Below are 115,343 nucleotides of genomic sequence, written 5' to 3'. Positions count from 1 at the left end.
CAGTCCCCGGGGCCGGGCTCACAGCCCAGCGGGGCGAGGCCCACCTCCACGCGGAAGGTGCGGCCCACGTCGAGCAGCGGGGAGTAGGCGCCGGCGAGGTTGTTGGCGCGCGAGTCCGTCACCAGGGGCGCGAGGGAGAGGCCATTCATCTCGCGCTGCACGCGCACCGTGGCCTGGGCCACGGGACTGTCCAGGGACTCGTCCACGTCCACCCCCTCGAGGAAGTCCCGCTCGAAGAAGGCGGAGAGGTTGTGCCAGGTGGTGCCGTCCGGGCCGAGCACGCGGACGCGGCCCCGGACGGAGTAGCCGGCGTGAGAGGACAGCAGGCGTTGCTGAGACTCAGTGAGTGGGCGCATGCCCGGGAGAAGGGCCGCTCACGTCCCGAAGAGGGTCAAGTCGAAGGACTCCCCCACGGTGGTGAGCAGCGCTTCCGCGCGGCCCGCGCCGGCCTTACCCAGCATGAGTTGCCCTTGGGCAGGGAAGCGGGGCCCCTGGGCCACCACGTACGGCAGGGCGGGCCAGCCGCGCGCGCTGTGCCAGGCGTACAGGTGCGGCACCCACGCTGCGGGCACCGAGTAGGGCAGGGCCACCACGTCGTCGAAGGCGGTGGCAATGCCTTGCATGCCCATGTCGCCCAGTACCAGGTAGCCCTCGTGGCATTGGGCGAAGGGGTAGCCCTCGCTCGCGTTCGCGCGCTGGCCATCGATGTGGAGGGACGGCCCACCGGCGGCGTAGAGGATGTGCCGCCAGGGCCCAGCGCCCTCGCGCACCCAGCCCATGAAGGTGCCGCCCTCGCCCTCGTACCCCTGGGTGCCCACGTTCCACCCCACCACGGTACTGGGGGCGACGCTCAGGCAGGCGCTGCCGTGCCTTGCGCCCACGGTGGAGCGGGTAGCCCCCGCGGTGCTGCTCGGCGCGAGCTCGCGCGAGGTGTACAGGTAGCCCGTGGCGTCCTCGAAGGTGAGCACGTGCCCCGCGCCCTCCACGAGGCCTCGCACCGCCACCGCCTCCGGCAGGGAGAGCAGCCCGCTGGTGAAGCGGAAGTCCTTCTTCTTCACCCGGCCGGTGTCGCGCGGCCAGCCGTTGAAGCTGCGCGTCACCTCGCCGAGCGTCACCGGCTCCCACTCCGAGGCCGTGCACTCCACCGGGACGCCGTTGACTCGCAGGAGGGCCATTACCCGCCCTCCATCGCGTACCGGCCGGGGCTCGCGGTGGTGCCGCGCCGACGGAAGGAGAGGTTATTCAGGTGCTGCTCGAGCTTGGCGAGCGCGCGGCCCGTGTCCTCCCCGGAGACGTTGATGGTGTGGATGGAGATGCCCTGGGCGGCTGCCTGCGCGGGCGCGGATTGGGTGGTGCTCGGCGCCAAGCCAGCCGGCAGCAGGGGCGAGGTGCGCGCGTCCTGGGCCTCGAAGCGCCGCTGCGCCACGCGCCACGCCGCGGGCACGTTGGTGAGGCTCTCCGTAGCCTCTTGCAGCGCCTTCGTGTTCTTGACCGTGGCCGCGGTCTCGTTCGCCTTGGCCTTGGCCTGCTCCAACGTCATGTCCCGCAGGTCGCGCATGCTCTTCTCCAGGTCCTCCACCGGAGCCTTCGCCGACTGCAGGCTGTCCGCCCAGTCGCTGAGGAAGGCGAGCGGCTTCGCGCCGAAGATGGAGATGTCTCCCAGTGCCCTCAGCACCCACTGGACCGCGCTGACAATGGCGTTCCACGCCTGGTAGAGGCCCCACACGACGCTCATGATGATCAAACTCACCCATCTGAATGCCTCGAATAGCGCCGTCATGATGGGCCCCCCTAACAGAGAGAGCGGATTGAGAAGTACGGAGAAACCCTGGACGACCAACTCGAGGAAGGGGCCGAGCGCGCTCAGCATGTCGCCGATGATGACCAGTGCCGGGGCGAACGGCTCCAGGGTACCCGCGAGCATGCTGAATAGCGGGGCGAGGGGGCGGAGCGCCGCGTCCAGCACACGCGAGACGGCTCCAAGCAGCCCCTGCAGCGGCGCGAGGACCTGCCCCAGGACGTTGGCCACCTGCTGAAGGATGGCATTCACCATTTCGATGACCGCGGCGAATCCCTCGGACTGGGTGAGCAACTCCAACACCACCGCGGCCACCGCACCCCAGGCTCCGCCCGCCTGGGCCCCCTGCTGGGCCGACTGTATGACCCCCTGGAGGTTTCCGAGGCGCGAGGTGAACTGAGCTACCAGCGACTGTCGGGCGGACTCCACGGCCTCCGCTAATACTCGAGCATGCTCTTTGGCCGCGTCACGTAGGACGCGCGCGTGCTCGTTGAAGGCTTCCTGGTAGAGAGTGGTGCCCCGCCGCCCCAGTTCACGAAGCTTCTCGAAGTCGGCTTTGCCGACAGCGCTCGGCTCCCGGTCGAACGCGGGCACGTCCTCGACCGTGTTGGGATCCCCAATGGTCGGAAGCAACTTCTTTAGCTCCGCCATAAGGCGGTCGGGGAAATCCGCCAGACCGGAATCCCGGAGAATGGCGCTCAGGCCGACGGTGCTCCGCTTGACTCCAAATCTTACACCATCGATCACTCCATCGCGCGCAGACAAAAATGCATCGATTGGGGCCGCGAGTGCCTTCTTCGCCGCCTCTGCTGTTTCCTCCATTTTTTCGTCGATGTACTTGGCGACGCCCGTCGCGGTCAGGTTCTGGGCCAGAGCGAAATTATCCGCAAGCGTATTCCGACCAAGGAATCTGGCCACGGATTCACCAAACTTGGCTATCGACCGAACCCTCACGGTTAGAGCCTCAATAAGGGTGGAAATAAGGCCAACGGCGAAGTTCTTGGTGGACTCAAATACTCCCAGTAGCGCATCCCTGATGTCGCTCGCGAGACCTACGATCGACGTGCCCATGTTCTCTACCGAGTCCTTGAGTCCAGTGGATGTGTCATTCCAAGCATCGTAAAGGGACCCCGCGAGCAGCGCCAGCCCCGCGACGGCGGCTGCGAGAACAAGAACCGGTAGGGTGACCGCAGCGATCTTTGGGAGTACCGATGCGAACGACGATGACAATTGTCGAGCCATGTCCGGCAATGTGGAGATTCTTCCACGGAGCGACGCCAAGCCCTCCGACATGTGGTGGATGTGGTATCCGATAGGGGCTCGCACGAACGCATTGAAGTAGGTCAATGCGCCGCCGGCGCTCTTGGCGATGGCCGCGAGATTACCCGCCAGTGCAGGGCCCACGGCTCGGGCGGCTTTGGTGAGCACTACGGTGCCATCAGCAAGGGACTTAAAGACGAGCATCAGGCGAGACGTGGCCATGCCCACCGTGCCCAAGACAGCCGCGTTCCGTACAAACGCGATGATGCTGGCCTTGGCGTCGGCGCTGAGGCCGCGCCAGGTGGCGGTGAGCGTGCGGACAACCTGAGTGAGTTCACGGACCAGAGGCAGGAAGGTGCGGCCGACCTCCACCGCGAGCTGCGACACGCTGTCCTTCAGCGCGTCGCCAGCCCTCTGTGCTTCGGCGCAGTGCTCGGCAGCCGCTGCTACCGCAGCTCCGGCAACGGCGGAGACCGCGAGTAGGTTCTCCGAGAACCCGCCAATCGCGTCCGCCGCTTCCTGCATCGCCTTGCCGATGGCGTCGGCCGCCTCCTCTACGTCCTTGAGCAGTTTGTCGACACCTTTGGAGAACTCGCTCAGGGACGCACTTACCGCGACGAAGACATCTCCGACCTTCAGGGCTCCACTCATGCTCGGAAGAAGGGTTGGCGAGCCGCAGGATCGCACTGATGCGTCCTGCTTCCAGGGAGGATGGCGTCGATCAGTTACTTCCAGTTGATACCTACGCCAAACTCTGCTGTTGCGGGATCCCAGCCGTAGGTGATGACGAGAGTGCCACTCGCTCTGGTGTCGATGTCTTTTGTCCTGAAGTTCTTCCACTCTCCCAAGGACATAACGGCAATGTGGATGGCGACGCGCTGATCTCTACGCCACCTCAGCGCTTCCACGAATGTTTTGGTGGTGTAGCTGGCGACGCGCTCTTCGTTGATGACCCGGAAGTCCTCTTCGCTGTCAGGGAGAATGACATCAATGCGAAATATCGACGCAGCATAGTGGTTGTCGATCACTATGTTGGCCGTTTCCAGAGGGGCGGCACGAAGGGATTGAAGAATCCGTTCCCGCTCGTTCAATTCCGCTTGGCGGCGTTCCTCGTCAGCTCGCCGTTCCTGCTCAATGCGCCGCGCCTCCTCGGCTGCGGCTTCCGCCTTCTTCTGGGCCTCCTGTCGGGCCGCCTCGGCCCGCGCCTGAGCCTCCTGTTCGCGCTTCGTCTCGGCTGCTGCCCAGAGAGCATTGGCCTTGTCGCATCGGCTCGTCTGGACAAAGCCAAGAGCAGATGAGGCCGCAAAAAACGCGGTCGTTGCAATTATACTGATGAGCCCAGTTTGGCGGGTCTCCTGGTCCGTTTGCGATGTCGGATCGAAACGATCCACCACGAGACCGAGACTCCCAAGGGCGAGAATGGCTCCACCGACGGCGGCGTCTACCTTTGGCGGGGTCCGGTCCGTCGTGCACCGAGGTGCGGCGTGCAGGGGGCGATAACCCGATGGCGGACCGCGCGTCTTGATAAAAGAACAGCCGGGCGCGGCGGTCAGGACAAGTAGGCAGCTCGCGACGACGCGGAGGGGCGAAGAGGGGTGGGACATGGGCGGCGACCCTGCCATGTCCCGCGCGACGCTGCAAAGGAGCCAAAAGACCCCTTGCACCGCCTTCACACCGTGGGCTTCAGGGTGTACCGGATGATGCGCTGGCGGCCAGCGCCCGCCCTCGGTGCCGAGCTGGAAGGCGGGGGTCCGCTGTCCTGGCGGATGGACTCGTTCTCCAGTTGGGCGTCCGCGGCGAGCTCGTACACATAGGAGAGGGGCTGGCGGAGCATCTCCTCGTGCGTCCATCCTGCGAGACGGGCGACCCGGATGACGAGCCCATGGACCGGGTCGCCCGTCAGTTTCCCTTGGCGCCCTCCAGGGCCTTGGCGGGACTGATGGCGGCCATGCATGCATCGGCCACCTCGGCGAGCCCGGGCCAGTCGAGCGCCTCCTCCGGGGTGAAGAGAGAGGTGACGGCGTTGGGGAGGAAGACGCACGTGGCCACGACACGCGCGCGGAAGTGCAGACCGGCCTCGTGGTTCTTCTCCTCACCCTCCGTGGTGTCGAGCTTCTTCTCCTTGGCGTCCTTGATGAGCTTCTCCAGGACGGAGTCCGGGGGGCGGCGGATGACAAGCTCCACGGGGCCTTCGAGCCCCTCCACCTTGACACGGGTGTACTCCCGCCAGGGGGCGCGGAGGAGGCTGTGCTTGATGCTGGCGACGTCGGACATGGTGTTCTCCAGGGGGTGGGTGAGTAGAGGGTGGGGTGGAGCGTCAGATGGGCTCGAACTCGTTGATGCCGAACTCGATGGAGACGGAGACGAGGGCGCCCGCCTCCAGTGTCATGGGGTAGCTGCCGATGACGCCCTCGTAGAGCACGCCCTGGGCGCCCGCGGCGGCATCAGGGTGCTCGATGCAGGCCACCCAGATGGGCTTGCGCGCGAGGTAGGCCGCCTTGATGGTGGTGAGGATGGGGCTGTCCTTCACCACGTCCAGCTCGAGCGTGCCCTTCATGGTGCGAAAGCCAGGACTGTACTGCACGAGGCCCTTGGTGTTGTTCAGGTACTTCAGCTCCCGCAGCTCCATGGAGTCCGGGATGTCGAACTTCTTGAGCGTCTTGGGCTTGTTGGCGTCCGACAGGGCCTCCGTCTTGGCCGCGAGGATGTGAATGGAGTACAGGTGGGCTTCGATGACTTCGGGGGTGGGCATGACGGAGGACTCCTACGAGGTGAGTTTGGCGATCTCCTGCATGAGCACCGTCCCCACGCCCTTCTTGAGCTGTCGGGAGATGCCCTTGGTGGCGCGGCGCAGGAAGTCGGGAGGGGGCTTGAGCGCGTCGCCCCAGTGGAATCCCTGGTGGATGGCGCCGGCCGCGGGGTGCGCGTAGCCGCACGTCCACGTGGAGGACTTCCTCTCGGGATTGAAGAATGGTCCGTCGAGGAAGGCGGTGTCGGCGAGGTTGAGCGGATCGCCCGGAGCTCCGCCGCGGGGGACGAAGAAGAGGGAGATGTCGAGAATGAGCCGGGCGGCGTCGCGCAGGGGGTGATCCAGGGCGCGGAGCACCTGCTGGGCGTTGTCGCGCAGCAGGCGCAGGGGCCTGACGTCCACTTTCATCTTCACCCGGATGCGGCTGTTGCGGCGGGGCGGCATGCCCGACGAAAAGGGGCGCTCAGAGTGCGGAGAAGTACTCGGCTTCCACGGTGAGCGACCAGCGCGGCCGCCCCTCCTCATCCTCTCCGAGGAAGGTGGGGCCGCCGTCCTCGACGTCCACGCGCACGTACCCCTCGGGGTGGGCGTCGTACAGCGCCTCCCACGCCGCGCGGGCCCGGGCGCTTCCCTCGCTGTAGCCGTCCGGACCGCGCTCGCCGCACACCAGCACGGTCACCGTGCAGCGGTGGAGCGCCATCCCCGCGTTGGCCAGGTACTTCTCCGGCTTCTCCGAGGCGGAGAGCCGGCACGCGATGAAGGCGTCTGGGGCTCCCGGGGAGTAGGGCCCCGCGTAGAGCGTGGGCAGGCTGTCCGCGAGGCTGCCCAGGCCCGCCGCCTCGAGCAGGCGCGCCACGTCGAGCTCCACGTCCTTGAGGCGGCTCACACCACCACCTCGCTGTGGTCGAACGCCCCTGTCTCCAAGTCCTTCCGCTCGTAGGCGTTGAGGGCCCGGCGGCTCGCCGTGTAGTCGGCCGGGTTGGTACCGGGCAGCCACAGCAAGTCCCGCGGGCCGAGCTGGGCCGTGGTGTACAGGGTGCCTTCGCACACCACCTGCTTGCCCTCGGCCGACTTCACCAGCCGGGCACCGGGCTCCCACCGGCAGGGCCAGGGCTCGGGCGGGCCGAACTCCTCGCGCCGGCCGTTGTCCACCATGCGCTGAAACCGGCGCAGGTGGAGCGTCTCACGCATGTCCTCGAGGAAGAGGCTCATGCCTTCCTCCGGCGCGCCTTGTAATAGGGCTGGGCGAGCTGCTGGGCGAGGGTGGGCACCGCGGACCTGTCGGCCGCCCAGGTGATACTCCCCCCGCCGATGCTGCGCGAGGTGACGTTCGGGTCCCTCCCCGCCCCGGAGCGCAGCGCGGTGAGGGTAACCAGCGCGGCCTCCTCAAGCGGCGTGGGCAAGTCGGCCACCAGGGTGCTCGCCGGGTCGGCCGCGAGCGCGAGGGCCACCTGTCCGGGCGTGCACCAGCCCGCGTCGAAGGTGACGCGGAGGGTGCCGGTGTCATGGGCGGTGTGGGGCTGGGGAGCCACTCCCTCCGTCCACTCGCCGGTGAAGGGCCAGCGGCCCCGGCGGCGCACAACGCGGCCGAGCCGTGGGCTCTCCAGGAAGTACTCCCCCGCGGGCACCTCGGTGCCGTCCACCTCCACCCGCAGCACGCGGCGCACCGCCCCGGCCCGGAGGAAGAGGGTGCGCCCGCCCTCGCTGGGCACCGTCTCTTCCACGCCCTCGCGCAGGTGGGCCTCGTAGCCGAGCCAGTCTGCCAGCGCCTGGCTGGCTGCGGTGAGGAGCGCGGGCAGCTCCGCGTCCGTGGAGGACACCCGGAGCCGCGCAGCCGCGCGTGCCATGGTGGTGAAGTCATACGGGGTGGGCATGGGGTACCTCGAAACGGCACCGGGGAGGCAGCCTGTGGGAGGCCACCTCCCCGGGCGGGGTGGAGTGGGGTGGGCGGCGTCAGACGGGCAGGGTGGAGAAGCCGCCGAGTGTCACCGAGGCGGCCACGTACTGTTTGGGCGAGCTACCGCCGGTGAAGACCGTCACCACCTTGCAACGCAGCTGGGTGTGGCCGCTCGGCAGGCGCGTGAGGTTGAGGTCCACCTCGTCGCTCGTCTCGTCAGCGGTGAGATCCACCGTGCTGTTCTCCACCGTCACCCACGTAGGCGAAGCGCCGGGCGGGGCGGACTCCAGCGAGACGGTGGCCTTCTGCGTGGCGGGGGTGCCCGTGGCGGCGCCAGTGCTCACGGTGAGCATGCAACTCCTGGCGCCCACCACACTGAAGGCGTCGCCGTAGTCGGTGCCCGCAGAAAGGAGGGAGGGAGGGTAGCCCTGGATCTTGCCGTCCGGGGTGGCGCTGCGCAGGAACGCGCCGATGTCGACAGCCGTGGGGTGCATGGGGGCTCCAAAGACAGACAGAAAAAGGGTGGTGTCAGGACAGGGTGACGTCGTCCGAGTAGGAGACAGCGGTGTTGTGCCGCAGTTGCCAGTCCACGTACATGATCGCCTTGATCATGGTGAGGTCCTCGGCGAAGTGCGGCTGCGCCATGTCGAGGATGATGTCCCCGGCCTTGGTGTCCATGCCGAAGTAGATTTGACTCGCCAGGCCGAAGAGGAAGAGGTTGTCCCCGTAGGCCTCGGTGACGTGGACGGGTTTGCCGTTGAGCTTTCCCTGGTCGAGCTGGTCGCGGTAGATGAACCCGCCGCTGTCGAAGCGCAGCCCCTTGAGCGCGGTCTCCACGGCGCTCGAGAAGCTCCAGAAGGGCTGGTTGCCTTCCAGCACCAGGTTGCTCGCCTTCACCCGCTGCTCCATGGTGTCGACGAACGTGATGACGTTGTCGCGGTTGGCCTGGGTGATGGCCACGCCCGCCACCTTGTTGCTCGCCTTCACCTGCTTGGTGATGCCCAGCGGGTTCGGGCCCGTGCCGTCTCCGAGAACGCCCGCCTTGTCGGCGGCCACGCCCACGGCCGAGAGCAGGTCGTCCGCGAGCAACCCGGCGCTGTCGAGCGAGGGGTTGCGCAGCAAGTCATTGCTCGGCTCGTAGATGCCCATGAGCTTGTGGCTGCCGAGGATGACGGCTCCGGTCTCCACCTTGCTCGTCTTGGGCGCCTGGCCCTCGGCGACGAACTCGGCCACTGCGCCGCCATTGAGTCGGCCGATGTTCAGCTTACCGTTGTACGTCTCCTTGCGCGCGCCAGCGCGCAGCAGCACCGTGCGTGGGCGCAGCAGCTCGATGATCTCCGAGGAGTACTCCTGGGCGAGGAGCGAGCCGCCCTGGCCGAAGACGCTCTCGAAGGCGCTGGCGGACTTCTTCACCCACGCCTGGGTAGACGCGTCCGACTTGGCGGCGTGCATGGGGTGGTGCATCCACAGCGACTTCATGCGCAGGCCAATGGCGGTGCGCAGATCCGGCTTGCCGGCGGCGCCCTTCCCGGTGGTGTCTGCCGGGGTGGTGCGGGTACGGGTGGCCTCCTGGGCGGCCACTGCCTTGGCGACTTCGCCGGCGATGACACGCTGGAGGGCAGCGGGGAACTTCATGGGGTGACTCCGTGGGGAAGTGGCCCGCGCGGGCGGGCCCAGGGGCTTGGCCGGGAGAAGAGGCGGCTCACTTCTTCTTCGGGGTGGGGTTGAAGAAGGCCTTCATCTCCTCCGCCTCCTCGGGCGTCATCTCCATGCCCTCCTCGTTCTTCTCCTCCTCGTCTCCCGCCTCGTCAGTGTCCGTCTCCTCTCCGCCCTCGGACTTGGAGCTCGCGGCCGCGAGCGCGTCCAGCTTCTCCAACACGGGCTGGAGCACCTCGGCGACGGCAGCCTTGATGGCATCCAGGTCTGCCGGCTCGAGCGCCTTGGCGGGCGTCTCCTCGGCGGGGGGCGGGGTGTCGTTCTTCTGCTTCGGCTGCTGGCTCTTCACGCGGTGTGCCTCCGGGTTGGCGGGGATGTTGACGATCGACACCTCGAGCAGCTCCACCTCCTCGTAGTCGAGCCCACCCTCGGCGTTGGGCTCGTACCGGAGGATGCGGAAGCGGATGCTGCAGGTGCGCAGCGTGCCGGCCTTCACCTTCGCCGACACGGTCTTGGACAGCTCGTCCACCTCGTCGAAGGTGGGCTCCATGAACCACTCGTCGCCCTCGCGGAAGACACGAGCGGTGCCCACCGCAGGCTCGCAGTCGTCGTGGTTCCACAGCAGGACGGGGTTGCCCTCGTAGGCCTCCGTCTTCAGGCTGTTGGGGCGGACGCGATCGCGGTGCCTGTCCAGCACCTGGGTGCTGATGCGGAAGACGGGCTTGCCGCCCTCGGACTTCTGCACCAGGTGACCCAGGGACTTGATGACGCTGTCGGCTGGGAGAGTGGCTCTCGGCTTCATGGCCGGAGAGAAGGGGTGGGTCACCTGAAACAGACCCCAAGTGTTCTTCCTCCACCATGTCACGCGACTTCAGACCACGTTGCCGCAGCCACGCGAACTCTGAATATTGAGGAGGCTGTTAGCGCCCCCCCGATGACCCAAAGGCAACCCTCCCATGAAATCTAGCATCTGGACGAAGGCAGAGCTTTTTCGCCGTGTGGTGTCGAATTCGGTACTGCTCGCCACAATCGGCTGTGGAGGAGTCGCGCTTGACCCAAGTGAATTACAGCTCCTGGGTGACGAAGCACAGCTCTCGAACAGCGACAAGCCGATCGCCGATCTGAGTTCGATTGGTAGGATCGTTAGACTTGTAGCTCAGCATAGCTGGCAGTGCCTGGATGTGCTGGGTGGGTCCCGCGATCCATTTACGGAACTCGTCCAGTATCCATGCCACGGCGGGGATCATCAGCGGTTCCTCATTGAGGACCTGGGTAATGGTTACCACACGATCAGGGCCATGCACAGTGGGCTGTGTCTGGATGTGCTGGGTGGGTACTACGAGCCAATGACTCACGTCGTCCAGTATCCATGTCACGGTGGGGACCATCAGCAATTTCGTATCGAAGACCTGGGTAATGGTTATCACGCGATTAGGGCTAAGCACAGTTTGCAAGTTTTGGATGTCGCTGGTGCGTCGCACGACCCGCTGGCGCGTGTCGTTCAGTATCCGCGGCACGGTGGTGGAAACCAGCAGTTCCGAATTGAATAGGATTCAGGGGTATTCGGTCGGGGAGGGGCGATCGCCTCTACTGCGTGCTCCTCTCTTAACCGTGGTTGATCCGGTGTCGGGGCCTCTCCTGACCGCTCAGCTCCGACGCCCACTCAATCCGCCGCAGGCCCGCGCGGGGGCGGCGGGTTGCGCGGCTCCTGGGGCGCGTCCTGGACGGGCTGGGCACCGGGGAGGGGGCGCGGCCGCCTGCCGGCGAGCTTCGGATCCGGGGGATAGCCTCCGAAGGCGCGCACCTCATTCCAGGTGAAGCCCTCGTTGAAGGCGCCCGTCATGACCTGGAGCGTGCGCTCCCAGCTCTGGGGGCGCGGGTCCTCGTAGTCGAGGATGGCGTCCTCGTCCACGAGGGGGATCAGGCGCAGCTGGTACTCCGTGCGCTGGAACTCCAGCCGGGGCAGCACTGCGTACTCGGCCAGGGTGTACTTGGCCTCCTCCGAGGTGGAGCGGTTGGCGGACGTCAGGTCCCCCATGAGTTCGGGTGAGACGTTGTATGTCTGCCGCGTGTAGTCGCGCAGGCCTTTCTCCGCCTCGTCCATTTGCAGCGCGCGGAAGTCCTGCTGAATCTGCGACAGGGACACCTTGCCGTTGACGAACCAGACGCGGCCGGCGGACTCCGGCTTCTGGAATTTCTCGTCGTACTCGGCCTGGAGCTCGTCGGCCTTGTCGTCCCCGGCGGGGCCCTCGTCCACTCCCACCACCGCTGCCGGCAGGCCGCCCCGGACGAAGGTCGCCTTTCGCGCGCGTTGAATACTCTCGGCCGTGTCCAGCTCGTCCCCCAGCGCGAGGCCCCGGCCCGTCCCGCGGCCATAGGGGTTCTCCGGATCCAGGTGCCGCAGCCAGAGCACCTCGGGCGCGAGCACCGAGCCGGAGAATCGGTTGTAAGTGAGGACGTAGTGGGTGCCCGTGTCGGTGGGCGTCTGGTGCACGCAGTGGGGCGGCACCACCTCGTAGCCCGCCACGCGCCGCTCGCCGTCCAGGGTGCGGCGCAGCCAGAGGAAGGTTTCTCCCACCAGGTCCAGGTGCACCTGCTGAAGCTTGCGCAGGGCCCGGCCGGTGAATTCCGGGTGGGGGGACTCCAGGATGTTGAGCAGCTCGTGGCTCTCGCACTCCACCAGATCCCCGCGCTCGAGACCCCGGGACAGCGCCTTGTGCCGCTCCAGCCTCCCGTCCCGGGTGCGCGCCCCGCTGCCCAATGCCTTGCAGGAGACGGCGAGCGCCTTGCCCTTGGCGGTGACGGGCTTGAAGACGCGCCAGCGCGGCGTGGCCGTGGCCTCGGCCACCGTGTCCACTACCGCGCGCAGCCACGCATTCTCCCGGTAGGCGAGGAGCACCGCGCGGGAGCCGCGTCGCGGGGAGAAGGGGAGGAGCGGAATGGCGTGGACGAGCGGGCGCCCGGTGTTGGGGCCGAGCAGCAGGCCTGTCAGGGCGGCCTTGAGGCGGGTGCGGAGGGAGGCCATGCCGCCGAGAAGGGGCGCGGCGCTACTCCTCGTCTCCGCTCTCGTCCTGGGCCTCGGCGGGACGCCCCGCCACACCGGCGTTCTGCCGCTTCGGGCACACGTACAGGTAGATGGGCCAGGCGAAGGCGTCTGCTCTATCGTCGCGCCCGTGGCCGCCGTCCTGGCCGGTGAACTTGGCGAGCTGCTCCTCGAGGCGGTGGTGTTTGCCCACCATGTGCACCAGGCGCGCCTCGGCCATGGCGGACACCGGGGCCGCGCGCTCGGCCTTGGACTGCATGGCGCGCATGCCCTTCACCTTCACCTTGCCGTCCACCGAGCGGATGACGTTCTTCACCAGCGAGCCGCCGGTGTTCGTCTCCGCGAAGATGAAGGCCTTGCGCTTCGGCGCCAGGTGCTCCCACCGGCGCAGGGCATCCACGGCCGCCTGGGCCCAGGTGGTGGGCTCGGGGGAGCGAAGGGAGGCGTCCTGCAGCACGTACACGTGCAGCAGCCCGTCCGCTTCCTCGCGAATGCCCTCCACGACAATCCCGTGGAGGTCGCTGTCCTTCTTCTCGCCCGTGGCCGGGTCGACACTCACCACGAGCTTGTCGAAGAGCGGCTTGCCCTCACGCGGGGCGATGGCCTCCACGCTCTCCACGCGCGAGGCATTCCAGTCCACCTTGCCGTAGAGGCACGCGTCCTCGAGGAAGAGCAGCTCGCCGTGAAACTCCCGGCGGCCAATGGTGGTGTTCTGGAGGCGCCGGGCGTAGGCGATGTACTTGCCGTCCAGGTTGGCCGCGTTGTCGAAGGTAGACGAGCACGCGAGCACCAGCCCGTCCCGGTCCGAGAGAATCTCCCGGAAGAGCGGATTGGGGTTGGGCGTGGTGGTGATGATCAGCCGGGCCGGAAGACCGAGCTGGCGCATCCGCGGCGTCTGGATTCGGGCGACGCGGCGGCACTCCCGGTACACTTCCTCGGGCGACTTCTTCCAGGCGACGATCTCGTCCGCCCAGACGAGGCTGACGTTGTAGCCGCGCAGCTTGTCTGGGTTCTGCGCGGGGACGTAATAGGCTCTGGCTCCGTTCGGAAATTCGAGTGTCCGCTTGCTGCGCCGGTGGACCGGGCGGAACCACGGCGGGGCGAGCGAGAGGATTCCGCTCGGGCCCTCGAGCTGCGTCTTGCGGATCTCCGAGTCGGTGGGCCCGACAATGAGGATGCGCGCCTCGCTGTCGGCCGCGGCCTCCTCGATGACGGCGATACTGCCGGCGTACGTCTTGCCGGCGCCGCGCCCGCCCAGCAGGAACCAGGTGCGCCACACGCCCGAGGGCGGCGTCTGCACCGGCCGCCGCCAGAGGGTGGGGTCGTAGTGCCAAGCAAGCACCTCCGCCTGGTTCAGCCGCAGGTGCTCGGTGATGGCGAAGTCGGCGGTGAGTTGCTCGCCGAGTTCGCGCCGGCGGCGCAGTTGCGCGCGGAACTTCAGCCCCGCGCGCTCGGAGATCGAGTGTCGGCCGTGCGTCTCGGGGCGGATGATGGGCAGGCCCGCGAGCGGGTTGTCCTGCACCGCGACCATGGCAACCATCAGCCGCCCTCCGCGGGTGCGGCCTCACCGGACTCGGGCGGCGCCTCCTCAGGTGGCTCCGCGCCTCGCTTGTCCTCCTCCTCGAGAAAGCGCAGCAGCTTCTCGGTAACGCTCTTGGCGGCGGCCTCGGGGGACACGAGCTCGAAGGCGGGTCCGAGCGCGCCGCCATGGGGCTGGGCCGCAGGCTCGCGCGACACGGTGAATTGCTTGGGACTGGTGACGCTGAGCAGCCACGTGAGGAAGCGCGGGTTGGCGTGGCGATCCACCACCGTGCGCTCGCCCAGCCCAATGAGGAAGCCGGTGCGGTGCGCCCAGGCCTGCTCGCACGCGAAGAGCAGCTCGGTGTAGATGCTGCTCTTGCGCCGGGCCACCGCGTCGCGGCCCTTGGTGAGCCACTTGCCCAGGCAGTCCTCGGTGGTGCCCGCCCTCGCCGCGGCGATCCGCTGGACGCCCGTCCGGGCGAGCGACTCGGCGATGATGGGAATCATCGCCTTGGTGAGCGTGGTGCGTGGGCCGCGAGTCCCGGCGCGCAGCTGGAAGCCCGCGAGCGGGTCGGGCAGATCGGGCGCATCCTCCCCAGGCCCGTCCGAGGGCTCGCCCATCAACTCCGGCGGCATGCCCCTGGGTCTGGCCATGCCCCGGAAGAAGGGGCGAACATGTCACGTCGATTGTGGGCTTAGGCCAACTGGGCTGCGATCCACGCGATGTTGCTGGCGCCTACAGAGTGCAGGGTTGTAAGGCCTGCACCCAACAGCACCATCTTCAGCAACTTCAGGAGCCAGTTGAGGTTTTTCTGCTTTCGTCCCATGTGCGTATCCTCCTCGTTGGTCAGCTTTGCGGTTTGCGCGAGGGTGATGATGCACTGCAGTCCGGTTAGAGCGGAAAACGCCAACAACCAATGGTGGAGCCCAATTTCCCCTGTGGTAGCAGGCCTAAGCCCACAATCTGAGTGACGCGAGCAGGGTAGCCAATGCTCCGTCTACCTCCAAGCCACCAGTGGTGAACCCTCATTCACCAAGGGGGGATCGTCCCGGGCCAACGGGTCGCCCGCCACCCGATGCGTCAGGACTGGGGCGGCGGGGTGAGGTCGCGCACCTGCGCGCTCAGGCACTTCGCCATGTCTTGCACCAGCGCGGCCACGGCCTTGGAGGTATCCGAGTCGCTGGTGTTCAGGAAGGCCGACGCCTCGGCCAGGGCGCGTACCCCGTGGCACAGGTCGGACATGGAGACCGGCGCGGTGGCGAGCTGGTTGACCAGGCCCTCCAGTCGATCCGCCTGCTGCTCGAGATCGGACGCGTCCACCTTCAGCTCGGGCACGTTCACGGTGATGGTCCCCGTGGAGCGTCCCTCGCGGATCGGGGCGGACTCGGCGCCACTCCGCTGCTCGCACTCGGAGATGATGGTCCGAGCTGCGAGTTCCCACCGGTCTCGGGTGAGTTGTCCAGCCGGTCCGCCCTTCATCAGGTCCGACCAAGTCGGCATGGGTCGGCCGTCGAAGGTGGTCCACGGGCCATGGGCGCCGGGGTGATCTCCGTAGGCCTCGTAGCCGATGCGGCCGGGTGTCCAATCTTCGAGTGTCGGTTGAGGCGAGGTGGCAGAGGAGGAGAGGGTGGTGGACGACTCGGACATGCGCGCTCCGGGGTGGACTGCGAGGTGACACCCCCGAGAAGGGGCGCGGAGTGCGCCGTTTTGCTCCTTTCTGCACCCCCTCCCGGCAAGCCCCGAGAGTGATTCCGAGCGGTTAGCGACCGGGGTAGGGCCCTCTACCCCGATTTTTCGGGGGGTCGTCCGACAGTTTCCGTCCAAAGCTTCGGTGGGGGAGCGTGGGGTAGCCGCGAGCACGAGATTGTTCGGCGCCAAGCAATCGTCCGCCGGGCCGCGCTCCCGGTTTTTGGGGGTGGGGGTCACCCCCTGTCCCACATGTAGGACACGTCCGCCCGGTAGGTTTTACCGCCTGCCCTCGGGGTCCGGCCCACGCCCGCGCGGGGTGGATCATCTGCCCCGCGCCGCTTCTCCGTGACCGTGGGCGCTTGCCCCGAGGAGGATGAGGTGGGTTGGAGATTCGCGGTCGCTGTGGGGCTGTGCTTCGTCGGCGCGATGGTTCCGGCCGCCGTGCTGCTCTACGCCTATGGGCCTGACGCCACGATCGGCACCGCGAGCGTGGACAGCCCGCGGCTTGTGCTTCGGCTCCTGGGCTCGATGCTGGGCACGTTGGCATGTGGCCTGGTTGCTGGCGTGCTGGCGCGGGGCGACGTGCTCGAGCGGTAGCGCGGATACGCCCCTTCTGGCGGGGCATGAGCACGCCCCCCGCTCCCACCCCCACCGAGTCCCGGCCCTCGCCGTGGCTCATCATGGCTGTGCCCATCGTCGTCACTCTGCTTGGCCACGCCGCGCAGTGGGGAACGCTGGGCGCGGACGTCCGCCACCTCGAGCGCCGGTGCACCACCACCGAAGCTGAGGTGGCGCGCGTCTCCTCCGCCCAGGCCAGCGCCGCCACCCAGTCCGCGCGCATCGAGGCGCGCCTGGACGGCATGGAGCGCGAGCTGTCCCGGCTCACCAACGCCGTGGAGCGTCTCGTGGCCGCCCGGTCCGCCACGGCCCGCGACGTCCCCTGATGCCTTTCAACCCCGGGCGGGCGCTGGTGCTCGTCCACCACCCAGGAGCAACACCATGCAGCCCCAGAAGCCGAGCCTCGGCCGCGTCGTCCTCTTCACCGGTGAAGACGGACTCGAGTGCGCCGCCGACATCGTGAAGGTGGACCCGCGGTGGTGCGGCGAGATCTGCCTGCACGTCAAGACGACCGACCCGGCACAACCCATCCGCGTCGAGTCCGCCCCCTTCGAGGAGGGCGTCAAGGACGCGCGCGGACGTAGCTGGCGGTGGCCGCCCCGCGTCTGAGCCCAACCCTTCAACCCTGGGCGGGCGCTGCTGCCCGCCCCTCACCCCCGGAGTACCTCCATGCGTCGTTTGTCCCTGTCGTCCCTCGCCGTCCTCTCGCTGCTGTCCCTCGCCTCGCCCGCGCTCGCCCAGGCCCCCGCGGCGGACTCCACCTACGCGGGCCAGCTCGTCGGAAGCATGTTCGACCAGGCCAAGGCTCAGGCCCGGAAGAACCCTCCCGCCCCCGTGGCCGCGCCCACCGTGCAGGCCCCGCCCGAGTCCCCGTCCCCCACCGAGGTGGGCCTGGGGGAGGTGGTGAAGCTGGTGGTGCAGGCCCTCACCTCGCGCAACTGGGGCCTGCTCGCGTGCGCCCTGGTGCTCGGTGCCGTCTACGTGGTGCGCCGCTTCCTCTCCTCCCGGGTGCCGTGGCTCTCCACGGACGTGGCCGGCGTGCTGCTGAGCATGGCCACCGCCGTGTCCCTCACGCTGGTCGCGGCGCTCCAGGCGGGCACGCCCATCACCCTCTCGTTGGTGCTTGGCGCGCTGCTCACCGCCGCGGGAGCCTCGGGGCTCTTCAGCTGGGGGAAGAAGCTCACTGCTGCGGCGAAGGGCAAGGTGGCGGCGAGGCCCGTGACGCACTGAGAGTGTGGATCGTCGGCATGGCGCCGATGACTGCGAGTGCGGAAATGCACAAATTTCGTCATTTGTTCATTTGGCGCACGAAGGGCCCGGTCTCCACCTCGGAGGCCGGGCCCTTTGCATGCTGCGACTACCTGCCCTAGTTGAACCCTGGGGGTGGGCTCACGGGGGAGGCGGGGATCACTCCGGGGATGGGGATGAGGATGTTGGACAGCACCGCGAAGAACGCGGCCAGGCCGGCTGTGACGGTGGTGGCGGCAGCTGCCTTGACCGCCGCCTCGCGCTGCAACTCACCCACCCCTTGCGCCTTGCGCACCTCCTCGACGTAGAAGACGGCGAGCTGCACGCCCTTGTTGCCCGGGTCGTCGTTGTCGTCGTCGTCATCGTTCTCGTCCTGGTTGGGGGTGCTGCCCTTCTTCCTGCACCAGTCCTTCTTGAGAGCCCTCACCCACTTCTGAGTGCTCGGAATGTCCTTGTAGAAGCGGTCCATCCCGGGTCCGGTGGCCTTGTTCTCGTCACCCAACATGCCCGCGAGGACAAAGAGCCCGAACTTTGCGTAGGCGCACTGTCGGTCCTCGAGCGTCCACTGCCCGCGGATGAGGCCCTTGTCCCAGGCTGTCTTGGCCACCTTCTGCACGAGGGCCTCCGTCAGACCCGCGAAGGTCTTCCACCCGGCGCGGCTGTTCATGGTGCTTGGGGTGGCCACCTCGGCGGAGGCGAACAGGGTGCCGGGACGAGGCGGGGTGTAGCCCTCCCCGCCGAGAGCCAGGGTTGGGAGCAAGAGGCACAGCAGGACTGCGGTGAACGGCTTTCTCATGAGGTGCAGCTCCTGAATCGCCCGGCGCTCAGTGCGCCTGGGCAGCGAGTCAGAAGGGGTGCCCCTCACCTCCGGCCGGGGGGGCGGGACGAGCCCCGAGGTGGCCGCGCCGCTGATGCAGGCCCTCACCTCGCATAACTGGGGCCTGCTCGCGTGCGGCTTTGTGCTCGGCGCCGTGTACGTGGTGCGCCGCTTCCTCTCCTCCCGGGGGCCGTGGCTCTCCTCGGACGTGGCCGGCGTGCCACTGCCGTGTCCCTCTCTCTGATGGTTGCGCTTCAGTCTGGCACGCCCATCTCCCTCTCGCTGGTGCTCGGCGCGCTGCTCACCGCCGCCGGGGCCTCGGGGCTCTTCTCCTGGGGAGGAAGCTCACCGCCGCGGCGAAGGGGAGGGTGGTGGCGACTCGCATGACGCACTGACTGTGCGGATCGTCTGCTTGGCGCCGAGCACTATCAGTGCGGAAGTTTACAGGTTTCGCAACTCGTGAACCCGAAGGACGAAGGGCCCGGCCTCCACCTCGGAGGCCGGGCCCTTCTCACATCTGGATCGGATAGCTACAGCGTCCACCTCGCGTCGATGTTGTTACGGCAGCGCCCAAACGGGCGCCGAGAAGATGATGGCCGCGCCGATGGCGGCCACCTCGGCGGGCGTGAGCGGCCGTCCCATGGCGTCGCGGGCGGCGCTCACCCCTTCGTCGATGGCCTTTTCCAAGGAGCTCCGCTCGTCCCGAAGCTTGGAGTCCTCGTCCCGAGCCCACGTCTGGTACGCCACGAGGCCGGGGTTGCCCTTCGGGCAGCGATCACCGCCCTGCTTGCTCAGACGGTGGAGGATTTCCCCCACGGCCTCCGGGCTGTGGATGCCGCCCTTCATGAAGGGCGCCATCGCCTTCACATGGAACTCGGTCAGCTTCTGGCGGAGGCACTCCTCGTCCTCGGGCGTCATCGTGCCCTTGCCGTACTTCTTCCATGTGGCGTGGATGTGGTTGGTGATGATGTCGTAGAGATTGTGCCACATCCGACTCCCGTCCCCCTTGTTGATGAAGTCCCGCGTCAACTTCTCCGCGGGCAGGTCCGCCGCGTACGTGACGGTGGGGCCGGAGAGGACGAGGAACGCCGCGGCGGTGAGCCACTTCATGGACTGCCTCATGAGACTGCCTCCTGAGTTGCCCGGCGCTTCATGCGGCCTGGGCACCGACTCAGAAGGGGCGTGCCTCACGCCCGGCGGGTGCTCCCGCTGCCCCCACAGCCCCCGCACAGGGGCCGCTCCAGGCCCGAGCCCTCGGGAGGACGTGGCCCCCAGCCGGAGCCCTCGCAGGCCTCGCAGACGGCATGGGGCGAGGCGGCGAAGTGCCGGGCCATGGCGAGGGAGAACTCCAGGGCCTCGCGTAGGACAGCCTCGTCCACGGCGAGCGCGCGCCAGGCGCGGCGGGAGCCCGAGGCCGCCGAGGAGCGGAGAATCCACTCCTCATAGGGGAACCGGAGCCCACCAGGCGCCACCGCCGCCAGGGCCTCCTCGTCCTGGAGCAGTTGCGCGTGGGCCTGGGCGCATGTCTCCTCGAGGGTGGCCACCCGCGCCCGGTACCGCTCGGCCTCGGAGGGGCTGACGGACTCGAGCGCCTGCAGCAGCTCGGCGAGCGTGGGCACGGGGAGAGGGGCGGAGGAGGGCAGGGGACAGGGCATGGGCGCAGCTCGGCGTGGGGAGGAGGGAAAAGACACGCGCCCCGGGCGGAGGGGGGAAGTCCGCCCGGGGCCCGCGGAGGCCGGCACTGCTCTGGGCCTCAATCGTGAGTGAGTCCGGTGCAGGGGTTGAGGCGGCGCCCGTGCTCCGGGCACTTCCACCCGCGCGCCTCGCAGGTGCAGCGCTCCTCCACGGCCTTCGTGCAGCAGCGCTCGGGCAGGCCGGTGGGCACCTTCGGCTCGGGCTCCTCGGACTCGGGCAGGCCCATGAGGCGACGCTGGCGCGGGGTGAAGAAGTACTTCATGCCCGCAGAGAAGGGGCGCGTGAATAGCCCGAGCTGGACAGCGTCGGTGCGGGCCGTGGTACACCCCGGCGCGGGAGGATCGCGCCATGTCCAAGTCCAACACCCCTCAGAGACGACTGGGGCCGTACGTGCTCGGGCCGAGGTACAAGAACACCGAGGACCTGGGACGACTCTTCCGGGCTCGCAACATGGAGACGGGCGCCCCGGCCCTGGTGCTCGAGCACACCGAGCGCCAGGCCCTGGACGTCCCGGTGGCTGACTGGACGCTGCGCCTGCGCTCGTCCGTGTCTCCCGCGCACCTCGCGCTCGAGGTGGAGTCCGCGCCCAAGTCGGTTGACGGGGAGGTGGCTGGCGAGGAGCTGGACTGCATGCTGGAAGATCTGCACTTCGCCGTCACCCGGGTGCTCCGCAGTCCGGAGACGCTCCGGCACCTGCGCTCCCTGCACACGCCGGCCACCCCGTTCGCTGCGCTAACAACTCCGGCGTGGTACCGCCCGGCGCTCGGGGCCGCGCTCGCGACCTGCGTGGCGCTGCTCATGCTCCACGCAGGCAACTCCACCCCGGTGGAGGACTGGTCCTCGATTCGAGAGCTGGCCACGGCCCGGAACGATGCGGGCTGGGAAGGAGACGTGACGGGCGCGGCGCTCACTGGCCTCGCGGACTTCGAGCCGCTCGTGCTCGCCCGGCCCATGCCCAAGAAGCCCTTCGAGGTGCAGAAGAAAGCGCCGTGTGACAAGACGCTGGAGGAGGAGCACTTCGGCGGCTGCTGGGTGCCGCACAAGACTCCCGCTCCCTGTCCCGACAAGCTCTATGAGCTGAACGGCACGTGCTATCTGCCGGCCGTCAAGGCGTCGCCCCCGCCTGCGTCGATCTTCCGATAGGGACTTGCGCTTCACGGCAGGTGGTAGTATCGATTTGACGGCAGTCTAGTTGTTACGTGTGTCCTCGTTGTTAGTGGCAGCGAGTCCACATCACATCTCAAAACTTAGGGGTTGGCGCGCTTGCGCATGGGCCAACCCTTCTCTAGAGCCGACCCACTGGTACGTCCACGGGTTCGCTCGGCAGCGCCCCGCACGTGCCACTAACACGTGTCGGGGCGTCTGTTTATGGGGTGTGCGGTGGAGCACCAGCGTCCTCTCTCCCTGCCGAACCCGGCCGCTCGCGCCTCGTGCGCTGGAGCGCCAACCCATGCATCCCTCTCGTCGGAGCATTCCAACCACACCATGCGTGTGACCTCGGACGGACATCCGTCACGCTGGACGCATGTCCCATGGGGTCCACACCGGAGATGGTGGCACGAAGGTTGTTAGCAGCGCGGCAGTGACGTGGGCGAGGGGGAAGGGGAGCACCAACAACAGGGCGGCACGGGCGCGGCGAGCGCAACGGCATGTGCCTGCCCAATGCACAGCAGCCGGTGGAGAGTGTGATGGATGCAGGTGTGGTTTCAGTGTCAGACGACTCGGCATGGACGGTGGAGGAGGCCGCGCGCTTCCTCGGCATTGCCCCGAAGACGCTCTACCGGTGGGCGTCGGAGGGTCTGGTTCCCAGTGTGAAGATGGGCAACCTCCGGCGCTTCAGCCCTCGAGCTCTCGCCGCCTGGCGCGAAGGGCGCACCCACGGGGGTAGGTAGCCGTGGCCTACGCCTTCTTCCGAGCCAGCCATCGTGAGGCCAAGGCCGGGGCGAGTCTCGTTCGCTACCGGGGCCAGCTCGGCGTCTGGTACCTCGGTTACAAGGACGAGCACGGCCGATCGCGGCAGTGCAAGTCCGCCGCGGCCACCCAGGCCGAGGCGGAGAAGCTCGCCACGGAACTCGAGCGCAAGGCCGAGCGCGTACGCCTGGGCGTGGACGCCGCGGTGAAGGAGGACATGCCGCTTCGGGAGGGGGTGGCGCTCTACCTCGCCTCGCTTCCGCCCGAGTACCGCAGCAAGGCCCAGCTGGAGTCGCGCTTCCGCCTGCGCATCCTCCCCCACCTGGGCGAGCTGCTGTGCCGGGCCATCACCCCCGCGGACGTGAAGCGGATGCTCGCCGCCAACGCCGACACGGCGGCGCAGACGCGTGAGCACCTGCGCGTGGCGGTGGCGGGCTGCTTCTCCTTCCTCATCCGCGATTTGAAGCTCGTCACCGGGGAGAACCCCGCCGCCGCGCTGGGCAAGGTGGCCATTCCGAAGAGCCGGCCGAAGTTCCTCCAGATGGAGGACGTGCCCCGGCTGCTCTCCGCGGTGCCCGCTCACTACCGGGCCGTCTTCACCGTGGCGGTGGGCACGGGCCTGCGCAAGGGCGAGTTGCTCGCGCTGCGCTGGGACGACCTGGATCTTGGGCGCCGCTGCCTCCATGTGGGGCGCAGCCACGACAGCCACACCACCAAGGGCGGCCGGGCCCGCGTCATCCCCGTGCCCTCCTGGCTGGTGCCCCTCTTCGTCGAGCTCGCGCGCGAGGTCCGGAGCGCCTTCATCTTCCCGGACGAGCGCGGAGGGCAGCAGAAGAAGTGGGTGGCCTTTCACCGCATCATGAAGACGGCGCTCGCGCGGGCGGGTCTCGTGGAGGGGTTTGATCACCGCTGCGTCTCCCGGGGCGCGCGCAAGGGGTGTGGTCACGTGGAGCGCCGGGCGGACAAGGCCCGGGTCGCGTGCCCGGGTTGCGGCGCCCAGTTGTGGCCCACGCCGGTGCCCCTGCCGCTGAGCTTCAAGGATCTCCGCTCCACCTTCGGCACCTGGGCCTACGCCCAGACGGGCAACATCCGCTTCGTGCAGGAGGTGCTCGGTCACGCGGACGTCAGGGTGACGGAGGAGCGTTACAGCCACGTACTGGAGGAGAACCTTCTGCACCTCGCCGATCAGGTGAATTTCGGGCCGCCACCAGGGGTGGAGGGCGGGCTGAGTTCTGTCAGTCAGTTGCAAGTGACGCGCGGACAACCGCGAGGAAACCCGGGGAGGGGCGCGAGGGTGCACCCCCCCACTTTCAGAGGGAGAGAGGACATGAGAGCAACACCGAGCAATGGCGGGGAAAGATTATTTCTGCCTCCGGAGCCAAAGGCCGCAGGTTCGACTCCTGCATCGCGCGCTGATGGAACCCGGCGGAACTCCTCGGAGAAATCCCGAGGAGTCCGCCGGGAGACTCGGCCCCCCAGGCTTCCCCATCAGACAGTTGCAGGTCTGCCGCACGGGCCTTGCTCGGCTGTCGCGCCTGTTCCTGGTTGACCCCTCGCTGGGCGGCTGGCGTGTCCGCACGCGGCCGTGGCTCAGTCCCTGCCCGCCAGCGGGAGCAGAACAACCCTCGAGCAGGCCTGCATTGACGCCCTGTCCGCGGTGCGCGCTGTCGCTTCCACGTCTCGGACCCAGCGGCACCAGCGCCTTCGCGTTCGTGAGGAGTTGGTGCCGCTGGAGGATTCCTATTCCTGGACGTCCTCGAGCTGGAGTTCGATGAGCGTGCGCGCCTGGTTGACGCTCGCGATCGCCTCCGCCCGGTTGGGACTGCTGGCAATGACGTAGCCCAGCCGATCGATGGCGTTCTCCGGGAAGCGGACCACGCTGCCCACTCCCTTGTCCACGCTCACCTCGCGGATGCCGGGCAGTCGCCGGGCTTCCTCTACCCCCGTCACGTGGGTGATTCGGCCCCGGCGCGGTGCCGTCAGGAAGCGGATGGCCGCGTACTCCTGGCGCGTCGGCTCCAACGACACCGCCTTGCCCAGCAGCATGTCCAACATCACCGTGAGCTGGTCAATGCCCGTGGCGTAGCGCACCATCTCGGGAATCATCCCTCCGGCCAGCCGCGGGTTGATTTCCACCACCACCGGGCCGCTGGGGGTGAGGCGAATCTCGGTGTGCGCCGGGCCCCAGTCAAACCCCACCGCCTCCAGCGCCGCCACCGTGGCTTCCTCCAGGGCCCTCCGCTCCTTCGGCTCCAGCTCGGCCGGGAAGTCGTGCCCCATCTCCACGAAGTGCGGCGGGGTGGACAGGTGCTTGGCGGTGACGCCGAGGACCTGGGTGCGGCCCGGTCCCAGGGTGATGGTCTCGACGCTGAACTCGGGGCCGCTCAGCAGGCTCTCGATGAGCAGGTGGCCCTGCAGCGGCTGCTCCCGCTCATTGACTCTCCGGGCCCGCAGTGTCTGGGCATGGGCCACCAGCTCTTCTCGGTGGTGGACCAGGCGCACGCCGTTGCTGCCGCTCTCCGCGATGGGCTTGACCACGCACGGGTAGCGCACCGTCTCGCTGAGCCGCCGCAACTCCTCGTCCGTCGTCACCAGCCAGAAGTCAGGTGTCGGCAGGCCGGCGCGCCGCAGCACCTGGCGCGAGCGGTACTTGTCGTGGCAGTCGTGCGCCGCCCGCGCATTGAGGTAGCGGAAGCCGCTGTCCGCCGCGACCTCGGCGACGGTGGGCACGTAGAAGGTGGAGAAGGTGACGAGCGCGTTGGGCGGAGTCTGCTGCTTCAGCTCGCGCACGCGCGCCTTCACCGCCTCCACGTCGTTGGTCTCCACCTCGAGGACGCGCAGCCCGGCCGTTGCCCGCTGGAGGAAGGGGTACTTCTTCGGCTGCCGGGTGATGAACGTCACCTGCTCGCCCTGCGCCAGCAGGCGCTCCACCGCGAGCCGACCCGTGCCCGTGGTGTTGCTCTCGATGAAGACGAAGTGGTTCATGGCTTCGCCTCCGGGTCCGGCAGCCCGAGCTCGCGCGTCAGTTGCCCGCTGAGGATGGCCTCCGGGGCGTGGTAGGGCACCGAGCCGTCATGGGGCAGGGGCGCCCAGCTCCAGCGCTCGGCGACATCGACGCCGTAGCGGATGCGCGTGGGCTGCGCCGCCGCTTCAATGCCCACCAGGTTGTGCTTGGCCAGGTAGTCGCGCGAGTAGATGGTGTCCGCGTACCTGTCGCCTCTGTCCGGCAGGATGACCACCACGTCCTGGTCGGGCCCGTACTGCTCGGCGACCCAGGAGGCCACGATGTAGGCGGCGCCGGAGGAGCCCCCGGCGAAGACGCCCTCACGGCGCGCCAGCTCCCAGCAGCCGGAGAACACCTCGCCATCCGACAGCCAGTGGGCCTCGTCCATGACGCGGTAGTTGATGTTGCCGGCGATGATGCTGTTGCCGTGGCCACTCTGCAGCCGCTTGCGGTTGGGCTGGTGGAACTGGACCGAGCCCACGGCATCCACCGCCACCACCCGGACGTTGGGCAGCTTCTGGCGGAGCGCCTGCGCGGTGCCGCTCAGCGAGCCGCCGCTGCCCACGGAGCCCACCACCGCGACCAGGTTGGAGCCCAGCGCCTCGAGCAGCTCCTGCGACAGGTGATTGACGTAGGCGTTGGGATTGCTCGGCGTGTCGTACTGCCGGGGCCAGAAGGCGCCCGGGTTGCGCTCCAGCACCTCGCGCAGCCGCTGCAGTCGCGAGTGCTGCCAGCCGCCCTCTGGGTGGTAGACGTCCACCACCTCCAGCTCGGCGCCCAGCGCCTGGAGCTTGGCGGCGGCGGTGGTGTCGATGCGCGGGTCGGTGACGATGATGACCCGGTAGCCCTTGAGGCTGCCCACGCGCGCCAGTCCCTCGGCCATGGTGCCGGACGAGCTCTCGACGATGACCCCGCCCGGGCGCAGCTCGCCCCGGGCCTCGGCGTCCTCGACGGCCTGGAGCGCGACGCGGTCCTTCATCTGGCCGGGCATGGCCAGCTCCAGCTTGCCCCAGAGCCGGGCACGAGGTGTCGAGACGCCACGGCCGCGCAAGCGGACGAGCGGCGTATTCTTCATGAGTTCCAGAACCGACGAGGCTTTGACTGGCATGTGTTCCACCGGAAACGGCCGCGCGTTCATCGCGCATCCGTGGTGAGGGTCAGGCCGCCCATATGAGGTCGGCCGTGGTTTGTCCGAGCTCCTGAGGGAGTCCCGCGCCGCGGGCCCCCAGGAGGGGTTCGCGTCCTGGGCCTACTCCCCGTGCTCCAGCACCGAGCGCACGATGCTCAGCGCTTCATCCACCTGCTGCGTGCTCACCCCCGAGTGGGTGACGGCGCGGATGCGCCCGTGCCCGAGCTCCGCCACCCGGACGCCGCGGCGGCCCAGCGCCTCCATGAAGCGCTCCATCGTGAAGCGGGGATCCACGACCCGGAAGAACACGATGTTCGTCTCGATGTGCCGATCCACCACCTCCAGCCCGGGAAGCTTGCGCAGCCCCTCCGCCAGCCGTTGGGCGTTGCGGTGGTCCTCCTCGAGCCGGTCCACCATGCGCTCGAGCGACACCAGCCCGGCCGCGGCGATGATGCCCGCCTGCCGCATGCCGCCGCCGAGCATCTTCCGGAGCCGGTAGGCCTTGCGGATGAACTCCTGGCTTCCAACCACCATGGAGCCAACGGGCGCCGACAGACCCTTGGACAGGCAGAACTGGATGGAGTCGGCGTACTGGGCGAGTTCCGCCGCGGGCTTCTTCAGCGCCACGGCCGCGTTGAACAGCCGCGCCCCATCCATGTGCACGGGGATGCCCCGCTCGCGCGCGAAGTGCCGCACCTCGGCCAGGTAGCTCACCGGCAGCACCTTGCCTCCACAGCGGTTGTGCGGGTTCTCCAGGCACAGCAACGCCGGCAGCGCGAACTGCGGATCCGAGGGGTCCGACGGGAACGCCGCGGCGAGGTCCTTCAACTCCAACCGCCCATCCGGCTGCGTGGGGATGGGCTCGTACATCAGCCCGCCACACACGGAGGCGCCGGCCGCCTCATAGATGTAGATGTCAGTCTCGTCGCCCACCAGCACCTTGCTGCCTCGCGGGCAGTGCGCGAGCAGGCTGACCAGGTTGGCCATGGTGCCGCTGGGAACGAGCAGCGCGGCCTCCTTGCCGAGGATCGCCGCTGAACGCCGCTCGAGCTCACGGACCGTGGGATCCTCCCCATAGACATCGTCCCCGAGTGGCGCGCGCGCAATGGCATCCATCATCTCGGCAGTGGGCAGGGTGAAGGTGTCACTCCGCAGCTCGATCATCACTTCAGTCCATCCAGATGTACAAAGAGGGTTGCTTGCTTCGGAGAGCCGAACATGCCAAATCGCCTCCGTGATGGATAGCGGTTTGACCGGCTTGGGCTCGCTTCTCCGGGCCTGGATGGATGCCGAGCATACGTGAGGGCGCGGGCCACATGAGTGCCCCGTGCCTGGCGCCGGGTTGACCCGCGCGGATCCGTCACGGATGTATCCCGGGCCATCAACTCCTTATCTCGTGGAACAAAGGTCCATGACACAGTCTCGCCAGTCCCCTGCCTCCACGTTCGTGCACCAGCTTCGGGCCCACGCGCAACAGCGTCCGGACCGCAGGGCCTTCCTCTATCTGGAGCGCGGGGAGGTGGAGTCCGCCGAGCTGTCCTTCGCCCAGTTGGATCAGCGTGCTCGGGCCGTGGCGGCCAGCCTGCAGGGACAGGTCGCGCCGGGGGAGCGGGTGCTGCTGCTGTGCCCCCAGGGACTGGACTTCATCAGCGCCTTCTTCGGCTGCCTGTACGCCGGGGTGATTGCCGTCCCGGCCTACCCGCCGCGCGCCAACCACCACCTGCTGCGCATCCGCGCGATCGCGCAGGACTCCGAGCCCCGTGCCGTGCTGGCCACCCGGAAGGTCCTTGGGACCAGCAGCGCCACCCTGCGGGAAATTCCCGAGCTCGCGGCGGTCGCGATGATTCCCGTGGACCAGGTGGACCTGACGGTCGCCGGGGACTGGCGTCTGCCCCAGGTGGGCCCCGACTCCCTGGCCCTGCTCCAGTACACCTCCGGCTCCACCGGCGTGCCGCGGGGCGTCATGGTCAGTCATGGCAACCTCCTGCACAACGAGGAGCTGATCCGCGAGGGGTACGCGCACACCGACGAGGCGGTCATCGTCAGCTGGCTCCCGCTGTTCCACGACATGGGGCTCATCGGCAGCGCGCTCCAGGCCGCCTATCTGGGAGTGCCCTGCATCCTGATGTCGCCCGTGGACTTCATCCAGAAGCCGGTGCGCTGGCTGCAGGCGGTGTCCCGCTACCGGGCGACCTCGAGCGGTGGACCGAACTTCGCCTATGACCACTGCGTGCGCCGTGTCAGCCCCGAGCAGTGCCAGGGGCTGGATCTGAGCGCCTGGAAGGCGGCGTTCAGTGGCTCCGAGCCCGTCCGCTCGCTCACGCTGCAGCGCTTCGCGGAGGTGTTCAGCGCCTACGGGTTTGGCAAGGAGTCCTTCTACCCCTGCTATGGGCTGGCCGAGGCGACGCTGTTCGTCACTGGCACCACCGTCGGCCAGGCGCCCGTCCTCCGCGAGGTGGATGCCGAGGGGCTCGGGGCGCACCAGGTGCGTCCGGCGGCCGGTGCGGCCGAGCGCGCCGCCCTCGTTGGGTGTGGCCATCCGCGCGGCGACCTGCGGGTGGAGATCGTCGATCCGGCCACCCGGCTGCGCTGCCCGGCCGATCAGGTCGGTGAGGTGTGGGTCTCCGGGCCGAGCGTCGCGCGGGGCTACTGGAAGCGCCCGGAGGCGACGGAAGAAACCTTTGGCGCGACGCTCGCGGACGACACGAACACCCGGTTCCTGCGGACGGGCGATCTGGGCTTCATCGACCAGGGCTCGCTCTTCGTCACCGGGCGGCTCAAGGACCTCATCATCCTCCGGGGCCGCAACCACTATCCGCAGGACATCGAGCGGACGGTGGAACAGAGCCATGCCTCGCTCCGCGCCGGCTGCGGCGCCGCCTTCTCCGTCGATGTGGACGGCGAGGAGCGGCTGGTGGTGGTGCAGGAGGTGGAGCAGCCGAACCGGGTGGACGTCGAGGGCGTGTCGCGGGCCATCCGCCGGGCGGTCTCCCAGCACCATGAGATCGCTCCCCATGCGGTGGTGTTGATCCGGCCGGCCACGCTGATGAAGACCTCGAGCGGAAAGGTCCAGCGCCGGGCCTGCAAGGCCACGTACCTGAAGGGCGAGCTGAAGACCGTCGGCGTCAGCGTGCTCGCACAGGAGGACGCGCTCTCCACCGAAGTGGCCCCGCTCTCCCGGGCGGCCCTGCTGGAGCAGCCCACCGGAGCGCGCAGGGCCTTTCTCCTGGAGCGCCTGCGGCACCAGGTGGCCCGGGTCCTCCGCGTCACGCCTGGAGACCTCGGCAAGGACCAGCCGCTCACCGCGCTGGGCGTGGACTCGCTCTCCATCGTGGAACTCAAGAACGAGCTCGAGGCGGCGCTGACGCTCTCGCTGCCTCACTCCTTCTTCCTGCGCGAGGACGTCTCCCTGGAGATGCTCGCCGAGCGCGTGCTCGCGTCCTTGGACGAAGCGCCCTCCGTCGAGCTCGCGCCCGAGCGAGAGGACTCCCGCGAGGTGTTCCCCTGCACCTACGGGCAGCAGGCCCTGCTGTTCGAGCAGCAGTGGGCCCCCCAGAGCACGGCCTACAACGTCTCCGTGGCGGCGCGGGTCCACTCGCAGCTGGATGTGCCGGCCTTCCAGCGCGCCATCGAGCACCTGCTGCGGCGGCACCCGGTGCTGCGGACGACCTACGAGCTCGCCGGGAGCGAGTGGGTGCAGCGCATCCACACCGGCCAGGCCCTGCCATTGCGGCACCAGGACGTGTCCACGTGGACCCCGGAGGCGCGGGTGGCCTGGCTGGAGGAGCAGGCGCACACCCCCTTCGACCTGGCTCGCGGCCCGGTGTTCCGGGTCGAGCTGTTGTCGGCCCGCAGGGACGAGCACCTGCTCCTGCTGGTGGCCCACCACGTGGCGGTGGACATGTGGTCCCTCGTCGTGATGCTGGATGAGCTGAGCCAGCTCTATCCCGCCGAGTGTGCACGCGGCGAGACTCCGCTCAAGCCGCTTCCCGCCGGATACGAGGACTTCGTCCGGTGGCAGGCCGCGCGGCTGGCGGGACCGGAAGGTGCGCGGGACCAGGCCTATTGGAAGGAGCGGCTGTCCGGCCAGCTCCCGGTGCTGGCCCTCCCCACGGACCGGGTCCGCCCGCGTGTCTGGTCGGCCAGGGGCAGCAAGTACAGCTTCTCGCTCCCGGCGGACCTGACGGAGCGGCTCCAGACGCTCTCCCGCGCGCAGGGGGCGACCCTCTACACCACGCTCCTGGCGGCCTACCAGGCGTTGCTCCACCGCTACACCGGCCAGGAGGAGCTGGTGATCGGCTCGCCCGCCTCGGGCCGCAGCCGCGCGGAGTTCGAGGACGTGGTCGGGTACTTCGTCAACCCGGTGGCCATCCGCACCCGCTGCGAGGCAAGCACGGGCTGGCAGACGCTGCTGGCGCGCACGCGGCAGGCGGTGCTCGAGGCCCTGGACCATCAGGACCATCCCCACCCGCTCCTCGTCCAGCAGCTGGGGCTGGCGCGGGACTCCAGCCGCGCGCCGTTGTTCCAGACCATGTTCGCGGTGCTCAAGCCTCCGCGCGAGCACGGCGCGGCGCTGGGCACCTTCCTCCTGGGCGAAGGGGGAGGGCGGGTGGACCTCGGTGGCTTGGAACTCGAGTCCATCCACCTGGGCCAGCGCGCCGCGCAGTTCGACCTGTGTCTCACCCTGGTCGAGCAGGGAAACCGGCTGCTGGGCTCGTTCGAGTTCTGCACGGACCTGTTCGAGCGCGAGACGATTGTCGCCATGGCCGGGCACTTCCAGCGGCTGCTGGAGTCGCTGACCGGGAACCCGGCCGCGCCCCTCTCGCGGCTGGAGCTGCTCACCGGCGAGCAGAAGGCGGCCCTGGTGCGCCAGGGCTGGCAGCCGGTGCACCCCCCGCGCGAGCTGGGCGTGCACGCGCTGCTGGAGCACCAGGCGCGCCAGCGGCCGCACGCCGTCGCCCTGGTCAGCGGCACGCGGCGGCTCACCTATGCCGAGTTCGATGCGCGCGCCAACCAGCTCGCCCACACCCTGCGGGCTCGCGGCCTGCGCCGCGGCGACGTGGTGGCGATCCTCCTGGAGCGCGAATTCGATGCCCTGGTGGCCATGATGGGCGTGATGAAGGCAGGTGGCGCCTTCCTCCCGCTGGATGCGGCGGCACCGCCCGAGCGCCTGGCCGCCATGCTCGAGGCCGCGAGCATCACGACGCTCCTGACCCGGCGGCGCTGGATGGACGTGCTCCCGTCCACGCACGTCACCTTCCTCGACCTCGACGCGGAGGCCGAGAACATCACGCGGGCGCCCGTGGAGTCCCCTGGCGCTCTGGTCTCCCCGGAGGACCCCGCCTACGTCATCTACACCTCGGGAACGACCGGCAGGCCCAAGGGGGTGATGGTGGCCCATGGCTCCGTCCTCAACGCGGCGTACGTCTGGCGGGACTACTACCAGCTCGAGCAGCAGGAGGCCGTGAGCCTCCAGCTGAGCAGCTTCGCCTTCGACATCTTCATCGGCGATCTGATGAAGGTGCTCATCAGCGGCGGCCGGCTGGTGATCTGCCCGGAAGAGGCGCGAGCCGACCTGCCGGCGATCGCCGCGCTGATCGATCGCGAGCGCATCTCCTTCCTCGACGCGGCGCCCTCGCTGGTGCTCGCCCTCCTGGAGGAGGGTCTCCGGCAGCAGTGGCCACTGGCGTCGTTGAAGGTGGTGATCCTGGGCGGAGAAGCCATCGACCTGGAGCGCTTCCGGGCACTCCACGAGCGCCTCGGCGCGAGGCTGCGGCTCGTCGCGGCCTTCGGCATCACCGAGACCACGGTGGACTCGAGCTGCTACGAGCTCTCGGGTCCTGGCGTGCCCACGGGGAGCTCGGGGTACGTCCCGCTGGGGCGGCCGCTGCCGGGCACCCGCTTCTACATCCTGGACGAGCACCTCTCGCCTCAGCCCCCGGGCGTCATGGGTGAGCTCTACATCGCCGGGCCGGGGGTCGCGCTCGGCTACCTCGAGCAGCCGGTGCTCACCTCGGAGCGATTCCTGCCGGACCCCTTCTTCCCTGGCGAGCGGATGTACCGCACCGGGGATCTGGCCCGTTGGCTGGGCGAGGGCGTCGCGGAGTTCCGCGGCCGCGGGGACCACCAGGTGAAGATCCGCGGCTTCCGGGTCGAGACCGGGGACATCGAGGCGAACCTGCTGCAGCACCCGGCGGTCGCGCAGGCGGTGGTGGTGGCCTGGGAGGATGCCCAGCGGACCTGGCGTCTGGCGGCCTACGTGGCGTCACGGGAGAACGTGCCGCTGGACATCGAGGCGCTGCGCGCCCATCTGCGCGGGCGGCTGCCCGAGTACATGGTGCCGTCGGCCCTCCTGCAACTGCCGGCGCTCCCGCTGACGCCCAACGGCAAGGTGGACAGGAAGGCGCTTCCGCGGCCCGATCCGGCGCAGGCGGGTGGCAGGCCCGCGTACGCCGCGCCCACCGGCCCCCTCGAGCAGCAGCTGGTGTCCATCTGGTCGGAGCTTCTGCGCGTGGAGCGCGTGGGCATCCATGATAGTTTCTTCGAGCTGGGCGGCCACTCGTTGCTGGCCACGCAGCTCGTCTCCCGGCTCCGGGAGGCACTGCAGGTGGAGTTGCCGCTGCGCACCCTGTTCGAGACCCCCACGGTCGCTGAACTGGCTCACGCCGTGGCGCGGCTGCAGGAGCAGAGTGGGCAGGGGGGCCCCGAGCCGGTGTTGAAGCGCGCAACGGAAGACGCCGCTGCGTTGCTGGACCGGCTGGATGAGCTCTCCGAGGAGGAGCTGGACCAGCTGCTGGCCCGTGAAGGACTGAAGTAACCCCGTTCAACCCACAGACCCGACGTGAAGAGGACTTCGATGGAATCCGAGACGCAGCAGGGCGAGGCACTCAAGCAGGTCGCCCAGGCCGTCGAGTACGGCATGGATCAATTGCGCCGGCACCACAAGGCATCGGACCTGGAGCGCCTGGAGGTGTTCGCCCAGTACCTGCTGGGGGAGAAGCAGCCGGTCGCCGATGATCCCCGGCAGATGAACGGCAAGGTCGGCCGCCTCTGGTTCCCCGGCCTGACCGCGAAGCCCTGGCACGACCCCTCCCAGCTGTCCCTGGGCAAGACGCTCGAGCAGGCCTACCCGATGATCCGCGAGGAGCTGGAGCTCGCGATGCGCAGCGGCAGCGGGTTCGAGGAGTTCCGCGACCGCGACGACTTCGAGAAGCTGGGGTGGAAGGAGTTCTACTTCTACCGGGTCGGCAGTGGCACGCAGCTGCAGGTCTCCTTCAAGGAGAACCAGGCCCGGTGCCCCAAGACCTTCGGGCTGATCCGGCAGCTGCCGGTGGCGGGCGAGGCGATGTTCGCCAGCCTGGCGCCGCAGGGCTACATCCGTCCGCACTGCAGTGACTTCAACGGCAAGCTGACCTGCCACCTGGGGTTGGTGGTGCCGCCGGACTGTGCCATGCGGGTGTCGGACGAGACCCGTACCTGGCAGGAGGGCAAGTGCCTGCTGTTCGATGACACCTACGAGCACGAGGTCTGGAACAAGAGCAACCGCGTTCGCGTCATCCTGCTGCTGGATATCTGGCACCCGGAGCTGACCGAGATCGAGGTGGGCGCGCTGAGCCAGTTCCGCGACATGCTGCTGGGAGCCTCGGCCTGAACCTGTCCCAGATGCTCCCTGGTGGCATGCGGATGTTCCTGGTCGCCTTGACGGGCCAGGTCATCTCCGCGACCGGTGCACGGTTGACGAACTTCGTGCTGAGCCTCCACGTGTACCAACGGACCGGCTCGGTCACGCAGTTCGCGCTCACGTCCCTGGCCACGGTCCTCCCGACGGTGCTGCTCTCGCCCTTCGCGGGGGTGTTCGTCGACCGGGGGGACCGCAAGCGGGCGCTGCTGCTGAGCGAGGCCGGCTCGGGGGTGTGCACGCTGCTCTTGCTCGCCGTGCTGCACCTGGGCGAGCTGGAGCTGTGGCACATCAACTGTGCCGTCGCGGCGATCTCGGTCTTCAACGTCTTCCAGATGCCGGCGTTCGCCTCGGCCACGACGCTCCTGGTTCCCCGGGAGCAGCTGGGCCGCGCCAGCGGGCTGTACCAGATGGGCGAGGCGCTCGGGGAGCTGCTCTCCCCGGTGCTCGCCGGCCTGCTGGTGGTGTCCCTCGAGCTGTCGGGGATCCTCTGGATCGACGTGGGGACCTACTCCGTCGCGCTGCTCCTGCTCCTCTTCGTGCGCATCCCCCGGACCGCCCCCGGGCCGCAGGAGCAGGAGACCCGGCGCTCCTTGCTGGGCGAGGCCTCCTACGGCCTGCGCTACATCCGCCAGCGGCCGGGGCTGTTGGGCCTGCTGGTCATGCTGTGGGTGGGCAACTTCTCCCTCGGGATTGTCTGGACGCTGCTGACCCCCATGCTCCTGAGCTTCACCACCGAAGCGGTGCTCGGCACGGTGCTGTCCTTCAGCGGGCTCGGGATGGTGGCGGGCAGCGTGCTGATGAGCGTATGGGGCGGGCCCGCCCGGCTCGTCCATGGGGTGTTGGGCTTCCTCCTCCTGCAGGGCGTGGTCCTGTTCTCCGGGGGCCTCCAGCCCTCTGTCCCGCTCGTCGCGACGGCGGCCTTCGTGTTCTCCTTCTGCATCCCCCTGAGCAGCGGCTGCAACATGGCGCTCTGGCAGAGGAAGGTGGAGCCCTCGGTGCAGGGGCGGGTCTTCGCGGTGCGGCGGATGGTGGTGGCCGCCTCCTCGCCGGTGGCCTACGTCATCGCGGGCCCGTTGGCCGACCACGTGTTCGAGCCCCTGCTCGCCCCCGGCGGCCCGCTGGCGATGAGCCTGGGCCGGGTGATTGGAACGGGCACCGGACGCGGCATCGGTCTGATGTTCATGGTGCTGGGCCTGGGGACGGTGCTGGCCACGGTCATCGGCTCTCTGCACCCCCGGCTCCGCCACGCCGAGACCGAGCTGGCGGACGCCGTCCCGGAGGACCTCTACAGCCAGCTCTCTTCCTCCGAGCACCCTCCCCGAGCCGAACCGCAGTCCCCGGCCTGACGTCCCGCGCGAACCTCACTTCGCGCGGGACAACCCCCAGGCCGAGGGCTCCTCGAACACCGGCGCCCGGGTGGTGCCGCCCGCCCAGTCCCGCTGCATGCTCCGGAAGTGGGGCGAGCCGATGTGGCCGGACTGGCCTGTCGGGAACAGCCAGGTGCTGCGCTCCGGATGGGCCAGATCCCACACCAGGCGCACCGTCGCGCCGTACACCGGGGTCTCCACCCGCACCAGCCCCTCGTAACCCACCTGGGGGAAGCTCTCGACGCGGAACAGGTCGCCGAGGACGGGAATCTCCTCCGCGAAGGGGTGCTGCGCGCCCCAGGCGTTCTTCTCGGGGTAGGGCTGGAGCTTGCCAGCCTCCCGGGACTGGAGGACCCGGTCCAGCAGGGCGGTGGCGAGCGCGTCATCCGTCAGGCCGAAGACCCTCAGACTCCCCTCGTTCTCCAGAAGCGTGAGCACCCAGGCCGACTGCAGGTAGGCGCTGTAGCGCGTCTGGGAGCGCTCCTCCGCCGTCAACTGATAGCGCGCGCGGACACGGTCGAGCAGCAGCGTGACGAACTGACGTTCGGCGAAGGCCACCTCCGTGAAGGTGGCCGGTGCATGCTCGGCGCTCCCGTCCCAGCCCCGCCACTGCGTGAGGAGGGCTCGCTCGGCGTCGTTCCGTGGCCGCGCGTGCTTCACCATCCACCGGGCGAGCTCGTGGTGGTAGCGGCTGTAGGTGTCCAGCTGCATCCGCTCCATGTCGGTGGGCGACAGGGCCGCGCCCGTGCCCAGCAGGGTTTGGATCCGGTCCGCGCGCTCGTCGCTGCCCCAGTACGCCCCGAACCGATCCGGCCAGACCCGCTGATTGGCGCTGACCAGCGCGTCGGAGGTGCCTGGGCTGGTGGCCACCGGCCGGTAGAGCCGCGGGCGCTCCGAGCCCGGACGGATTCCCTTCCATTCCCCCGCCACGGCCGGCTGCGGCAGGAGCCCCGTGCTCCGCCGCTCCACCGTGAGCCCCGTGGCCCGGTAGCCCATGTTGCCCTGGCGATCGATCCACAGGACGTTCACCGCGGGCACGGTGAAGCCGTCCATCACGGTGTTGAAGGATTGCCAGTCACGTGCCTGGGCGAGCGCGAGGAGCGGGAGCCGCAGCGTTCCCTCCTTCAGGGGCAACCACTGACGGGAGTAGGCCTGGTCCCCGAGTTCCGGCCGGCGCAGCAGCGGCCCCCGATGGGTCGCCAGGCCGTGCACGGTGCGCTCCTCACCGCCCCGGACCTTGACCCGCGAGTCCTTCCGCTGGAGCGGGCGCCACACCTCGCGGCCCTCGACCACCTCCGCCAGATAGGACGCGCCGTCGGGCGACAGCTTCTCCACCAGGAGGTCGTCGATGTCCTCCCCCAGGCTGGTCACGCCCCAGGCGAAGTGGGGGTTCATGCCCAGCACGACGCCCGGAAGGCCGGGGATGCTGGCGCCCACCACCCAGTCCTCGGGCGAGCGCTTGAGGCGGATGGCGTACCAGAGCTGTGGAACCGACTGCTCGAGGTGCGGGTCATTGGCCAGGAAGGCGCTGGTGCCATCCCGCCAGGTCCAGCCGTTGCTGCCGATGGGCGAGGGCCGCTCGACCCGGGAGCCCAGCTGCACGGCGTCGATCGGGGTCGCGGGCAGGTAGTTCCCTGGCTCCGGGAGCGAGGGGAGGGGCTGCGAGTCCCCCTCGAACAGCGGGTGATTCCAGGGGTGGACGTCGGGGTACAGGAAGCGCTCCCAGTCCTCGGGAAGGCGCTGGTGGTAGTAGTTCCTCCGGATGTCCTGGAAGGATTCCGCGCTGAGCGCCTCGGCCACCGACATCAACACGAGCAGGCTGTCCTGGCACCGCCAGGGCTCGGGCTGGACTCCCAGCAGCACGTACTCGATACCGGCCCCCCAGCGGTGCTCGCGGATGAACTGGTTGACGCCTTCCGCATAGTCCTCGCACTCCCGCCGCTCCCCGGGCGGGAGGCTCTCGGCGGCACGCGAGGCGACCCCCTCCCAGTCTTCCTGATGGCGCCGCTCGTCGCTCGGGAACGCCGCCTCGCCAAACCACTCCGAGAGGCGTCCGGCGCCTTGTCGGCGCATCAGGTCCATCTGCCAGAGCCGCTCGCCGGCGTGCAGGTAGCCCTGGGCGCGCAGCAGCGTGCTCCAGTCCGGGGCCTCGGCGGTGGGGATGCCGTGGCCATCGAAGGACACGCGCGCCCCGGCCGGAGTGACCTGGGCCTCGTAGCGGAGGCCCTGCCGCTTCGTCAGGACATAGCCGCCCAGTCCGAGCGCGCCCACGAGGACCAGCAAGAGGAGGAAGAGCCCGCGCAGGACGGTGCGGAGCCGGGAGCGGGAGCGTCGTCCCTGATTGTCCATGATGAGATCAGTGTGAAGGGGGGCGGAGGGTCATGTGCGGAAGTGCCAGGTCTGCTCTATCCCAGACTCGCGAAGCAGCGTCCGCGCCTTCTGGATGCCCGCGCTCTTCCTGGCATCGTTGGCGTCGAAGAGGAGCCCGACGACGGTGCCGCTGTGGGCGACCTGGAGACCCACGGAGTGGACGGTCTCCGCCAGCGCCAGGAGGGCGTCGAACCTCGGGATGGGCAGGTGCCGCTGGTTGATGCGCGCACTGGCCGTGGCGACCCTGCCCACCCCGCGGGGGTCTCCCTCCCGCAGCGCACGCCGGAGCAGCCCGGGCAACGGCTGGAGCATCTCGATCTCCGACCGGTTGTAGCGCGCGGGCGCGAACTCCACGGTGTCGACCCCCTTGCCGGTCGGATCCGTGTTGAACCCGAGCACGTCGAGCGGCGGGAGGGGGCCGCCCAGCTCCTCCACGACGTACCCGCGCCGGTGCGCGAAGAGCACGGTGCGATCCCCGAACATCAGGGAGTCAGAGGCCGCCTCGGCATCGACCGCCAGCGAGGCGATCTGCTCGGGCTGGAGCAACAGGGAGAAGGCGTCCGCCACGGCGATGATGGTGGCGATGACGTCGCTGGTGGAGGAGCCGAGGCCCCAGCGGATGGGGATCTCGCTCTTCACGACGAGGCGGCCCCCCTTGTGCTCCAGCCCATGGGCCGCCAGGGTTGTCTGGGCCGCCAGCCGGGCCTTGACCTTCCAGTAGGGCTCCAGGGCCAGGGTTCCGCTGTCGTCCGGAGTGAAAACGGCATGCGCGCTGAAGAGCGGACAGGGGAGGGTGACGAGGGCGCGCTCCAGCTGTCCCGGAGAGAGCTCGAACACGCCCTGCAGGATCTCCCCGTGATGGGCGATGGAGCTTCCGTACCCGGTCCGGGTGGTCGTTGCATGCTCCCCCCGCTCGAGGTGCTCGGCTCGAGCCGGTGGCCTTCCTGGTGTTTTCGCTTCCATCGCACATCCATCATGCCAGCCGGTTGGTACCGGGCACGGCAGGTTGCGGTTGGAGACTGCGGGTCAACGGGATGAGGCCGTCTTAGTCGCCCGTAGCCTTTGCAATGCTGCTTTGGAGCCGCGCAAAGCTGCCCTGCGAGCTCTCGACCATGCGCTTGCTCAGATGGGTTCCCCCACAGCGGTACTCGTAGGCGCGTTTCTGCTCTGGATTGTGGAAGTAGGTCAAGAGCAGGTTGGGGCCGACTTCCGCGTCAATCTCCAGGCCCGTGATGCTGAAACCCTGTTTGAGCTTGGCGATGATGACGGGGTTGTTGCTGGGGGCGTGGCTGCTCAGGATGCGGTGAAAGCCCAATGCACGGGTATAGGAGATGAGCCGTTGGATGAGGGCGCTATAAAGCCCCTTCCGGCGAGCATCTGGGTGGACGATGCTCAGGTCCATCAGGTACACATCTTCCCGCTGCTGACGGCCCAGGAACATGGCCGCCACGTGCTCGCCGTCCCGGATGCACCAGTAGTCCACCCAAGGGGCTGCGCCTTGGGCCTCTATCACCCGTTTCCTGGCTTGACGCTCATGCTCGCTGAGCAGACCCTCCAACGAGAAGAACAACTCCTCCGGAAAGTGGGGCGCCAACTCCCGGAGGTAGAGGTCCCACCACTCCTTGCGCTCGAGGCTCGCCAGGGTGTAGCGGCCCAGCAGCTTCTCCTGCAGGTGTGCCTCGCGAATCGGGAGCGCCCATTCCCATCTCGGGTCCATCATCTCGTGCTCTCGGGGTAGGGGCGCGCAGGGCCCTCTCGGAGCCAGCATGCGGAGGCCGTGCCTGGCGGCAGGGTATGCTGGATGCCTCCGGGTGTCACTGCTCAGGTTCGTGACAAACATCCGTCCCACGTGACGACAACGAGGCCTTTTCCGGGCCACCCGCTGAATCGTGGCGGGTCCGCGGGTTCTGCTTCTGCCCGCATCTCGTCTGGGTTACGGATCCTCGTTCTTTCATCTTCCGCGACCACTGCGGTCTCGCACCGCCATACACGACTCTTGGGGGAACTCGATGAGCAACAAGAACCCGCCCTCTGATGCTTCCACCCTGGAACAGAAGAGGGCGCTCCTCCGGAAAGCGCTGAGCGCTCGCGCCGAGCAGGCGAGGACGGCGCCTCTGTCCTTCGGACAGCAGCGCCTGTGGTTCATGGACACCCTGGAGCCTGGCGGATCCGCCTACAACATTCCTGCCGCGCTGCGCCTCACGGGGCGGCTGGATGCCGATGCCCTGGAGCGCGGCCTGCGCGAGGTCATCCACCGGCATGAGTCGCTGCGCACCCGCATCGTCGAGGTGAACGGGCAGCCCAGCCAGCAGGTGTCGACCGCCTTCGCGTTCTCGCTCCCGGTGACGGACCTGGGCGGGATGGAGCCGCGAGCGCGGGAGGCCGAGGTTCGCCGACGCGCGGAGCTCGAGGCGAAGAAGCCCTTCAATCTGTCACAGCCGCCGATGCTGCGGGCGGAGCTGCTCCGGCTGGGGCCGGACGAGCACGTGCTGTTGATCACGATGCACCACATCGCCTCGGACGCCTGGTCCACGGACGTGCTCGTGCGCGAACTCGGCCAGCTCTACCAGGCGTTCACGGCCGGTCAGCCCGCTCCGCTGCCCCCGCTGCCCATCCAGTACGCCGACTTCGCCCGCTGGCAGCGCGAGCGGCTCTCCGGCGCGCGGCTCGAGGGCCTGGTTGCCCACTGGCGTGAGCAGCTTGGCGCCGAGCCGGTGCTCTTGCAGCTGCCCACCGACCGGCCACGCTCCGCGCGTCCGAGCGCCGCCGGTGCGTTCCATACGTTCCAGGTGCCCGCCCCACTCGCCGAATCGCTCCGGGCGCTGAGCCGGCAGCAGAACGTCACGCTGTACATGGTGCTGCTCGCCGCCTTCAAGGTCCTGCTCCACCGCTACACGGATGTGCCGCGGGTCCTCGTGGGCTCCCCCATCGCCGGCCGCAACCGGCTCGAGACGGAGCAGCTGATCGGCTTCTTCGTCAACATGCTCTCCCTGTCCACCGATCTCTCGGGCAACCCCACCTTCCGGGAGCTGCTCGAGCGGGTGCGCCGGGTGACGGTCGCGGCCTTCGAGCACCAGGAACTGCCGTTCGAGCAGCTGGTGGAGGCGGTGCAGCCCGACCGCCGCGATGGCGGCAACCCGCTGTTCGAGGTGGTGTTCCACATGGACGCCCCACCGCTCGCGGGGCGGCTGCTGGGCGAGGTCGAGGCCCGTCTGCTGGAGTTCGAGCGCGGCACCTCCAAGTTCGACGTGACGCTGTCGATGATGGAGGGGGGCCAGGAGCTGGTCGGCACCCTCGAGTACCGCACGTCCCTGTTCGACGAGGCGACGATCGCGCGAATGGCGGGCCACTACCTGCGGGTGCTGGAGGCTGTCGTGGCGCGGCCCGAGACCCGCATCGAGGCCATCCCGCTGCTGTCCGGGCCCGAGCGCCAGCAGCTCCTGTCCGGCTGGAATGACACCGCCACGGACGCCCCGCTCGACGTGTGCGTTCCGGCCCTGTTCGAGGCACAGGCCGCCCAGGTCCCCCAGGCGATCGCGGTCACCGACGGCACGCGGGCGCTCACCTATGAGGAGCTGAATCGTCAGGCCAACCGGCTGGCGCACTACCTCCGCTCGCTGGGCGTGGGCCCCGACGTCCCGGTGGGCCTGCATCTGGAGCGCTCGGTCGAGCAGCTCGTCGGCCTGCTCGCCGTCTTGAAGGCCGGTGGCGCCTATGTGCCGCTCGAGCCCTCATACCCGAAGGGCCGGCTCGCGCACGTCATCACCGAGGCGCGGATGCCGGTGGTGCTGTCGCGCCTCTCGCTGGCCGAGCGCCTGCCGGAAGTGGCGGTCCAGGCGCTCTACCTCGACGCGATGGAGGAGGAGCTCGGGTACGAGTCGGACGCCAACCCCGAGCCACTGGCCCAGCCTGGCAATCTGGCCTACATCCTCTACACCTCCGGCTCGACGGGCCGGCCCAAGGGCGTGATGATCGCCCACCAGGGGCTCGTCAACTACCTCCACTGGGGCCTGGGCTACTACGGCTCGGGAGGGCAGGGCGCTCCGGTCCAGTCGCCGCTGAGCTTCGACCTGACGGTCACCAGCCTGCTCACGCCGCTGCTGTCCGGCAAGCGCGTGGTGCTGTGTGATGAGCAGGCCAGTGGCACCGGGCTGGCCTCCTGGCTGCGCGCGGATTCGGACTTCAGCCTGCTCAAGCTGACGCCTGCCCACCTGACCCTGCTCGAGCATGAGCTCACGCCCGAGTCGGCCGCTGGCTCCGCCCGGGTGCTGGTGATTGGTGGTGAGGCGCTGTCGGCCGAGCAGCTCGAGTTCTGGCGGACCCACGCCCCAGCCACCCGGCTCATCAACGAATACGGCCCGACCGAGACGGTGGTGGGCTGCTGCATCCACGAGGTGCCCGCGGGGGGGACGTTGCAGGGGCAGGTCCCCATCGGTCGGCCCATCGCCAACACCCAGCTCTACGTGCTCAACCGCGCGATGGAGCCGGTGCCCGTGGGCGTGCCGGGCGAGCTGTACATCGGCGGCGTGGGCGTGGCTCGCGGCTATGCCGACCGTCCCGAGCTGACGGCGGAGCGGTTCGTGCCGGATCCGTTCTCCCGGACCCCCGGCGCGCGCCTGTACCGCACCGGCGACCTGGTGCGCTACCTGCGCGACGGCACCCTGGTGTTCCTGGGCCGCATCGATCATCAGGTGAAGATCCGCGGCTTCCGCATCGAGCTGGAGGAGATCGAGACGGTGCTGGCCGGCGCGCCGGGGGTGCGCGAGTGCGCGGTCATCACCGTGGAGAAGAAGCAGGGGGACCCGGCGCTGGTGGCGTTCGCGGCGCTGGACGGAGCGACCCAAGGCGCCGAGCGGCGGCTCATCGAGCACCTCAAGGGCCAGCTCCCGCCCTACATGGTGCCGTCCTTCCTGCAGCTCCTGGAGGAGCTCCCGCTGACCTCGAACGGCAAGGTCGATCGGCGGGCGCTGGCGTCGCGAGCGCTGGACGCCCGGCCGGTGGAGGAGGGCCTCGCGCCGCCGCAGACGCCGACGGAGGAACTCCTGGCCAGCATCTGGGCGCAGGTGCTGGGGCACGACCGGATCGGCCGCAACCAGAGCTTCTTCGAGATTGGCGGGCACTCCCTGCGCGCCATCCAGGTGCTCTCCCAGCTACGCAAGGTGTTCCAGGTCGAAATCCCGCTCCGGGTGCTGTTCGAGACGCCGACCCTCGCGGGCCTGGCCCGGCACATCGACGTGGCGCGGCGGGCCGCGGACGAGCTGCCCCTGCCGCCGGTGTCCCACGCGCCGCGCGACGGCCGACTGCCGCTCTCCTTCGCGCAGCAGCGGCTGTGGTTCCTCACCCAGCTCGAGCCCGACAGCGCGATGTACAACATCCCGGCGGCGCTCCACCTCCAGGGCCCGCTGAAGTCCGAGGTGCTCGAGCAGGCGTTCACCGAGGTCGTGCGGCGCCACGAGGCGCTGCGCACCACGTTCGAGCATGACGATGGGGAGCCGTTCCAGCGCATCCACCCCGAGATGCCGTTCGCGCTGCACCCGGTGGACCTGACGGAGCTTCCGCAGCCGCGGCGGTTCGACGAGGCGATCCGGCTGGGCTCGGCCGATGCCTCCCGTCCGTTCGACCTGCGCACCGGCCCGCTCCTGCGCGCCCTGCTGTACAGGCTGGACGCACAGGAGCACGTCCTGCTCGTCAACATGCACCACATCGTGTCCGACGGGTGGTCCATCGGCGTGCTCATCCAGGAGGTGTCCGCGCTGTACAACGGGCTCGTCAATGGCCAGACGCCCCGGCTCGAGCCCCTGACGTTCCAGTACGCCGACTACGCCGCGTGGCAGCGCTCCTGGATTCAGGGCAGCCTCCTGGACAGCCAGCTCGCCTACTGGCGGACGCGGCTGGACGGTGAGCTGCCGGTGCTGAACCTGCCGACCGATCGGCCCCGTCCCAGCGTGCAGACCTACCGGGGCGAGACGCTGTCGGTGACGGTCGAGCCGGCGCTCCTCGAGGAGTTGCGGCGGCTGGGCCAGCGCTCGGGCACGACCCTGTTCATGACGCTGCTGGCCGCCTTCAAGGTGCTCCTGCACCGCTACTCCGGCCAGGAGGACATCGTGCTCGGCGTGCCGGTGGCCGGCCGCGCCCAGGCGGAGTTCCAGGGGCTCATCGGCTTCTTCGTCAACACGCTGCCGATCCGCTCGGACCTGTCGGGCGCCCCCAGCTTCCAGGCCCTGCTGGAGCGCATCCGCGCCACCACGCTCGAGGCCTACGCCCACCAGGACGTCCCCTTCGAGAAGCTGGTCGAGGTGTTCCAGCCCGAGCGCAGCCTGAGCCACTCGCCGCTGTTCCAGGCCGTGTTCACCATGGACAACGCCTCGACGTCGGTGATCGAGCTCCAGGGCCTGACGTGGCGCCCGTTGCTGCTGGAGAACCACACGGCGAAGTTCGACCTGACGCTGGCGGTCGCCGAGGCGGCGGATTCGCTGACCTTCAACCTCGAGTTCAACTCCGACCTGTTCGACGCCTCGACGATGGAGCGCCTGCTGGCGCACTACCGCACCCTGCTCGCGGCGGTCACCGCGGATGCGGCGCAGCCGATCTCCACGCTCCCGATGCTGACGCGGGAGGAGCAGCACCAGCTGGTGACGGAGTGGAACCAGACCGCTCATCCGCTGCCCGCGCGCTGCGCGCACGAGCTCATCGCCGAGCAGGCCCGCGCGACGCCCGATGCCATCGCGGCCGTGTCCGGCGCCGAGCGCGTCACCTACGCCCAACTGGACGAGCGCTCCAGGCAGCTCGCCGCGGTGGTGCTGCGCGCCGGGGTGGCCGCCGATGACCTGGTGCTGCTGCTGGCCGACCGCGGCATCGATCTGCTCAGCGCGGTGGTGGGCATCTTCTACGCGGGCGGCGCCTACATTCCGCTCAACCCGAAACACCCCGTGAGCCGCCACCTCGAGTTCCTCCAGCAGAGCCGGAGCCGGATCATCGTGGTGTCCCGGGCCTATGCCCTGGTGGCCCAGGAACTCGCGCACGCCGCGGGGGCGGCGCAACCGCGCGTCATCGTCATCGAGGACGTGCTCGAGGCCGCGCCGGTGGCGCTGGTGCCGTCACGGCCCGCCCGCCTCTCCGACCTGGCCTACGTCTTCTTCACCTCGGGCTCCACCGGCACGCCCAAGGGCGCGATGATCGAGCACCTCGGCATGCTCAATCACCTGAGCGCCAAGAACCACGACCTGGGGCTGAAGGCGGGGGACGCGGTCGTCCAGAATGCCTCGCAGTGCTTCGACATCTCCGTGTGGCAGATGCTCTGCCCGCTGTTGGTCGGCGGCCGCACGGTCATCGTGGATGACGAGGTGGCCAGCGATGCGGGCGCGCTGCTGCGCGCGGTGGATTCCAACGGCGTCTCCATCTTCGAGACCGTGCCCTCGATGCTGCGCGCGATGCTCGAGGTGCTGGAGGCGCTCCCGCCAGCCGAGCGCCCCCGCTTCCAGTCCCTGCGTTGGCTCATCTCCAACGCCGAGGCCCTGCCGCCCGAGCTCTGCCAGCGCTGGTTCCAGCTCTATCCGCACATCCCGATGATCAACACCTACGGGGCGACGGAGTGCTCGGACGACACGAACCACTTCCACATCCTCCAGGCGCCGAAGACGGACATGCCGTACATGCCGCTCGGGCGCCGGCTCATCAACATCCGGCTGTACATCGTCGACGCGCAGCTCAACCCGGTGCCCATCGGCGTCCCGGGTGAGATCTGCCTCGCCGGCATCTCGGTGGGCCGCGGCTACCTGAACGATCCGGAGCGCACGGCGAAGGCCTACATCACCGATCCGTTCGTGCCGGAGCCGACCCGCCTGTATCGGACCGGCGACATCGGCCGCTACCACGCGGACGGGCAGATCGAGTTCCTGGGGCGCAGGGATCACCAGGTGAAGATCCGCGGCTACCGCATCGAGCTCGGAGAGATCGAGGCGGCGCTGCTCGATGCCCCGGGCGTGAACAATGGGGTGGTGGTGGTCCGCGGCGAGTCGGGCGGTACGCCCCGGCTGGTGGCCTACGTGGTGCCCGAGGCCGGCGCGTCGCCGCAGCCCGCCCAGCTCAAGGAGCACATCAAGGCGCGGCTGCCCGAGTACATGGTGCCCTCCGCCTTCGTCCTCATGGAGGCGCTGCCGCTCAACTCGAACGGCAAGGTGGATCGTCGCCGCCTCCCGGCACCGACGGTCGCCGACCAGGCCACTTCCGAGGAGTTCGTGGCGCCGCGCACCCAGGCCGAGGAGCTGCTCGCGGGCATCTTCGCCCAGGTGCTGCACACCGAGAGGGTCGGGGCCTTCGACAACTTCTTCGAGCTGGGTGGGCACTCGCTGCTGGCGACCCAGATCGTCTCCCGCGTGCGGCGGATGTTCCAGGTGGAACTGCCCATCCGCGCGCTCTTCGAGGCGCCCACGGTGGCCGCCCTGGCCGAGCGGGTGGAGATCGCCCGCCGCGCGGTGGCGCTGCCGGTGCCGCCGCCGCTGAAGCCCGCCGCCCGGGACCAGGTGCTGCCCCTGTCGTTCTCGCAGCAGCGGCTGTGGTTCCTGGATCAGCTCGAGCCCGGCAGTGCCTCCTACAACATGCCGGTGGCGGTCCGGATCTCCGGCCCGCTGGACGGCGCGCGGCTCGAGCAGAGCCTCGACGCGGTGGTCCAGCGCCATGAGGCGCTGCGCACCCACTTCCTCGTCCGGGACGGGCAGCCCTACCAGCACATCGAGCCCACGCTCCACGTGCCGCTCGAGCAGGTGGACCTGTCCGCGCTCGGTGGCGCGGAGCAGGAGGCGACGCTCCAGCAGGCGCTCCTCGATGCCGCGGCACGGCCCTTCGAGCTCACCCGTGCGCCGCTGCTGCACACGGTCCTGTACCGGCTGGCCGCGAACACCCATGTGCTGCTGCTGAACCTGCACCACATCATCACCGACGGCTGGTCCGAAGGCATCCTGGTGGAGGAGGTCGGGGCGTTCTACCGCGCGTTCACGAGCGGCACCGAGCCGGCGCTCCCGCCGCTGCCGATCCAGTACGCGGACTTCTCGCTCTGGCAGCGTGAGTACCTCCAGGGGCCCGTGCTCGAGGCCCAGCTCGGCTACTGGCGCAAGCAGCTCGAGGCCCTGCCCACCCTGGAACTGCCGACCGATCGGCCCCGCCCGGTGGTGAGGCGTCATCGGGGCGCCCAGCTTCCGGTCGAGCTGCCGGCGGCGCTCACCCGGGCGCTCGACGAGCTGAGCCGCCGCGAGGGCGTGACGCTGTTCATGACCCTGCTCGCGGGCTTCCAGACCCTGCTCTCGCGCTACTCCGGGCAGGAGGACATCGCGGTGGGCACGCCCATCGCCAATCGCAACCAGGCCGAACTCGAGGGGCTCATCGGCTTCTTCGTCAACACGCTGGTGCTGCGCACCCGGTTGTCCGGGGAGCCCACCGTGCGGACCCTGCTGGAGCGTGTGCGGGAGACGACCCTGGGCGCCTACGCCCACCAGGAGCTGCCGTTCGAGCAGCTCGTGGAGGAGCTGGCCCCGCGGCGCGACCTCGGCCGGCCGCCGCTGTTCCAGGTGATGTTCGTGCTCCAGAACGCGGCGTTGCGGCTGCCCGCGCTGCCAGGGCTCGAGTTCGCCTTCCAGGACCTGGACACGAGCACCGCGAAGTTCGACCTCCTGCTGTCGTTGGGGGAGGGGCCCGAGGGGCTCACCGGCTTCATCGAGTACGACACCGACCTGTTCGACGAGGGGACGATCCGGCGGATGGCCGGACACCTGCGCCTCCTGCTCGAGGCCGCGGTCGCGGACCCGGAGCAGCGCGTGTCCGCCCTGCCGATCCTGGACGAGGCGGAGCGGCACCGGCTGCTGGTGGAGTGGAACGCCACGTCCAGTGTCTATCCGCGTGAGGCGAGCCTCCCGTCCCTCTTCGAGGCGCAGGTGGCGCGCACGCCGGACGCGGTCGCCGTGGAGTTCGAGGGAGCGCGGCTGACGTACCGGGAGCTGGAGGCGCGCGCCAATCAGCTCGCGCACCACCTGGTGGCTCGGGGAGTCACTCCGGGCGCTCACGTGGGCCTGTTCGTGGAGCGCTCGCTGGAGATGGTGGTGGGGATCCTGGCCGTCCTCAAGGCGGGCGCGGTCTACGTGCCGCTGGATCCGGCCTACCCGCACGAGCGCTTGAGCTTCATGATGGAAGACACGCGCATGGCGCTGCTGCTCATCCAGGAGCGGCTGCGGGCGAAGCTGCCCGCGCATGGCGTGGAGGTCGTGTGCCTGGACACCGGCTGGGAGGAGTTCTCCACCCGTCCCCAGGTGTCGCCCGGCATCGACACCCCGGCCGAGGCGCTCGCGTACATCATGTACACCTCGGGTTCCACCGGGCGGCCCAAGGGCGTCTGTGTCCCCCACCGCGCCGTGGTGCGGCTGGTGGTGGGGTCATCGTACGCCCGGTGGGGGGCGCGGGAGGTCGTCCTCCAGGCCGCCTCGCCGTCCTTCGATGCCTCGACGTTCGAGCTCTGGGGCAGTCTGCTGCACGGGGCCCGGTTGGTGGTGGCGCCCGCGCAGGCCCTCTCGCTGGAGGAGCTGGCGCGGCTGTTGACGCGGCACGAGGTGACGACGCTGTGGCTGACGGCGGCCCTGTTCGAGCAGATGGTGGCGGAGCAGCCCGAGGTGTTGGGACGGGTGCGGCAGGTACTGGCCGGAGGCGATGTGTTGCCCCCGGCTCGGGTGCGTGAGCACCTGGCGCGCGGCGGCATGCTCATCAACGGGTACGGGCCCACCGAGGTGACTACCTTCACCTGCTGCCATGTGATGACGGATCCCGCCCAGGTGGGGCACTCCGTCCCCATTGGCCGCCCCATCGGCAACACCCGCGTGTACCTGCTCGACAAGTACCTGCGGCCCGTTCCCACGGGCGTCCCCGGAGAGCTCTTCGCCGGGGGAGACGGGCTCGCCTGGGGCTACCTCGAGCGGCCGGACCTGACGGCGGAGCGCTTCATTCCCGATCCGTTCAGCGGCCTGCCGGGTGCGCGGCTGTACCGCACCGGAGACCTGGCCCGGTACCTGCCGGACGGCACGATCCAGTTCCTGGGTCGGCGCGACACCCAGGTGAAGGTGCGCGGCTTCCGCGTGGAGCCGGGGGAGATCGAGTCCGCGCTGGTGCGCCACCCGGCCATCCGCGAGGTGGTGGTGGTGGCGGTGGGCGAGGCCCTGGACGACAAGCGGCTGGTGGCCTACGTCGTGCCCTGGAAGCCGGAGGAGATGCCGGAGGCCCGGGCCCTGCGGGAGTTCCTCCAGCAGTCGCTCCCCGCGTACATGGTGCCCTCCGCCTTCGTGCGGTTGGCGTCCCTCCCGCTGACGCCCAACGGCAAGGTGGACCGCAAGGCGCTGCCTTCCCTGGACGGCGTCGGCTCCGAGAACCTCCAGCGCACCGCGCCGCGCACGCCCACCGAGCGGATGCTGGCGGAGCTGTGGCGGCAGGTGCTCGACGTGCGCGAGGTGGGGCTCGAGGACAACTTCTTCGAGCTGGGTGGCCACTCCCTGATGGCCACGCAGGTGGTGTCGCACCTCCGCAAGAGCCTGGGGATCGAGCTGCCGCTGCGCGTGCTGTTCGAGGCGCCCCGCCTCGAGGAGCTGGCCACGCGCATCGAGCAGCGGGTGGGGACCGGCGCGGCGACGGAGCCGGCGCTGGTGGCCGTGGCGCGTACGGGGGACCTGCCGCTCTCCTACGCCCAGCAGCGCCTCTGGTTCCTCGAGCAGCTCGCCCCGGGCGGCGCGTCGTACCACATCCCCGCGCTGGTGCGGATGCGTGGCCAGCTGGACCGGCGCGCGCTGGAGCAGAGCCTCGAGGTGCTGGTCCAGCACCATGAGTCGTTCCGTACGAGCTTCGTGTCCGTCGACGGCCAGCCCGTGCAGCGGATCGCGGCCACCGTGCCGTTCCAGGTGCGGTGGGAGGACCTGCGCGCGCTGCCGTCCGACGTGCGCGAGTCGCGTGCGCGGGCCGCGGGCATTGCCTACGCGGAGCAGCCGTTTGACTTGAAGCAGGCCCCGCTGCTGCGCGCCGCGGTGCTGGAGCTCGCGGAGGACGACCACATCCTGCTGCTGTGCATGCACCACATCATCTCGGATGGCTGGTCCATCGGAGTGCTGGTGCGGGAGCTGACGGACGTCTACCGGGCGCTGGCCGAGGGCCACTCCCCGCGGCTGCCCGAGCTGCCCATCCAGTACGCGGACTTCGCCGTCTGGCAGCGCGAGTACCTGCGGGGCTCTTCACTCGCGGCCCAGCTCGACTACTGGCGCAACCAGCTGACCGGGGCGCCGCCGCTGCTCGAGCTGCCCACGGATCGCCCGCGGCCCGCCGTGCAGACCCAGCGCGGCGCTCAGCTCTCGCTGACGATCCCGGCGGACCTCTTGCGCTCCCTCCACACCGTGAGCCGCGAGGAGGAGGCGACCCTGTTCATGACCCTCCTCACGGCCTTCAACGTCCTGCTCGCCCGCTACTCGCGGCAGCAGGACATCGTGGTGGGCACGCCGATCGCCAACCGCAACCGGGCCGAGCTCGAGGGGCTCATCGGCTTCTTCGTCAACACGTTGGCGCTGCGCACGGACCTCTCCGGCAATCCCACCTTCCGCCAGCTGCTGGCGCGGGTGCGCGAGACGGCGCTCTCGGCGTACGCCCACCAGGACCTGCCCTTCGAGCGGCTGGTCGAGGTGCTCCAGCCGCAGCGCGATCTCGGCTGGAGCCCCATCTTCCAGGTGCTGTTCGCGCTCCAGAACGCGCCGTTCGAGCCCATCGCGATGCCGGGGCTGACGTGCGGCTACATGGAGCCCGAGGGCAACACCGCGAAGTTCGACCTGACCCTGACGGCGGTGGAAGCGTCCGAGGGGTTGACGCTCGTCGCCGAGTACAACCTCGATCTGTTCGACGCGGCGACCATCCAGCGCATGCTCGAGCACTACCAGCGGCTGCTCGAGTCGCTGGTCCGTGCGCCCGAGCAGCGCATCCATGAGGTGGAGCTGCTGTCGGCCGGGGAGCGCCAGCAACTGCGCGCCTGGAACGAGACCCAGCAACCCCTCGTGGCGGAGCTGCTCCTGCACGAGCTGTTCGAGCACCAGGCGGCGCGCACGCCCCAGGCGCTCGCGGTCTCCCAGGGAGACGTGCGCCTGACGTACCAGGAGCTGGATGCGCGGGCCGAGTCGCTCGCCGCCTGGCTCCAGGCGCAGGGGGTGGGCCGTGAGACGCCGGTGGGCGTGCTGCTCGAGCGGTCGCCGGAATACCTCATCACGCTCCTGGCCATCCTCAAGGCCGGAGGCGCCTACCTCACGATGGACCCGGCCAACCCGCGCGAGCGCATCGCCTACATGCTGCGGGATGCGGGCGCGCCACTCGTGTTGACGCGTGACGGATGGGGCGAGGGGACACCGCCGGAAGGCGTGCGCGTCGTGTCGTGGCGCGAGGGCGCCTCCCGGTGGGGCTCGGGCGGCGGCCTCCGTGCGAAACCGGTGCGGCGCACCCTGGAGGAGCTCGCCTACGTCATCTACACCTCGGGCTCGACCGGACAGCCCAAGGGCGTCCTCGTTCCGCACCGCGGCGCCGTCAACCTGGCGGGCTGGTACCGCGCCACCGTCGAGCTGGCACCGGGGGACCGGACGACGCTGACCTTCGGGACGGGCTTCGATGGAACCATCCTCGACGTCTGGCCCTCCCTGGTCTCGGGTGCCACGATCTGCATCCCGGATGACGAAGCCCGCCTGGCGCCGGCCCGCCTGGTCGAGTGGCTCCGCGAGCAGCGGATCTCCGTCAGCATGTTGCCGACGCCCATGGCGGCGGCGGTGGCGAACGAGCCGGGCGCGACCTCGCTCGGGCTCCGCTACCTGCTGGCGGGCGGAGACGCGCTCCCGGACGTGAGCGCATCCCCGCTGGCGCAGCGCCTCTTCAACCTGTACGGGCCGACGGAAATCACGGTCTGCGCGACCGCCATGCCGCTCGCCCGGCTGCGGCCCGGCGTCTCTCCGCCGCCGATCGGCAGCCCCATCTGGAACACGGCGGTGTACCTGCTCGATGAGCGGCTCCAGCCGGTCCCGGTCGGTGTGCCGGGCGAGATGTACATCGGTGGGACGGGGGTGGCTCGCGGCTACCTGTCGCGTCCCGGGCTCACGGCGGAGCGCTTCCTGCCCGACCCGTTCAGCACCACGCCGGGCGCGCGGATGTACCGCACGGGCGACATCGCGCGTTACCTGCCGGATGGCCGGCTGATGTTCATGGGCCGCGCGGACCACCAGGTGAAGCTGCGGGGCTTCCGCATCGAGCTTCAGGAGATCGAGGCCGCGCTCCGTGACCAGCCCCAGGTGCGGGAGGCCGTGGTGCTCCTGAACGAGCGCGGCGGAAAGCACCTCGCCGCCTACGTCGTCACCGACGCGCCGGAGCACTTCCCGGAGGACGCGGTGCGCGCGGCGCTCCAGCGCCGGCTGCCCGCCTACATGGTTCCCTCGGTCTTCGTGCCGATGGACAAGCTCCCGCTGACGCTCTCCGGGAAGATCGATCGGAAGGCGCTGCTCGAGCTGAAGCCGACCACCCCCGCCGCCGACGCCTCGCCGCTGACGGCCATCGAGCAGCAGCTGGCGGACATCTGGCGCGAGGTCCTGGGCGTCCAGGAGGTTGGGGCCCGCGACAGCTTCTTCATGCTGGGCGGTCACTCGCTGCTGGCCACCCGGGTCGTCTCGCAGGTGCGGAGCACGTTCCAGATCGAGCTGCCGATCCGCAGCCTGTTCGAGCATCCGACGCTCCGGGAGTCCGCCGCGGTCGTGGAGGCCGCGCTCGCCACGAGGAACGCCCCCAAGGCGCCGCCCCTCACCCGGGCGGCGACAGGCGTGACGTCGCCCCTGTCGTACGCGCAGCAGCGCATGTGGTTCGTGGACCAGCTCCAGCCCGGCAACCCGGCCTACAACGTCCCCGGGGCGCTGCGGCTCTCGGGCCCGCTGGACACGGAGCGGCTGCTCTCGTGCCTGCGTGACATCGAGCAGCGGCACGAGTTGCTGCGGACGACCTTCCAGACGGTCGGACACGGGGCGGTGCAGGTCGTGCACCCGGACTGCCGGCTGTCGCTGCCCGTGGAGGATCTCCGCTCGGTGCCTCGCGAGCAGCGCGAGGTGGAGGTGCAACAGCGGGCCCGCGAGGAGTTGCGCCATGCCTTCGACCTGGCCGCCGGCCCGCTGGTGCGGACGCGGCTTCTCCGGCTCGAGGACACGGAGCACGTGCTGCTCATCAACATGCACCACATCGTCTCCGACGGGTGGTCGATGGGCATCCTGATCCGCGAGCTGTCGACGCTCTACGCGGCGGCCGTCTCCGGCACGGCGGCCTCGCTGCCGGAGCTGCCGCTCCAGTACCGGGACTACGCCCTCTGGCAGCAGTCGTGGCTGAAGGGCGAGGTGCTCGAGTCGCAGCTGGCCTGGTGGCGCGAGGCGCTCGGCGAGGCGCCTCCGGTGCTCGAGCTGCCGACGGACCGTCCGCGGCCGACGGCGATGGACAGCTCCGGTCGTACCCAGACGCTGACCCTGTCCCCCGAGCTCTCCGAGCGCCTGCGCGCGCTGAGCCGTCAGGAAGGGGCCACGCTGTTCATGACCCTGCTCAGTGCCTTCCACGTCCTGCTGCACCGCTACACGGGCCAGGAGGACATGGTGGTGGGGACGTCCATCGCCGGACGCACCCATGCCGAGCTGGAATCGCTCATCGGGCCCTTCCTCAACCTGCTGCCCATCCGCACCCGGTTCCGGAGCGATGAGAGCTTCCAGCAGCTCCTGCAGCGGGTCCGGCGGAACACGCTGGGCGCCTACGCGCACCAGGAGGTCCCCTTCGAGAAGCTGGTCGAGGCGCTGGTCAAGGAGCGCGATACCAGCCGCGCCCCGCTGGCGCAGGTGATGTTCGTCCTGCTGAACGTCCCGATGCCCGAGCTCGAGCTGGCCGGCCTGAAGCTCGAGCCGCTGATGCTCCCGGGGGAGACCTCCAAGGTCGACATGACGTTCGTCTTCGACGAGACCCGCGAGGGGTTGGTCGGCTCGCTCGAGTACAGCACCGCCCTGTTCAACGACGACACCATCTCCCGCCTGCTGGAGCACTACCGGACCCTGCTCGAGTCGATCGTCTCGGCCCCCGGCGAGCGGCTCCAGGCGCTGCCGATGCTGACCGCCGCGGAGCGGGAGCTGATCCTGCGCGGCTGGAACCACGTGCCTCGGCTCGAGCCCACCGCGTCGCTGAGCGACGGGGCGCGGATCTCGATCGACACCCCGGTGGCGCGGCTGTTCGAGGCGCAGGCGGCACGCACGCCCGAGGCCCTCGCCATCGAGAACGGGGACGTCTCGCTGACCTACCGGCAGCTCAACGAGGCGGCCAACCGTCTCGCGCACATGCTCCGGCAGGACTACCAGCTCCAGCCGGGCGAGCCGGTGGGCATGATGCTCGACCGCTCCGAGCGGGCCATCATCGCGATGCTGGCCATCCTGAAGGCTGGCGGCGCCTATGTGCCGCTCGACCCCGGCTACTCGAGCGACCGCATCCAGTACATGCTCGACGACGTCCGTCCGCGGACGCTGCTCATCGAGTCGCAGTACATGTACGAGTTGCCGGACTTCGAGGGCAACCTGTTCGCCCTGGACCTGCAACTCGACACGCTCGCCACGCCGGAAACCAATCCGGAGCCGGTGAATGGCCCGGATGACCTGGCGTACATCCTGTACACCTCGGGCTCGACCGGCCGGCCCAAGGGGGTGTCCATCCCCCACAAGGCGATCGCCCGGCTGGTCTCGGATACGAACTACGTGCCGGTGCGCTCCGACGATCGCTTCGCGCAGCTCGCGACGATCACCTTCGACGCCGCGACGTTCGAGATCTGGGGCGCGCTGGTGCATGGCGCGCGGGTGTCCATCCTCTCCAAGGAGGTGCTGCTGTCGCCGGAGGTGTTCGCGGCGGAGATCGCGCGGCGCGGGCTCACCGTGATGTTCATCACCTCGGCCCTGTTCAACCAGGTGGTGCAGCGGGTGCCGGGCGTGTTCCGGTCGCTCCGGACGGTGCTGGTCGGCGGCGACGTCGTCGACCCGCGCTGGGTGCGCGAGGTGTTCCGGGCCGGGCCGCCCGAGCGGCTGCTGAACGTCTACGGCCCGACGGAGTGCACCACCTTCGCGCTCTGGTATCCCATCCGTCCGGACTTCACCGGCAACGTCCTCCCGATCGGCCGACCGATCGCGCACACGTCCGTCTACGTGTTGGATGCGGCCCTCCACCCGGTGCCGGCCGGCATTCCGGGCGAGCTGTACCTGGGCGGGCCGGGGCTGGCCCACGGCTACTGGAACGCGCCGGAGCTGAGCGCCCAGAAGTTCGTCCCGAATCCATTCCCGGAGGGTCTGAGCGAGCGGCTGTACCGCACGGGCGACCTGGTGCGCTTCCTGCCGGAGGGGGACATCGAGTTCCTCGGCCGGTTCGACAACCAGATCAAGATCCGCGGCTTCCGGGTCGAGCTGGGGGAGATCGAGACGGCGCTCCGGGCGCATCCGTCGCTGGCCGAGGCGGCGGTCCTGCTGCGCACCAGCGCCGAGGGCCTCAAGCAGCTCATCGCCTACGTGCTGCCCCGCCCGGGCGAGACGCCCACCGTCGTGCAGCTGCGGGACTTCCTGCAGCAGTCGCTGCCCGACTACATGTTGCCCGCGGCCTTCGTCCTGCTCGACCGCATGCCGATGACCGCCACGGGCAAGGTCGACCGCAAGGCGCTGCCGGAGCCGGACTCGGCGCGGCTCGAGCTGGGCGGGTCCTATGAGGCGCCTCGCGACGACGTCGAGCGCATCATCACCGAGGTGTGGGGCGAGGTGCTGGGCCTCGAGCGGGTCGGCATCCGCGACAACTACTTCGCGTTGGGTGGCGACTCGATCCTGAGCATCCGGGTGCTCGCGCTCCTCAAGGAGCGGGGGCTGAACGTCTCGCTGATGCAGCTGTTCACGCAGAAGACCGTGGCCGAGCTGGCGGCGGGCCTGAAGCTCGAGCCGACGTCCGCCGTGGAGCAGGGGAGTGGCCCGCCCGCGCGGAGCGCGCCGTTCAGCTTGATTGACGAGGAGGACCGGCGCCGCCTGCCGTCCGACGTGGTCGACGCCTATCCGCTCTCCATGCTGCAGGCGGGCATGTTCTTCCACAGCGGCTTCGATGGCTCGGCGGCCTACCACGACATCTTCAGCTACCGGGTGCACTGCCCCTATGCGTACGGCAAGCTCGTCGAGGCCCTGCGCGAGGTGGTGGCCGCCCATGCGGTGCTCCGGACCTCGTTCCACCTGACGGGCTTCCGGCAGTTGCTGCAGTGTGTCCACGAGCAGGTCGAGCTGCCGGTCTCGGAAGGGGACCTGACGGGGCTGGCGGCGGACCAGCAGGACGCGGCGATCCGCGCCTGGCTCGAGTCCGAGAAGCAGCGTGGCTTCGACTGGAGCGAGGCGCCGCTGCTGCGCGCGCGGGTGTTCCGCCTCGGGGTGGAGGACTTCGAGATCTGCCTGAGCTTCCACCACGCGCTGCTCGATGGCTGGAGCTTCACCCGGATGCTCTCGGAGCTCCTGACGCGCTACCACGCGAAGGTGTCGGGCAGCGTGCCGGTGCTGCCGGCGCCGTCTCCGGTGACCTACCGGGACTACATCCGGCTCGAGAGGGAGGCGCTCGGCTCACCGGAGTGCCATGCCTTCTGGAAGCGATACCTGGACGGGTTCACCTTCGTCCACGTGCCACGGCCGCCGGTTGCGCCCGCGTCCGGCTCGAGGCAGTCGCTCTGGCGGCTCCTGCCGCTGGGAGAGACGCTCTCCACCGGCCTCACCCGGCTGGCGGGCACCTGGGGCCTGCCCCTCAAGAGCCTGCTGCTCGCCGCGCATGGGCGGGTGCTGGGCCTGCTGTCCGGCCAGCGCGACGTGGTCTCCGGCATCATCACCAACGGCCGTCTCGAGGAGGCCCAGGGCGAGGAGGTGCTGGGCCTGCACCTCAACACCGTCCCGTGGCGCCTGCGGCTGGGCGGCGGGAGCTGGAAGGCGCTGGCCGAGGCCGCGTTCGAAGCGGAGCAGCAGCTCATGTCCCACCGGCGCTTCCCGCTGGCGCAGATCCAGCGCGAGCTCGGCGGACAGCCGCTGTTCGAGACCGCGTTCAACTTCCTGCACTTCCACCAGCTCTCGGAGGACCTGCGTGACTTCGAGGGACTCGAGGTCGTGGAGGGCCTGAGCTTCACCGAGACCAACTTCACCCTGGCCGCCACGTTCAACGTGAACCCGCGGACCCAAGGGCTGGAGCTGTCGCTGGAGGGGGCGAGCACCGAGCTGACCCAGGCGCAGCTTGAGCGCTTCGCGCGGTACTACGTGCGCTGCCTCGAGGAGATGGTCTCCCAGCCGGAGGCCCCGCACGCCCGCGCCGTGCTGCTGCCGGAGGAGGAGCGCCAGGAGCTGCTGGTGGGGTGGAACCGCACCGAGGTTGCCCTGCCCACGACGGTGTGGGTCCACGCGGAGATCGAGGCGCAGGTGGAGCGCTCGCCCGACGCGATCGCGGTGACGTTCGAGGGCGCGCACCTGACCTACCGTGAGCTCAACCAGCGGGCCAACCAGCTGGCGCACCACCTGCGCGCGCGGGGGGTGGGGCCGGAGTCCCGGGTCGGGTTGTGCATGGAGCGCTCCCTCGAGCTGGTGGTCGCCATCCTCGGCGTGCTCAAGGCGGGCGGCGCCTACGTCCCGCTCGACCCCCAGTACCCCGAGGAGCGCCTGCGGTACATGTTCGCCGACTCGGGCGTCTCGCTGCTCCTGACGCAGGAGCGGCTGCGCTCGCGCCTGCCTCCCCTGGACGCGGAGATCCTCGGCCTGGACTCGGACTGGCCGCGCATCGCTCGCGAGAGCGGCGAGAATCCGGGTGTGCCGCTGGTGGGCGAGCACCTGGCGTACATGATCTACACGTCGGGCTCGACGGGCATGCCCAAGGGCGCGATGAACACCCACGCCGGGTTGTACAACCGGGTGCGCTGGATGCAGGACGCCTACCGGCTCAAGCCGGACGACTGCGTGCTGCAGAAGACGCCCTTCAGCTTCGACGTGTCGGTGTGGGAGTTCATCTGGCCGTTGATGACCGGCGCCCGGCTGCTCGTCGCGCGTCCCGGTGGGCACCAGGATCCGGCGTACCTGGTCGAGCTCATCCAGCGCGAGCGGGTGACCACGCTCCACTTCGTGCCGTCGATGCTGCACTTCTTCCTGGAGGAGCCCGGCAGCGAGCGCTGCGGCAGCCTCCGGCGGATCCTGTGCAGCGGTGAGGCCCTGCCGCTCGAGATGCAGCAGCGGTGCGCCACCCGTCTGTCCTGCGAGCTGCACAACCTGTACGGACCGACGGAGGCGGCGATCGACGTCACCGCCTGGCACTGCGAGCCGGGGCACGGGCTGTCGACCATCCCCATCGGCAAGCCGATCGACAACATCCGGATCCACCTCCTGGATCCGATGTTGAACCCGGTGCCGGTGGGCGTGCCGGGCGAGCTGTACATCGGCGGCATCGGCCTGGCGCGGGGCTACCTCCATCGGCCGGAGTTGACCGCGACGGCGTTCGTTCCGGATCCGTTCGCGACGCGGCCCGGTGAGCGGCTGTACCGCACCGGAGACCTGGCCCGGTACATGCCCAACGGGGACATCGAGTACCTCGGGCGCATCGACCACCAGGTGAAGCTGCGCGGCTTCCGCATCGAGCTGGGTGAGATCGAAACGGCGCTGGTGGCCTACCCCGGCGTCCGCGAGGCGGTGGTGCTCGCCCGGGAGGACGTGCCCGGCGACAAGCGGCTGGTGGCCTATCTCGTCTGCGATCCCTCGCTGCCCGAGGCGCTCGAGCCGCTGCGCGCCGCCCTGCGGGCGCGGCTGCCCGAGTACATGGTGCCGTCGGCCTTCATCCGGCTCGAGGCGATGCCGGTCACGCCGAACGGGAAGCTGGACCGTCGCGCGCTGCCGGCGCCGGAGCGGAGGGACAGCCCCCGCGCGGCCCCCGTCGCTCCGCGCACGGAGTGGGAGGCGCGGCTGCTCGAGCTCTGGACCCGGCTGCTCAAGATGCCGGGGCTGGGGGTGGAGGACAGCTTCTTCGAGGTGGGCGGCAACTCCCTGCTGGCCCTGCAGCTCATCGCCACCCTGCGCGAGGAGCAGGACTTCCACCTCCCGGTGGGGGCGATCCTCGAGGCGCCGACCATCGCGGCGCTGGCCCGCCGCATCGAGCAGGGGGCCGAGGCGAACCGTCCGACCCCGCTCGTCCGACTCCAGGCCGAGGGCCAGCGTCCGCCGCTGTTCCTGGTGCACCCGGTGGGCGGAGGCGTGTCCGCCTACAACGTGCTGAGCCGGCTGCTCGGCTCCGGCCAGCCCGTCTACGCCTTCCAGGCGCCGGAGCTGGAGACCGGGGAGGCTCCGCGGCTCGAGCTCTCCGAGCTGGCGGCCCACTACCGCGAGGCGCTCGAGCAGGTGTGGCCCGAGGGTCCCGTGCTCCTGGGCGGCTGGTCCTTCGGTGGCATCGTCGCGTACGAGATGGCGCGCCAGCTGGAGGCGAAGGGCCGGACGGTCGCGATGGTGGCGTTGCTGGACAGCAACGTGCTCTCGAACCTCACCGCGGAGGCGCTGGACGAGGCGGAGCTGTTCCGCCACTTCGTCGTGGATCTGCTCGGCCCTGGCATCGAGCGGCTCGCGGCGGAGGCGCCCCATCTGGATGCCCTGGCGGGCGAGGAGCGGCTGGCCTACCTGCGGGAGCGGGCCGTCGCGCTGGGCCTGCTGTCGCCCGCGCTGTCCCTGAAGCGCCTGGAGCAGATCTACCGGGTCTTCACGAGCAACCTGCGGGCCGGCATGCGCTACGAGCCGCGGGGCTACTCGCGCGAGCTGGTGCTGTTGCAGGCGATGGACGCGCCCGCCGCACAGAAGGCGCGGCAACTCGAGGGGTGGCGGCAGGCCAGCCAGGGGGCGCTGCGCGTGGTAGAGGTGCCGGGCGAGCACTACACGGTGCTCGAGCAGCCACAGGTCATACAGGTCGCGCGTGAGCTGGGCGCCGCCATCGAGCGGTCACTGGCCACCGTGACGAAGCAGCAGGCGCTATCCGGAGGCCAGGATGAGTGACAGTCAGGTGTACGTGAAGCCGAACCTGGTGATCGAACCACTGTTCAACCAGTGGTACGCCTGGTCGTATCTGATACCGCCCGCGACCGCGGCCATGCTCACCGCGAATCAGCACGTGAAGATCATGAAGTCCTACGTGCAGAACCCGCGGCTGCACATGGCGGCGGTCAAACAGCCGGGGATGCTCGGGGGACCGGTCATCGACTACGAGACCGACCGCAGCGCGGACGTGCGAGAGCTGCTCAAGCGCACCCAGGCCTCGCTCGGGGACCTCATCCAGTTGGCCGAGGCGATCGCGGAGGCCACGGCTCTCGTCGAGCGCGAGGCCGTGGGCTACTCGATGGATGCGCTGTACGCGAAGCTGCCGGACTGCCTCCGGGGCTTCGTCGAGCTCACCTACGACGGCTCGAACCGCCCCGGACTGCGCCTGCTCGAGGGGTTGCTCTACCGCAGCCGGTACTACCGGCGGGATCTGCAGAGCCTCATGCTGTACCCCATCGAGCAGGATCACCGGCCCTTCATCCTGAGCACGCCGCGGCTCGAGCAGCCGGATCGGCTCCACCTCCCGTTGTCCTTCGACCACCCGGGAATCGACACGCTCTTCCGGATGCAGCGCACTCCGGGGACCGCCGCCGGACTCTATGAGGCGCTCGGCGTCACGCCGGAGCAGCGGCCGCTGGTGGATGGACTGCTCACCCCGACGCCGCCGCGGCGCACGCCCCGCTACGACGGAGACCAGCCGCGGGTCCGGTATTTCGGCCACGCCTGTCTGCTGTTCGAGAGCCGCGAGACCTCCATCCTGCTGGATCCGTTCATCAGCTACGAGTACCCGAGCGACGTCCGGCGCTTCTCGTTCCAGGACCTGCCCGACACGATCGACTACGTCGTGCTGACCCACAACCACCAGGATCACGTGTTGTTCGAGGCCCTGCTGCAACTGCGCCACCGGGTGAACACCCTGGTTGTCCCGCGCGGCGGCGGCGACGCGCTCCTGGATCCCTCCATGAAGCTCATGTTCAAGCAGCTCGGCTTCAAGAATGTCGTCGAGCTGGAGGAGATGGATGCGCTGGAGATTCCGGGTGGATCGATCACCGGCATCCCGTTCATGGGCGAGCACGGTGACCTCGACATCCGGAGCAAGATTGGCCACCTGATCAACCTCCAGGGCCGACGCGCGCTGTGCGTCACCGACAGCGCCAACCTGGACGGCCGGATGTATCGGCATGTCCACGAGGCCATCGGCGACGTGGACACGCTGTTCCTCGGGATGGAGTGCGAGGGGGCGCCGCAGTCCTGGCTGTACGGCCCCCTGCTCACGCGCAAGCTGGAACGGAACATGGACCAGAGCCGCCGACTCAACGGCTCCGACTGCCAGCGAGGCATGGAGCTCGTCCACCAGTTCTCCGCGCGCAACGTCTTCATCTACGCCATGGGACAGGAGCCCTGGTTGAACTACGTCGCCAGCATCCACTACACGGCCCAGTCGAAGCCGATCGTCGAGTCCGATCGGCTGCTGGCTCAGTGCCGTGAGGAGCGCATCGCGGCGGAGCGCCTGTTCGGCCACAAGGAGTTCCCGCTATGAGTCAGAGTGAGGTCGTCCACTTCGAGGTGGTTGATTCCGAGCGCAACGCGCCGCTGCTCGCGCGCTGTACGGCGCGGGGAACGCGGCTCGCGCCATGGGTGGAGGCGAACCGTGAGCTGCTCGACGGGCACCTGCGCACCCATGGGGCCATCCTGTTCCGCGGCTTCGAGGTGCGGGCCCAGCGCGACTTCGAGGAGTTCAGTGAGCAGCTCTCTCCCGCCCGCTTGAGCTACGTGTACCGCTCCACGCCGCGCTCGTCGGTCGGCGCGAACGTCTACACGGCCACCGAGTACCCTCCGCCGGAGGTCATCCCGCTGCACTGCGAGAACGCGTACCAGCGGGACTGGCCGATGAAGCTGATGTTCTACTGCGCCCAGCCCGCCGTGAAGGGTGGGGCGACGACGCTCGCGTCCATCCGCCGGGTCACGCAGCGCCTCGGGCCGGAGCTGCTTCAGCGGTTCGCGGAGCGGAAGGTGATGTACGTCCGCAACTACGGCAGTGGTGTCGATCTCCCCTGGGAGGTCGTGTTCCAGACGAAGGAGCGCTCGGAGGTGGAGCGGTTCTGCCAGGAGCAGGGCATCGACTTCGAGTGGAAGCAGGACGGCGGACTGAGGACCCGTCAGGTGTGCCAGGGCGTGGCGGAGCATCCCCAGACGGGGGAGACGCTCTGGTTCAACCAGGCGCACCTGTTCCACGTCTCGAGCGTCGGGGCCGCGGCGCGGCAGTCGCTCCAGGAGCTCTTCGGGGAGGAGGGGCTGCCGCGCAATGCGCGCTTCGGCGATGGCTCGCCCATTCCGGAAGAGGTGCTCGAACAGGTGCGCGAGGCCTTCCGCGTGGAGTGCATCGAGTACCCCTGGCAGCGGGGCGACGTGCTCCTGGTGGACAACATGCTCGCGGCCCATGGCCGCTCCCCGTACAGCGGGCCCCGCCGGGTGCTGGTCGCGATGTCCGAGCCGTACTCCGCGGCCCGGCGGCAGGCCAGGGCCTGAGGCGGCGCTCCAGGCCCTGGCGGGGGGAGGTCAGTCCCGGGTGATGGCCGCCGCCGCGAGGGCCGCATCCGCGGCCTCCAGTTGTTCCTTCCAGCCCTGGACGCGCTGTTGGAGGCGCACGCGCTCCTGGCCCAGCGTGGCGAGGTGCGCCCGGACCGGCTCCGGGGCAGGGCCACCACCGTAGGCGGCCGCCCGCATGACGCCTGCTGGGTCCAGCACGTCGGCCAGCTGCGCCTCGTCCAGGGTGACGGTGCGGCCCAGCGCGGTGGACAGCATGGGCTCCAGGAGCGTCCGGGCCTCCGCGGGTGAGAGATCCGGCTCGCGCTTGAGGTTCACCAGCTTGCCCACCACCTCATGCGCCGTGCGGAAGGCGAGCCCGTGCTGGGCCACGAGGTGATCCGCCAGCGCCGTCATGGTGGTGTCCTGTCCGACGAGGAAGCGCCGCATGGCCTCCGGGTAGACGAGGACGTTGGACACCAGCAACTCGGTGAGCACCAGCGCCGTGCGGGTCGCCGCCAGGGCCGGCCACACGGGGGAGGTGGACTCGGAGCTCACCTCCACGCTGTTGGTGAAGGCCGTGCTCTTGAGCCCCATCAGCGTGCTCATCAGGAAGCCAGAGGCCTTCACGGCCTGTCCGCGGATGTTCTCCAGGACAAAGGCGTTGCGCTTCTGCGGCATGATGGAGCTGGTACTCACCAGCTCGTCCGGCCACCCCAGGAAGTTGTAGGCCGAGCTCGCCCACGTCTGGAGATCGGCCGCGAAGCGGGTGAGCAGGGTGCCCAGCAGGGCCAGTGCGCTGAGCACCTGGACCACGTAGTCGCGCGAGCCCACCGCGTCCACGGAGTTGCCCAGTGGCCCGTCGAAGCCGAGCAGCCGCGCCACGAGGGCCGTGTCGATGGGGAAGGAGGTGCCCACGCCCGCCGCCGCGCCCATGGGGCAGCGGTTGAGCTGCGCCTGGGTTCCCGCGAGCCAGTCGAGCGTGCGCAGCAGCTCGGAGAGCACTCCATCCAGGTAGTGGCCGAAGGTGGCCGGCTGGGCGGGCTGAAGGTGCGTGAAGGCGCTCATCAGCGTCTGGGTGTGCTCCGTGCCGAGCCGCTCCAGCGTGCCGGCCAGCAGCAGTCCCTGTTGCAGCACGTCGGCGAGGGCGGTGCGCAGACGCATGCGCGTCACGGTGGCGTTGATGTCGTTGCGGCTGCGCGCCACGTGGGCCGCGCCGCCGACCTCTCCTCCCAGCCGGGAGATGTATTCGCCCTCGTAGAGGAGGTAGAGCCCGCGGTGGGAGGGGGGAGGGGGGAACAGCTCCTCCCCCGCGGCCAGACGGCCCGCCAGCTCCCGGTTCAGGGAGAGCAGGCGCGCGGCGGGCTCGGGGGCGAGGATGTCCTGGCGCGCGAGCATCACGACATGGGCCGCGTCGATGCGCAGCAGGTGCGGGAGGACCTGCTCCCTGTCGGAGACGAAGTGCGGCTCGTACAGCAGCTTGAAGAGCACCGGGTGCGGGCCGCGCGCGAGCCGGCCAATGGCTTGCGTGCTCATGGGGTCTGCCTCGGCTCGGGGTCCGCGACCACGTCCGCGACCACGGCGCCCGTCATCCGGACGATGTCCTGGGGGGTGATGCGCAGCATGTGGTGCTCGTCCCCGCCTCCACCGAAGACGAAGGGGTGCTCGAGCACGCGCGAGTCCACCACCACGGGCAGCTTCGTGACGTGGCCCACCGGAGGCACGCCGCCCACCGCGTAGCCCGTGGCCCGCAGCACCGTGTCCGGCGAGGCCAGCTTGAGCTGCGACACTCCGGCCGCCGTGCCGACCTTGCCCGCCGCCACGCGCACGTCCCCCGGAGCGATGGCCAGGACGATCACCTGTCGGTCCTTCTTGCCCTCGAACAAGATGGACTTGACGATCTGCCCGGGCTGAACGCCCAGGGCGGCCGCCGCCAGGGGCACCGTGGGCATCTCCTGCCCGGGCTTCACCAGGGAGGTCTCCGCCTGCTGAGTGGAGAGGTACCGTGCCAGCCGCTCACTGCCCTCTTGGTCCATTGTGCCGCTCACGTCCATCCTCCTGACCGATTTACCCCGTTGACCTCTTATCCCTGGCTCCCGGGCTGGACAACCGGCATCCGCCGGCGGGCGTTCAGGGGCGCTCACAGCTCCAGCCGGTGGGTCCACTTGAGGAGTAGCACGTCGTTGGCGGGGCCCTCGAGCAGCCGCACCGGCTGCAGCGTCCTGCCGGGCAGTCCCTCGAAGGGGAACTGATCCTGGGCACGGGTGAAGACGAGGAACAGCGTCGAGCCGCTCTGGTACTCCCAGCGCAGCACGAGGTTGAGGTTGATGTTCGAGGTCTGGAAGCTGGGATTCACCTCCGGGGCCTCCGTCCGCCGGAGATCCGCGGGCCGCACGGCCTGGGTGCCATCCGAGAACCCCTCGTAGAAGAGCCCGTAGCGTCCGTAGATGCTGAAGAACTGGGCGTAGGCCTGGAGGGTGAGCCGGGGCGTCAGCACCAGGCTCTGGCGCAGGATGATGGAGAGGAAGCGCGAGTCGAGATCCCCGAAGAGGTAGGTGCCCTCCGAGGGCGAGCCGATGTACAGGGGCGTCTCGACCTGTCCCTCGCTGCTCACGAGGAGCTGGGTCTGCAGCCGCGCGTGGGGCCTCCAACTGCCGGAGAGCTCCCCGCCCAGGTTGTTGCGTGGGCGGATGGGGCCGGTGGGGAAGGATCGGTCGAGGAAGACGGTCCCGCTCAAGGACAGGGCCTGGCGCGGATCGGTCTCCCCCGTGCACTCCGCGTAGGCGAAGGCCGGCCACTCGAAAGGAATGCCCGTTCCGGAAATCTCCCGCACGTCGCCTCGCTCGAACACGGAGCCCACGGAGCAGGACAGCTCGTGGAGCCCGGACAGGATGCCGCCCACCGTGAAGGCGACCTCGTGCCCCCGGGGGATGTGGCGGCCATCCGTGGTCCACCGCGCGAGGGCGGCGGCCGTCGCGGAGAACTCCTCGAAGAAGGCCATGCGCGAGGTGCGCACGAAGCTGAACTGGGCGGACACCTTGTGTTCGTTCTGCGTCTCCAGGTAGCCGGTGGGGTTGAGGTCGAACTGGGGCGTGGCGTACTCGTACCCGACAGCGAAGCGCCACGGCTCTCCGCCCAGCTTCCCGGCACGGACATGGCCGCCCACGCCCATGTCTCCTGGCTTCAGCGCGGTGCCATCGGCCAGCAGCCGCCCGTTGGCGGGTCCCCCCGCGACCCGGGACGCGGCCACCTGCCCGACGACGCCCCAGGTGCTGTCTCGCGTTCGCAGGTTCCAATCGACGCCGAGGGCGTTCGAGCCGGCGACGCGGCACGTGAGGGTGTCCTCCTGACCGGCGAGGCAGCGATCCTCCAGCGGCGTGAGCAGGGCGAGGGTGGTGCCCACCGAGGCGCCCTCGCGGACCTGGTGCCGGAGGACGGCGGTGAGGAAGTTGGTGGTCACCGGCCGGACCGCGGGCAGTTCGCTGTTGAGGCCGAAGCGCAGCGGCCTGCCCAGGTGGAACTGGAAGCGGCGATCCGGGTGGGCCTCGTCGAAGGGCTGCCCCGCCCCGAGGGCCGCGGCCTTGCTGGGGTCGGCCGCGCCCGCCACCACCGCGTCCAGCACGCCCAGCTCCCATCCCGGGGCGAGCGTGCCGGTGAGCTTGCCGGCGGTGAGCAGCGGGGTGTCCAGGCCAATGCGGCGGGAGTAGAACAGCATCTGGCGCGGCTGGCTGCCTTGCGCTCCCACGGGGAGGAAGAGCTCCATGCCCTCCGTGAAGAAGGGGCGCTTCTCGGGGAAGAACTTCTCGAAGTTGGTGAGGTTGAGGATGCGCTCGTCCGCCTCCACCTGGCCGAAGTCCGGGTTGAGGGTCGCGGTGAGCATCAGGTCGCTCGTGAGCGACGCCCTGACATTGAGTCCGACGTTGGCGGAAGGCTCGAGCAGCCGCGGGAGCGGCTGGGACAGCGCGGAGAACTGGGGGCGGAGGACCCCTTGGGTGGCCACGTAGGGGGTGAGGTCCATCGAGCGCTTGGGAGTCAGTCCCTTCATCCCCTCGAGCGTGCCGATACGGGAGACGAGGGCGTTGGCGCCGCGGGGGATGATCGAGGAGTCGATGATTTCCCCCGTGCGTGCCAGCTCGCGGCGGACGTTGAGGCCCCAGAGCTGTTCGTCCGCGGCGGAGAAGCGCAGGGCGGACAGGGGGATGCGCAGCTCCGCGGACCAGCCGCTGGGGTGCTCGGCGGCGCTGCCCTCCCATACCGCGTCCCAGTCCGTGGAGAGCTGTGTCTCCTGACTGTACAACCCGTCCTGCAGCACGCCGCCCGCGTTGATGGAGAACGCATACGCGGTCCGCCGCTCGAGGAGTGGATCGAGCATGACGGTGACCATGTCGGACGCGGGGGGGTTGTCGCGGCGCCCCAGCCGCCGGTTGATCAGCCCGGGCTGCGAGTCATGGCAGAGGATGCCGAAGTAGACGAACGTGTCGTCATAGAGGACCTTGAGTTCCGTGCGCTCGCTGGGCGGAGCGCTCGCGTTGGGAAAGGTCTGCCGGAACGAGGTGAACACCGCCGCCTGGGCCCAGGCCCGCTCGTCCAGGACACCATCCACGCGCGGAGTCTCATGGGTGCGTGAGGCCTGGACGCGAGGGCTTTCGGTGGACGAGAGCTCCGGAGTACGGAGCTGGGCGAGGGCGCCGAAGGCCACGAACAAGGAGACGAATGGGAGGTGGACGAACACGGGCCGAGTGATAGCCCATTTCGCGCCCTCCATCTGCGGCGGACGGCGGATGCAATGAAACCGCCCCGGTGGGAGGACTCCCACCGGGGCTCGAGGCTTCAATGCCTTACATCCATCTCAGCTGCAGCCGCTCGTGGTGCCGCAATTGCTGCACTTATAGCAGGCGCCATTGCGCACCATGATCTCCCCGCAGGTGTGGCAGGGCGGAGCGTCGGCCTGGTTGAGATACGTCCGCCGCGGCGTGGCCATGGGCAGCGCCACCACCGGCGCCGCCTGCACCTCGGGCTTCGCCTCGGCCACCACCGCCTTGGGCTCCACCGTCTCCTCCACACCCTCGGCCTGCTCGGCCGGCAGGAACTTCAGCGCCAGCCACCGGAAGATGTAGTCGACGATGGACTTGGCGATCGGCACCGCCGGGTTGCCCGTGAAGCCGCTCGGCTCGAAGCGCACGTGGCTGAACTTGTCCACCAGCACCTGCAAGGGCACCCCGTACTGCAACGCCAGCGACACCGCCGTGGCGAAGCTGTCCATCAGGCCGCTCACCACCGAGCCTTCCTTCGCCATGACGCAGAACAGCTCGCCCGGCGTGCCGTCCTCGTACATGCCCACCGTCAGGTAGCCCTCGTGGCCCCCGATGGAGAACTTGTGCGTGATCGCCTGTCGCTCGTCCGGCAGCCGCCGGCGCATGGCGTTGGCGTCGCGCACCGCGGCGAGCGCCGGCTCGGCCACCACCGCCTTCGTGTCCTTCACCTTTTCCTTCGAGGTGTTGAGCGGCTGGGTCCGCTTGCAGCCGTCGCGGTACACCGCCACCGCCTTGAGCCCCATTCGCCACGCCTCGATGTAGGCCTTCTCGATGTCCTCCACCGTGGCGTCCGACGGCATGTTCACCGTCTTGGAGATGGCTCCCGAGAGGAAGGGCTGCGTCGCGCCCATCATCTGCAAGTGGCCCATCCAGTGGATGCTGCGCTGGCCCTTGGCCGGCTTGAACGCGCAATCGAACACCGCCAGGTGCTCGGGCTTGAGGTGCGGCGCGCCTTCAATGGTCTCGTGCTTGTCCAGGTACGTGATGATGTCCTGGGCCTGCGTCTGCCGGTAGCCGAGCTTCTCGAGCGCCAGCGGCACCGTCTGGTTGACGATCTTCAGCATGCCGCCGCCCACCAGCTTCTTGTACTTGATGAGCGCGATGTCGGGCTCGATCCCCGTCGTGTCGCAGTCCATCATGAAGCCGATGGTGCCCGTGGGGGCCAGCACCGTCACCTGGCTGTTGCGGAAGCCGAACTCGCCGCCCAGCGCGAGCGCCTCGTCCCACGCCTGCTTCTGCGCCTCGAACAGCTCCGGCGTCACGCCCTCGGGGGGGATGTTGTAGGCGGCCTTGCGGTGCTTGCGGATGACGCCGAGGAAGGGCTCGGCGTTCCTCGCGTAGCCCTCGAAGGGGCCCTGCTTGCCCGCCATGCGCGCGCTCATCGCGTATGCCTCGCCGCACATGAGCGAGGTGATGGCGCCCGCGTAGTTGCGGCCCACGTCCGAGTCGTACGGCAGGCCCGCGGCCATGAGCAGCGCGCCCAGGTTCGCGTAGCCCAGGCCCAGCGGCCGGTAGGCGTGGCTGTTCTTCGTGATCTTCTCCGAGGGGTACTTGGAGTTGCCGACGATGATCTCCATCGCGAGCAGCACCACGTCCACCGCGTGCTTGAAGGCGGTGACGTCGAAGTCGCCGTCGATGGTGCGGAAGTGCATCAGGTTCAGCGACGCCAGGTTGCAGGCCGAGTCGTCGAGGAACATGTACTCCGAGCACGGGTTGGACGCGTTGATGCGATCCGTGTTCGAGCAGGTGTGCCAGGAGTTGATGGTGGTGTCGAACTGCATGCCCGGGTCGCCGCACAGGTGCGCCGCCGAGGAGATCTCCCGGAAGATCTCGCGTGCCTTGTGCGTGTCCATGGGCCGGCCGTCACGCACCGCGTGCGTCGTCCAGGTGCCGTCGTTGATGACCGCGCGCATGAACTCGTCCGTCACGCGCACCGAGTTGTTGGAGTTCTGGAAGAAGACGGACGAGTAGGCCTCGCCGTTGAAGCTCGGATCATACCCGGCCTCGATGAGCGCCCAGGCCTTCTTCTCCTCGTTGGACTTGCAGCGGATGAACTCCAGCACGTCCGGGTGGTCCGCGTTGAGGATGACCATCTTCGCGGCGCGGCGCGTCTTGCCGCCGCTCTTGATGACGCCGGCGAACGCGTCGAAGCCCTTCATGAAGGACACGGGGCCGCTCGCGGTGCCGCCCCCGGCGAGCAGCTCGCGGCTGGAGCGGATGGTGGACAGGTTGCTGCCCGTGCCCGAGCCATACTTGAAGAGCATGCCCTCGGTCTTGGCCAGCCCGAGGATGGACTCCATGGAGTCATCCACCGAGTTGATGAAGCACGCCGAGCACTGCGGGTGCTCCTCCACGCCCACGTTGAACCAGACGGGCGAGTTGAAGGCCGCCTTCTGGCGCAGGAGCAGGTGGGTGAGCTCGGCGTGGAAGGTGTCCCGGTCCGTGGCGGTGGCGAAGTAGCCGCCCTGCGCGCCCCAGTGGGTGAGGGTGTCCACCACACGCGCCACCAGGCGGCGCACGCTCGTCTCGCGCTCCGACGTGCCCGGCGTGCCCCGGAAGTACTTGGACGCGACCACGTTGGTGGCCAGCATCGACCAGGACTTGGGCACCTCCACGTCCTTCTGCTGGAAGACGGACTTGCCGTCCTCGCCCGAGATGCCCGCGGTGCGCAGCTCCCACGCCAGCTCGTCCGCCGGATCCACCCCCGGCGTCGTGAAGAAGCGCTCCACCGTGAGACCCGGGGCCTTCGTCCTCGGCCCCGCCATCTCCTTGCCGTCCAGCACCGCCGCCGTGGCGTTCAGCTCGTGGTGTTCCATGGTCCCTCGCCGTATTTCACTCTGGGTGTGACTGCGAATTTTGCAAAAGGCCAAGTCCGCGAGATCGCTCGGGATCGAGCCAACTCGGTGGAAACCCTCGCCACTCCCTCAGGAGACGGTGGGGGGACCTTGGATCAGGGCCGGAATCGTCGACGTCGTGTCTGCTCGTTCAGGGGACAGACAGGTAAGCAAAGGTACGATCCCCGATCCGGATTCGTCAAGGCTTCACCCCCAGATCTTGTGCACGTCACGCTCGTACCACCTATTCCTGGGGGAGTCCGGCCAAAAGAGCGCTTCCTGGAAGGGTTGCTCCGAGGCCGGGCGGGGCTCCAGCAGGGCGGCGATCTAAAGCCCTCCGGCTCTTTGATCAACTCCCTGTTTAGGGGGCACGTCGTTGGGTGACGAGTCATGTATGGTCACTCCGGGAATCCGGGGGCGTTGATCAAAAGCGGATGTTTGCTGGGAGTCTGTGCATGAATGCTCCGCCCGGCCAGGGGTGGGAGCAAGAAAGGGGAGGGAGGGGAGGGGGGCCCGACGTCGCTTTTGAACGGAAGCTGCGTTAGGAGGACGACATGCCTCCGTTCCAACGTCATGTATTCGTCTGTACCAACCGGCGTCCCGACGGCCACCCCAAGGGGTGCTGTGCCACCAAGGGGGGCGAGGAAGTGCGCGCCCGCTTCAAGGAGGAGCTGGAGAAGCGTGGCCTCAAGGGGCAGATGCGTGCCAACGCCGCCGGGTGCGTGGATACCTGCTCCTTCGGCGTGTCGGTCGTCGTCTACCCCGAGGGCACCTGGTACGGCGGGGTGAAGCCCGAGGACGTGCCCGCCATCGTCGACGAGCACCTGGTGGGAGGCCACCCCGTGGAGCGGCTGCTCATGCCGTTCTCCCGGGGCAAGGCCCAGGAGTAGGGCGAGCAGGGCGCATCAGTCGTCGCTCAGGGCGCCGAGCAGGGTGCCCTGGGAGTTGTCGCGCTCCTCGAAGTAGCAGAGGTCCACCATCAGGGTGGCGGCGAGCACCAGCTGCCGCAGCCGCCCGTCGGTGAGCCCGGGGCGGAACTCCACGCCGAAGGTGTCCGCGTCGGTGAAGGCCTCCGAGACGAACCCGCTCCACTGCTTGCGGATGACGGCCACCTCCTCGCCCTTCTGCCTCACGGTGAAGGTCCACGGCCGCCAGAGGGGCCCCGTCAGCGTGGCCATCACCACGCCCGCGGGGGTGCACAGGTCGAAGTGGCGCCGCACCAGCCCCCAGCGCTGCTGGATGTAGCCCAGTGGGCGCCCGTCCCAGGCCGTCACCTCCACGTGCGTGAAGAAGAGCGTCACGGCGCGCTTGAGGCTCAGCGCCAGGATGCCGTCCTTCGTCATGCACTCCAGCTCCAGCGAGCGGAAGGGCAGGAAGTTGCGCAGCAGGGACTGGCCCAGGCCGGAGCCCGCCTCGCCGATGAAGAGCATGAAGTGGCCATTGTGGTCGATGGCCTCGTAGCGGTTGCGCGTCTCCCAGCCGGTGAGGGACTCGCCCCACTCGCGCAACTGGCGCACGGTGAGGCCCGGCCCCTCGAGCAGGGACGCGAGCGCGAGCCGCACCCCGGGGCCCATGTAGCGCGGATCCCCCGGCGCGCCCCGACCGGCCTCCCCCTCGCTTCGTGCCGCCTGCTGGCCACGCTCCTCCGGTGTCGCGCGCTCCTTCCAGTCCAGCTCCAGACCGCTGTTCTCGGTGGTCCATTTCGGCGATTCGCTCATGGTGGCTCACGCTAACGCGGACGTTTCCGCGTCCGGAAGCTCCCCCCGGACATGAAAAAGGCGGTGGGCCCCAGAGGGAGCCCACCGCCGGGGACGTCGTCACACGCCCACGACTAGTCGTCGCGGCGATCGCCGAAGAGGCGCAGCAGGGAGATGAAGAGGTTGATGAAGTCCAGGTAGAGCACCAGGGCGCCATTGATGCTCGCCGAGGTGGCCGACTTGTAACCCACGGCGGCGTGCATCTCGCGCAGCTTCTGCGTGTCGTACGCGGCGAGCCCCGCGAAGAGCACCACGCCCGCGCAGCCCAGCACGAAGTTGAGCATGGAGTTCTGCACGAAGATCTGCACCACGCTGGCGATGACCACGCCGATGAGGCCCATGAAGAGGAAGGTGCCCCAGGCGCTCAGATCCTTCTTGGTGACCGCGCCGTAGACGCTCATCGCGCCGAAGGTGCCCGCGGCCATGAGGAAGGCGTTGGCGATGGAGCCGCCCGTGTAGACGTAGAAGAGCACCGAGAAGGTGAGCCCGGTGAGGACCGAGTACACCAGGAAGAGGGCTCCGGCCACCGGCGCCGCCAGTCGGGGTGCCAGCGCCGAGAGGGCGAACACCAGGCCGAGCTGGGCGATGAGGAACACCCAGCGGAACTGGGCGACCATCATCACCGCCTGCTGGCTCGACGCGGCCAACAGCGCCACGACGCCCGTCGTCATCAGTCCCGCGAACATCCACCCGTACACGCGCGACATGAAGGTGCGCTGGGACTCCTGCATCAGGACGTCCGTGACGTCAGCGCGCGCTGGCTGCCACCCCTGTGTTTCCCAAGCCATGAATTCCGTGTCCTTTCGCTCCGAACGGGCGGGAGTCCCACCCGACGGCGCCTTATATAGCGCTCAAACAACCCACGTGCCGCTCATCCCTTCCCGAAGGTGTCCGATCCCTGGAATTCACGTGCCTTCCAGGCGTCCAGCAGGGCCTGGGCGACCTCGGTGGTGATGAGGGGCAACACGCCGCCTCCTCCCACGATGTTGACGATCTCCGAGGTGGACCCCCGGCAGACCCCTCCCCAGGCGGGCTGCCGCTCGAGCCCCACCGAGGCATATGCCGAGTAGTCCACATGGAGCCGCAGGGAGGTCAGCCCGCGCTCCTCGCACAGCAGGTGTTCCTCGGGCGGACTCTCCACCACCTCCTGCACCACGAAGCCACCTCCCCGGGAGTCGCTCGCGGCCCGCTCGCACAGCTCGGCCCAGGAGAGCACTCCGCCATAGGCGGCACGGGAGCGCTCCTCGAACGCCGGCGTGCCCACCGAGCGGCCCAGGTAGACGGCCCGGCCCCCATAGTCCCACGCCCGCTTGAGGACGAAGCGGGAGGGCTCGGCGACCACTCGCGCCACGAGATCCGCCACCGGCTCTCCCTCGGGACCCTGCTCGGGCCCGTGGCGGAAGGGCCTCGTCCAGGGCACCGACGCGCGGATCGCCTCCAGTTCCTCGGGGGTGAGTCCGGCGGCGGCGGCGAACGCGCCATCCATGAGCGCGCGCGAGACGAGGGCGAACGTCGTCTTCACCTCCACGGGCGAGATGGGCGGGTTGAGCAGCACCGCCTTGCGGCCCGGCACCGTGGAGAAGAAGTCCTCCACCCAGGGCGCGGGCGTCTCCTCCAATCGCCGCGTGAAGAGGTGCCGGTACACCAGCTCGTAGCGCTTGCCGCGCACCTCGAAGTGCTCCTCGCCGGAGACCTCGTCCGGGTGGACGACGTCCGCGTCCACGCCGAACTCGCGGAAGCGCTCGCACAGGTAGCGCTGCTCGGAGAGCTGGGCGTCATGGCGGCGGCAGAGCAGGGCGAGGGTACGCGGCTCGCGGCCATCGCGCTCGGCGGCATGGCCCTCCAGCAGGGCGTCATAGAGGGCGCGCGCGTTGCTGCCATTGGCGGTGAGGAGCGCGGGCAGCTTTTCCTCGGGGTAGCGCACGTGCCGGGCCACGCCCTCGATGAAGGTGCGGGCGGCGATGTCCGAGTAGCCCTGCATGGCCGGAATGGTGGCATTGACCTCCAGGGCGCGCGGCCGCGTGTCCACGAAGTAGTCCACCCGCGTGGTGGCCAGCCGCTTCACGTTCGCGAAGGTGCGCTCGGTGAGCGCGCGCTCGAGCGGCGAGAGGCCTCCGAGCAACAGCTCGCGCTGTTCGCCGGCGAGCACCGTGCGCGTCACCTTCAGGGTGGCGGAGGCCAGGTGGGCGGAGAGGGTGGCGCGGCGGCGGATCTCCGCGGCGTCGAGGATGACGGGGGTGGCGGTGACGGGGATGGGCCGGGTGGCTCCATCCTTGAGGGTCACGGCCAGGCCTCGCGCGTACGCGGTGCGCGCCAGCTCCGGTCCGAAGTGGGCCGCCTCTCGACGCAGGACTTCCAGGAACTCTTGCACGGGATTCATTCCTTCTGCTCTGTCGCGGCCCTTCCTATCCCGGCCCTGCTCCCGCCGGGAGGGACTTCGACACACCGGGCCATACCAGGGCCCACGTGGAGGACAGATCGTCCTCCGGGGTTTCGGGAAATCAGGGAGAGTCGAGAAAGAAGTCCTGCAATGGCTTGCACCCGCGCGAAGGCTGTCGTAAAGATGTAGACGCAACTGAGTTGCGCTTGGAGCCGTGTCTTCGTGAATTCCCGCCACGAGCCAGCGATGTCCCGACGGTCGCGCCCCCTGGCGCTGCCCTGGGTCGTGCTGTGCCTGCTGGCGTATCTGGGAAGCGCGGCGCACTTCGTCCTGGTGCAGCACCGCACGTGCCTGGAGCACGGCGAGCTGGTGCACGAGGACGGTGTCGGCCGGGCGGAGACCTCCGTCAGGGCGCTGGTGTCCTTCGAGGACGAGCGCTTCACCGCCTCCGACGAGTCCCCGGTCTCCTCGCATGGCGTGGACGCGCACTGCGCCCATGCCTTCCTCCGCCGGGCAATGACTCCTCCGTCGGAGGTCATGCCCACGCTCCAGGCGCCCGCTCCCGAAGCTCCAGAAGTCGTGGCGGAGCGCGAGAGCGTGGAGCCGCCCGTGGCCTGGCTGCGTCTGGCGCCCAAGGCCTCTCCTCCTCGGGTCTGAGCGCGTCCGCGCGTTCCCCGTCATTCGTGCATCCCTGACCTCGCCCGTCGCGCGATGACTCCTTCGCGGAGCCGGACGTGCGTCCCCGTGCCTCGCCCGAGGCGCTCGCGGGGTCGTGTGTCCCGAGCCTCCGCGCCGGAGCCCGGTCTCGCGGGTCCTCCCGCGTCCAGGTGATGCCCTCCTGTCGCCGTGCGTCCGCGCACGCGTGACGTTCCCCGTCTCCCGTGTCCCGGTTCATCCCGGGTCCCGGGCGCGGGGGGCTTCGTCGTTCCCCGATGTCCATCACCCGGAGTGTCACACCATGATGAAGAAGCTGTTGTCCGCCTGCCTGTTGTCGAGCGCCCTGCTCGTGGGATGCGGCGGTGAGCCCGCCGAAGACGCCGACGCCGAGGGCTGCGAGCACCTGCGGGAAGGACCCGCGGTCGCCGTCACCGCGAGCGCCTCGTCGGCGAGCGCCCCCAAGGTGGGCGCCGATCACAAGCGCTATGACATCTCGCTGCCGGCGGGCACGGGCGGCAATACCGGCTCGGTGTCGTTCGAAGCGGACGAGGCCACGGACTACACCTTCTTCCTGAGCGCGGACGTGTCCCTGTCGCTCACCAGCTCCAGCGGGCAGACGGTGTCGTTCGAGTCGTCCGCGAAGAGCTCGGCGTCCTGTGGCGACATCAAGGGCCGCTACGTCGCGCCGCTGGAGGTGGGCACCTACACCCTCACCTTCGGTCCTTCCAGCGCGAACTCGGTCTCGCTCGTCATCGAGGAGTCCGGCCACGACCACGAGCACTGAGCGCTCGTGACTCCCCCGGAGCGGGGGCGAGCCTCCCGCTCCTTTCTTCTTCCACCCGATTCAACCGCAGGAGACGACGATGGGTACCTTCAAGCAATTCCTGGATGCGCAGCAGCTCGAGCCCCGGACGTTGGTGCGACTGTCCTCGCAGCTCGAGGCGCGCTCGGACGAGGACCGCAAGCTGGTCAAGCAGCGCTCCGACAAGCGGCGCGACAAGGAGAAGCAGGGCAAGCCATACGCGGAGCTGGGCATCGGCAAGCCGAAGAGCGGTCGCGGCGTGAGCGAGCAGCAGGTGCACGCCGCCATCGAGGACCGGCCCCTGCCGCCCAAGGTGCGCGGCAAGCTGGTGCGCGCCGTGAACGCCGTGGTGAGCAAGAAGGGCGGCGCGGCGGTGACGTTCCAGGCGCTGTTCGGTGAGGTCGCCGCCCAGAAGGGCGCGGCGGCCAAGGCCAAGGCGAGCTGAGGACACGCACCATGGGCTCCTCTTCTTCTCTCCACGTACTGCCGCACGACGTGCGGCGCGAGGGCGAGCGGTTGTTCGACCTCTCCATGTGGTGCCTCGGGCGGGACGTGCTCCACCCGGACAACCTGCTGCTGCGCCGGGGCCTCTCCCGCGAGCGCCGCCCGGCGGGACAGCAGGGCACCAGCGCCTACGGCACCGCGCTGGACGGAGGAGGGGCCCTCACGTTGTGGGGCTTTGGCGTGCTGTGCCGGAGCGCGGAGGGCTGTGTCTATGTCCCTCGCTCCGGTTTCACCCCCCTGCTGGTGGACGAGCGGCGCCTGGAACGCCCGCTCTTCAACTCGATGGACCTCGGCGTCCCCCGGGTGCCGGACACCGCGGACGAGTGCTCCCTCGCGCGCGCCGCGGTGGTGGCGGTCGCGCGGTGGCTGGCCGGACACGAGGAGTGGGTGGGGGCGTTGTTGGGCCCCGAGTGGCGGCGGGAGTGCATCGCGGCGCTGCGCAAGGCGCCGTCGGTGCCCGGGGAGGGGTTGGCGGCGGCGTGGCGGCGGTTCGCCGCGAAGGTGGACGGGCTGGAGCGCCCGGTCGTGAACGCATCGTTGACCCCGCTCGTCGGGGTGTGAGGAGGAACACCATGTTGGCGCGATACCTTCGAGCCGAGGAACCCGCTCTCTTCCCCATCTCTCCCTGGGACGAGATTCCGGACCTGGAGCTGCCCGCCCCCCGTCTTCGCGAGGGCCTGGGGCGCGCGCACATCCCGGTGAGCACCCGCGAGCCCCTGGCCCAGGCCTTCTTCGATCAAGGGCTGCGCCTGCTGCACCTGGGCTGGCGGAGCGAGTCGCGGCGGGCCTTCGCGGAGGCCGCTCGGAGGGATCCGGAGCTGGCCATGGCCTGGTGGGGTCTGGCGCTGACGCGAGGGGCCGGCGCCCGGTGCGCCACGGCGCGCGCGGAGGCCATCCACCGGGCGCTCGCGCTCAGCGAGGGCGTGACGGACGCGGAGCAGCGCTACATCGTCGCGGCCACCTTCCTGGCCGACAAGGGCCCCGCCAACGGCCGCCATGGTTTCGTGCGCGAGATGGAGGGCCTCATCGACCGCTTCCCCGAGGACGCCGAGGCCCGGCTGTTGCTCGCGGGCTTCCTCGCGGACGGGTACGAGCCGGATGGGCGTCCCGGGCCGGGCCAGCCCTATGCGCAGGCGCTCGTGCGCGAGCTGCTGCGCACGCACCCGCACCACGAAGGGGTGCACCATGCCTGGGTGCAGTTGATGGAGGAGAGCGCGCGCCCCGGTGAGGCGGTGGAGAGCGCGCGCCGCCTGCGACTGCTCGTTCCCCAGGTGGGCACGGCCCTGTTGAGCGCCGGCCGGCTCCTGCTGCGCACCGGCCACACCCACGATGCCCGCGAGACGCTGGAGGCGGCGGTGGCGGTGGAGGACGCCTGGCTCCAGCAGGAGGGCATTCCTGGCGCCGCCGCGTCCGTGGCGGGCCAGGCGCTGCGCCTGCTCGTCCAGGCGTGCGCCGACGCGGGGCGCTACGGCGAGGCCCAGGGGTGGGCGCGCCGCCTGCGGGCCCGGGTGGAAGAGGTGACGCCGCAGCTCGGACAGTCGCTCGTGTTCTCCGCGGGCGCGCTCTCCGGCCTGCACCTGCGCTTTGGTTTCTGGCGCGCGGCGGCGGAGCTGCGCGTGGAGCTGCCCGAGGGCTCACGTCCGGCCGAGCAGGTGCTGTTGCGCGGCATGGAGACGTATGCCCGCGGCCTGCGTGCCCTGGAGCTGGGCAAGCTCACCGAGGCGGAGCGCGCGTGCGAGGCACTCGACGCGCTGGGCCTGTCGCTCGCGGAGGAGCGCAAGGGCGATGGTCGCCTGCTGTGCCCACGGGATGTCTCCCGGGTGGTGGAGCTGGCCGGGTGCGAGCTGCGCGGCGCGCTGGAGTCCCGGCAGGGAGATTCCGCTCGCGCCGAGGCCACGCTCATCCGCACCATGCGCCTGGAGCGCCGGCTGCGCGGGGCGGGCCCCGCTCCATTCTCCCGTCAGGCCCGCGAGACGCTCGCCCGCGCCCGGATCCGCGCCGGCCGCGCGGACAAGGCGATCGAGCTGGCCGAGTCGCTCGTGAAGGAGCGGCCCGGCAGCGGACATGCCTGGCTCCTGCTGGCCGAGGTGCACGTCGCTCGGGGAGATCGGGACGCGGCGGCCCGGGCGCTCGCCTCGTGCCTGGAGTGCTGGCGGGGAGCGGATGCCCACCTGTCGGAGATCCAACGCGCCCGGATCTTCCGCGCGGAGCGGGTGGAGCTCGGTGGGGGAGAAGCGGCCAACGCTTCGTGCTGAGCCGCGCGCTCAGGCCGGCGGGGGCACACCCACCCTGTCGAGGAAGGCCTGGAGGCGCTGGCCACACGCCTCGGGCCGTTCCAGCGGGAAGAGGTGGGTGCCGGGCATCTCCCCGGTCTCGACCTCGGGGCGTGTGCGGCGCACCCGGGCCAGGGCCGCGGGGGTGAGCGTGTCCGAGTCCTGGGCGCGCAGCACGAGCATCGGCTCCTTCACCTCGCGCAACCACCGCCACGGGGAGTGGGGGGCCGTCTCGAAGACGCGCGCCTCCCAGGCCGTGGGGATGGTGAGCCGCATCCCTCCGCCGGGGACGTCCGTGAGGCCATGGGTGAGGTAGTCCTGGAAGCAGTCGGGATCGAAGTGCCGGAAGAGGGCCTTCTTGCGGTAGCTCGTGGCGGCCTCCTCGCGCGAATTCCACTGCTCGCGGCGCCGGTGGGCGAGGCTGGCCGGAGGCACGCGGCCGGCCAGTCCGAGCAGCCCGATCACCTGGAAGAACAGGGCGGGTCCACCCGTGAACAGCACGGGATCCAACATCACCACGCCCCGGAAGAGCCCCGGGTGCTTCGCCGCGGCGATCATCGTGGCCACGCCGCCCATGCTGTGCCCCACGCCGACCACGCCCGACAGCCCCCGGGCGAGCAGGGCTCCGGCGAGATCGTCGGCCAGGTCTTCCCAGTTGCGCAGGGACCGGGGATGCATTCCCGGCACGAGCCAGCGGCTTTGCTGGGTGAGCACGTGCGCGCGGGGCGTGAGGGTCTGGAGGAACTTGCGGTAGCTGCCCGGCGGGAAGCCATTGGCATGCGCGAAGTGCAGCACGGGGCCATCGCCGCCCCAGTCATCCAGTCGCAGAGGTTCGCTCATCGCGCCCTCCCATACCGCGAGGGCGCCTCCCTGTCTCGCCCTCAACCCACCCGGGGCGGCTCGTCGAGATCCCTCGCGAGGTAGCGGATGACGTCCGCGGGCGTGATGATGCCCAGCAGTTGCTCCTCACGCACCACGGGCAGGTGGTGGACGCCATGCTTGCGAAAGAGCGCCATCACCTCGTCGGTGGTCTCGAATTCGTTCACCGTGTATACGGGCGAGGTCATCAGCTCGCGCGCCGTGGTGTCCAGCGGCTGGTCCGCCAGGAGCGCATTGAGGATGTCGGGCTCGCTGATGATGCCCAACACGCGCCCCTCGTCGTCCGTCACCGGTGTGCCGGCGATGTGGGCATCGGCCAGCAGCAGGGCGACCTCCGAGAGCGGAGTATCCAGGAATACGGACTTCACGGGCGCGGTCATCAGTTGGCGAGCGTGTCCCTTCATCTCCATGACATTGGTCACGCGTCTGGGGGTCGTCAATCACCCGGCCCTTGAATCTCGGGATGCTTGACGGTTGGGGTGGGGCTCGGGGAGACACGGGGCCCATGCCCACCTTCCGGCTCCAGAGGGATCGAACCTCGCTCCTCGTCGTCGATGTCCAGGAGCGGCTGTGCGGCGCCATGGCGAACGACGCGCTCGAGCGGATGCTCAACCGCGTCAACGCCGCCATCGAGGGCGCCCGGGCGTTGGCGCTGCCCGTGCTCGTCACCGAGCAGTACCCCAAGGGCCTGGGGTCCACGCACTCCCTGGTGAAGGCGCGCCTGGGCGACTTCTCCGCCGTGGAGAAGCGGGAGTTCAGCGCCTGCGTGCCCGACGTGGTGATGGGGCTCGGCGCCCGCGAGCAGGTGCTGGTCGTGGGCATGGAGACCCACGTGTGTGTCTTCCAGACGGTGCGCGCGCTGGTGGAGCGGGGCTTCACGCCGTTCGTCTGCGCGGACGCGGTGCTCTCGCGCCACCCCGAGGACCGGCGCGTGGGCCTGGAGGCGTGCCGCGACGTGGGCGCTCGCCTGCTCACCGTGGAACTGGCGCTCTTCGATCTGCTCGGGAGCGCGGACGCCCCCGAGTTCAAGAAGATCTCCGCCGCGGTGCGCTGAGCGCCCGGAGCCTCAGCCCCGGGAGCGGGTGACGAACTGCTTCACGCCGCGCACCCCGAAGGCCAGCGCCACGATCGCGGTCGCGAGCACCGTCTGCGAGCCTCCCACGGGGAAGTTGTAGAAGTAGGCGAAGAGGTAGCCGCCCAGTCCCGAGATGGCGCCCGCGAGCGTGGACAACAGGAAGGTCCATGGCAGGCGCAGGTCCAGCATCAGCGCGGCGAGCGCCGAGAGGATGGAGAAGGCGAACACCGGCAGCGCGCCGAGTGCCCGCGCCGACACGCCCACCATCAGGCCGATGGAGATCATCAACACCGCGTCGAGCATGCGCACCGGCAGCCCCTGCACGTGCGCGCCGATGCGATCGAAGCTGGCGAAGGTGAGGCCGCGGAACCACCACAGGTGGATGAAGAGGATGAGGGCGCCCGCCCACGCGACCGCGAGCAGTTGGGGGCGCTCCACGAGCACCGCCGTGCCGAAGAGGATGCCCTGGATGTCATGGGCCTCCTGGGAGATGCGATCGCCCACGAGGATGGCCGCGCCGCCGGTGAACGCATAGGCCAGGCCGAGCAGGCTCTCCCGCGTGAGCCGCAGCCGCGCCGGATCCATCATCAACAGCATCGTGGCCACCAGCGCGAGCGCCACCGCGCCCAGCGTGGGATCCACGTGCATGCCCAGGTGGATCTCCGCGTAGAAGGCGAGCGCCACGCCCAGGCCCGCCGACTGCGTCACCGCGGCGCTGACGAACACCATGCGCCGCAACACCACGTAGACGCCCAGGAAGCCGAGCACGCTGCCGGCGATGAGCGCGCACAGCATGGGATCGCGGAACAGCTCGTAGGCGTCCCAGAACTGGGCCCAGGAGGAGGGACTAACCGACTGTGGGTCCACGGGGATGTCCTGAGGGCGGATGACGGGGGCAGTACTCGTCGCCGTACTGGCGGCGGAAGGCAGGATGGCAGAAGACCGTGTCCGCGTCGCCCAGGACCACGGAGCTGGTCTCCCGATCCACGAAGAGGAGCTGATCGGCGGACTCGGCGGCCACGCGCAGGTCGTGACTCACCACCACCACCGCGAGCCCATGCTCATGCGCCAGCTCCGCCAGGCGCTTCATCGTCTCGCGCTCGGCCACCGCGTCCATGGCGGCCGTGGGCTCGTCGAGCAGCACCAGGTCCGCCTCGGTGGCGAGCACGCGCGCGAGCAGGGCGCGCTGCTTCTGTCCCTCGGACAGCTCGCGGTAGGGGCGGTGGGCGATGGGCAGGGCCCCGGCGGTGTCCAGCGCCCGCTCCACCGCGCGTCGATCCCCCCGTGCGCCGAAGGGCCAGAGGAAGTTCCACCCGGAGATCCGCCCCCAGCGCACCAGCTCCCCCGCGCGCACGGGCAGCAGCGCGTCGATGCCCGAGGTCTGTGGCACGTACGCGCTCTTCACATGCGGGCTGGAGCGGTACACCCGGCCGGACACTGGCGGCAGGAGGCCCAGCAACGTCTTGAACCACGTGCTCTTGCCCGAGCCGTTGCGGCCGATGACCGCCAGGAAGGTGCCCCGACGCACCTGGAAGTCCACGGGCGGCAGCATCGGCTTGCCGTCGTAGCCGATCACCAGATCCTCGCAGCACAGGATCACGTCCTTCGTGTGCTCGTGCGAGTGCTTGTGCTCCGTCTCCGCCACCACGGGCTCATTCTCCACGGGACACCTCCGCTTGGGGCTTGAGCTGGGACAGCCGCTCCACCAGGGCCGTGCGTGCGTTGTTGTCGAACTCCATCCGGTCGTCCTTCACGAGCGTGCCCCAGTCCACCGGGTCGAACAGCGCGGCGGTGAGCACCAGGTCCAGGCGCAGCTTCGCCTCGGGCGGGGTCGTACGGTCCGAGGGCAGGTCCACCGCGCCGGTGAGGATCGCCACGGGGGCGTCCGTGGTCGTATCGGTGGGGAGCTCCAGCACGAAGGGGCGCTCGCCCTGGAAGCGCGCGGGGACGCGCGAGTCGCGCACGGTGCCCACGAGCCGCAGGGACGCCACCGACCAACGGCCCTGGGACACCTGGGTCTGGGGCAGTGCGCACTCGGGTGCGCATGCCATCGTGCGCGTCTCGGGGGCGAGCAGATCCAACGGCCCTTCCGTGGCGAGTGTCACCACGGCGCTCGTGCCGCCTCCGCCTCCCATCTCCGCGGCTATCTGCTCATAGGGAATGAGGGCGCCGTCGTCGCGGTGGCAGTGGCCGCCGTGGCACAGCGAGTAGCCCGGAGGCGGGCGGGACGGGTCGAACGTCGTGCCCGAGCCCGAACCCGAGGCGCTGGCGAGCAGCTCGATGCCGGACAGCCGCATGGAGGCCGAGTCCAGGCGCACCTGGTAGTCCGAGCTCAAGCGTTGGTAGCCGTCGCTCGCGGCGCGGGAGGCGAGGGGCTCGTAGGCGACGCGCACGGAGGGCTCGACGACGGCGAAGCCCTGGCCGGGCTCCCAGGCACAGCCACCGAGGGCGAGGCCCCACACGAGGAGGAGGGAGCGGCGCATGGTTCAGCTCCCCTGGCCCTTCAGGCCCTTCTCCAGCCGGGTCACCAGGTCCTCGATGTGCTGGAGGTACGTCTCTCCTCCCCGGAAGTTGGTGCCGCCCGGGAGGACGACGAGGGGAGCGGGGATTTTATCCGCCACCAGCTTGGAGGTGCTGGCGGGGTAGTACTCCTCGCGCAGCACCATCCGCGCCTTGCGCTGGCGGGCCTGTGCGAGCACCTGGGCCACGTGGGCGGGCGTGGGCGGGATGCCGGGCTTGGGCTCGAGGTAGGCGATGGTGTCGAAGCCCAGCCACGCGGACAGGTAGGCCGTGGTCCGGTGGTAGGCGACGACGGGCGTGCCCTTGAGTCCGGCCAGCCGCTGCTGCCAGGCGGGGATGGCCTTCTTCAGCTCGTCGGTGAACTTTGTCAGGTTGGCGCGGTAGGCCTCCGCGTTCTTCGCATCCAGGGCGATCATCTTCTCGGCGATCCCCTGGGCGACCGCGAGGCCGACGTTCGGGTCATAGAGATAGTGCGGGTTGCCGCCCGGGTGCACGTCGCCATTGCTGCGATCCGTGGGGGTCTGGGGCACCTCGCGCTTGTTGACGACGAACTGGGACACGTCCAGGAAGCCGGGACCGCTGGAGAGGATGCGCTGATTGCGCGCGCCATTCTGGAGCGTGGGCAACCAGCCGATCTCCAGCTCCAGGCCGACGGAGAGCAGCAGATCGGCGCGGTTGAGCTCGAGCGCCAGATTGGGCCTGGCGTCCACGAAGTGGGGATCCTGGGTGGACAGCGCCATGGCGGTGACCTGGACGTGCTCGCCGCCCACGGCCTTGGCGAGCGCGGCGAGGTCGGGCAGCGTGGCGACCACCTTCAGGTCGGCGCGGGCGGGAAGGGACAGCAGGCAGCAGAGGGCGGCGCTCAGGGCCGCGAGGAATCGGAAGGGGCTCATCGAGGGCTCCAGTGCGGGAAGGGGATTCAGAAGGCGTGAGCGCCGTGCGCGCCCATCACCACTTCGAGTGCGAGGAAGACCGAGGTGTCCGGACGCTCCCGCCAGCCGACGAGGTCCGTGGCGGCTTGCAGGCGCAGGCGGGAGAACTCGGTGGGCCAGAAGGTGACGTTGGCCGAGATGCGCTGGCGGTTGGCGGTCCAGTCGGGATCGAGTGCGTCGTTGGCGATGGCGCCCGCGAGGTTGCGCGCGGGAGTGCCGAACTCGTAGCGGCCGGCGGCGGCCCACCGCTGGGAGAAGCGCCAGAGGACCTGGCCGTAGCCGCTGAGATCCGAGATGACGTCCTGGGGCACCTGCCGGCGCCGGTAGAACAGCTCGCCCTGGAGGGCCACGATGGTGGAGTTGCCTCCGGAGAGGGGCCGGTACTTGAGGTACACGTCGGTGCCGAACACGTCGGCGCGGTTGCGGTAGCCGGTGGGGGTGGGCCCATCCGCGGCTGACAGGCCCCAGACGAGCGACAGCTCATCACTCAGCGGGAAGAACTGCTTCACCGCGCCGGTGAACTGGAAGTCGAGCGGTGAGCTGACTCCTCCGCCCCCGGCGCCGAGGAAGCTGCGCGCGGTGCTCCCGCCGCTGGCATCGGTGACGGAGCCCACGACTTCCAGGAACCAGGGCAGCGGCGCGAGCCAGGAGGCCTCCACGCCCAGTCCGCGGTTGCCTTCACCGCCGAAGACGCGGCCGAGTGCGAAGGGCTGGTCCACGAAGTCCCAGCTATGTGGGTGGGTGGAGTTGAGCCGGCCGAAGAGGGTGAGGAACTGGCCGGCGCGCAGCTGGAGGTTGGCGGGCAGGGCGGTGGTGGCGGCGTACGCCTCCTCCACCTCGACGCCGAACTGGCTGAAGACGATGTTGCCGGTGAAGCGGAAGTAGGGATCCACCGCCGTGTTCAACGACATCTCCAACTGCTGGAGGTTGAAGCCGTTGGCGGTGGGATCATGCCCGCCCGACTGCAGGGGCTCCTTCGAGCTGAAGGCGGCTCCCGCCACGTCGAGGATGAAGGACAGCTCCAGTCCGCGGAAGTTGATGTTGCTCGGGCTGATCACCACCCCACTGGGATTGGAACTGGCGGGGGGAGTGGTCGCGGCGGGGGGCGTGCCCTCCTGGGCGGCGGTAGCGGCGTCCTGGCCGAGCGCCGACTCGATGTCCTTCAAGTCGTCGGCGGACAGCCCCGGGTCCTCGGAGGGGGCAGGGGTCTCCGGGGAAGAGGGGGGAGGCGCGGCCGGCTCCTGCGCGGACGCGGACAGCGGGAGGGACAAGGACAGACAGGCGATGATGCCGGCGAGCCGGCACGACGGAAGGGACACGTGATACTCCTCGAACCAGGACGTCGCCCGGGGGCGGACGTCGACCCAAGACCTCGCTTCGACGCGGCTAGGCGCGCGCCGGAGGAGACACCTTGGGCGCCAGGTCGAGGACGGACAGCGAGGACAGCGCTCGGGGAGACTCGCTGACGGGTGGGTTCACCTCGATGCAGGTCGCGACGAGGGTCGCCGCCGGCGCGGGGTTCCCGGCCCATTGGGGGCGCTCGCTGGAGGAGAGGACGTCGCACGTCTCGTGCCGCAGTGCGCCCTCGGATGCGGCCGACTGCCGCTCCACGGCCCGTTCTTCCTGGAAGCGCACCCAGCGTACGGAGCCTCCGCTGGAAGGGGCCTCCTCGAGGGCGCCGTGCACGGCACAGTAGCGGTGCGAGTGACCCTGGAAGTGCGCGAGGGCGAGCACGGACTGGAGCACCCAGAGCACCACCAGCAGGGGGGCGATGAGGGGTCCAGCAGTATGGGCTCGGGAGCGCATGGGCCAGGGGATCAGAGGGCTCTACTGACGCGCCCGGAGCGTGTCAAGGGTGGGAGGGTGAACGGCGGGACGCGCTCTTCATTCCGGGGGCGGGTCTTCCCGGGAGATCCCACGCGGGCTTCGCTATAGGTTGCACCCGCTGTCGTGTTGGGGTCCAAGGGAACGACCAGGAGGTGTGTCAGTGGGAAATCGCCGAGTCACGAAGGAGGGCGCGCGGGTCGTGAAGCCGGATCGGGCCGCCATGGCCGTGGCCATCCAGGACTTCCTGCGCGCGGCGGGACTTTCCCAGGAGGCGGATCCCAACCTCCACGAGACGCCGGAGCGGGTGGCGGAGGCGTGGGCGACGGAGTTCCTCGACGGCTACGCCCAGACGCCCGAGGAGGCGCTGGGGGAGTTGATTCGCGCGCCGCGGGGCTCGTCCGGGGAGCTGGTGGTGGTGACGGACCTGCGCTTCCAGTCCATGTGTCCGCACCACCTGCTGCCCTTCGAGGGCCGGGCCCACGTGGCCTATGTGCCGGCGAAGTGGGTGGTGGGCTTCGGGCGGCTGAGCACGCTGGTGGACTGCTTCGCGCACCGGCTCATCCTCCAGGAGGACCTGGCGCGCGAGGTGGCCGCGTCGTTGGCGAGCGTGCTCGGCAGCCCCGCCACCGCCTGCATCATCGAGGCGGAGCAGGCGTGCCTGCGCATTCGGGGGCCCCGGCAGCGGGATGCTCGCACGCACGCGGAGGCGTATGAAGGTTTGTTGCGACGGGACGGAGCCATGCGCCGGGAGTTGTGGACGCGCCTGGCGCTCCCGCGCCGATGAAGGAGGGAGCGGCATGAGCCTGCCCGCGGAGCGTACCTTTCCGAGACCCGATCCCGCGCTGATGGAGCGAGCCCACGCGGCGCTGGTGGCGGTGCTGTCCGGGGGCCAGGTGCGCCGCGACGCGCCCACCCTGGAGCGCTACGCCCGGGACGAGTCCGACTCGGGCGTCTATCCCCCGGACCTCGTGGTGTTTCCCGAGGACACGGTCCAGGTGTCCGCCGTCTTCCGCACCTGCCAGTCGCTCGGTGTGCCCTTCACGCCCTGTGGGGCGCGCAGTGGCAAGAGTGGTGGCTCGCTGCCCCTACGAGGCGGCGTGGCGGTGAGCCTGGAGCGCATGAACCGCATCCTCTCGGTGTCGGTGGAGGACATGACGGCGGTGGCTCAGCCGGGCGTCATCACCGGTGACTTCATGAAGGCGGTGGAAGCCCAGGGGCTCTTCTATCCACCGGACCCGAACTCCTGGGAGTTCTGCACCCTGGGCGGCAACGTGGCGGAGAACGCTGGAGGCCCGCGGGCGCTCAAGTATGGCGTCACCCGGGACTACGTCATCGGCCTGGAGTGGGTGCTGCCCTCGGGCGAGGTGCTGCGCGTGGGCCGCCGCACGCTCAAGGGCGTGGCGGGCTACGATCTGGTGGGCCTGTTCGTGGGCTCGGAGGGAACGCTCGGGGTGGCCACGGAGATCACCGTCCAGCTCGTGCCCCGGCCCCGGTACGTGAAGACGGCTCTCGTCGTCTTCGATTCGGTGTACGCCGCCGCGCGCGCCATCACCACCGTCCTGAAGGAGGGAATCCTCCCCCGGACGTTGGAGCTCCTCGATGACACGGCCCTTCACGCCGTGCGTCATCGCGGCTTTCCCTTCCCCGAGGGCGCGGGAGCGGCCGTCATCGCCGAGGTGGATGGCAACGTGGAGGAGGGCCTGTTCGCGGAGCTCACCTGGCTCGGGGAGATCTGCGAGCGGGAGGGGGCGCGGGAGGTGCTCGTGGCCCAGGACGAGTCCCAACGGGAGCGGCTGTGGACGGCGCGCCGCCTGGTCTCCCCGGCCCTCCGGGCCTTGCGGCCTCACAAGATTTCCGAGGACATCGCCGTTCCCCGCTCCCGTATTCCCGACATCATCCGGGCGCTCAAGGACATGGGTGAGGAGCTCGGTCTGCTCGTCGCCACCTACGGCCACGCGGGAGACGGCAACCTGCACGCCAACCTGCTCTACGACGGTCCGCACCAGCGCGCGCTCGTGGAGAAGGGCATCCAACGGATGTTGGAAATCACCGTCGCCATGGGTGGCACCATCACAGGCGAGCATGGTGTGGGACACGCCAAGCGGGAATATCTGGCGATGGAGCAGTCCGAGGGCGTCCTCTCCCTGCAACGCCGGCTGAAGGAATTCTTCGACCCTTCGGGGCTCCTGAATCCGGAGAAGATCTTTCCAGCGCCCAGGCGGCCGTGACGCTATGGAAGGAGTGGGTTCGTTTCACTCCAAGTCGTTGGAGCGAACATTGTCGTGCGACTTGTGGACAGGGTAAGCAGAACAAATACTTCCCTGTTGTGGAACCGAGAAACCCTCCGGGCCGTCATGCGTCTTAACTCCAAGAGTGGACGCGGAGACGGGGGTGGGCGCGTCCGAATCGTGAAGGCAACGGAGGACGCGAAATCATGGCAACCAGGACGATGAAGTACGGAGCCGAGGGCCTTTCGCACTATCTGCGTCACCTCGGGGATCACACGCAGTTGACCCGGGAGCAGGAGTACGAGCTGGCTGGGCGTGCCCGCAAGGGCGATGAAGCGGCGCGGCAGACGCTCGCCACGAGCAACCTGGCGTTCGTGGTGGCGGTGGCCAAGAAGTTCGCCAACCGTGGGGCTCGCCTGGATGACCTCATCCAGGAGGGCAACGTGGGCTTGATGAAGGCCATCGAGCACTTCGATCCGAAGAAGAACGTGCGCTTCGCCACCTACGCGGTGTGGTGGATCCGCGCCTACATCACCCGCTACCTCAAGGACAACCGCAGCCAGGTGCGCGGCGGCGAGGCCGAGCGCGGCAGCATGATGGACTTCTCGCTCGACGCGAGCATCGACGAGGAAGGCGAGACGACCTTCCTGGATCGGCTGGAGGACTCGGGGCCGTCGCCCCAGGCCATCTTCCTGTCGCGCGAGCAGGATGGGGAGGTTCAGGAGGCCCTGTCCAAGGTTCGCAAGCGCATTGGCGATCTGGGCTGGGACATCCTCCAGGAGCGGCTCACGCAGGACAAACCGCGCACGCTCGAGGAGCTGGGCCAGCGCTGGGGCGTGTCGCGCGAGCGCGTGCGGCAGGTGGAGCTCAAGACGAAGAACTTCCTCGAGCGCTACCTGGCGGCCTTCAACCAGGACGAGGAGTTCGACGCCGTCAACCCGGCCGACGCCGCCTGAGCGCGAGGGCGGGTTCCATGTTCACAGCTCATCGAGGCGGTCCTCGAGGTGCCTGAAGCACCGCGGGGGCCGCCTTCCTCGTTTGAAAATCGCGTGCTAACACGACGTGAATGCGCTCGCTTGCTCTCGCCCTCGTCCTGTTGATGGCCCTGCCCGGGCTGGCCGCCACCCCCGATGAACTGTCCGCGATGGACGCGCTGTACGCGAAGCGGGCGGACGGTGCCGTGGTGAAGCAGCTCGGCGAGACGTTGAACAAGGCACTCCAGGAGGCCCCCGAGGACTACGAGCTGTTGTGGCGCTCGGCCCGGCTCCTCCAGTGGCAGGCGGATGGCGCCACCGATTCGAAGACCAAGAAGAGCTTCGGCAAGCAGGCCTGGGAGATGGGAGACCGCGCGCGCAAGGTGGCGCCCGGGCGCGTCGAGGGCCACTACTTCTCCGCCGCGGGCATCGGCTCCTACTCGCAGGCGGTGGGCATCCTCACGGCGCTGGGCGAGGGCCTGGAGGGCAAGTACAACGAGCGCCTGGACACGGCGATCAAGCTCGATCCCCAGTACGACTTCGGCGCGCCGCTGCTCATCAAGGGGCGCTACCACTACGAGCTGCCCTGGCCCAAGCGGGACTTGAAGAAGTCCGCCGCGCTCTACCAGAAGGTGCTCGAGGCGCACCCCGGCAACCTGCGCGCGTGGATGTTCCTGGCCGACACGCTCCTCGCGCAGGGCGAGGAGAAACAGGCGCACGAGGCCATCCTCAAGGTCTTCCAGGGCAGCGTGGCGTATGACCCCGCCGAGGGTCAGCGCGTCCAGGCCCAGGCGAAGGCGGTGCGGGCCCGCATCGAGGAGAAGCTCAAGTAGAGCGGGGGATGCAACGACGACGCCCGTGTCGCCCCCTCGTCTGGAGAGGAGCGCACGGGCGCGAGCCACATGACGTTCGCGGGAGGACTCAGCCCTGACGGCTGGCGCTGCGCGCGTTGGCGTCCTTCATGTCCACGCCATTGGAGCCCTCGGCGAAGGTCGGCGTGGGCTTCTTCTCCTCGGGCGCGGACTCCTCACCGCTGAAGCCCCGCTTGAAGTTGCGGATGGCGCTCCCCAGGGAAGAGCCCAGCTGCGGCAGGCGCGAGCCTCCGAAGAGGAGGAGCAGCGCCCCCATGATCAACAGAATCTCCATCGGTTTCAGACCCATCGCGCCCTCCTTGGCACAAACCGGCGCCACAGGATAGCCCCATGTGGGGTGGGTCGCCAGCAAGACACGCGTGCTTTACACCTGGACTACACCTGGACGCCCGCGGAGGTAGCGAGCATGGCGGGCAGGGTGAGGTAGAGCGTCGTGCCGCCCGCGTCGCTGCTCGCCCCCACCGAGCCTCCCAGCGCCTCCACTTCCTGTTGAGCGAGCGCCAGGCGCAGCGGATCCTCCAGCTTCTTCTCGCGGAAGGCGCGCTCCTCCCGGGCGAACACCAGGGCGAGCTCCTCGTCCGGTACGGGGATCCCATCCCGCCGGACCTCCACTCGCAGCCACTGTCCCTGGAGCTGGACCCTCACCCGGAGTTGTTCTCCGGCATGGGCGCGCAGCAGATGGTGGCGGATGAAGGCCTCCACGGCGTGCTGGACGCGCCCCGCGTCCACATCCACCTCGGGCAGGGGACCGCCCGGCAGCTCCAGGCCGAGCGCCACGCTGGCCGTGCCCGCCGCCTCCAGGTGGCGCTCCACCGCGGCGGTAAGCAGGGGCTCGAGCGGCTGCCGCTCCCGCTCGCACGCCAGCATGCCCAGATCGGCCCGGCTCGCGTCGAAGAAGTCCTGGGAGAACGACAGGGCCTTGTCGGTGTTGCGCAGGATGGTCTCCAACCCACGCCTGGCCTTGGCCTCCAGGGGGATGCGGCCGTTGAGCAGCAGGGCCGCGTAGGAGCGCACGTTGGCCAGCGCGCCCCGGAGATCGTGCGAGGCCATGCCCAGGTAGCGCACGCGGCGGTGGATGAGCGTCGCGTCGTCTTCCTGGAGCTGGGCCCATACCAGCCGCGCGCCATCGCCCATGGGCCGCTCGCCCACCCGCAGCAGCCGATCCTCGCGCTCCCACAGCTCTCCGCCCGCCCGGGGGAGGAAGCCCGCCGCCTCCATCAGCTCCGCCACGGATCCCACGGTCTCGGGCAGACGCTCCAGTCCCAGCTGGGCGCTCAGCCGCTCGTCCAGGGGCTGGAGCTGGCCGCGCCGTGACAGGATGGCGAAGCCAGGCTCGTCGGCGCCCATCGCCCCGGGTCTTTCCAACTCACACCTCACGCCTGCCCTCTCCTGGTCCATGGGTTGATGTACAGAGTGGGTCGGCTCTGTCACTTTTGCAACGAGCCTGCTGCGCCGCTCCACGGACCGGCTGATTTCCCCCGCACCTTGACGCGCCTTGGGGGAAAATCGAGCCCGCGCATCACTTGAGGAGAAGAATCTGTCTTCCGCCAATCTTCAGCCCCAGGATTCCCACGTCGTGCTGGTGGTCGATGACGACCCCGACATCCTCGAGGCCCTGTCGGAAATCCTCGAGGCCGAGGGCTTCGAGATCCGCCGGGCACGCAATGGCAAGGAGGCTCTCGAACGGCTCGAGCCCGATCCCCCCCAGCTCATCCTGTTGGATCTGATGATGCCGGTGATGGACGGCTGGGAGTTCGCCCAGCGCATGCGCCAGCGGCCCAGCGTGGCCCACATCCCCATCATCGTCCTGAGCGCCGACCGCAACGTGGGCCTCAAGGCCACGGACATCGGCGCCACGGGCCACCTGGCCAAGCCCTTCGAATTGAGTGATCTGCTCGACATGGTCCGCCGGGCCCTGGCCAGCGGCACGCGCGGCACCGCTCGCTGAACCCGCTTGCTGGCTTGACCTCCTCGGGACCCATCATTACGGTCCTGCCCGGCATTGATTCACCAATCAATCCCCAAGGAGCAAGCATGAACTCGAAGGACATCATCGAGAGCCGCATCCCGAGCATCCTCAAGGAGAAGCCGGAGCTGGCCAAGGAGATCAACGCGGTCATCCACTTCGACATCAGTGGCGACAACGGCGGCAAGTGGACGCTGGACTGTACCAAGCCCGAGGGCTGGGTGTCCGAGGGCATCAACGGCGCGTCCAAGATGACCGTCTACATGAGCAACGACGACTTCGTGAAGATCACCGAGAAGAAGCTCAACTCGCAGATGGCCGCCATGCAGGGGAAGATCAAGTTCAAGCCCATGGACATGGGCCTCGCCATGAAGCTGGCGAAGCTGCTGGGCTAGACTCACCGGAAGCCGCGTCCCCCTTCCGGGCCGCGTGTTTCCTCGGGCGGCGCGCGCTCCTCTGGGGCTCGCGCCGCTTCTTTTTTTCCGCCTCGCCCCCCCCCCACGCCCATGAACACGCTTCCCCTGTCTGGCCTCAAGGTCCTGGATCTCTCCCGGCTGCTGCCGGGCCCGTACGCCACGCTGGTGCTCGCCGACCTGGGCGCCACGGTGGATCGGGTGGAGGACCCCGCCGGGGGCGATCCCCTGCGCCAGATGCCTCCCCTGAGCGACAGCGGCGAGAGCGCGCTGTTCTACGGGCTCAACCGCAACAAGCGCTCGCTCACGCTCGATCTCAAGTCCCCCGCGGGCCGCGATGCCTTCCTGCGCCTGGTGCGGGGCTACGACGTGCTCGTGGAGAGCTTCCGGCCGGGCGTCATGGATCGCCTGGGGCTGGGCTGGGACGCGCTGCACGCGCTCCACCCGCGGCTCGTCTACTGCGCCATCTCCGGCTACGGCCAGACGGGCCCGGACAGGCTCCAGGCGGGGCATGATCTCAACTACGTGGCGCGTGCGGGGGTGCTCGGCTACGGCGGACAGGCGGACGGCGCGCCCGCCTTTCCCGGCGTGCAGGTGGGCGACATCGGCGGCGGCAGCCTCTTCGCGCTGGTGGGCGTGCTCGCGGCGCTCCACGAGCGCGAGCGCACCGGCCAGGGTCGCTTCGTGGACGTGTCCATGACGGACGGCGCCCTGGCCTTCCTCCACATGCACCTGGCCGCGCGGCTCTTCCTCGGCGACCAGGCGCCCCCCCTGCGTCGCGGCGCGGACGTGCTCAACGGCGGCTTCGCCGGCTATGGGCTCTACCGCACCGCGGATGGCCGCTACCTCTCCGTGGGCGCCCTCGAACCCAAGTTCTTCGCCGGCGTGTGCGAGGTGCTCGGCCGCCCCGAGCTGCTCGCCGACGGCTACTCCCCGGGCGAGGCGGGCGCGCGCGTGAAGGCCGAGCTCACGCGCCTGTTCGCCGAGCATCCGCTGGCGTACTGGATGGAACGCTTCACCGGCCAGGACGTGTGTGTCGAACCCGTACTCGAAGGCGACGAGGTGCTCGCGGATGCCCAGCTGCGCGCCCGCGGTCTGTTCGCGCGGTCCGTGGATACCCCACGGGGGAGAACGGTGACCCACCTGCTCACGCCGCTGCGCCTGGGCGACACGCCGCTGCGTCCTCCTCCCTCTCTGGGACAGCACTCCCGGGAGATCCTCCAGGAAGCGGGCTTGAGCCTGGAAGAGATTGAAAAGCTGGGCATCCAGGCCATGCCAGGAATTGAATGACCCGTCTCCTGGTTGTTTTACAGCCCGGGAATCCCCGCCCTAGCCGCTTTCGCGCGGGTCTGTCTCTACCCGCTCCTCAAGCCAGAAAAGACATGCGATTTTGAAGGGGTTCAGATGGGGCCCCGCTCATATGCGCTGCGTCACAATAGACGACACCCGGGGTGCGCCCCCGGGTGGGTGAGCCTTCATGCGCTGGACACATGGAAACAGGCGAAGTCCGTAAGGGACGCAAGTCTTTGGCGGCTGGAAGCGGGACACAGGAAGGCAAGACATGACGGAGAGCGAGAACCCCCTGAAGCCCGGCACCCACACCGCCACGAAGGTGGAGCGCGACGAGGACGCGGAGACGGGAGCCCTGGCGGCCTCGGGTGAAGTGGAGCCGCTGGCGGTGGTGGGGTTGGCGTGCCGCTTTCCCGGGGCGCCGGACGCGGAGGCGTTCTGGCGCGTGTTGTGCGAGGGCCGGGAGTTGCTCCAGGAGGTTCCCGCGGATCGCTGGGACGCGCATGCCTGGTACGATCCGGACCCCCAGGCCGAGGGGCGGATGATCACCCGCCACGGCTATTTCCTCGAGGGGGTGAGCGGGTTCGATCCGCTCTTCTTCGGCATCTCCCCGCGCGAGGCCGCGGAGATGGATCCCCAGCAGCGGTTGATGCTGGAGGTGGCGTGGGAGGCCCTGGCGGACGCGGGCCTGCCCCCCTCGAGCCTCAAGGGCTCGCGCACGGGCGTGTTCATGGGCTCCATCTGGCATGACTACGCGGACCGCCACCTGAGCGAGCGCGCGGCGGTGACGCTGCACAGCGCCACGGGCCAGTCGCTCAACATCGTGGCCAACCGCCTCTCGTACACGCTGGGACTCAAGGGGCCGAGCCTCACGGTGGACACGGCGTGCTCCTCGTCGCTCGTGGCGGTGCACCTGGCGTGTCAGAGCCTGCGCTCGGGGGAGAGCCGGCTGGCGCTGGTGGGCGGCGTCAACCTGATGTTCTCGCCCGAGGCGAACGTGCTCCTGTCCAAGTTCGGCGGGCTGTCGCCGGACGGGCGCAGCAAGGCGTTCGCGGCGGGCGCGGATGGCTTCGGGCGAGGGGAGGGCGCGGGGCTCGTGGTGCTCCAGCCGCTGTCGGCGGCGATCGCCGCGGGCGCGCGCATCTACTGCATCATCCGCGGCAGCGCGGTGAACAACAACGGCCTGGGCAACGGGCTCACCGCGCCGAGCGTGCCCGGTCAGGCGGCGCTCCTGCGCGAGGCCTACGCGCGCGCGGGCGTGCCCACCAACCGCGTGCACTACGTGGAGACGCACGGCACGGGCACCGCCCTGGGAGACCCCACCGAGGCGAGCGCCCTGGGCGCGGCGCTCGGTGAGGGCCGTGCCATCGATCGGCCGCTGCTCATCGGCTCGCTCAAGGCGAACATCGGCCACCTGGAGGGCGCCGCGGGCATCGCGGGCGTCATCAAGGTGGCGCTCGCGCTGTCGCGCCGGCTCGTGCCCCCGCACATGCTGCACGGCGAGCCCAACCCCCGCATCCCCTTCGGCGAGCTGCGGCTGAGCCTGCCGCGCCACACGCTGCCCTGGCCCGGAGAGGACGGGCCGGCCACCGCGGGCGTGAGCGCGTTCGGCTGGGGCGGCACCAACGCCCACGTCGTGATGGAGGAGTCCCCCGTGGGGGGCGAGGACCTCCTGCCCCTGGCGGCCGACGGCGCCGAGGAGCTGCTCGCCCAGGCGGCCCGCGCGGAGGAGCTGGTGCTCAACCGCGCGGCGCCGGTGGCCCTGCGCGACCTGTGCCGCACCTGGGCCCTGCACGCGGGCGCGGGTGGCCACCGCGCGGCCATGGTGTTCCGCACGCGCTCGGACCTGGCCGCGCTGCTCAAGAGCCTGCGCCAGGGCAAGCGCCGCACGGGCCTCTTCACCGGCGAGCCCTGTGAGCGCCCGCGCGTGGCCTTCGTGTGCGCGCCCCAGGGCTCGGAATGGCCCGCCATGGGCCGGGAGCTGCTGGCCACCGAGCCCGTGTTCCGCGCCCGCGTGGAGGCACTGGACGCGAGCTTCATGCCGCTGGCGGGCTGGTCCCTCGTGGAGAGGCTGCGCGAGCCGCACGCGCGCGGGCAGACGGACGAGGACTCCGCGGAGCCCTTGACGTTCGCGGTGCAGATGGGGCTCGCGGCGCTGTGGCGCTCCTGGGGCGTGGAGCCCGAGGCCGTGGTGGGTCATGGCGTGGGCGAGGTGGCCGCGGCGTGCATCGCCGGCGGACTGGACGAGGTGGACGCGGTGTGGAAGGTGTATCGCGCGAGCCGCCTGCGGCAGTGGGAGCCCCTGCGCGACGAGCTGGAAGCGGCCCAGGAGCGGCTGTGGGAACGCTCGAGCGGCCCCATGTGGCTGTCCACCCTGGCGCGCGAGGTGGGCCCGGAGGGCCGCGTCGGTGACGCGCGCTGCCGCAACCCGCGCCAGCCGGTGCGCTTCGCCCAGGCCGCCGAGCGGCTCGTCTCCGAGGGCTTCGACACCTTCGTGGAGCTCAGCCCCCACCCGGTGCTGTGCCGTCCGGTGGAGCAGCTCTTGCGCAAGGCCGTGCGCGCGGGCGTGGTGGTGGGCTCGCTGCGGCGCGACGAGCCCCGCGCCGCCCTGCTCGAGGCGCTCGGGGCCCTGCATGCCCGGGGTGTCGCGGTGCGCTGGAGCGCGCTGCCTCCCCCGGAGTCGCCCGTGAGCGAGCTGCCCGCCCCGACACGGCCTTCCGGAGACTCCACGCGCGTGGAGCTGCTGCCCCTGTCCGCGCAGACGCCCGAGGCGCTCGCCCGGGCCGCGCACCTGCTGCTCGCCCGGCTCGAGGAGCGCCCGCTGTCGCTGCACGACGTCTGCTACACGGCCTCCGTCCACAGCGGCCACCTGCACTACCGCCTGGCGCTCCAGGCGCGCACCCACGCCGAGGCCCGGGCGAGCCTGGGCGCCTTCCTGCGCGGAGAGAGCCGCCCCGGCCTGTCCATCACCCGCCACGCGGATGGTCGGCACCAGCCCGTGGTGTTCGTCTTCCCGGGGCAGGGCTCGCAGTGGGCCGGCATGGGCCGGCGCCTCATGGCCGAGGAGCCCGTGTTCCGCTCCGCCATCGAGCAGTGCGACGCGGCGCTGCGCCGCCACGTGGACTGGTCCCTCGTGGAGCTGCTGCGCTCGGACTCGCCCGGGTGGATGGAGCGCGTGGATCAGGTGCAGCCCGCGCTCTTCGCCGTGCAGGTGGCGCTCGCGCGGCTGTGGCGCGCCTGGGGCGTGGTGCCCGATGGCGTGGTGGGCCACAGCATGGGCGAGGTGGCCGCGGCGCACGTGGCCGGGGCGCTGAGCCTCGACGACGCGGCGCGCGTCATCTGCCGTCGCAGCCTGCTGCTGCGCCGCGTGAGTGGCCAGGGCGGCATGGCCATGGTGGAGCTGACGTTGGAGGAGGCCCGCGCCGCCATCCAGGGCCTGGAGGACTGGCTGTCCGTGGCCGCCAGCAACAGCCCCCGCTCCACCGTGCTCTCCGGGGATACCCACGCGCTCGGCCAGGTGCTGGAGAAGCTGGAGGCCCAGGAGGTGTTCTGCCGCCGGGTGAAGGTGGACGTGGCCTCGCACAGCCCGCAGATGGAGCCCCTGCGCGAGGATCTGCTGCGCGCCCTGGAGGGCCTGTCGCCCCGGCGCGGCGAGGTGCCGCTGTACTCCACGGTGACGGGCCAGGTGATGGACGGCTCGGACCTGGAGCCGGCCTACTGGGTGCGCAACCTGCGCGAGCCGGTGCTGCTCTCGCCGGTGGTGGAGCGCCTGGCCACCAGCGGCCACACGCTCTTCGTGGAGGTGAGCCCGCATCCGGTGCTGCTGCCCTCCATCGAGCAGACCATCGCCCACCTGCGCCTGGAGGGCACGGTGCTGCCGTCGATGCGGCGCGAGAAGAACGAGCGCGAGGTGATGCTGGAGACGCTCGGTGGCCTCTACGTGGTGGGCCACGAGGTGGAGTGGAAGGCGCTCTACCCGGAAGGGGGCCGCCAGGTGCGGCTGCCGGACTATCCCTGGCAGCGCCAGGACTGCTGGTTCCAACCCGGTGCCAAGCCGGCCCTCCCCCAGGGGCAGCGCGAGGCGGCGCCGGCCTCGGTGCTGGGCGAGCCCCGCCGCTCCTCCCTGCGCCCCGGGGCCTTCTTCTGGGACGTGGACGTGGGACTCCAGTCCATTCCCTGGCTGGCGGACCACAAGGTGCAGGGCTCCGTGCTGCTGCCCACCACGGCCTACCTGGACTGGGTGATGACGGCGGTGCAGTCCGCGCTCGGCCCCGGGCCCTGGGTGCTCGAGGAGCTGCGCATCGACGACGCCCTGGCGCTGCTCGGCGACAGCGTGCGCCGGGCCGAGCTGCTCGTGGACGTGAGCTCCACGGGCGCCATCTCCTTCAAGGTGTCCAGCTTCATCCCCACCCCGGGCGGCAGCGGCGCGGAGATGTGGACGGTGCACGCGGGCGGCCGGGTGCGTGCCTCGGACAGCCACACCCGGAGCGCGCCGGCGCCCGTCGTGGTGGAGGAGCTCCAGCGGCGCCTGCCGTCCCGGCTGCTCATCGGCGAGGCGCACTACCACGAGATGGAGCAGCGCGGACTCCAGTACGGCCCCACCTTCCGCGGCGTGCAGGAGGTGTGGAGCACGGACGGCGAGGCCCTGGGCCGCATCGCCGTGCCCGAAGCGCTCGGGGCCGCGGGCGGCCTGCACCCCGGGGTGCTCGACGCGGCGCTCCAGGTGTTGCTCGAGTGCCTGCCCTCGGATGAGACCACCTTCGTGCCCGTGCGCCTGCGCCACTTCGAGCTGCTGCGCCGGGGCTCGCCCCAGTGGGCCCACGCGCGCATCACCCCCCGCGAGTCCTGGCGCAAGGGTTCCACCCTGGAGGGCGACGTGACGCTGCTGGACGGGCAGGGCGCCGCGCTCGCCGTGGTGGAGGGCCTGGAGCTCGCGGCCCTGCCCACGCGCTACGGCAAGGCGCGCGCCGAGCAGGATCGCTCGCTCTTCGAGGTCGCCTGGCGCCGCGCGGGTCTGCCCGCCGTGTTCGAGCCGGGCTCCGCCGACACGCCGTGGCTCATCTTCCAGGATGCCTCCGGCGTGGGCGAGGCGCTCGCGCAGATGCTGGAGTCGTGGGGCGGGGCGTGCGTCCGCGTGGAGGCGGGCACGGGCCTGCGCCGCATCCACGCCCGTCACTACACCGTGGCCCCGGGCTCGCGCGAGGACCTGAGCGCCGTGGTGCGCCAGTGCTTCCCCGAGGAGAACTCCTGCGCGGGCGTGGCCTACCTGTGGGGCCTGGACGCGGCCGAGCCGGACGCGCCGGGCGAACAGGCGCTCGAGTCGGCGATGCGCACCTGCGGCGGCGCACTCCGGGTGGTGCAGGAGATGCTGCGCTGGGGCTGGAGGGATCCGCCGCGGCTGTGGCTGGTGACGCGCGGGGCGTGGCCGGTGCTGGGCTCACCCACGCCGGGCGCGCTCCAGGCGGCGCTCTGGGGCCTGGGCCGCACGGTGGGGCAGGAGCACCCGGAGCTGCGCTGCACGTGCGTGGACCTGGATCCTTCCTCCGCCCAGGTGGACGTGGAGTCGCTGGGCCGGGAGCTGTCGGCGCGCGCGGAGGACGAGCAGGTGGCCCTGCGCGGGGGAACGCGCATGGTGGCGCGGCTCGTGCGGCGCTCGGCGGCCAAGGACATGCTCAACGAGCCCCTGCTGCCCGCGGTTGGCAGGAGCTTCCTGGTGGAGACGGCACCCGCGGCCTCCTTCGGCGGCGTGGTGGTCCGCATGGCCGAGCGGCGCCGCCCCGCGCGCGGAGAGGTGGAGATCGCCGTCGAGGCCTCGGCCCTCAACTTCATCGACGTGATGAAGACCATGGGCCTGTACGTGATGAAGGACGTGGAGGGGGGACGCTCGGGCGTGCCGCTGGAGGGGCTGCCGCTCGGACTGGACTGCGCGGGCCGGGTGGTGGCGGTGGGCGAGGGCGTGGAGGGACTCGCGGTGGGTGACGCGGTGGTGGCCTTCACGCGCTCGGCCATGGCCTCGCACGTCGTCGTGGACGCGCGCTTCGTGGCGCGCCGGCCCCCGGACATGGGCGTGGAGGAGGCCAGCTCCATCCCCAGCGTCTTCATGACGGCCTGGTACGCGTTGCACCACCTCGCCCACCTGGGCGCGGGCGAGCGCATCCTCATCCACTCGGCCGCGGGTGGGCTCGGGCTCGCGGCGGTGCAGATCGCCCAGGCGCTGGGCGCGGAGGTGTTCGCCACCGCGGGCACGCCCGAGAAGCGCGAGCTGCTGCGCGGCATGGGCATTGCCCACGTGATGGACTCGCACACGCTCGCCTTCGCCGACGAGGTGATGCGCGTGACGGACGGGGAGGGCGTGGACGTGGTGCTCAACTCCCTCTCCGGAGACGCCATCACCCGGAGCATGGAGGTGCTGGCTCCGGACGGCCGCTTCCTCGAGGTGGGCAACCGGGACATCCACGCCGGACGCTCGCTGGAGCTGTCCCAGTTCAGCCGTCGGCTCATGTACGTCGCCATCGACCTGGGCGGCTTGCGTGATCGTCGGCCGGCGCTGTGCGCGCGCCTGTTGCACGAGGTGATGGAGCGCATGGCCTCCGGCATGCTCCGGCCCGTCCAGCACCGCTCCTTCCCCGTGTCGCAGGTGTCGGAGGCCTTCCGGGAGATGGCGCGGGGCCAGCACGTGGGCAAGCTCGTCGTCACGATGCAGGATCCGCAGCTGCGCGTCGTCCCGCCCAAGCCGGGCTTCCGGGTGCGCGCGGACGGCTCGTACCTCATCACCGGAGGACTCGGGGGCCTGGGTCTGTCGGCGGCCCAGTGGCTCGTGGGGCATGGCGCACGTCACCTGGTGCTGCTGGGCCGCGGCGCCCCGTCCGAGTCCGTCACCGAGAAGCTGGAGGCGATGCGGGCCACGGGGGCGCGCGTGGAGGTGGCGCGCGTGGACGTGGCGGACGCCCGGGGGCTCGCCGAGGTGGTGGCGCGCACGCACGGCGAGCTGCCCACGCTCCGGGGCGTGCTGCACTGCGCGGGTGTGCTCGATGACGGCATCCTCGAGCAGCAGGAGCCCTCGCGCTTCCGCGAGGTGCTGACGCCGAAGATCCAGGGCGCCTGGAACCTGCACGCGCTCACCCGCGACGAGCCGCTGGACTTCTTCGTCCTCTACTCCTCCATGGCGGCGCTGCTGGGCATGCCGGGACAGGGCAACTACGCGGCGGCCAACGCCGCCATGGACGCGCTGGCCCACCACCGGCGCCAGCAGGGCCTGCCCGCCCTGAGCGTGAACTGGGGACCCTTCTCCGAGGTGGGTCTGGCCGCGGCGCGGGCCAACCGGGGCGAGCGCCTCGCGTTCCAGGGCATGGCGAGCTTCACGACCAGACAGGGCGACGTGCTGCTCGAGCGCCTGCTCGCGGAGGGCGCGGCGAACGCGGGCGCGGTGCTGTTGGATCTGCGCCAGTGGTTGCAGTTCTTCCCGAGCGCGGCCTCCCAGCACGTCTGGGAGGAGCTGGCGCAGGAGAGTCACGCCGAGGGCGCGCGGGGTCGCTCCAGCCTGCTGTTGGATCTCAAGCGCTGCGCGCCGGGCGGACGCGTGGCGATGCTGGAGAACTACCTGCGCGAGCGGCTCGCCCAGGTGCTCCGGGTGGACCCCACGCGTATCGGGCGGCATGAGCCGTTCCGGGGCCTGGGGCTCGACTCGCTGATGAGCCTGGAGCTGCGCAACCGCATCGAGGCCGCGCTGGACCTGAAGCTGTCGGTGACGCTGCTGTGGGCGCGCTCCACGCTGATGGCCCTGTCGGCCTACCTGCTGGAGCAGCTCGGCCTGGCGCCCGTGCAGGAGCAGGCGGCGCCGGCGGCGCCCGTGGAGAAGCCTCGCAAGGAGAAGAGCCGGCCCGCTCCCGTGGAGCAGGAGGTGCACCAGCTCGCCGAGCTGTCCGAGGGGAAGTTGCTCGAGATGGTGGATGACGCGCTGGCGGGCTGGGAGGACGCATCGTGAGCGAGGAGGGCAAGGAGGAAATCAAGCAGCGCCTGGCCCGCGCGGTGATGGCGATGCAGAAGATGCAGGCGCGCATCGACTCGCTCGAGCGCGCGCGTGCCGAGCCCATCGCCCTGGTGGGCATGGGGTGCCGCTTCCCGGGAGGCGCCGATACGCCGGAGGCCTACTGGGAGTTGCTGGCCGCGGGCCGGGACGTCGTTCGCCGCGAGCCGGCCTCGCGCCGCTTCGGGTCCGACTCGGGTGCTCCCCGCTGGGCGGGCTACCTGGAGGACGTGAGCGGCTTCGACGCGGAGTTCTTCGGCATCTCCCCCCGCGAGGCCGCCAGCCTGGATCCCCGCCAGCGCCTGTTGTTGGAGGTGGCGTGGGAGGCGCTGGAGCACGCGGGGCAGGATCCCGAGCGCCTCGTGGACACCGCCACGGGCGTCTTCGTGGGGCTCACCGGGGATGACTACGCGCGGCTCCTGCCCACGGATCCGGAGAGCATCGACGCCTACTTCTCCACGGGCAACGGCCACTGCTTCCCGCCCGGACGCCTGTCGTACACGCTCGGGCTGCGGGGCCCGAGCCTCTCGGTGGACACGGCGTGCTCCTCGTCGCTCGTGGCGGTGCACCTGGCTTGTCAGAGCCTGCGCTCGGGCGAGTGTGACGTGGCGCTCGCGGGCGGCGTGAACCTGGTGCTGCACCCGTCCGTCACCCAGTCGCTCATCCGCATGCAGGCGCTCTCCCCGAATGGCCGGTGCAGCGCCTTCGACGCTCGCGCCAATGGCTTCGTCCGGGGCGAGGGCTGTGGCGTCGTGGTGCTCAAGCGCCTGTCGGACGCCCAGGCCCGGGGAGACCGGATCCTCGCGCTCATCCGCGGCTCGGCCGTCAACCAGGACGGGCGCTCGCAGGGACTCACCGCGCCCAACGTGCTCGCCCAGCGGGACTTGCTGCTCCAGGCCCTGAAGAACGCGAAGCTGCAACCCTCGGCGCTCGGGTACGTGGAGGCCCATGGCACGGGTACGCCCCTGGGCGATCCCATCGAGGTGGAGGCCCTGGTGGAGGTGCTGGGCCAGCCCCGGCCCGATGGGCAGCGGTGCGCGCTCGGCTCGGTGAAGACGAACATGGGCCACCTGGAGGCGGCCGCGGGCATCGCCGGGTTGATGAAGGCGGCGCTCGCGCTCCAGCACGAGGCCATTCCCAAGCACCTGAACTTCAGCCGGCTCAACCCCCGCATCCGCCTGGACGGCACGCCCTTCTTCGTGCCCACCGAGACGCAGGCCTGGAAGCGCTCGGCTCAGCCCCGGTTCGCGGGCGTGAGCGCGTTCGGCATGAGCGGCACCAACGCGCACATCATCCTCGAGGAGGCGCCTCTTCCGGCCGCCCCCACGCGCGCGCCCGCTCCGCGCCCCGCGCACCTGTTGACGCTCTCGGCACGCAACGAGGACGCGCTGGGGGAACTCGCGCGCCGCTACGCCAGCCACCTCTCCGCCCACCCCGAGGAGGACGCGGCGGACGTGTGCTTCACCGCCAACACGGCTCGCGCGCGCATGGAGCACCGGCTGTCCGTGGTGGGTGGCTCGACACAGGTGCTCGCCGAGCGCCTGTCCGCGTTCGCCTCGGGCGCACGGCAGGAGCGCGTGGCCCAGGGGAAGGCGGGACACACGCCGCCCCGGGTGGCCTTCCTCTTCACCGGCCAGGGCGCGCAGTTCGCCGGCATGGGCCGCCGGTTGTTCGAGACGTCCCCCGTCTTCCGTGACGCGCTGGAGCGCTGTGCCTCGCGGCTCTCGCCCCGGATGGATCTGCTGTCGGTGCTCTACCCGAAGGACGGGGTGACCTCGCCCATCGATCAGACGGCCTTCAGCCAGCCGGCGCTCTTCGCCCTGGAGTACGCGCTCGCGGAGCTGTGGCGCTCGTGGGGCGTGGTGCCCGACGCGGTGATGGGCCACAGCGTGGGCGAGTTCGCCGCCGCGTGCGTGGCGGGCATCCTCTCCATGGAGGACGCGCTGGACCTCATCGCCGAGCGCGGTCGGCTCATGCAGGCCCTGCCGGCGGGCGGCGTCATGGCCATGGTGTTCGCCTCCCGCGAGCAGGTGGAGCCGCTGCTCGCGAAGGAGCCCGGACGCGTCTCGATCGCCGCGGACAACGCCCCGGGCCAGCTCACCGTGTCCGGTGAGGCGGCGGCCGTGGGACGCATCCTCGCGGCGCTGGAGGCCCAGGGCCTCGCGACGCGCAAGCTCAACGTCTCGCACGCCTTCCACTCTCCCTTGATGGAGCCGATGCTCGACGCGCTGGAGGCCAGGGCGGCGCGCATGGCGCGTGCTCCCGGCCAGGTGCCCCTCGTCTCCAACGTGACGGGCCGGGTGGTGGGCCCCTCGGAGCTGGGCGCACCGGGCTACTGGCGCCGCCACGCGCGCGAGGCCGTGCGCTTCCAGGAGGGCATGGCGTCGCTGCGTGGCCTGGGCATCGACGTCTTCGTGGAGGTGGGCCCGAACGCCACGCTGCTGGGTCTCGGCAAGGCGTGCCTGGGAGACGGGCCCACGTGGCTCGCCTCGCTGCGCAAGGGTCAGGACGATCAGGAGCAGATGCTGGACACCCTGGGCCGCCTGTTCGTCCAGGGCCACTCCCAGGAGTGGAAGGGCGTGGATCCCGAGCCCGCGCGCCGCAAGCTCGTGCTGCCGCGCTACCCGTGGCGGCGTCAGCGGCATTGGGCCATTCCGGAGACGTCCGTCACCGTCGCGCCCCAGGTGGAGGTGTCACGGCCCGCCCGGGAGGGAGGGAGCAGAGGTGCCCGGTACGCGGTGGACTGGCGGCCCTCGGTGCGCGCGGGGTCCGAGGTGTCTCCAGCGCGGGGTTCCTGGCTGGTGGTGGGCGAGGGCGAGGAGGGCCGTCGGCTCGCCGCGCACCTCGAGTCCCAGGGCACGGCCTGCGTGACGGTGGCGCCGTCGGCCTTCGCGGGGGCATGGCGGGAGCACGCGGCCTCGTGCGCGGGCGTGGTGTTCCTGCGCGCCCTGGAGACGGAGCGGGCGCACGAGGCGTGTCTGGAGCTGGCCTCGGTGCTTCACGTCCTGGAGGGGACTCCGGACGCGGCGGCCCGTGTGTGGGTGGTGACCCGGAACGCGCATTCCCCGAGCGCGGAGGCGCGCGTGAATCCCTCCCAGTCCCTGCTGTGGGGGCTCGGAAGGACCGTGTCGCTGGAGAGTTCTCAGCACTGGGGTGGGTTGATCGACCTGGGGTCCGAGGAGGGCGTGGAGCGGCTCTGGGAGGAGCTGCGCTCGGCGGACGGCGAGGATCAGGTGCTCCTGCGGGGCGGCCAGCGCTACGTGGCGCGGCTGATGGAGCGGGAGGCGCCCGAACTCCAGCCCTTGCCCGTGAGCGCCGATGCCACCTACCTCATCACCGGAGGCAAGGGGGCGCTCGGACTGAACGTGGCGCGCCGGCTGGTGCGGCGCGGGGCCCGCCATCTCGTGCTCACCATGCGCGGGGCCTTTCCCGAGCGCTCGCGATGGGACGAACTCCAGGGCCACGGGGACGAGCAGGCCCGGCGGATCGCCGCGGTGCGCGAGCTGGAGGCGGCGGGCGCCGAGGTGTGGCTGGTCCAGGCGGATGTGTCCCAGCGTGACGCGATGGCGGCGCTGCTCGAGCGGATGAAGGGCGCGCTGCCACCCCTGCGCGGAATCGTCCACGCGGCGGGGGTATCCGCGACGGCGCGGGTGGCGGACCTGGACGCGGAGACGCTCGGGCGGGTGCTGGCACCCAAGGTGGATGGCGCGTGGAACCTCCATGCGTTGACGCGCGAGCAGCCATTGGACTTCTTCGTGCTCTTCTCCTCGGTCGCGGGGGTGTGGGGCTCGTCGAACGGGGGCGCCTACGCGGCGGCCAATGCCTTCCTGGACGGGCTCGCGGCGCACCGGCGGGCCCTGGGGCTCGTGGCGACGAGCATCGACTGGGGCCTGTGGGAGGGCGCGGGCCTGGCGACGATCGAGGAGCGGGTCTGGCTGGAGGGCGTGGGGTTGGAGGCGCTCGATCGCGAAGCCGCCCTGGACTGGATGGAGCGGCTCGTGGCCTCGGGGGTGTCTCACTCCGTGGTGGCGAGTGTGCGCTGGGAGCGTTTTCGCTCCCTGCTCGAGGCCCGGAGGCCCCGGCCGTTCCTGGCGGACCTCCGCGTGCACGCTGCCTCCGAGCCCACGCGGGCGCTCCCCGAGGGCAAGGCACCTCCCCGGCCGGCATGGAAGGACGCGGCCACGCCGTCCGCCCGGCGCGAGGCCGTGGGCGCGCTGGTCCGCGAGACGGTGTCGCGCACGCTGGGCCTGTCCGCCGGACAGTCCCTCGACGCCGAGCGCGGCTTCCATGAGCTGGGGTTGGATTCCATCATGGCGGTGGAAATGAAGGGTCGGCTCGAGGATCAGTTCGGGCTGACGCTGCCGGCGACGCTCGCGTTCAACTACCCGAACGTTCGCGCGCTCACCGAGCACCTCGACTCGCTGCTGCATCAGGAGTCGCCCCTCGCCGCGACGACCGAGGCCCGTGCCGAGGCCGCTCCGGACGAGCCCATCGCCATCGTCGGCATGGCGTGCCGGATGCCTGGGGGAGCGGACACGCCCGAGGCCTTCTGGCGGCTGTTGAAGGAGGGGACGGACGCCATCGCGGAGATTCCGGCGGATCGCTGGGACGTGGAGAGCTGGTACGACCCGGACCCCGAGGTGCCGGGGAAGATGTACGTGCGCGCGGGCGGCTTCCTGCGCGAGGTGGACCGATTCGATCCCCGCTTCTTCGGCATCTCGCCGCGCGAGGCGGAGAGCATGGATCCGCAGCAGCGGTTGATGCTGGAAGTGGCCTGGGAGGCGCTGGAGCGTGCGGGGCAGGACGTGAGCGCGCTGAAGGGCTCGCGCACGGGTGTCTTCGTGGGCGTCACCGCGGCGGACTACGCGCGGGTCATCCTCCAGGGGCCCGCCGAGCAGGTGGATGCGTGGTTCGCCTCGGGCACGTCGCTCAACGCGGTGGCCGGGCGCGTGTCGTATCTGCTCGGGTTGCAGGGGCCGAGCCTGGTGGTGGACACGGCGTGCTCGTCGTCGCTGACGGCGTTGCACCTGGCGTGTCAGAGCCTGCGCTCGGGCGAGTCCACGCGGGCCCTGGCGGCGGGGGTGAACGTCATCCTCTCGCCCGAGTCGATGCTGGCGGTGAGCAAGGCGCGGATGCTGGCGCCGGACGGGAGGTGCAAGACTTTCGACGCGTCGGCCAATGGCTTCGCGCGGGCGGAGGGCTGTGGGGTGCTCGTGCTGGAGCGGCTGTCGGACGCGAAGGCGCGCGGCTCCAACATCCTCGCGGTCATCCGGGGCTCGGCGGTGAACCAGGACGGGCCGAGCAGCGGGCTCACGGTGCCCAATGGTCAGGCGCAGCGGGCGGTCATCCAGCAGGCCTTGCGCGGCGCGGGCGTGGCTCCGGCGGAGGTGAGCTACCTGGAGGCGCACGGCACGGGGACGTCGCTGGGAGACCCCATCGAGGCCGAGGCGATGTGGTCGGTATTGAAGGAGGGGCGCCAGGGCAACGAGTCGCTGTGGATGGGCTCGGTGAAGACGAACGTGGGCCACCTGGAGTCGGCGTCGGGCGTGGCGGGGGTGATGAAGGTGGTGCTGGCGCTGCGGCACGGCCAGTTGCCGGCGCACCTGCACCTGAAGACGCCCAACCCGCACATCGACTGGAAGGGAATGGGGGTGAAGGTACCGGTGGCGCTGACGGACTGGGCGCCCACGCAGGGCCGGCGCATCGCGGGGGTGAGCTCCTTCGGCTTCAGCGGGACGAACGCCCACGTGGTGCTGGAGGAGGCGCCCGCGCCCGAGCGGACGCGTCCGGAGACGGAGCCGCGGCGGCACGTGCTGCTGCTGTCGGCGCGGAGCCCCGAGGCCCTGCGTGCCCTGGCGGGCCGTTACGCGCGGGCCCTGGAGGACGGAGTGGACGTCGTGGACATGTGCTTCACGGCGGCGGTGGGCCGGACGCGCTTCGAGCATTGGCTCACGGTGGAGGCCGACTCGGCGGAGCGGATGCGCGAGCGGCTGTCCGCGCTGGAGGTGGGCCAGTCCCCCGAGGGCGTGGTGTTCGGAAGCGGAGCGGACCAGGCGCCCCGGTGGGAGCCCTCGGAGTTCGCGGCGGGTGGGGGACGGCTCATCCCCCTGCCCACCTATCCCTTCCAGCGTCAGCGCTACTGGTGGAAGGGCTCGACGCCCCGCGCGGCGTCCCGGAACCACGAGGCTCCGGTGCCCCACTTCGGTCGGCGGCTGCGGTCTCCGGCGCTCGACGCGATCGTCTACGAGACGGTGTACGGACCCTCGCGTCCGGTCCACCTCGACGATCACCGGCTCTACGGAACCCGCGTCGCGGCGGGCTCCTCGCACGTGTCGTTGCTGCTGTCGGTGATCGAGGACGTGTATGGCTCTCCCGCGTGCACCCTGGAGAACCTGGCCTTCCCACGCGCGCTGATCCTCTCCGAGAACGAGGAGCGCGCGGTGCAGATCATCCTGTCTCCGCCGGAGCGCGGGGGCGCGTTCGAGGTGAAGTCGTTGGCGGCCGACGGCGGCGGGGAGACGTGGCTGCCGCATGTCAGTGGTTCCCTGAGCCTCGGTGAGGCTCCGCCCCCGGAGCCGTGGGAGTCCCGGGAGGAACTCCAGACGCGCTGCCAGGAAGTCCTGCGGGGCGAGGACTTCTACCGGGGGATGCGCGGACAGGGCTACGTGCTCGGTTCGAGCTACATGTGGATCCACTCGGCGAAGCGCGGGGGCATGGACATCCTCGGAGAGCTGCGGCTGCCCGAGCTGCCGGACTCGCTGGAGGAGCACGTGCTCCATCCCGGCTTCGTGGACTCGTGCTTCCAGGTGCTCACGAGCTGGACGCTGGAGTACCAGTCGCGCTTCCCCGACGCGATCCTCATCCCCTTCAGCATCTCGCGCTTCACCGTGCACCGGCGGCCCCGGGGCACGGTGTGGTGCCATGCTCGCGTCCGGGAAGACGGCCGGGCCGGGGTGGGGGCGTCCCTGGGCGGCGATCTGCGCATCTACGACGAGCAGGGCCTGGTGGCGGAGGTGCTCGGCTTCCGCGCGCGGATGGCGAGCCGAGAGGCCGTGCGTCCGGGACTCCAGGCGCCGCGGGAGGAGGCGCGCTACGAGCTGACCTGGAAGCCCGAGCCGCCTCCGTCCGGGACCCTGCCCGCGCTGGATCCCCGGCCCTGGGTGCTGTGGATGGACCGGCACGGCGTGGGTGAGCGGCTCGGGCGGCTGTTGGAGGAGCACGGGGCCCGGGTCATCCGGGTCCGCTCGGCGGCCGTGTTCCAGAAGCTCGGCGCGGACTCCTTCGAGGTGGATGCGTGGAGGCCGGAGGACTGCGCGCGCGCGCTGAGCGAGGCCCTGGGCGCGGAGGGTTGCGCGGGGGTGGTGTACCTGGCGGGCCTCGATGCCCGTGCCTCCGAGGACGCGTCGGCGGACACCGTGCAGCGCGCCGTCCTGGAGGCGAGCGGCGGGGCCCTGCACCTGGTGAAGGCGCTGGTGGGGAGCAACACGGTGGTGCCGGTGTGGCTCGTCACGCAAGGCGCCCAGGCGGTGCGCAATGGCCCGGTGAGCCTGCCCCAGGCGCCATTGTGGGGCCTCGGCCGGGTCATCGATCGCGAGCATCCCGAGCTGCGCTGCACGCGCGTGGACCTGGACGCCCGGGACGAGGAGGGCAGCCTCCGGGGGCTGCTGGCCGAGCTGACCCGTGGTGCGAGCACCGCCGGACGCGAGGTGGTGTTGCGCCGGGGCGTGCGGCTGCACCCCGAGTTGCGCGAGGAGCGGGGTGGACGGGACGTGGCCCCCGTGCTGCTCCCGGAGGCCACCTACCTCATCACGGGAGGGCTCGGAGGACTGGGCCTGGAGGTGGCGAAGTGGATGGTGGAGCGGGGCGCGCGACACCTGGTGCTGGTGGGACGCCGGGCGCCCTCGGCGCTGGCCACCGAGGCGGTGCGTGCCCTGGAACGCGCGGGGGCCCAGGTGACGCTCGCGTCCGTGGACGTGTCGCGCGAGGAGGAGGTGTCCCGGCTGCTGCGTCAGGTGGATGCGGCGTCTCCGCCCCTGCGGGGTGTCATCCACGCGGCGGGCGTGCTGGAGGATGGCGCGCTGCTGCAACAGGAGCTGGAGCGCTTCGAGCGGGTGATGAACCCGAAGGTCGCGGGCGCGTGGAACCTGCACCGGCTCACGCGTGACCGGCCCCTGGACTTCTTCGTTCTCTTCTCCTCGGCCTCCGCGCTGCTCGGCTCGGGAGGGCAGGGCAACTACGCCGCGGCGAACGCCTTCCTGGACGCGCTGGCGCACGAGCGGCGGGCGCACGGATTGCCCGCGCAGTCGCTCGACTGGGGACCCTGGGCGGAGACGGGGATGGTGGGCGCGTCGGATGGTGCTTTGGCCCGATCGCTGGAGCGCCGAGGCATCCGGCCGCTGCCCACGGCGGGGGCGCTCGCGTTGTTCGGCGAGGCGCTCGCGAGTGGCCGGCCCCAGGTGGCGCTCCTGTCCATCCAGTGGCCGGTGTACCTGGAGTCGCTGGGGGCCCTGGGCCGCTCGCCGCTCTACGCGGCGCTGGCGCCGGTCCGTGCCGCCGAGACGCACGCGGGTGCACGACTCGCCGAGCGACTGCGGAGCGCACTGCCCCAGGAGCGCTCCCGTCTGCTGGTGCGCAGCCTCCAGGAGGAAACGGCGCGCATCCTGCGGCTGGAGCCCTCGGAGGTCGACTGGCGCCAGGGCTTCGCCGAGCTCGGGATGGACTCGCTGATGGCGATCGAGCTGCGCAATGTGTTGCAGAAGCAGCTCGGCGCGCCGGTGCCCGCGACGGTGGCGTTGGATCACCCCACCGTCGACTTCCTGGGACAACACCTGCTCACCGACGTCTTGAAGCTCGACGTCCAGGCGGCGCCGGCCGAGCCGCCTCCTCCTGCCCCCATCGTGGTCAAGGCCTCCCCGGTGCCCGCGGCGGAGGACCTGGATGCGTTGTCGGATGCCGAGCTGGCGCGGCTGGTGGCCGAGGATCTCGCCAAGGATTCGTGAGGACCCGTCATGTCCGAGGAAATCAATTACCGGCAGTTGCTCCAGCAGCAGTTGGTGAAGATTCGCAAGCTGGAGGCGCGGCTGGAGCAGGCGGAGGCGGCGCGTCGGGAGCCCATCGCCATCGTCGGCATGGGCTGCCGGCTGCCGGGAGGGGTGGAGGGGCCGGAGGACTTCTGGGAGTTGATGGTGCGGGGGGTGGACGCCACGAGCGATGTGCCTCCGGACCGGTGGGACGCGGAGGCCCTGTTCGGCACGGAGCCGGGGAAGATCGGCACGAGGCGGGGGGGCTTCCTGAAGGACGTGGACCGGTTCGACGCCCGGTTCTTCGGCATCTCGGAGCGTGAGGCGGAGCGGATGGATCCGCAGCAACGTCTGGTGTTGGAGGTGGCGTGGGAGGCATTGGAGCGGGCGGGGCACGCGGTGGATCGTGCGAGGCGCGAGCGGGTGGGTGTGTTCGTGGGGGTGATGAACAACGACTACGGGCAGCGGGTGTTGGATCAGGAGGGGCTCGCGGGCATTGATCCCACCTTCATGGGGGCACGCGCCAACTGCGCGATCTCCGGGCGGCTGTCCTATCTGTGGGGCTTCCAGGGACCGAGCCTCGTGGTGGACACGGCCTGTTCCTCGTCACTGGTGGCGGTGCACCTGGCCTGTCAGAGCCTGCGCAACGGGGAGTGCAACGTGGCGCTGGCGGGAGGGGTGAACCTGCTGCTCTCGCCGGAGGTGAGTGTCTATCTTTCGAGCAGCGGAGCGCTCTCGCCGGACGGGCGGTGCAAGAGTTTCGACGCGTCGGCGGATGGCTTTGGCCGGGCGGAGGCGTGCGGGGTGCTGGCGCTGGAGCGGTTGTCGGACGCGCGAGCGCGTGGCGCCAACATCCTGGCGATCATCCGGGGCTCGGCGGTGGGACATGACGGACCGAGCAGCGCTTTCTCGGTGCCCAATGGGGTGGCGCAGCAGGGAGTCATCCGGCAGGCGCTCCAGAGCGCGGGAGTTGCCCCGGCCGAGGTGAGCTATCTGGAGGCACACGGCACGGGGACGGCGATGGGAGATCCCATCGAGGCCGAGGCGATGTGGTCGGTGTTGAAGGAGGGGCGCCAGGGGGGCGAGTCGCTGTGGATGGGCTCGGTGAAGACGAACGTGGGCTATCCGGAAGCGGCCTCCGGGGTGGTGGGGATGATGAAGGTGGTGCTGGCGATGAGGCATGGCCAGTTGCCGGCGCACCTGCACCTGAAGACGCCCAACCCCCGCATCGACTGGGCGAGCATGGCGGTGAAGGTGCCCGGGGAGCTGACGGCGTGGGCGCCCACACAGGGGGCGCGCATCGCGGGAGTGACGTCCTACGGGCGGACGGGGACGCTGGCGCACGTGGTGCTGGCGGAGCCTCCTCCGCGGGTGGAGCCCGAGCGGCGCCCGGAGCGGCCCGGGCACGTGCTGGTGTTGTCGGCCCGGAGCGAGGAGGCGCTGCGGGCGCAGGTGGAGCGTTACGCCCGGTTCCTGGAGACGAGCACTGAGTCTCTGGGGGACGTGTGTTTCTCGGCGGCGGTGGGGCGGACGCACTTCGAGCACCGGCTGGCGGTGGTGGGGCGCGATGCGCGGCAGGTACGCGAGCGGCTGCTGGAAGCGCGAGGGGGGAGCAAGGTGGCTCCGGGCGCGCTGGCGCCGGACGTGACGTTTGTCTTTGGCGGGGACGGGGGAGCGGCTGGAGGCCGGGAGCTGTACGACACCCAACCGGCGTTCCGAGAAGGGCTGGAGGCCTGTGCGGCGGCCGTGAAGGACTTGCTCGGAGAGCCCTTGGTGGGGCTGATGTATGGGGATGGGGCCGGGCGGTGGAAGGACGCGTCCCAGGAGCGGATCGCGGTGTTCGCGCGGCAGTGGGCGCTGGCACGGATGTGGCGGGCGTGGGGTGTGCGGCCCACGGGGGTAGCGGGTGAGGGGGTAGGGGAGTGGGTCGCGGCGGTGGAGGCGGGGGTGCTCGGGCTCGAAGCGGGACTGAGACGCGCGGCGGGGGTGGTGGGTCCCGCCGTGGATTGGGCCTCGGCCGTGCTGCCCCGGGTCACGCGGGCACGTGACGCGGGTGTGCGATTGGATCTGGGACGCGCGGACGGCGCGGAGTGGAGCCAGGTGTTGGAGACACTCGGCGCCTTGTACGTCCGGGGCGTGGAAGTGGATTGGGCGGCCTTCGACGCGCCCCATGCGCGGCGCCGGATCGCGCTTCCCACCTATCCCTTCCAGCGTCGGCGCTATTGGCTGACGCCCGCCGTGTCTCAGTAGAGACAGGTCTTCGACGAAGGGTCACACTCCAGTCCGTTGTAACAGACATTGTCCGCACAGCAGCGCTGTTTGAAGGACCCACAGCCCGGGGGAATGAGAAGCCCTTGGGCGGAGGTGTCGTTTGAGACTGCCTCCGTCATGGGGGTGGCCTCCCCCTCGCCCGTGTTGACGTCCTCGGGAAGCTCTCCACCACATGCGGAGGCAACGGCCATGCACAGCAACATGCAGACGCTCTTCAAGGATCTCATCGAGTGCTCCTTCTGGGGATCGGCCCCGGCGGAGTATGACCCGGACACGTGGGGGGACATAAGGCCCTTCGTGATTGATTTCGCCCGATGTTGTCCGGGTCACGCGGGTTCGAGCAGCCGGAGGAGGGCGCGCACGGCCTGCGCGTCATCGAGACCCGCGAGCCCTTCACCCACCTGCAATTCCGTCTCGACGACTCCCGGGACGCGCGTCGGGCTGAAGCCGTTCGTCAGCCAGATGGAGTCCTCTTGCGCGATGCGATCCCTCTGGCGCGAGAACGCGGCGGGATCCCCGCGCAGGAAGACCCGGAACAGGTTCGTCTGCACGGGCCTGGGGAGCACCACGAGGCGGGAGTCGGCGGCGAGGGCCTCGGTGAGGGACTTCGCGCGCTGGACGTAGGCGGGAATGCGGCCCAGGACGTCGTCCAGGCGCATGGCCGCGGAGGAGACGTAGGGCAGCATCTGGAAGATGTTTCCCCCGTGCCGGTGTCTCCACATCCGGGCCGTGCGGATGAAATCCTTTCCTCCCACCACCATGGCCCCGCCCAGGGCGCCCACCATCTTGTAGAAGGAGACATAGACGGAGTCGAAGCCCCGGCAGATGTCCGCGTACGAGCGGCCATAGAAGGGCTGGCTTTCCCACAACCGGGCGCCGTCCATGTGCAGCTTCACCCCGCGCTCGCGGCACGTGTGCTTGAGCTCCTCGAGCTGCTCCCACGTGGGCAACTGCCCGCCCAGCCAGCGCACGGGCATCTCGACACTGACCATGCCCAGGCGCTCGCGAGCGTTGCGCACGTCACCGGCGAGCACGGGTCGGGACCAGGGACAGAGGAGGACGGGCTGGAGTCCGTGGAGCACGGTGTGGCTGTCGTCCTCGTGCAGCACGTGGTGGGAGGACGGGTGGAGGCCCACGGTCCGCGTGCCTCCCTCGTCCGCGTAGATGCGCAGCGCGATGAGCTGGCCCATGGTGCCGGTCGGCATGAAACACCCGTCCTCGAAGCCGAGCCGTTCCGCGACGCGGCGCTCGAAGGACTGGATGAACTCGCTGTTGCCGTACACGTCTGACTGGAGGCCCTGGTCGCGAATCCACTCACCCAGGCGGATCAACTCGGTGCCCGCGTCCGCGGTGGAACTCAACGTGAACGCGGCGCGGCAGCTTCGCCTCAAGTGGTCGCCTTGCACGGGCACGGGTCCCATTGGCCCGGGCTTCGGAGTGGCGGGACTCGGGGCGGTCTTCCCGGAGGACTTGGGAGCGGCATTCGCCGGACGTGGCAGGAGGGAGGAGCCCGCCAGCAGGCTCGTGAGGGAGAGAAACTCTGCTCGGCTGAGGTGTCGAGGGTTCATGCGGGATTCTCCAGGACGGCGTCGCGCACTCCTCAGTGGAGCACGAGTGTCGGCGAGCCTAGATTCCCGAGCGCTCGTGTCTACCTCTCCCCGATTCGTCTGGTCCTCGCGCTCGGGCATCCGCGCGCAACTGTTGACCTTCCTGGACTCACTGCCCGCGGGGGACTTCGGCGCCCGGGTCCGCGTACTCCGGCTGTTGCGCCTGTTCGGCGGCGAGGACGAGCTTCCCCGCGTGCGGGTGCTCCTGCTCGATCCCCAGGAACACTTCACCGTGCGCTCCTGGGCGCTCGGACTGGGTCTCCACCTGGGACTGCGGCTGTCGGGCGCCGAGCTTTCCACGCTCCTGGGTGCCAGCGCGCTCTCTCCATCCCAGGAGGACGCCCCAGTCCTGGAGGCGTACCGGTGCCTGCGCCTCGTGCGGGCGGAGGAGGACATCCCCTGGGTGGAGGCGAGCCTGCGCCGGTGGTCGCCCTGGGAGCGCGCGGACCTCCTCATCCAGTCGCGGCGTGAGGGAGAACCGCTGCCCGCGCCCGTCCTGACGTGGCTGTACACGCGCTGGTGTGAGGAAGATCGGCGGGCCCTGGAGCGGGAGCCGGGAGGCCCGGAGCGCAACCTCCAGGTCGCGGCGGCCACCTGGACGCGGCCGGAGTCATGGGCGCTGCTCGCCCGGGAGTCGCGGAACCTGCCCACCGAGGGGCCCATGCCCCGGGAAGCCCTGCACCAGTTGTTGAGTGCGGACCCCGAGGCCCTGCACCAGGCGGCGAAGGCCTTGCGTCTGCCCCTGCCCACGCTCCTGGTCTGCCTCGGGCGGGAGGGGCTGCTGCGGCGCCTGGAAGAGGTGCTGCATGCCCAGAGCCTCTCGCTGAACGTCGCCTATGGACTCATGCCGGCCCCGGAGGACTACCCGTGCGCCCTCGAGGTGCTGGCGGAGTGGCCCGAGGCCCGTGCGTTGCGGCTGCGCTACCTGTGCGACTTCGGCGTGGCGCTCGATCTCCGGAGGGAGTTGCTGCGGCAGCTCTTCCAGCGGGAGCGGGCCACGGCGGTGCGCTGGGCCCTGGCCGCGTGGAAGTGGCCCGAGAACCTGCCCCTGGTGTGCACCGTGCTGCGGGAGGCGGCGGGCTCGGCCGAACCCGGGGACCGTCCGCTCTTCCTCGCGGCGCTGGCGGGGACGGATGACGCGGCGGCGTGCTTCGCCCTCGAGGGGTTGCTCGCCCTGGACGAAGCCGGTCCGGCGTGGCTCGAGCGGCTCGAGGCCCTGCTCTATGCAGCGCATCCGCTGGTGCGTGTGCGCGCGGCGGCGGGGCTCTTGCGGTGGGGGCGCGCGGAA

80 protein-coding genes (2 of these 80 cut by a window edge) are annotated in these 115,343 nt (G+C 70.0%); 33 read left to right on the top strand and 47 right to left on the bottom strand.

Features of this window, described 5'->3' with window-relative positions; all coding sequences use genetic code 11:
- The 14 genes from CYFUS_RS33440 to CYFUS_RS33380 form a co-directional block, all read right to left on the bottom strand.
- Positions 1 to 281 carry the beginning of a fibronectin type III domain-containing protein gene (locus CYFUS_RS33440; protein ID WP_157758807.1) on the bottom strand. The gene continues 2,077 nt to the left of window position 1, outside the view, so 281 of the gene's 2,358 nt are visible here — the first part of the coding sequence; its start codon is at positions 279 to 281; its stop codon lies off the left edge, out of view.
- Positions 282 to 374: 93 nt separating this feature from the next.
- Positions 375 to 1,175 carry a hypothetical protein gene (locus tag CYFUS_RS33435; RefSeq protein WP_095988917.1) on the bottom strand — a complete coding sequence of 267 codons (801 nt, stop codon included), beginning with the start codon at positions 1,173 to 1,175 and terminating at the stop codon, positions 375 to 377.
- On the bottom strand, positions 1,175 to 3,709 hold the full coding sequence (locus CYFUS_RS33430) for a hypothetical protein (RefSeq protein WP_095988916.1): 2,535 nt from the start codon (positions 3,707 to 3,709) through the stop codon (positions 1,175 to 1,177). The genes CYFUS_RS33435 and CYFUS_RS33430 overlap by 1 nt, the downstream gene beginning before the upstream one ends.
- A 74-nt stretch (positions 3,710 to 3,783) precedes the next feature.
- Positions 3,784 to 4,452, bottom strand: a complete 669-nt coding sequence (locus CYFUS_RS33425; RefSeq protein WP_095988915.1) for a hypothetical protein — start codon at positions 4,450 to 4,452, stop codon at positions 3,784 to 3,786.
- 275 nt (positions 4,453 to 4,727) lie between these two features.
- On the bottom strand, positions 4,728 to 4,892 hold the full coding sequence (locus CYFUS_RS51915; RefSeq protein WP_198316229.1) for a hypothetical protein: 165 nt from the start codon (positions 4,890 to 4,892) through the stop codon (positions 4,728 to 4,730).
- Between the two features lie 65 nt (positions 4,893 to 4,957).
- Positions 4,958 to 5,332: a hypothetical protein gene (locus CYFUS_RS33420; RefSeq protein WP_095988914.1), complete on the bottom strand. Its 375-nt coding sequence runs from the start codon at positions 5,330 to 5,332 to the stop codon at positions 4,958 to 4,960.
- Between the two features lie 43 nt (positions 5,333 to 5,375).
- Positions 5,376 to 5,810 carry a hypothetical protein gene (locus tag CYFUS_RS33415; RefSeq protein WP_095988913.1) on the bottom strand — a complete coding sequence of 145 codons (435 nt, stop codon included), beginning with the start codon at positions 5,808 to 5,810 and terminating at the stop codon, positions 5,376 to 5,378.
- Between the two features lie 12 nt (positions 5,811 to 5,822).
- Positions 5,823 to 6,215 (bottom strand): hypothetical protein, encoded by a 393-nt coding sequence (locus CYFUS_RS33410; protein ID WP_232536956.1) that lies wholly within the window; start codon positions 6,213 to 6,215, stop codon positions 5,823 to 5,825.
- Between the two features lie 55 nt (positions 6,216 to 6,270).
- Positions 6,271 to 6,693: a hypothetical protein gene (locus CYFUS_RS33405; RefSeq protein WP_095988912.1), complete on the bottom strand. Its 423-nt coding sequence runs from the start codon at positions 6,691 to 6,693 to the stop codon at positions 6,271 to 6,273.
- Positions 6,690 to 7,019: a hypothetical protein gene (locus CYFUS_RS33400; protein WP_095988911.1), complete on the bottom strand. Its 330-nt coding sequence runs from the start codon at positions 7,017 to 7,019 to the stop codon at positions 6,690 to 6,692. Before CYFUS_RS33400 ends, CYFUS_RS33405 begins: the two co-directional genes overlap by 4 nt.
- A complete protein-coding gene (locus tag CYFUS_RS33395) occupies positions 7,016 to 7,681 on the bottom strand; it encodes a hypothetical protein (RefSeq protein WP_095988910.1) in 666 nt (221 codons plus the stop codon). The genes CYFUS_RS33400 and CYFUS_RS33395 overlap by 4 nt, the downstream gene beginning before the upstream one ends.
- A gap of 79 nt (positions 7,682 to 7,760) precedes the next feature.
- The gene (locus tag CYFUS_RS33390) at positions 7,761 to 8,198 is read right to left on the bottom strand and encodes a hypothetical protein (protein ID WP_095988909.1); all 438 of its coding nucleotides are present in this window, start codon (positions 8,196 to 8,198) and stop codon (positions 7,761 to 7,763) included.
- A gap of 34 nt (positions 8,199 to 8,232) precedes the next feature.
- The gene (locus tag CYFUS_RS33385) at positions 8,233 to 9,339 is read right to left on the bottom strand and encodes a phage major capsid protein (protein ID WP_095988908.1); all 1,107 of its coding nucleotides are present in this window, start codon (positions 9,337 to 9,339) and stop codon (positions 8,233 to 8,235) included.
- Positions 9,340 to 9,406: 67 nt separating this feature from the next.
- Positions 9,407 to 10,186 carry an HK97 family phage prohead protease gene (locus CYFUS_RS33380; RefSeq protein WP_095988907.1) on the bottom strand — a complete coding sequence of 260 codons (780 nt, stop codon included), beginning with the start codon at positions 10,184 to 10,186 and terminating at the stop codon, positions 9,407 to 9,409.
- Between the two features lie 130 nt (positions 10,187 to 10,316).
- On the opposite strand from CYFUS_RS33380, the gene CYFUS_RS33375 reads away from it, so the two are divergent.
- Positions 10,317 to 10,910: an RICIN domain-containing protein gene (locus CYFUS_RS33375; protein ID WP_095988906.1), complete on the top strand. Its 594-nt coding sequence runs from the start codon at positions 10,317 to 10,319 to the stop codon at positions 10,908 to 10,910.
- Between the two features lie 113 nt (positions 10,911 to 11,023).
- On the opposite strand, the gene CYFUS_RS33370 is transcribed toward CYFUS_RS33375, so the two are convergent.
- The 5 genes from CYFUS_RS33370 to CYFUS_RS33350 form a co-directional block, all read right to left on the bottom strand.
- Complete coding sequence (locus tag CYFUS_RS33370; protein ID WP_095988905.1) at positions 11,024 to 12,385, bottom strand: phage portal protein; 1,362 nt, start codon at positions 12,383 to 12,385, stop codon at positions 11,024 to 11,026.
- A gap of 22 nt (positions 12,386 to 12,407) precedes the next feature.
- Positions 12,408 to 13,943 (bottom strand): DNA-packaging protein, encoded by a 1,536-nt coding sequence (locus CYFUS_RS33365; protein ID WP_095988904.1) that lies wholly within the window; start codon positions 13,941 to 13,943, stop codon positions 12,408 to 12,410.
- The gene (locus tag CYFUS_RS33360) at positions 13,943 to 14,578 is read right to left on the bottom strand and encodes a hypothetical protein (RefSeq protein ID WP_157758806.1); all 636 of its coding nucleotides are present in this window, start codon (positions 14,576 to 14,578) and stop codon (positions 13,943 to 13,945) included. Before CYFUS_RS33360 ends, CYFUS_RS33365 begins: the two co-directional genes overlap by 1 nt.
- A gap of 41 nt (positions 14,579 to 14,619) precedes the next feature.
- On the bottom strand, positions 14,620 to 14,751 hold the full coding sequence (locus CYFUS_RS54105; protein WP_269770165.1) for a hypothetical protein: 132 nt from the start codon (positions 14,749 to 14,751) through the stop codon (positions 14,620 to 14,622).
- A 254-nt stretch (positions 14,752 to 15,005) separates the two neighbouring features.
- Positions 15,006 to 15,572 (bottom strand): hypothetical protein, encoded by a 567-nt coding sequence (locus CYFUS_RS33350; RefSeq protein ID WP_095988901.1) that lies wholly within the window; start codon positions 15,570 to 15,572, stop codon positions 15,006 to 15,008.
- Between the two features lie 420 nt (positions 15,573 to 15,992).
- Between CYFUS_RS33350 and CYFUS_RS33345 the strand changes: the two genes are divergently transcribed.
- From CYFUS_RS33345 to CYFUS_RS33330, 4 genes are read left to right on the top strand one after another with little or no spacing between them, the layout of a single operon-like run.
- A complete protein-coding gene (locus CYFUS_RS33345) occupies positions 15,993 to 16,211 on the top strand; it encodes a hypothetical protein (protein WP_095988900.1) in 219 nt (72 codons plus the stop codon).
- Between the two features lie 26 nt (positions 16,212 to 16,237).
- Entirely contained in the window at positions 16,238 to 16,558 is a 321-nt protein-coding gene (locus CYFUS_RS33340) for a hypothetical protein (protein WP_232536955.1), read from the top strand.
- A 55-nt stretch (positions 16,559 to 16,613) separates the two neighbouring features.
- Positions 16,614 to 16,841, top strand: a complete 228-nt coding sequence (locus CYFUS_RS33335; protein WP_095988899.1) for a hypothetical protein — start codon at positions 16,614 to 16,616, stop codon at positions 16,839 to 16,841.
- A 60-nt stretch (positions 16,842 to 16,901) separates the two neighbouring features.
- Entirely contained in the window at positions 16,902 to 17,462 is a 561-nt protein-coding gene (locus CYFUS_RS33330) for a hypothetical protein (protein WP_095988898.1), read from the top strand.
- A 136-nt stretch (positions 17,463 to 17,598) separates the two neighbouring features.
- Here CYFUS_RS33330 and CYFUS_RS33325 read toward each other — a convergent pair whose 3' ends face one another.
- A complete protein-coding gene (locus CYFUS_RS33325) occupies positions 17,599 to 18,276 on the bottom strand; it encodes a hypothetical protein (RefSeq protein WP_095988897.1) in 678 nt (225 codons plus the stop codon).
- 58 nt (positions 18,277 to 18,334) lie between these two features.
- On the opposite strand from CYFUS_RS33325, the gene CYFUS_RS53200 reads away from it, so the two are divergent.
- Positions 18,335 to 18,541, top strand: a complete 207-nt coding sequence (locus CYFUS_RS53200; protein ID WP_232536954.1) for a hypothetical protein — start codon at positions 18,335 to 18,337, stop codon at positions 18,539 to 18,541.
- 314 nt (positions 18,542 to 18,855) lie between these two features.
- On the opposite strand, the gene CYFUS_RS33315 is transcribed toward CYFUS_RS53200, so the two are convergent.
- The 3 genes from CYFUS_RS33315 to CYFUS_RS33305 form a co-directional block, all read right to left on the bottom strand.
- Positions 18,856 to 19,419, bottom strand: coding sequence for a hypothetical protein (locus CYFUS_RS33315; protein ID WP_095988896.1), 564 nt, complete (start codon positions 19,417 to 19,419; stop codon positions 18,856 to 18,858).
- A 65-nt stretch (positions 19,420 to 19,484) separates the two neighbouring features.
- Positions 19,485 to 19,952 carry a hypothetical protein gene (locus CYFUS_RS33310; protein ID WP_095988895.1) on the bottom strand — a complete coding sequence of 156 codons (468 nt, stop codon included), beginning with the start codon at positions 19,950 to 19,952 and terminating at the stop codon, positions 19,485 to 19,487.
- A 98-nt stretch (positions 19,953 to 20,050) separates the two neighbouring features.
- Positions 20,051 to 20,254 (bottom strand): hypothetical protein, encoded by a 204-nt coding sequence (locus tag CYFUS_RS33305; protein ID WP_095988894.1) that lies wholly within the window; start codon positions 20,252 to 20,254, stop codon positions 20,051 to 20,053.
- 86 nt (positions 20,255 to 20,340) lie between these two features.
- Here CYFUS_RS33305 and CYFUS_RS33300 point away from each other — a divergent pair, with 86 nt between their 5' ends.
- From CYFUS_RS33300 to CYFUS_RS33290, 3 genes are all read left to right on the top strand, one after another.
- Positions 20,341 to 21,135: a hypothetical protein gene (locus CYFUS_RS33300; RefSeq protein WP_095988893.1), complete on the top strand. Its 795-nt coding sequence runs from the start codon at positions 20,341 to 20,343 to the stop codon at positions 21,133 to 21,135.
- A gap of 506 nt (positions 21,136 to 21,641) precedes the next feature.
- Positions 21,642 to 21,884 (top strand): helix-turn-helix domain-containing protein, encoded by a 243-nt coding sequence (locus CYFUS_RS54685; RefSeq protein WP_095988892.1) that lies wholly within the window; start codon positions 21,642 to 21,644, stop codon positions 21,882 to 21,884.
- A 2-nt stretch (positions 21,885 to 21,886) separates the two neighbouring features.
- On the top strand, positions 21,887 to 23,452 hold the full coding sequence (locus CYFUS_RS33290; protein WP_095988891.1) for a tyrosine-type recombinase/integrase: 1,566 nt from the start codon (positions 21,887 to 21,889) through the stop codon (positions 23,450 to 23,452).
- Positions 23,453 to 23,643: 191 nt separating this feature from the next.
- On the opposite strand, the gene CYFUS_RS33285 is transcribed toward CYFUS_RS33290, so the two are convergent.
- The 3 genes from CYFUS_RS33285 to ltaE form a co-directional block, all read right to left on the bottom strand.
- Entirely contained in the window at positions 23,644 to 24,888 is a 1,245-nt protein-coding gene (locus CYFUS_RS33285; RefSeq protein WP_095988890.1) for an ATP-grasp domain-containing protein, read from the bottom strand.
- Complete coding sequence (locus CYFUS_RS33280; RefSeq protein WP_232536953.1) at positions 24,885 to 25,982, bottom strand: cysteine synthase family protein; 1,098 nt, start codon at positions 25,980 to 25,982, stop codon at positions 24,885 to 24,887. Before CYFUS_RS33280 ends, CYFUS_RS33285 begins: the two co-directional genes overlap by 4 nt.
- 174 nt (positions 25,983 to 26,156) lie before the next feature.
- The gene (gene ltaE / locus CYFUS_RS33275) at positions 26,157 to 27,200 is read right to left on the bottom strand and encodes a low-specificity L-threonine aldolase (protein WP_095988889.1); all 1,044 of its coding nucleotides are present in this window, start codon (positions 27,198 to 27,200) and stop codon (positions 26,157 to 26,159) included.
- 247 nt (positions 27,201 to 27,447) lie between these two features.
- On the opposite strand from ltaE, the gene CYFUS_RS33270 reads away from it, so the two are divergent.
- Genes CYFUS_RS33270 through CYFUS_RS33260 form a run of 3 tightly spaced genes read left to right on the top strand, consistent with a single transcriptional unit; the run spans position 27,448 to position 35,063 of the window.
- Positions 27,448 to 32,853: a non-ribosomal peptide synthetase gene (locus tag CYFUS_RS33270; protein WP_198316228.1), complete on the top strand. Its 5,406-nt coding sequence runs from the start codon at positions 27,448 to 27,450 to the stop codon at positions 32,851 to 32,853.
- 39 nt (positions 32,854 to 32,892) lie between these two features.
- Entirely contained in the window at positions 32,893 to 33,687 is a 795-nt protein-coding gene (locus CYFUS_RS33265; protein WP_095988887.1) for an aspartyl/asparaginyl beta-hydroxylase domain-containing protein, read from the top strand.
- 32 nt (positions 33,688 to 33,719) lie between these two features.
- Entirely contained in the window at positions 33,720 to 35,063 is a 1,344-nt protein-coding gene (locus tag CYFUS_RS33260; protein ID WP_198316227.1) for an MFS transporter, read from the top strand.
- A 15-nt stretch (positions 35,064 to 35,078) separates the two neighbouring features.
- Here the strand turns inward: CYFUS_RS33260 and CYFUS_RS33255 are convergent, their stop codons facing one another.
- The 3 genes from CYFUS_RS33255 to CYFUS_RS33245 all read right to left on the bottom strand — a co-directional run bounded on the left by CYFUS_RS33255 (position 35,079) and on the right by CYFUS_RS33245 (position 39,174).
- Entirely contained in the window at positions 35,079 to 37,433 is a 2,355-nt protein-coding gene (locus CYFUS_RS33255; protein WP_095988885.1) for a penicillin acylase family protein, read from the bottom strand.
- 30 nt (positions 37,434 to 37,463) lie between these two features.
- The gene (locus tag CYFUS_RS33250) at positions 37,464 to 38,291 is read right to left on the bottom strand and encodes a hypothetical protein (protein WP_198316226.1); all 828 of its coding nucleotides are present in this window, start codon (positions 38,289 to 38,291) and stop codon (positions 37,464 to 37,466) included.
- Between the two features lie 208 nt (positions 38,292 to 38,499).
- Positions 38,500 to 39,174: a GNAT family N-acetyltransferase gene (locus CYFUS_RS33245; protein WP_157758803.1), complete on the bottom strand. Its 675-nt coding sequence runs from the start codon at positions 39,172 to 39,174 to the stop codon at positions 38,500 to 38,502.
- 289 nt (positions 39,175 to 39,463) lie between these two features.
- On the opposite strand from CYFUS_RS33245, the gene CYFUS_RS33240 reads away from it, so the two are divergent.
- The 3 genes from CYFUS_RS33240 to CYFUS_RS33230 are packed head-to-tail and all read left to right on the top strand — an operon-like array spanning position 39,464 to position 62,137.
- Entirely contained in the window at positions 39,464 to 59,566 is a 20,103-nt protein-coding gene (locus CYFUS_RS33240) for a non-ribosomal peptide synthase/polyketide synthase (RefSeq protein ID WP_095988882.1), read from the top strand.
- Positions 59,559 to 61,148 (top strand): MBL fold metallo-hydrolase, encoded by a 1,590-nt coding sequence (locus CYFUS_RS33235; protein ID WP_095988881.1) that lies wholly within the window; start codon positions 59,559 to 59,561, stop codon positions 61,146 to 61,148. Before CYFUS_RS33240 ends, CYFUS_RS33235 begins: the two co-directional genes overlap by 8 nt.
- Positions 61,145 to 62,137, top strand: a complete 993-nt coding sequence (locus CYFUS_RS33230) for a TauD/TfdA family dioxygenase (RefSeq protein ID WP_095988880.1) — start codon at positions 61,145 to 61,147, stop codon at positions 62,135 to 62,137. The genes CYFUS_RS33235 and CYFUS_RS33230 overlap by 4 nt, the downstream gene beginning before the upstream one ends.
- 30 nt (positions 62,138 to 62,167) lie before the next feature.
- Here the strand turns inward: CYFUS_RS33230 and CYFUS_RS33225 are convergent, their stop codons facing one another.
- From CYFUS_RS33225 to CYFUS_RS33210, 4 genes are all read right to left on the bottom strand, one after another.
- Positions 62,168 to 63,670 carry an argininosuccinate lyase gene (locus CYFUS_RS33225; protein ID WP_232536952.1) on the bottom strand — a complete coding sequence of 501 codons (1,503 nt, stop codon included), beginning with the start codon at positions 63,668 to 63,670 and terminating at the stop codon, positions 62,168 to 62,170.
- Positions 63,667 to 64,182, bottom strand: coding sequence for an aminoacyl-tRNA deacylase (locus tag CYFUS_RS33220; protein WP_232536951.1), 516 nt, complete (start codon positions 64,180 to 64,182; stop codon positions 63,667 to 63,669). Before CYFUS_RS33220 ends, CYFUS_RS33225 begins: the two co-directional genes overlap by 4 nt.
- Positions 64,183 to 64,274: 92 nt before the next feature.
- Entirely contained in the window at positions 64,275 to 66,737 is a 2,463-nt protein-coding gene (locus tag CYFUS_RS33215; RefSeq protein ID WP_157758802.1) for a DUF5916 domain-containing protein, read from the bottom strand.
- 246 nt (positions 66,738 to 66,983) lie between these two features.
- Complete coding sequence (locus tag CYFUS_RS33210; RefSeq protein ID WP_232537853.1) at positions 66,984 to 69,713, bottom strand: vitamin B12-dependent ribonucleotide reductase; 2,730 nt, start codon at positions 69,711 to 69,713, stop codon at positions 66,984 to 66,986.
- Between the two features lie 623 nt (positions 69,714 to 70,336).
- Between CYFUS_RS33210 and CYFUS_RS33205 the strand changes: the two genes are divergently transcribed.
- Entirely contained in the window at positions 70,337 to 70,672 is a 336-nt protein-coding gene (locus CYFUS_RS33205; RefSeq protein WP_095988877.1) for a (2Fe-2S) ferredoxin domain-containing protein, read from the top strand.
- A gap of 15 nt (positions 70,673 to 70,687) precedes the next feature.
- Here the strand turns inward: CYFUS_RS33205 and CYFUS_RS33200 are convergent, their stop codons facing one another.
- From CYFUS_RS33200 to CYFUS_RS33190, 3 genes are all read right to left on the bottom strand, one after another.
- Positions 70,688 to 71,500 carry a phospholipid scramblase-related protein gene (locus tag CYFUS_RS33200; RefSeq protein ID WP_095988876.1) on the bottom strand — a complete coding sequence of 271 codons (813 nt, stop codon included), beginning with the start codon at positions 71,498 to 71,500 and terminating at the stop codon, positions 70,688 to 70,690.
- 113 nt (positions 71,501 to 71,613) lie between these two features.
- Positions 71,614 to 72,327 (bottom strand): Bax inhibitor-1/YccA family protein, encoded by a 714-nt coding sequence (locus tag CYFUS_RS33195; protein ID WP_198316225.1) that lies wholly within the window; start codon positions 72,325 to 72,327, stop codon positions 71,614 to 71,616.
- An 83-nt stretch (positions 72,328 to 72,410) separates the two neighbouring features.
- Entirely contained in the window at positions 72,411 to 73,910 is a 1,500-nt protein-coding gene (locus CYFUS_RS33190) for a hypothetical protein (RefSeq protein WP_095992379.1), read from the bottom strand.
- 255 nt (positions 73,911 to 74,165) lie between these two features.
- On the opposite strand from CYFUS_RS33190, the gene CYFUS_RS33185 reads away from it, so the two are divergent.
- From CYFUS_RS33185 to CYFUS_RS33165, 5 genes are all read left to right on the top strand, one after another.
- On the top strand, positions 74,166 to 74,576 hold the full coding sequence (locus tag CYFUS_RS33185) for a hypothetical protein (protein ID WP_095988874.1): 411 nt from the start codon (positions 74,166 to 74,168) through the stop codon (positions 74,574 to 74,576).
- A 301-nt stretch (positions 74,577 to 74,877) separates the two neighbouring features.
- Positions 74,878 to 75,360: a hypothetical protein gene (locus tag CYFUS_RS33180; RefSeq protein WP_095988873.1), complete on the top strand. Its 483-nt coding sequence runs from the start codon at positions 74,878 to 74,880 to the stop codon at positions 75,358 to 75,360.
- Positions 75,361 to 75,439: 79 nt separating this feature from the next.
- Positions 75,440 to 75,823 (top strand): hypothetical protein, encoded by a 384-nt coding sequence (locus tag CYFUS_RS33175; protein ID WP_095988872.1) that lies wholly within the window; start codon positions 75,440 to 75,442, stop codon positions 75,821 to 75,823.
- 11 nt (positions 75,824 to 75,834) lie between these two features.
- On the top strand, positions 75,835 to 76,443 hold the full coding sequence (locus tag CYFUS_RS33170; RefSeq protein ID WP_095988871.1) for a hypothetical protein: 609 nt from the start codon (positions 75,835 to 75,837) through the stop codon (positions 76,441 to 76,443).
- Positions 76,444 to 76,454: 11 nt separating this feature from the next.
- Complete coding sequence (locus CYFUS_RS33165; protein WP_095988870.1) at positions 76,455 to 78,137, top strand: tetratricopeptide repeat protein; 1,683 nt, start codon at positions 76,455 to 76,457, stop codon at positions 78,135 to 78,137.
- 9 nt (positions 78,138 to 78,146) lie between these two features.
- Here CYFUS_RS33165 and CYFUS_RS33160 read toward each other — a convergent pair whose 3' ends face one another.
- On the bottom strand, positions 78,147 to 78,995 hold the full coding sequence (locus tag CYFUS_RS33160) for an alpha/beta fold hydrolase (RefSeq protein WP_095988869.1): 849 nt from the start codon (positions 78,993 to 78,995) through the stop codon (positions 78,147 to 78,149).
- Positions 78,996 to 79,036: 41 nt separating this feature from the next.
- A complete protein-coding gene (locus CYFUS_RS33155; protein WP_269770285.1) occupies positions 79,037 to 79,414 on the bottom strand; it encodes a cyclic nucleotide-binding/CBS domain-containing protein in 378 nt (125 codons plus the stop codon).
- 125 nt (positions 79,415 to 79,539) lie between these two features.
- Between CYFUS_RS33155 and CYFUS_RS33150 the strand changes: the two genes are divergently transcribed.
- Positions 79,540 to 80,088, top strand: coding sequence for an isochorismatase family protein (locus CYFUS_RS33150; protein ID WP_095988867.1), 549 nt, complete (start codon positions 79,540 to 79,542; stop codon positions 80,086 to 80,088).
- Between the two features lie 12 nt (positions 80,089 to 80,100).
- Here CYFUS_RS33150 and CYFUS_RS33145 read toward each other — a convergent pair whose 3' ends face one another.
- The 6 genes from CYFUS_RS33145 to CYFUS_RS33120 all read right to left on the bottom strand — a co-directional run bounded on the left by CYFUS_RS33145 (position 80,101) and on the right by CYFUS_RS33120 (position 85,367).
- The gene (locus tag CYFUS_RS33145; protein ID WP_095988866.1) at positions 80,101 to 80,976 is read right to left on the bottom strand and encodes a metal ABC transporter permease; all 876 of its coding nucleotides are present in this window, start codon (positions 80,974 to 80,976) and stop codon (positions 80,101 to 80,103) included.
- The gene (locus tag CYFUS_RS33140) at positions 80,957 to 81,772 is read right to left on the bottom strand and encodes a metal ABC transporter ATP-binding protein (protein WP_095988865.1); all 816 of its coding nucleotides are present in this window, start codon (positions 81,770 to 81,772) and stop codon (positions 80,957 to 80,959) included. The genes CYFUS_RS33145 and CYFUS_RS33140 overlap by 20 nt, the downstream gene beginning before the upstream one ends.
- Positions 81,762 to 82,592, bottom strand: coding sequence for a hypothetical protein (locus tag CYFUS_RS33135; RefSeq protein ID WP_095988864.1), 831 nt, complete (start codon positions 82,590 to 82,592; stop codon positions 81,762 to 81,764). Before CYFUS_RS33135 ends, CYFUS_RS33140 begins: the two co-directional genes overlap by 11 nt.
- A 3-nt stretch (positions 82,593 to 82,595) precedes the next feature.
- Positions 82,596 to 83,522, bottom strand: a complete 927-nt coding sequence (locus CYFUS_RS33130) for a metal ABC transporter substrate-binding protein (RefSeq protein ID WP_095988863.1) — start codon at positions 83,520 to 83,522, stop codon at positions 82,596 to 82,598.
- A gap of 26 nt (positions 83,523 to 83,548) precedes the next feature.
- The gene (locus CYFUS_RS33125) at positions 83,549 to 84,880 is read right to left on the bottom strand and encodes a zinc-regulated TonB-dependent outer membrane receptor (protein ID WP_095988862.1); all 1,332 of its coding nucleotides are present in this window, start codon (positions 84,878 to 84,880) and stop codon (positions 83,549 to 83,551) included.
- A 67-nt stretch (positions 84,881 to 84,947) separates the two neighbouring features.
- Positions 84,948 to 85,367: a hypothetical protein gene (locus CYFUS_RS33120; protein ID WP_095988861.1), complete on the bottom strand. Its 420-nt coding sequence runs from the start codon at positions 85,365 to 85,367 to the stop codon at positions 84,948 to 84,950.
- Between the two features lie 220 nt (positions 85,368 to 85,587).
- Here CYFUS_RS33120 and folE point away from each other — a divergent pair, with 220 nt between their 5' ends.
- From folE to CYFUS_RS33100, 4 genes are all read left to right on the top strand, one after another.
- On the top strand, positions 85,588 to 86,172 hold the full coding sequence (gene folE / locus CYFUS_RS33115; RefSeq protein ID WP_232536949.1) for a GTP cyclohydrolase I: 585 nt from the start codon (positions 85,588 to 85,590) through the stop codon (positions 86,170 to 86,172).
- 13 nt (positions 86,173 to 86,185) lie between these two features.
- Entirely contained in the window at positions 86,186 to 87,616 is a 1,431-nt protein-coding gene (locus CYFUS_RS33110) for an FAD-binding oxidoreductase (RefSeq protein WP_095988859.1), read from the top strand.
- Between the two features lie 206 nt (positions 87,617 to 87,822).
- Entirely contained in the window at positions 87,823 to 88,572 is a 750-nt protein-coding gene (locus CYFUS_RS33105; RefSeq protein ID WP_095988858.1) for a sigma-70 family RNA polymerase sigma factor, read from the top strand.
- Between the two features lie 110 nt (positions 88,573 to 88,682).
- The gene (locus CYFUS_RS33100; protein ID WP_095988857.1) at positions 88,683 to 89,423 is read left to right on the top strand and encodes a tetratricopeptide repeat protein; all 741 of its coding nucleotides are present in this window, start codon (positions 88,683 to 88,685) and stop codon (positions 89,421 to 89,423) included.
- A gap of 88 nt (positions 89,424 to 89,511) precedes the next feature.
- Here CYFUS_RS33100 and CYFUS_RS33095 read toward each other — a convergent pair whose 3' ends face one another.
- Positions 89,512 to 89,751: a twin-arginine translocase TatA/TatE family subunit gene (locus CYFUS_RS33095; protein ID WP_095988856.1), complete on the bottom strand. Its 240-nt coding sequence runs from the start codon at positions 89,749 to 89,751 to the stop codon at positions 89,512 to 89,514.
- An 86-nt stretch (positions 89,752 to 89,837) separates the two neighbouring features.
- On the bottom strand, positions 89,838 to 90,809 hold the full coding sequence (locus CYFUS_RS33090; RefSeq protein WP_095988855.1) for a sensor histidine kinase: 972 nt from the start codon (positions 90,807 to 90,809) through the stop codon (positions 89,838 to 89,840).
- Positions 90,810 to 91,038: 229 nt separating this feature from the next.
- Here CYFUS_RS33090 and CYFUS_RS33085 point away from each other — a divergent pair, with 229 nt between their 5' ends.
- The 6 genes from CYFUS_RS33085 (at position 91,039) to CYFUS_RS33060 (ending at position 112,427) form a co-directional block, all read left to right on the top strand.
- Entirely contained in the window at positions 91,039 to 91,410 is a 372-nt protein-coding gene (locus tag CYFUS_RS33085) for a response regulator (RefSeq protein WP_002624101.1), read from the top strand.
- Between the two features lie 86 nt (positions 91,411 to 91,496).
- Complete coding sequence (locus CYFUS_RS33080; protein WP_095988854.1) at positions 91,497 to 91,823, top strand: SCP2 sterol-binding domain-containing protein; 327 nt, start codon at positions 91,497 to 91,499, stop codon at positions 91,821 to 91,823.
- A gap of 111 nt (positions 91,824 to 91,934) precedes the next feature.
- Positions 91,935 to 93,131 carry a CaiB/BaiF CoA transferase family protein gene (locus CYFUS_RS33075; protein WP_095988853.1) on the top strand — a complete coding sequence of 399 codons (1,197 nt, stop codon included), beginning with the start codon at positions 91,935 to 91,937 and terminating at the stop codon, positions 93,129 to 93,131.
- A 271-nt stretch (positions 93,132 to 93,402) separates the two neighbouring features.
- A complete protein-coding gene (locus tag CYFUS_RS33070; protein WP_095988852.1) occupies positions 93,403 to 101,115 on the top strand; it encodes a type I polyketide synthase in 7,713 nt (2,570 codons plus the stop codon).
- Positions 101,112 to 110,156, top strand: a complete 9,045-nt coding sequence (locus CYFUS_RS33065; protein WP_095988851.1) for a type I polyketide synthase — start codon at positions 101,112 to 101,114, stop codon at positions 110,154 to 110,156. The genes CYFUS_RS33070 and CYFUS_RS33065 overlap by 4 nt, the downstream gene beginning before the upstream one ends.
- 9 nt (positions 110,157 to 110,165) lie before the next feature.
- Positions 110,166 to 112,427 carry a type I polyketide synthase gene (locus tag CYFUS_RS33060; protein WP_095988850.1) on the top strand — a complete coding sequence of 754 codons (2,262 nt, stop codon included), beginning with the start codon at positions 110,166 to 110,168 and terminating at the stop codon, positions 112,425 to 112,427.
- 347 nt (positions 112,428 to 112,774) lie between these two features.
- Here CYFUS_RS33060 and CYFUS_RS33050 read toward each other — a convergent pair whose 3' ends face one another.
- Positions 112,775 to 113,839: a threonine aldolase family protein gene (locus CYFUS_RS33050; RefSeq protein WP_332468305.1), complete on the bottom strand. Its 1,065-nt coding sequence runs from the start codon at positions 113,837 to 113,839 to the stop codon at positions 112,775 to 112,777.
- Between the two features lie 253 nt (positions 113,840 to 114,092).
- Here CYFUS_RS33050 and CYFUS_RS33045 point away from each other — a divergent pair, with 253 nt between their 5' ends.
- Positions 114,093 to 115,343, top strand: the 5' portion of a protein-coding gene (locus tag CYFUS_RS33045) for a HEAT repeat domain-containing protein (RefSeq protein WP_095988847.1). It continues 375 nt past the right edge of the window; 1,251 of the gene's 1,626 nt are visible here — the first part of the coding sequence; it begins with the start codon at positions 114,093 to 114,095; its stop codon lies beyond the right edge, outside the window.

Source organism: Cystobacter fuscus, assembly GCF_002305875.1.
Taxonomy (GTDB): Bacteria; Myxococcota; Myxococcia; order Myxococcales; family Myxococcaceae; genus Cystobacter; species Cystobacter fuscus_A.
This window is presented reverse-complemented; position numbering and strand designations above follow the sequence as displayed.

Excerpts from the sequence above, each read along its gene's own strand:
- CYFUS_RS33185 (WP_095988874.1), top strand. The coding sequence starts at position 74,166 with ATGTCCCGACGGTCGCGCCCCCTGGCGCTGCCCTGGGTCGTGCTGTGC.
- CYFUS_RS33160 (WP_095988869.1), bottom strand. The coding sequence starts at position 78,995 with ATGAGCGAACCTCTGCGACTGGATGACTGGGGCGGCGATGGCCCCGTG.
- CYFUS_RS33350 (WP_095988901.1), bottom strand. The coding sequence starts at position 15,572 with ATGTCCGAGTCGTCCACCACCCTCTCCTCCTCTGCCACCTCGCCTCAA.
- CYFUS_RS33135 (WP_095988864.1), bottom strand. The coding sequence starts at position 82,592 with ATGCGCCGCTCCCTCCTCCTCGTGTGGGGCCTCGCCCTCGGTGGCTGT.
- ltaE (WP_095988889.1), bottom strand. The coding sequence starts at position 27,200 with ATGATCGAGCTGCGGAGTGACACCTTCACCCTGCCCACTGCCGAGATG.
- CYFUS_RS33340 (WP_232536955.1), top strand. The coding sequence starts at position 16,238 with ATGAGCACGCCCCCCGCTCCCACCCCCACCGAGTCCCGGCCCTCGCCG.
- CYFUS_RS33285 (WP_095988890.1), bottom strand. The coding sequence starts at position 24,888 with ATGAACCACTTCGTCTTCATCGAGAGCAACACCACGGGCACGGGTCGG.
- CYFUS_RS33420 (WP_095988914.1), bottom strand. The coding sequence starts at position 5,332 with ATGTCCGACGTCGCCAGCATCAAGCACAGCCTCCTCCGCGCCCCCTGG.
- CYFUS_RS33385 (WP_095988908.1), bottom strand. The coding sequence starts at position 9,339 with ATGAAGTTCCCCGCTGCCCTCCAGCGTGTCATCGCCGGCGAAGTCGCC.
- CYFUS_RS33325 (WP_095988897.1), bottom strand. The coding sequence starts at position 18,276 with ATGAGAAAGCCGTTCACCGCAGTCCTGCTGTGCCTCTTGCTCCCAACC.
- CYFUS_RS33430 (WP_095988916.1), bottom strand. The coding sequence starts at position 3,709 with ATGAGTGGAGCCCTGAAGGTCGGAGATGTCTTCGTCGCGGTAAGTGCG.
- CYFUS_RS33375 (WP_095988906.1), top strand. The coding sequence starts at position 10,317 with ATGAAATCTAGCATCTGGACGAAGGCAGAGCTTTTTCGCCGTGTGGTG.
- CYFUS_RS33180 (WP_095988873.1), top strand. The coding sequence starts at position 74,878 with ATGATGAAGAAGCTGTTGTCCGCCTGCCTGTTGTCGAGCGCCCTGCTC.
- CYFUS_RS33130 (WP_095988863.1), bottom strand. The coding sequence starts at position 83,522 with ATGAGCCCCTTCCGATTCCTCGCGGCCCTGAGCGCCGCCCTCTGCTGC.
- CYFUS_RS33195 (WP_198316225.1), bottom strand. The coding sequence starts at position 72,327 with ATGGCTTGGGAAACACAGGGGTGGCAGCCAGCGCGCGCTGACGTCACG.
- CYFUS_RS51915 (WP_198316229.1), bottom strand. The coding sequence starts at position 4,892 with ATGCTCCGCCAGCCCCTCTCCTATGTGTACGAGCTCGCCGCGGACGCC.
- CYFUS_RS33095 (WP_095988856.1), bottom strand. The coding sequence starts at position 89,751 with ATGGGTCTGAAACCGATGGAGATTCTGTTGATCATGGGGGCGCTGCTC.
- CYFUS_RS33105 (WP_095988858.1), top strand. The coding sequence starts at position 87,823 with ATGGCAACCAGGACGATGAAGTACGGAGCCGAGGGCCTTTCGCACTAT.
- CYFUS_RS33245 (WP_157758803.1), bottom strand. The coding sequence starts at position 39,174 with ATGATGGACCCGAGATGGGAATGGGCGCTCCCGATTCGCGAGGCACAC.
- CYFUS_RS33370 (WP_095988905.1), bottom strand. The coding sequence starts at position 12,385 with ATGGCCTCCCTCCGCACCCGCCTCAAGGCCGCCCTGACAGGCCTGCTG.
- CYFUS_RS33200 (WP_095988876.1), bottom strand. The coding sequence starts at position 71,500 with ATGAGCGAATCGCCGAAATGGACCACCGAGAACAGCGGTCTGGAGCTG.
- CYFUS_RS33270 (WP_198316228.1), top strand. The coding sequence starts at position 27,448 with ATGACACAGTCTCGCCAGTCCCCTGCCTCCACGTTCGTGCACCAGCTT.
- CYFUS_RS33365 (WP_095988904.1), bottom strand. The coding sequence starts at position 13,943 with ATGGTTGCCATGGTCGCGGTGCAGGACAACCCGCTCGCGGGCCTGCCC.
- CYFUS_RS33235 (WP_095988881.1), top strand. The coding sequence starts at position 59,559 with ATGAGTGACAGTCAGGTGTACGTGAAGCCGAACCTGGTGATCGAACCA.
- CYFUS_RS33280 (WP_232536953.1), bottom strand. The coding sequence starts at position 25,982 with ATGAAGAATACGCCGCTCGTCCGCTTGCGCGGCCGTGGCGTCTCGACA.
- CYFUS_RS33335 (WP_095988899.1), top strand. The coding sequence starts at position 16,614 with ATGCAGCCCCAGAAGCCGAGCCTCGGCCGCGTCGTCCTCTTCACCGGT.
- CYFUS_RS33075 (WP_095988853.1), top strand. The coding sequence starts at position 91,935 with ATGAACACGCTTCCCCTGTCTGGCCTCAAGGTCCTGGATCTCTCCCGG.
- CYFUS_RS33120 (WP_095988861.1), bottom strand. The coding sequence starts at position 85,367 with ATGCGCTCCCGAGCCCATACTGCTGGACCCCTCATCGCCCCCCTGCTG.
- CYFUS_RS33165 (WP_095988870.1), top strand. The coding sequence starts at position 76,455 with ATGTTGGCGCGATACCTTCGAGCCGAGGAACCCGCTCTCTTCCCCATC.
- CYFUS_RS54105 (WP_269770165.1), bottom strand. The coding sequence starts at position 14,751 with ATGGGACGAAAGCAGAAAAACCTCAACTGGCTCCTGAAGTTGCTGAAG.
- CYFUS_RS33100 (WP_095988857.1), top strand. The coding sequence starts at position 88,683 with ATGCGCTCGCTTGCTCTCGCCCTCGTCCTGTTGATGGCCCTGCCCGGG.
- CYFUS_RS33210 (WP_232537853.1), bottom strand. The coding sequence starts at position 69,713 with ATGGCGGGGCCGAGGACGAAGGCCCCGGGTCTCACGGTGGAGCGCTTC.
- CYFUS_RS33305 (WP_095988894.1), bottom strand. The coding sequence starts at position 20,254 with ATGAAGTACTTCTTCACCCCGCGCCAGCGTCGCCTCATGGGCCTGCCC.
- CYFUS_RS33090 (WP_095988855.1), bottom strand. The coding sequence starts at position 90,809 with ATGGGCGCCGACGAGCCTGGCTTCGCCATCCTGTCACGGCGCGGCCAG.
- CYFUS_RS33080 (WP_095988854.1), top strand. The coding sequence starts at position 91,497 with ATGAACTCGAAGGACATCATCGAGAGCCGCATCCCGAGCATCCTCAAG.
- CYFUS_RS33400 (WP_095988911.1), bottom strand. The coding sequence starts at position 7,019 with ATGAGCCTCTTCCTCGAGGACATGCGTGAGACGCTCCACCTGCGCCGG.
- CYFUS_RS54685 (WP_095988892.1), top strand. The coding sequence starts at position 21,642 with ATGTGCCTGCCCAATGCACAGCAGCCGGTGGAGAGTGTGATGGATGCA.
- CYFUS_RS33205 (WP_095988877.1), top strand. The coding sequence starts at position 70,337 with ATGCCTCCGTTCCAACGTCATGTATTCGTCTGTACCAACCGGCGTCCC.
- CYFUS_RS33070 (WP_095988852.1), top strand. The coding sequence starts at position 93,403 with ATGACGGAGAGCGAGAACCCCCTGAAGCCCGGCACCCACACCGCCACG.
- CYFUS_RS33170 (WP_095988871.1), top strand. The coding sequence starts at position 75,835 with ATGGGCTCCTCTTCTTCTCTCCACGTACTGCCGCACGACGTGCGGCGC.
- CYFUS_RS33155 (WP_269770285.1), bottom strand. The coding sequence starts at position 79,414 with ATGACCGCGCCCGTGAAGTCCGTATTCCTGGATACTCCGCTCTCGGAG.
- CYFUS_RS33240 (WP_095988882.1), top strand. The coding sequence starts at position 39,464 with ATGAGCAACAAGAACCCGCCCTCTGATGCTTCCACCCTGGAACAGAAG.
- CYFUS_RS33330 (WP_095988898.1), top strand. The coding sequence starts at position 16,902 with ATGCGTCGTTTGTCCCTGTCGTCCCTCGCCGTCCTCTCGCTGCTGTCC.
- CYFUS_RS33175 (WP_095988872.1), top strand. The coding sequence starts at position 75,440 with ATGGGTACCTTCAAGCAATTCCTGGATGCGCAGCAGCTCGAGCCCCGG.
- CYFUS_RS33265 (WP_095988887.1), top strand. The coding sequence starts at position 32,893 with ATGGAATCCGAGACGCAGCAGGGCGAGGCACTCAAGCAGGTCGCCCAG.
- CYFUS_RS33415 (WP_095988913.1), bottom strand. The coding sequence starts at position 5,810 with ATGCCCACCCCCGAAGTCATCGAAGCCCACCTGTACTCCATTCACATC.
- CYFUS_RS33060 (WP_095988850.1), top strand. The coding sequence starts at position 110,166 with ATGTCCGAGGAAATCAATTACCGGCAGTTGCTCCAGCAGCAGTTGGTG.
- CYFUS_RS33110 (WP_095988859.1), top strand. The coding sequence starts at position 86,186 with ATGAGCCTGCCCGCGGAGCGTACCTTTCCGAGACCCGATCCCGCGCTG.
- CYFUS_RS33300 (WP_095988893.1), top strand. The coding sequence starts at position 20,341 with ATGTCCAAGTCCAACACCCCTCAGAGACGACTGGGGCCGTACGTGCTC.
- CYFUS_RS33410 (WP_232536956.1), bottom strand. The coding sequence starts at position 6,215 with ATGAAAGTGGACGTCAGGCCCCTGCGCCTGCTGCGCGACAACGCCCAG.
- CYFUS_RS33230 (WP_095988880.1), top strand. The coding sequence starts at position 61,145 with ATGAGTCAGAGTGAGGTCGTCCACTTCGAGGTGGTTGATTCCGAGCGC.
- CYFUS_RS33435 (WP_095988917.1), bottom strand. The coding sequence starts at position 1,175 with ATGGCCCTCCTGCGAGTCAACGGCGTCCCGGTGGAGTGCACGGCCTCG.
- CYFUS_RS33395 (WP_095988910.1), bottom strand. The coding sequence starts at position 7,681 with ATGCCCACCCCGTATGACTTCACCACCATGGCACGCGCGGCTGCGCGG.
- CYFUS_RS33360 (WP_157758806.1), bottom strand. The coding sequence starts at position 14,578 with ATGGCCAGACCCAGGGGCATGCCGCCGGAGTTGATGGGCGAGCCCTCG.
- CYFUS_RS33260 (WP_198316227.1), top strand. The coding sequence starts at position 33,720 with ATGTTCCTGGTCGCCTTGACGGGCCAGGTCATCTCCGCGACCGGTGCA.
- CYFUS_RS33310 (WP_095988895.1), bottom strand. The coding sequence starts at position 19,952 with ATGCCCTGTCCCCTGCCCTCCTCCGCCCCTCTCCCCGTGCCCACGCTC.
- CYFUS_RS33315 (WP_095988896.1), bottom strand. The coding sequence starts at position 19,419 with ATGAGGCAGTCCATGAAGTGGCTCACCGCCGCGGCGTTCCTCGTCCTC.
- CYFUS_RS33255 (WP_095988885.1), bottom strand. The coding sequence starts at position 37,433 with ATGGACAATCAGGGACGACGCTCCCGCTCCCGGCTCCGCACCGTCCTG.
- CYFUS_RS33390 (WP_095988909.1), bottom strand. The coding sequence starts at position 8,198 with ATGCACCCCACGGCTGTCGACATCGGCGCGTTCCTGCGCAGCGCCACC.
- CYFUS_RS33150 (WP_095988867.1), top strand. The coding sequence starts at position 79,540 with ATGCCCACCTTCCGGCTCCAGAGGGATCGAACCTCGCTCCTCGTCGTC.
- CYFUS_RS33225 (WP_232536952.1), bottom strand. The coding sequence starts at position 63,670 with ATGAGCACGCAAGCCATTGGCCGGCTCGCGCGCGGCCCGCACCCGGTG.